General features: G+C 63.8%; 93 protein-coding genes and 1 tRNA gene (1 of these 94 running past the window's edge). 38 read left to right on the plus strand and 56 right to left on the minus strand.

The window, feature by feature from the left end:
- Nucleotides 1-187: 187 nt before the first annotated feature.
- The 6 genes from IHE39_RS25190 to IHE39_RS25215 form a co-directional block, all read right to left on the minus strand.
- A complete protein-coding gene (locus IHE39_RS25190; protein WP_192568416.1) occupies nucleotides 188-2,323 on the minus strand; it encodes a dipeptide ABC transporter ATP-binding protein in 2,136 nt (711 codons plus the stop codon).
- A 231-nt stretch (nucleotides 2,324-2,554) separates the two neighbouring features.
- On the minus strand, nucleotides 2,555-3,712 hold the full coding sequence (locus tag IHE39_RS25195; protein ID WP_184767078.1) for an ABC transporter permease: 1,158 nt from the start codon (nucleotides 3,710-3,712) through the stop codon (nucleotides 2,555-2,557).
- A gap of 12 nt (nucleotides 3,713-3,724) precedes the next feature.
- Nucleotides 3,725-4,762: an ABC transporter permease gene (locus IHE39_RS25200; RefSeq protein WP_184767077.1), complete on the minus strand. Its 1,038-nt coding sequence runs from the start codon at nucleotides 4,760-4,762 to the stop codon at nucleotides 3,725-3,727.
- A gap of 115 nt (nucleotides 4,763-4,877) precedes the next feature.
- On the minus strand, nucleotides 4,878-6,533 hold the full coding sequence (locus tag IHE39_RS25205; protein ID WP_192568417.1) for an ABC transporter substrate-binding protein: 1,656 nt from the start codon (nucleotides 6,531-6,533) through the stop codon (nucleotides 4,878-4,880).
- Nucleotides 6,534-6,806: 273 nt separating this feature from the next.
- On the minus strand, nucleotides 6,807-10,970 hold the full coding sequence (locus IHE39_RS25210) for a translocation/assembly module TamB domain-containing protein (RefSeq protein ID WP_343070130.1): 4,164 nt from the start codon (nucleotides 10,968-10,970) through the stop codon (nucleotides 6,807-6,809).
- Nucleotides 10,971-10,981: 11 nt separating this feature from the next.
- Nucleotides 10,982-12,844 carry an autotransporter assembly complex protein TamA gene (locus IHE39_RS25215; protein ID WP_246485634.1) on the minus strand — a complete coding sequence of 621 codons (1,863 nt, stop codon included), beginning with the start codon at nucleotides 12,842-12,844 and terminating at the stop codon, nucleotides 10,982-10,984.
- Nucleotides 12,845-13,202: 358 nt separating this feature from the next.
- On the opposite strand from IHE39_RS25215, the gene IHE39_RS25220 reads away from it, so the two are divergent.
- From IHE39_RS25220 to IHE39_RS25250, 7 genes are all read left to right on the plus strand, one after another.
- Complete coding sequence (locus IHE39_RS25220) at nucleotides 13,203-18,686, plus strand: alpha-2-macroglobulin family protein (protein ID WP_434781340.1); 5,484 nt, start codon at nucleotides 13,203-13,205, stop codon at nucleotides 18,684-18,686.
- Between the two features lie 165 nt (nucleotides 18,687-18,851).
- Nucleotides 18,852-20,948 (plus strand): penicillin-binding protein 1C, encoded by a 2,097-nt coding sequence (gene pbpC / locus IHE39_RS25225; RefSeq protein WP_192568421.1) that lies wholly within the window; start codon nucleotides 18,852-18,854, stop codon nucleotides 20,946-20,948.
- 141 nt (nucleotides 20,949-21,089) lie between these two features.
- Nucleotides 21,090-21,494: a DUF7674 family protein gene (locus IHE39_RS25230; RefSeq protein ID WP_192568422.1), complete on the plus strand. Its 405-nt coding sequence runs from the start codon at nucleotides 21,090-21,092 to the stop codon at nucleotides 21,492-21,494.
- 775 nt (nucleotides 21,495-22,269) lie between these two features.
- Nucleotides 22,270-23,298, plus strand: coding sequence for a sulfate ABC transporter substrate-binding protein (locus tag IHE39_RS25235; RefSeq protein WP_192568423.1), 1,029 nt, complete (start codon nucleotides 22,270-22,272; stop codon nucleotides 23,296-23,298).
- A 22-nt stretch (nucleotides 23,299-23,320) separates the two neighbouring features.
- Complete coding sequence (gene cysT / locus IHE39_RS25240; RefSeq protein WP_192568424.1) at nucleotides 23,321-24,172, plus strand: sulfate ABC transporter permease subunit CysT; 852 nt, start codon at nucleotides 23,321-23,323, stop codon at nucleotides 24,170-24,172.
- Nucleotides 24,165-25,049 carry a sulfate ABC transporter permease subunit CysW gene (cysW, locus tag IHE39_RS25245; RefSeq protein WP_184767068.1) on the plus strand — a complete coding sequence of 295 codons (885 nt, stop codon included), beginning with the start codon at nucleotides 24,165-24,167 and terminating at the stop codon, nucleotides 25,047-25,049. Before cysT ends, cysW begins: the two co-directional genes overlap by 8 nt.
- 13 nt (nucleotides 25,050-25,062) lie before the next feature.
- Nucleotides 25,063-26,112: a sulfate/molybdate ABC transporter ATP-binding protein gene (locus IHE39_RS25250; RefSeq protein WP_184767067.1), complete on the plus strand. Its 1,050-nt coding sequence runs from the start codon at nucleotides 25,063-25,065 to the stop codon at nucleotides 26,110-26,112.
- A 125-nt stretch (nucleotides 26,113-26,237) separates the two neighbouring features.
- Here IHE39_RS25250 and IHE39_RS25255 read toward each other — a convergent pair whose 3' ends face one another.
- The 8 genes from IHE39_RS25255 to IHE39_RS25290 form a co-directional block, all read right to left on the minus strand.
- Nucleotides 26,238-26,531 (minus strand): DUF1236 domain-containing protein, encoded by a 294-nt coding sequence (locus IHE39_RS25255; RefSeq protein ID WP_184767066.1) that lies wholly within the window; start codon nucleotides 26,529-26,531, stop codon nucleotides 26,238-26,240.
- Between the two features lie 105 nt (nucleotides 26,532-26,636).
- Complete coding sequence (locus IHE39_RS25260; protein ID WP_192568425.1) at nucleotides 26,637-27,731, minus strand: amino acid ABC transporter permease; 1,095 nt, start codon at nucleotides 27,729-27,731, stop codon at nucleotides 26,637-26,639.
- A gap of 1 nt (nucleotide 27,732) precedes the next feature.
- Nucleotides 27,733-28,881 carry an amino acid ABC transporter permease gene (locus IHE39_RS25265; protein ID WP_192568426.1) on the minus strand — a complete coding sequence of 383 codons (1,149 nt, stop codon included), beginning with the start codon at nucleotides 28,879-28,881 and terminating at the stop codon, nucleotides 27,733-27,735.
- A gap of 69 nt (nucleotides 28,882-28,950) precedes the next feature.
- Complete coding sequence (locus IHE39_RS25270) at nucleotides 28,951-29,973, minus strand: amino acid ABC transporter substrate-binding protein (protein WP_192568427.1); 1,023 nt, start codon at nucleotides 29,971-29,973, stop codon at nucleotides 28,951-28,953.
- 261 nt (nucleotides 29,974-30,234) lie between these two features.
- Nucleotides 30,235-31,422 carry a Gfo/Idh/MocA family protein gene (locus IHE39_RS25275; protein WP_192568428.1) on the minus strand — a complete coding sequence of 396 codons (1,188 nt, stop codon included), beginning with the start codon at nucleotides 31,420-31,422 and terminating at the stop codon, nucleotides 30,235-30,237.
- A 161-nt stretch (nucleotides 31,423-31,583) separates the two neighbouring features.
- Nucleotides 31,584-32,639, minus strand: coding sequence for a sugar phosphate isomerase/epimerase family protein (locus IHE39_RS25280; protein ID WP_192568429.1), 1,056 nt, complete (start codon nucleotides 32,637-32,639; stop codon nucleotides 31,584-31,586).
- A gap of 132 nt (nucleotides 32,640-32,771) precedes the next feature.
- Nucleotides 32,772-32,975: a DUF2087 domain-containing protein gene (locus IHE39_RS25285; RefSeq protein ID WP_192568430.1), complete on the minus strand. Its 204-nt coding sequence runs from the start codon at nucleotides 32,973-32,975 to the stop codon at nucleotides 32,772-32,774.
- 3 nt (nucleotides 32,976-32,978) lie between these two features.
- Nucleotides 32,979-34,274 (minus strand): amidase, encoded by a 1,296-nt coding sequence (locus tag IHE39_RS25290; protein ID WP_192568431.1) that lies wholly within the window; start codon nucleotides 34,272-34,274, stop codon nucleotides 32,979-32,981.
- A gap of 143 nt (nucleotides 34,275-34,417) precedes the next feature.
- Here IHE39_RS25290 and IHE39_RS25295 point away from each other — a divergent pair, with 143 nt between their 5' ends.
- Nucleotides 34,418-35,518, plus strand: coding sequence for an NADH:flavin oxidoreductase/NADH oxidase (locus IHE39_RS25295; RefSeq protein WP_192568432.1), 1,101 nt, complete (start codon nucleotides 34,418-34,420; stop codon nucleotides 35,516-35,518).
- A 117-nt stretch (nucleotides 35,519-35,635) separates the two neighbouring features.
- The gene (locus IHE39_RS25300) at nucleotides 35,636-36,694 is read left to right on the plus strand and encodes a M14 family metallopeptidase (RefSeq protein ID WP_192568433.1); all 1,059 of its coding nucleotides are present in this window, start codon (nucleotides 35,636-35,638) and stop codon (nucleotides 36,692-36,694) included.
- Nucleotides 36,695-36,724: 30 nt separating this feature from the next.
- Here IHE39_RS25300 and IHE39_RS25305 read toward each other — a convergent pair whose 3' ends face one another.
- Both IHE39_RS25305 and IHE39_RS25310 read right to left on the minus strand, forming a co-directional pair.
- Nucleotides 36,725-37,153 carry a DUF1801 domain-containing protein gene (locus IHE39_RS25305; RefSeq protein ID WP_184767056.1) on the minus strand — a complete coding sequence of 143 codons (429 nt, stop codon included), beginning with the start codon at nucleotides 37,151-37,153 and terminating at the stop codon, nucleotides 36,725-36,727.
- Nucleotides 37,154-37,244: 91 nt separating this feature from the next.
- The gene (locus IHE39_RS25310) at nucleotides 37,245-38,564 is read right to left on the minus strand and encodes an NAD(P)H-dependent oxidoreductase (protein ID WP_192568434.1); all 1,320 of its coding nucleotides are present in this window, start codon (nucleotides 38,562-38,564) and stop codon (nucleotides 37,245-37,247) included.
- 307 nt (nucleotides 38,565-38,871) lie between these two features.
- Here IHE39_RS25310 and IHE39_RS25315 point away from each other — a divergent pair, with 307 nt between their 5' ends.
- From IHE39_RS25315 to IHE39_RS25325, 3 genes are all read left to right on the plus strand, one after another.
- The gene (locus IHE39_RS25315; RefSeq protein ID WP_192568435.1) at nucleotides 38,872-39,954 is read left to right on the plus strand and encodes a WD40/YVTN/BNR-like repeat-containing protein; all 1,083 of its coding nucleotides are present in this window, start codon (nucleotides 38,872-38,874) and stop codon (nucleotides 39,952-39,954) included.
- Nucleotides 39,955-39,968: 14 nt separating this feature from the next.
- Nucleotides 39,969-40,277, plus strand: coding sequence for a MoaD/ThiS family protein (locus tag IHE39_RS25320; protein WP_192568436.1), 309 nt, complete (start codon nucleotides 39,969-39,971; stop codon nucleotides 40,275-40,277).
- 99 nt (nucleotides 40,278-40,376) lie between these two features.
- A complete protein-coding gene (locus IHE39_RS25325) occupies nucleotides 40,377-41,033 on the plus strand; it encodes an SH3 domain-containing protein (RefSeq protein ID WP_192568437.1) in 657 nt (218 codons plus the stop codon).
- A 53-nt stretch (nucleotides 41,034-41,086) separates the two neighbouring features.
- Here IHE39_RS25325 and nadE read toward each other — a convergent pair whose 3' ends face one another.
- Genes nadE through asnB form a run of 4 tightly spaced genes read right to left on the minus strand, consistent with a single transcriptional unit; the run spans nucleotide 41,087 to nucleotide 45,893 of the window.
- Nucleotides 41,087-42,091, minus strand: a complete 1,005-nt coding sequence (gene nadE / locus IHE39_RS25330; RefSeq protein WP_192568438.1) for an NAD(+) synthase — start codon at nucleotides 42,089-42,091, stop codon at nucleotides 41,087-41,089.
- Complete coding sequence (locus IHE39_RS25335; protein WP_192568439.1) at nucleotides 42,088-43,623, minus strand: class I adenylate-forming enzyme family protein; 1,536 nt, start codon at nucleotides 43,621-43,623, stop codon at nucleotides 42,088-42,090. The genes nadE and IHE39_RS25335 overlap by 4 nt, the downstream gene beginning before the upstream one ends.
- Nucleotides 43,624-43,642: 19 nt before the next feature.
- On the minus strand, nucleotides 43,643-43,927 hold the full coding sequence (locus IHE39_RS25340; protein WP_184767049.1) for an acyl carrier protein: 285 nt from the start codon (nucleotides 43,925-43,927) through the stop codon (nucleotides 43,643-43,645).
- A 22-nt stretch (nucleotides 43,928-43,949) separates the two neighbouring features.
- Complete coding sequence (gene asnB / locus IHE39_RS25345) at nucleotides 43,950-45,893, minus strand: asparagine synthase (glutamine-hydrolyzing) (protein WP_192568440.1); 1,944 nt, start codon at nucleotides 45,891-45,893, stop codon at nucleotides 43,950-43,952.
- A gap of 284 nt (nucleotides 45,894-46,177) precedes the next feature.
- On the opposite strand from asnB, the gene IHE39_RS25350 reads away from it, so the two are divergent.
- Both IHE39_RS25350 and IHE39_RS25355 read left to right on the plus strand, forming a co-directional pair.
- Nucleotides 46,178-46,867: a N5-glutamine methyltransferase family protein gene (locus IHE39_RS25350; protein ID WP_184767047.1), complete on the plus strand. Its 690-nt coding sequence runs from the start codon at nucleotides 46,178-46,180 to the stop codon at nucleotides 46,865-46,867.
- 78 nt (nucleotides 46,868-46,945) lie between these two features.
- Nucleotides 46,946-48,061 (plus strand): hypothetical protein, encoded by a 1,116-nt coding sequence (locus tag IHE39_RS25355; protein ID WP_192568441.1) that lies wholly within the window; start codon nucleotides 46,946-46,948, stop codon nucleotides 48,059-48,061.
- Nucleotides 48,062-48,082: 21 nt separating this feature from the next.
- Here the strand turns inward: IHE39_RS25355 and IHE39_RS25360 are convergent, their stop codons facing one another.
- From IHE39_RS25360 to IHE39_RS25380, 5 genes are all read right to left on the minus strand, one after another.
- A complete protein-coding gene (locus tag IHE39_RS25360) occupies nucleotides 48,083-50,425 on the minus strand; it encodes a tetratricopeptide repeat protein (protein ID WP_192568442.1) in 2,343 nt (780 codons plus the stop codon).
- A gap of 61 nt (nucleotides 50,426-50,486) precedes the next feature.
- Nucleotides 50,487-52,670, minus strand: a complete 2,184-nt coding sequence (locus tag IHE39_RS25365) for a tetratricopeptide repeat protein (protein WP_192568443.1) — start codon at nucleotides 52,668-52,670, stop codon at nucleotides 50,487-50,489.
- A 165-nt stretch (nucleotides 52,671-52,835) separates the two neighbouring features.
- Complete coding sequence (locus tag IHE39_RS25370) at nucleotides 52,836-54,728, minus strand: hypothetical protein (protein WP_192568444.1); 1,893 nt, start codon at nucleotides 54,726-54,728, stop codon at nucleotides 52,836-52,838.
- Nucleotides 54,725-57,094 (minus strand): lipopolysaccharide biosynthesis protein, encoded by a 2,370-nt coding sequence (locus IHE39_RS25375; protein WP_192568445.1) that lies wholly within the window; start codon nucleotides 57,092-57,094, stop codon nucleotides 54,725-54,727. The genes IHE39_RS25370 and IHE39_RS25375 overlap by 4 nt, the downstream gene beginning before the upstream one ends.
- A gap of 113 nt (nucleotides 57,095-57,207) precedes the next feature.
- Nucleotides 57,208-58,044 carry a glycoside hydrolase family 16 protein gene (locus IHE39_RS25380; protein ID WP_192568446.1) on the minus strand — a complete coding sequence of 279 codons (837 nt, stop codon included), beginning with the start codon at nucleotides 58,042-58,044 and terminating at the stop codon, nucleotides 57,208-57,210.
- A gap of 604 nt (nucleotides 58,045-58,648) precedes the next feature.
- On the opposite strand from IHE39_RS25380, the gene IHE39_RS25385 reads away from it, so the two are divergent.
- Nucleotides 58,649-59,641 (plus strand): GNAT family N-acetyltransferase, encoded by a 993-nt coding sequence (locus tag IHE39_RS25385; protein ID WP_192568447.1) that lies wholly within the window; start codon nucleotides 58,649-58,651, stop codon nucleotides 59,639-59,641.
- A gap of 8 nt (nucleotides 59,642-59,649) precedes the next feature.
- On the opposite strand, the gene IHE39_RS25390 is transcribed toward IHE39_RS25385, so the two are convergent.
- A complete protein-coding gene (locus IHE39_RS25390; protein WP_192568448.1) occupies nucleotides 59,650-60,675 on the minus strand; it encodes a BamA/TamA family outer membrane protein in 1,026 nt (341 codons plus the stop codon).
- 177 nt (nucleotides 60,676-60,852) lie between these two features.
- Complete coding sequence (locus IHE39_RS25395) at nucleotides 60,853-61,221, minus strand: hypothetical protein (protein ID WP_192568449.1); 369 nt, start codon at nucleotides 61,219-61,221, stop codon at nucleotides 60,853-60,855.
- A gap of 749 nt (nucleotides 61,222-61,970) precedes the next feature.
- On the opposite strand from IHE39_RS25395, the gene IHE39_RS25400 reads away from it, so the two are divergent.
- The 3 genes from IHE39_RS25400 to IHE39_RS25410 are packed head-to-tail and all read left to right on the plus strand — an operon-like array spanning nucleotide 61,971 to nucleotide 65,783.
- On the plus strand, nucleotides 61,971-62,744 hold the full coding sequence (locus IHE39_RS25400) for a glycosyltransferase family 2 protein (protein ID WP_184767037.1): 774 nt from the start codon (nucleotides 61,971-61,973) through the stop codon (nucleotides 62,742-62,744).
- 10 nt (nucleotides 62,745-62,754) lie between these two features.
- Entirely contained in the window at nucleotides 62,755-63,699 is a 945-nt protein-coding gene (locus tag IHE39_RS25405; protein ID WP_192568450.1) for a glycosyltransferase family 2 protein, read from the plus strand.
- On the plus strand, nucleotides 63,696-65,783 hold the full coding sequence (locus tag IHE39_RS25410; protein ID WP_192568451.1) for a polysaccharide deacetylase family protein: 2,088 nt from the start codon (nucleotides 63,696-63,698) through the stop codon (nucleotides 65,781-65,783). The genes IHE39_RS25405 and IHE39_RS25410 overlap by 4 nt, the downstream gene beginning before the upstream one ends.
- 27 nt (nucleotides 65,784-65,810) lie before the next feature.
- On the opposite strand, the gene IHE39_RS25415 is transcribed toward IHE39_RS25410, so the two are convergent.
- From IHE39_RS25415 to IHE39_RS25455, 9 genes are all read right to left on the minus strand, one after another.
- Nucleotides 65,811-66,575 carry a GGDEF domain-containing protein gene (locus IHE39_RS25415; protein WP_192568452.1) on the minus strand — a complete coding sequence of 255 codons (765 nt, stop codon included), beginning with the start codon at nucleotides 66,573-66,575 and terminating at the stop codon, nucleotides 65,811-65,813.
- 123 nt (nucleotides 66,576-66,698) lie between these two features.
- Complete coding sequence (locus tag IHE39_RS25420) at nucleotides 66,699-67,958, minus strand: NAD(P)/FAD-dependent oxidoreductase (RefSeq protein WP_192568493.1); 1,260 nt, start codon at nucleotides 67,956-67,958, stop codon at nucleotides 66,699-66,701.
- Between the two features lie 19 nt (nucleotides 67,959-67,977).
- Nucleotides 67,978-69,468, minus strand: coding sequence for a M81 family metallopeptidase (locus tag IHE39_RS25425; RefSeq protein WP_192568453.1), 1,491 nt, complete (start codon nucleotides 69,466-69,468; stop codon nucleotides 67,978-67,980).
- Between the two features lie 162 nt (nucleotides 69,469-69,630).
- Nucleotides 69,631-70,989, minus strand: a complete 1,359-nt coding sequence (locus IHE39_RS25430) for a serine hydrolase domain-containing protein (RefSeq protein ID WP_192568454.1) — start codon at nucleotides 70,987-70,989, stop codon at nucleotides 69,631-69,633.
- Nucleotides 70,990-71,062: 73 nt separating this feature from the next.
- The gene (locus IHE39_RS25435; RefSeq protein ID WP_184767031.1) at nucleotides 71,063-72,052 is read right to left on the minus strand and encodes an ABC transporter ATP-binding protein; all 990 of its coding nucleotides are present in this window, start codon (nucleotides 72,050-72,052) and stop codon (nucleotides 71,063-71,065) included.
- Nucleotides 72,049-73,002, minus strand: a complete 954-nt coding sequence (locus IHE39_RS25440) for an ABC transporter ATP-binding protein (RefSeq protein WP_192568455.1) — start codon at nucleotides 73,000-73,002, stop codon at nucleotides 72,049-72,051. Before IHE39_RS25440 ends, IHE39_RS25435 begins: the two co-directional genes overlap by 4 nt.
- Nucleotides 73,003-73,004: 2 nt before the next feature.
- On the minus strand, nucleotides 73,005-73,856 hold the full coding sequence (locus IHE39_RS25445; protein WP_184767029.1) for an ABC transporter permease: 852 nt from the start codon (nucleotides 73,854-73,856) through the stop codon (nucleotides 73,005-73,007).
- A complete protein-coding gene (locus IHE39_RS25450; RefSeq protein ID WP_192568456.1) occupies nucleotides 73,853-74,779 on the minus strand; it encodes an ABC transporter permease in 927 nt (308 codons plus the stop codon). The genes IHE39_RS25445 and IHE39_RS25450 overlap by 4 nt, the downstream gene beginning before the upstream one ends.
- A gap of 18 nt (nucleotides 74,780-74,797) precedes the next feature.
- Nucleotides 74,798-76,387, minus strand: coding sequence for an ABC transporter substrate-binding protein (locus tag IHE39_RS25455; RefSeq protein WP_192568457.1), 1,590 nt, complete (start codon nucleotides 76,385-76,387; stop codon nucleotides 74,798-74,800).
- A 290-nt stretch (nucleotides 76,388-76,677) separates the two neighbouring features.
- Here IHE39_RS25455 and IHE39_RS25460 point away from each other — a divergent pair, with 290 nt between their 5' ends.
- On the plus strand, nucleotides 76,678-77,535 hold the full coding sequence (locus tag IHE39_RS25460) for a MurR/RpiR family transcriptional regulator (protein WP_192568458.1): 858 nt from the start codon (nucleotides 76,678-76,680) through the stop codon (nucleotides 77,533-77,535).
- A gap of 73 nt (nucleotides 77,536-77,608) precedes the next feature.
- Here IHE39_RS25460 and IHE39_RS25465 read toward each other — a convergent pair whose 3' ends face one another.
- On the minus strand, nucleotides 77,609-78,508 hold the full coding sequence (locus IHE39_RS25465) for a LysR family transcriptional regulator (protein WP_192568459.1): 900 nt from the start codon (nucleotides 78,506-78,508) through the stop codon (nucleotides 77,609-77,611).
- 114 nt (nucleotides 78,509-78,622) lie between these two features.
- Between IHE39_RS25465 and hglS the strand changes: the two genes are divergently transcribed.
- From hglS to IHE39_RS25485, 4 genes are all read left to right on the plus strand, one after another.
- Nucleotides 78,623-80,008, plus strand: a complete 1,386-nt coding sequence (gene hglS / locus IHE39_RS25470) for a 2-oxoadipate dioxygenase/decarboxylase HglS (RefSeq protein WP_192568460.1) — start codon at nucleotides 78,623-78,625, stop codon at nucleotides 80,006-80,008.
- 5 nt (nucleotides 80,009-80,013) lie between these two features.
- Complete coding sequence (locus IHE39_RS25475) at nucleotides 80,014-81,435, plus strand: FAD-binding oxidoreductase (RefSeq protein ID WP_192568461.1); 1,422 nt, start codon at nucleotides 80,014-80,016, stop codon at nucleotides 81,433-81,435.
- A 49-nt stretch (nucleotides 81,436-81,484) separates the two neighbouring features.
- Complete coding sequence (gene amaB / locus IHE39_RS25480) at nucleotides 81,485-82,999, plus strand: L-piperidine-6-carboxylate dehydrogenase (RefSeq protein WP_192568462.1); 1,515 nt, start codon at nucleotides 81,485-81,487, stop codon at nucleotides 82,997-82,999.
- A 162-nt stretch (nucleotides 83,000-83,161) separates the two neighbouring features.
- Entirely contained in the window at nucleotides 83,162-84,457 is a 1,296-nt protein-coding gene (locus IHE39_RS25485; RefSeq protein ID WP_192568463.1) for an NAD(P)/FAD-dependent oxidoreductase, read from the plus strand.
- Nucleotides 84,458-84,792: 335 nt separating this feature from the next.
- On the opposite strand, the gene IHE39_RS25490 is transcribed toward IHE39_RS25485, so the two are convergent.
- From IHE39_RS25490 to IHE39_RS25515, 6 genes are all read right to left on the minus strand, one after another.
- Nucleotides 84,793-85,722 carry a nucleoside hydrolase gene (locus IHE39_RS25490; protein WP_210322131.1) on the minus strand — a complete coding sequence of 310 codons (930 nt, stop codon included), beginning with the start codon at nucleotides 85,720-85,722 and terminating at the stop codon, nucleotides 84,793-84,795.
- A gap of 11 nt (nucleotides 85,723-85,733) precedes the next feature.
- The gene (locus tag IHE39_RS25495) at nucleotides 85,734-86,747 is read right to left on the minus strand and encodes a nucleoside hydrolase (protein WP_192568464.1); all 1,014 of its coding nucleotides are present in this window, start codon (nucleotides 86,745-86,747) and stop codon (nucleotides 85,734-85,736) included.
- Nucleotides 86,748-86,776: 29 nt separating this feature from the next.
- Complete coding sequence (locus IHE39_RS25500) at nucleotides 86,777-87,751, minus strand: ABC transporter permease (RefSeq protein ID WP_192568465.1); 975 nt, start codon at nucleotides 87,749-87,751, stop codon at nucleotides 86,777-86,779.
- The gene (locus IHE39_RS25505) at nucleotides 87,739-88,779 is read right to left on the minus strand and encodes an ABC transporter permease (protein ID WP_184767017.1); all 1,041 of its coding nucleotides are present in this window, start codon (nucleotides 88,777-88,779) and stop codon (nucleotides 87,739-87,741) included. The genes IHE39_RS25500 and IHE39_RS25505 overlap by 13 nt, the downstream gene beginning before the upstream one ends.
- Nucleotides 88,776-90,335: an ABC transporter ATP-binding protein gene (locus tag IHE39_RS25510; RefSeq protein WP_192568466.1), complete on the minus strand. Its 1,560-nt coding sequence runs from the start codon at nucleotides 90,333-90,335 to the stop codon at nucleotides 88,776-88,778. The genes IHE39_RS25505 and IHE39_RS25510 overlap by 4 nt, the downstream gene beginning before the upstream one ends.
- Nucleotides 90,336-90,476: 141 nt before the next feature.
- Nucleotides 90,477-91,484 (minus strand): BMP family lipoprotein, encoded by a 1,008-nt coding sequence (locus IHE39_RS25515; protein ID WP_192568467.1) that lies wholly within the window; start codon nucleotides 91,482-91,484, stop codon nucleotides 90,477-90,479.
- A gap of 246 nt (nucleotides 91,485-91,730) precedes the next feature.
- On the opposite strand from IHE39_RS25515, the gene IHE39_RS25520 reads away from it, so the two are divergent.
- Both IHE39_RS25520 and IHE39_RS25525 read left to right on the plus strand, forming a co-directional pair.
- On the plus strand, nucleotides 91,731-92,315 hold the full coding sequence (locus tag IHE39_RS25520; RefSeq protein WP_192568468.1) for an amino acid synthesis family protein: 585 nt from the start codon (nucleotides 91,731-91,733) through the stop codon (nucleotides 92,313-92,315).
- Nucleotides 92,312-92,896 carry an amino acid synthesis family protein gene (locus tag IHE39_RS25525; protein ID WP_192568469.1) on the plus strand — a complete coding sequence of 195 codons (585 nt, stop codon included), beginning with the start codon at nucleotides 92,312-92,314 and terminating at the stop codon, nucleotides 92,894-92,896. The genes IHE39_RS25520 and IHE39_RS25525 overlap by 4 nt, the downstream gene beginning before the upstream one ends.
- Before the next feature lie 51 nt (nucleotides 92,897-92,947).
- Here IHE39_RS25525 and IHE39_RS25530 read toward each other — a convergent pair whose 3' ends face one another.
- The 3 genes from IHE39_RS25530 to IHE39_RS25540 all read right to left on the minus strand — a co-directional run bounded on the left by IHE39_RS25530 (nucleotide 92,948) and on the right by IHE39_RS25540 (nucleotide 95,493).
- Entirely contained in the window at nucleotides 92,948-94,147 is a 1,200-nt protein-coding gene (locus IHE39_RS25530; RefSeq protein WP_192568470.1) for an amidohydrolase family protein, read from the minus strand.
- A 108-nt stretch (nucleotides 94,148-94,255) separates the two neighbouring features.
- Nucleotides 94,256-94,798: a MarR family winged helix-turn-helix transcriptional regulator gene (locus IHE39_RS25535; RefSeq protein WP_343070131.1), complete on the minus strand. Its 543-nt coding sequence runs from the start codon at nucleotides 94,796-94,798 to the stop codon at nucleotides 94,256-94,258.
- Nucleotides 94,799-94,848: 50 nt separating this feature from the next.
- Nucleotides 94,849-95,493 (minus strand): isochorismatase family protein, encoded by a 645-nt coding sequence (locus IHE39_RS25540; protein ID WP_192568471.1) that lies wholly within the window; start codon nucleotides 95,491-95,493, stop codon nucleotides 94,849-94,851.
- Between the two features lie 259 nt (nucleotides 95,494-95,752).
- Here IHE39_RS25540 and IHE39_RS25545 point away from each other — a divergent pair, with 259 nt between their 5' ends.
- Entirely contained in the window at nucleotides 95,753-96,592 is an 840-nt protein-coding gene (locus IHE39_RS25545) for an NAD-dependent epimerase/dehydratase family protein (RefSeq protein ID WP_192568472.1), read from the plus strand.
- 14 nt (nucleotides 96,593-96,606) lie between these two features.
- Nucleotides 96,607-97,422: an SDR family NAD(P)-dependent oxidoreductase gene (locus tag IHE39_RS25550; protein ID WP_192568473.1), complete on the plus strand. Its 816-nt coding sequence runs from the start codon at nucleotides 96,607-96,609 to the stop codon at nucleotides 97,420-97,422.
- A 132-nt stretch (nucleotides 97,423-97,554) separates the two neighbouring features.
- Here the strand turns inward: IHE39_RS25550 and IHE39_RS25555 are convergent, their stop codons facing one another.
- The 6 genes from IHE39_RS25555 to IHE39_RS25575 all read right to left on the minus strand — a co-directional run bounded on the left by IHE39_RS25555 (nucleotide 97,555) and on the right by IHE39_RS25575 (nucleotide 101,130).
- Nucleotides 97,555-97,968: an SRPBCC family protein gene (locus IHE39_RS25555; RefSeq protein ID WP_184767008.1), complete on the minus strand. Its 414-nt coding sequence runs from the start codon at nucleotides 97,966-97,968 to the stop codon at nucleotides 97,555-97,557.
- 46 nt (nucleotides 97,969-98,014) lie between these two features.
- Nucleotides 98,015-98,458: an SRPBCC family protein gene (locus tag IHE39_RS25560; RefSeq protein WP_192568474.1), complete on the minus strand. Its 444-nt coding sequence runs from the start codon at nucleotides 98,456-98,458 to the stop codon at nucleotides 98,015-98,017.
- 298 nt (nucleotides 98,459-98,756) lie between these two features.
- Nucleotides 98,757-99,752 carry a ribosome small subunit-dependent GTPase A gene (gene rsgA, locus IHE39_RS25565; protein WP_192568475.1) on the minus strand — a complete coding sequence of 332 codons (996 nt, stop codon included), beginning with the start codon at nucleotides 99,750-99,752 and terminating at the stop codon, nucleotides 98,757-98,759.
- A 274-nt stretch (nucleotides 99,753-100,026) separates the two neighbouring features.
- The gene (locus IHE39_RS25570; RefSeq protein ID WP_192568476.1) at nucleotides 100,027-100,635 is read right to left on the minus strand and encodes a sugar phosphate isomerase/epimerase family protein; all 609 of its coding nucleotides are present in this window, start codon (nucleotides 100,633-100,635) and stop codon (nucleotides 100,027-100,029) included.
- Nucleotides 100,636-100,802: 167 nt separating this feature from the next.
- A complete protein-coding gene (locus IHE39_RS31180) occupies nucleotides 100,803-101,027 on the minus strand; it encodes a DUF6538 domain-containing protein (protein WP_353528001.1) in 225 nt (74 codons plus the stop codon).
- A gap of 27 nt (nucleotides 101,028-101,054) precedes the next feature.
- Nucleotides 101,055-101,130: transfer RNA gene (locus IHE39_RS25575), tRNA-Ile, on the minus strand.
- A gap of 135 nt (nucleotides 101,131-101,265) precedes the next feature.
- Here IHE39_RS25575 and IHE39_RS25580 point away from each other — a divergent pair.
- The gene (locus IHE39_RS25580) at nucleotides 101,266-101,979 is read left to right on the plus strand and encodes an SIMPL domain-containing protein (protein WP_184767004.1); all 714 of its coding nucleotides are present in this window, start codon (nucleotides 101,266-101,268) and stop codon (nucleotides 101,977-101,979) included.
- A gap of 155 nt (nucleotides 101,980-102,134) precedes the next feature.
- On the opposite strand, the gene IHE39_RS25585 is transcribed toward IHE39_RS25580, so the two are convergent.
- Nucleotides 102,135-102,536, minus strand: coding sequence for a hypothetical protein (locus IHE39_RS25585; RefSeq protein ID WP_184767003.1), 402 nt, complete (start codon nucleotides 102,534-102,536; stop codon nucleotides 102,135-102,137).
- Nucleotides 102,537-102,772: 236 nt separating this feature from the next.
- Nucleotides 102,773-103,219, minus strand: coding sequence for a YcgN family cysteine cluster protein (locus IHE39_RS25590; protein WP_184767841.1), 447 nt, complete (start codon nucleotides 103,217-103,219; stop codon nucleotides 102,773-102,775).
- A 202-nt stretch (nucleotides 103,220-103,421) separates the two neighbouring features.
- Here IHE39_RS25590 and IHE39_RS25595 point away from each other — a divergent pair, with 202 nt between their 5' ends.
- From IHE39_RS25595 to IHE39_RS25615, 5 genes are all read left to right on the plus strand, one after another.
- The gene (locus IHE39_RS25595; RefSeq protein WP_192568477.1) at nucleotides 103,422-105,512 is read left to right on the plus strand and encodes an OmpA family protein; all 2,091 of its coding nucleotides are present in this window, start codon (nucleotides 103,422-103,424) and stop codon (nucleotides 105,510-105,512) included.
- 329 nt (nucleotides 105,513-105,841) lie between these two features.
- On the plus strand, nucleotides 105,842-106,378 hold the full coding sequence (locus tag IHE39_RS25600) for a TIGR00645 family protein (RefSeq protein WP_184767001.1): 537 nt from the start codon (nucleotides 105,842-105,844) through the stop codon (nucleotides 106,376-106,378).
- A gap of 103 nt (nucleotides 106,379-106,481) precedes the next feature.
- Nucleotides 106,482-106,754 carry a hypothetical protein gene (locus IHE39_RS25605; RefSeq protein WP_192568478.1) on the plus strand — a complete coding sequence of 91 codons (273 nt, stop codon included), beginning with the start codon at nucleotides 106,482-106,484 and terminating at the stop codon, nucleotides 106,752-106,754.
- Nucleotides 106,755-106,951: 197 nt separating this feature from the next.
- A complete protein-coding gene (locus IHE39_RS25610) occupies nucleotides 106,952-107,380 on the plus strand; it encodes a PACE efflux transporter (protein WP_184766999.1) in 429 nt (142 codons plus the stop codon).
- 195 nt (nucleotides 107,381-107,575) lie between these two features.
- Nucleotides 107,576-108,100 carry a hypothetical protein gene (locus IHE39_RS25615; protein ID WP_312880704.1) on the plus strand — a complete coding sequence of 175 codons (525 nt, stop codon included), beginning with the start codon at nucleotides 107,576-107,578 and terminating at the stop codon, nucleotides 108,098-108,100.
- Nucleotides 108,101-108,172: 72 nt separating this feature from the next.
- On the opposite strand, the gene IHE39_RS25620 is transcribed toward IHE39_RS25615, so the two are convergent.
- Nucleotides 108,173-108,598, minus strand: a complete 426-nt coding sequence (locus tag IHE39_RS25620; protein WP_192568479.1) for a VOC family protein — start codon at nucleotides 108,596-108,598, stop codon at nucleotides 108,173-108,175.
- Nucleotides 108,599-108,667: 69 nt separating this feature from the next.
- On the opposite strand from IHE39_RS25620, the gene IHE39_RS25625 reads away from it, so the two are divergent.
- On the plus strand, nucleotides 108,668-109,276 hold the full coding sequence (locus IHE39_RS25625; RefSeq protein WP_192568480.1) for a TetR/AcrR family transcriptional regulator: 609 nt from the start codon (nucleotides 108,668-108,670) through the stop codon (nucleotides 109,274-109,276).
- Between the two features lie 345 nt (nucleotides 109,277-109,621).
- Complete coding sequence (locus tag IHE39_RS25630) at nucleotides 109,622-112,108, plus strand: PIG-L family deacetylase (protein ID WP_192568481.1); 2,487 nt, start codon at nucleotides 109,622-109,624, stop codon at nucleotides 112,106-112,108.
- Between the two features lie 60 nt (nucleotides 112,109-112,168).
- Here IHE39_RS25630 and IHE39_RS25635 read toward each other — a convergent pair whose 3' ends face one another.
- Nucleotides 112,169-112,627, minus strand: coding sequence for an Lrp/AsnC family transcriptional regulator (locus IHE39_RS25635; protein ID WP_192568482.1), 459 nt, complete (start codon nucleotides 112,625-112,627; stop codon nucleotides 112,169-112,171).
- A 171-nt stretch (nucleotides 112,628-112,798) separates the two neighbouring features.
- On the opposite strand from IHE39_RS25635, the gene IHE39_RS25640 reads away from it, so the two are divergent.
- From IHE39_RS25640 to IHE39_RS25650, 3 genes are all read left to right on the plus strand, one after another.
- Nucleotides 112,799-113,539, plus strand: a complete 741-nt coding sequence (locus tag IHE39_RS25640; RefSeq protein ID WP_184766994.1) for an AzlC family ABC transporter permease — start codon at nucleotides 112,799-112,801, stop codon at nucleotides 113,537-113,539.
- Nucleotides 113,536-113,835, plus strand: coding sequence for an AzlD family protein (locus tag IHE39_RS25645; RefSeq protein ID WP_184766993.1), 300 nt, complete (start codon nucleotides 113,536-113,538; stop codon nucleotides 113,833-113,835). The genes IHE39_RS25640 and IHE39_RS25645 overlap by 4 nt, the downstream gene beginning before the upstream one ends.
- A 145-nt stretch (nucleotides 113,836-113,980) precedes the next feature.
- Nucleotides 113,981-115,343, plus strand: the 5' portion of a protein-coding gene (locus IHE39_RS25650; RefSeq protein WP_184766992.1) for an ABC-F family ATP-binding cassette domain-containing protein. It continues 260 nt past the right edge of the window; the window shows 1,363 of its 1,623 coding nt (coding positions 1-1,363); its start codon is at nucleotides 113,981-113,983; its stop codon lies off the right edge, out of view.

The raw sequence follows: 115,343 nt of genomic DNA on the forward strand, positions 1-115,343 counted from the left end.
GCCTCTGGCCTGCCAGAGGCGGTGCCAAGGAGCGCGACTGGGCAAATGCTGCGAGAATTCCCGCGCGGCGATTGTTGTTCAGAAAAACGCAAAGGCGTGGAGAACCTCTCCACGCCTCACCGTTCAAACTTCCATCGTCAGTAGCCCTGAAGCGTCAGCCCAAAGCCTTCTAACGTCACCCCGCCCCTCACACCTCCGGAGTGATGTCGTGCGCGCCAGGTACGGCACCCTTGCCCATGCTGATGACCGGCTCCATGGCGTCGAAGACGCTGGGCGGCAGGTGGCACTTGATCTGGTGGCCGTTGCCCATCTCGCGCACCGGCGGCACCTGTGTTTCGCAGAGATTGCCCGATACCTGGCTCTTGTAGCGGCAGCGCGTCTGGAACGGACAGCCCGACGGCGGGTTCATCGCCGAGGGAATGTCGCCTTCGAGCACGATGTGTTTTTTCACGACGCTCGTGTCGGCGATCGGGATCGCCGACAGCAGTGCTTCCGTATACGGGTGATAGGGCGGAGAAAAAATCTGGTCGGTGGAGCCCTGCTCGACGATGTGGCCGAGATACATGACCACCACGCGGTCGGCGATGTAGCGCACCACAGACAGATCGTGGCTGATGAACAGCATCGTCGTCTTCGACTTGCGCTGGATGTCCATCAAAAGCTCGGTGACAGCCGCCTGAACGGAGACGTCGAGTGCTGACACCGGCTCGTCCGCCACCACAACCTTGGCCTCGCCGGCAAAGGCACGGGCAACGCCGATGCGCTGCTTTTGCCCGCCCGAGAGCTGGCGCGGCATGCGGTCGGCGAAAGCGCGTGGCAGCTTGACGAGATCGAGCAGTTCCAGCATGCGCTGCTTGCGGTCGTCGACAGTCTTGCCGATCTTGAACCTTTCCAGCGTGCGGATGATCTGCGAGCCGACCGAATGGCTGGGATTGAGCGTGTCGAACGGGTTCTGGAACACCATCTGGATCGCCGACACGGTCGCGACGTCACGGTCTTCGATGCCGGTCGACTGGATTTCTTTGTTGCCGAGCAGCACCTTGCCTGAGCTTGCCGTTTCGAGGCCGAGCAGCACCTTGGCCAATGTCGACTTGCCGCAACCGCTTTCGCCGACGATGGCGACGGTCTCGGACTCGCGTGCCTCGAAGCTGATCGTCTCGTTGGCCTTGACGACCCGGCCCTCGCTCGAGCCGAAGACCTCGTTGCCGCCGACGCGATAATATTTCCTGAGGTCCTCGATCCGGAGCACCGGCGCGCCCGGCTTGACCGGCTCGTGCTTCTTTTCGGCACCCGGCGGCATCGCCGCCCAGTCGATCTCGTTGAACCGCACGCAGCGGCTGAAATGGCCGTCATGCCCAGTGACCGGGATCATCGGGATCTCGTCGGCGTTGCACAGGCCCTCGACGAAGTGGTGGCAGCGCGGACCGAAATTGCAGCCCTTGGGACGCTGGTGCGGCAGCGGCAGCTGGCCGGGAATGGCGACCAGCGGGCGCGAGTTCTTGTCAGCGCCCGGCAGCGGGATCGATCGGAACAGCCCCTGTGTGTAGGGGTGGCGCATGCGGTCAAAGACGTCCTTGATCGAGCCGGTCTCCACCGCCTCGCCCGAATACATCACCGTGATGCGATCGCAGGTCTCGAGGATCAGGCCGAGATTGTGCGACACGAAGATCATCGATGTGCCGAACTGCTTACCGAGCCCTTTGACCAGTTGGACGATGCCGGCCTCGACGGTGACGTCGAGCGCGGTCGTCGGCTCGTCGAGCAGAAGCAGCGCAGGTTTTGACAACAGCGCCATGGCGATGACGATGCGCTGCTGCTGGCCACCGGAGAGCTGGTGCGGGAACGAGCGCATCATGCGCTCGGGGTCGGGCAGCTTGACGGCGCGCACCGTTTCAAGCGCGCGATTGTAGGCCTCCTCCTTCGACACCTTGTCGTGGATCATCGGCACTTCCATTAGCTGCTGGCCGACTTTCATTGCAGGGTTCAAGCTGGCCATCGGCTCCTGGTAGATCATCGCGATCTTGTTGCCGCGGATAGAGCGCAGCTCCTCGTCGGACATGTCGCCCATGTCCTTGCCCTGGAACCTGATGCGGCCACCGACGATCTTTCCGATGTTGGAGAGGTCGCGCATGATGCCGAGCGACACCGTCGACTTGCCGCAACCGCTCTCACCGACGATGCCCATCGCCTCGCCGGGCATGACGGTGCAGGAAAAATCCATGACGGCAGGGATTTCGCCGCGGCGTGTAAAAAAGGAGATGGAGAGGTTTTCGATCTCGAGGATCGGTTCTTGGGCGGTGGCGTTTCTCACGGCTTCGTTCATCGACGTCTCTCCTGGTGGAGGTGCCTTGTCACAGGATGGTCGACCCCCACTGCGCCTCGCTGCGCGAGGCACCTCTCCCCCGTTCGACGGGGAAGAGGAAAGGGATCTCGTCCTGCACGGTTTGAATTGGTGTCGGAGGCAAGGCGTTGCGGCCGCCCCTTCCTCTCCCTCGTCGAGCGGGGGAGAGGTGGCCCAAAGGGCCGGAGTGGGGGGCGACCGAACATCAAGCGCTCAGTCCTTCATCGATTGTTCGCGCAACGCATCGGCAAGGAGGTTAAGGCCGAGCACGAAGGACATCAGCGCAAAAGTCGGCGGCAGTGCCGGGTGGATGAACGAGCGCAGCAGGCGGCTGGCGTCCTTGATTGCGGTACCCCAGTCGGGGCTTTCGGGCGCGAGGCCGAGGCCGAAATAACCGAGCGTGCCGAGCAGGATGGTGGTGTAGCCGATGCGCAGGCAGGCATCGACGATAAGCGGTCCACGCGCGTTGGGCAGGATCTCCCACAGCATGATGTACCAGGGCGTCTCACCGCGGGTCTGGGCGGCGGCGACGTAGTCGCGCGTCTTGATGTCCATGGTCAGGCCACGCACGATGCGGAACACGCCAGGGCTGGATGCGAAGACCACGGCAACGAAGATGTTGAGCTGGTTGGGCTCGATCGAGACGATACCGAACGGATCGGCGTTGAAGACGAGGCCGGCATAGATCCAGCCGCCGAACACCAGCGTGATGCCGAGCAGCAGATAGAGACGGTCGGGCCGGTCCTTGAAGCGGGTGTAAAACAGCACCGAGAAGAAGATAATTGGGAACAGGAAGAACAACCCGGCCAGCGCATAGGGGATGGGCGTGTCCATGATCCCAGGCGTGACCAGCAGGTAAAACAGCAGGATGACAGGGAAGGCCAAGACGAGATTGGCCAGGAATGACAGCACGGAGTCGACGCGGCCGCCATAATAGCCGGCGGGCAGGCCGAGCGTGATGCCGACCATCAGCGCGAACATCGTGGCGGCCGGTGCGATGATCAGCACGATCTGGCTGCCATAGACCATGCGCGAGAAGACGTCGCGCGCCAGCTTGTCGCCGCCGAAGAGGTAGGTTAGCCCGGATGCCGGCTCGACAGCGCCGGGCAGCGCATCCTTCATCACAGCAATCTGGCTGAGCGGGTCGAATGGCGCGACCTTGGCTGCGAAGATCGCCGTGAACAGCCAGAAGAAGCAGATCGCCACGCCTGATATGCCGACACCGGAATCGAAGAGCTGGCCGTAGAGACCGAGATGCTTGCGGAAGTTGAAGCTCGCGACCAGGACAATGGCCATAGCCAGCCACACCGGCCAGAACCGGGCAAGCACGCCGAGGAAGACCTGGAAACCGCCGATATATTCGATCTGCATGCGGCCGTCTCCCTATTGAACGCGGATGCGAGGATTGAGATAGGCGTAGCCGACATCGGAGATCAGCTGGGTGACCAGAACGACGAAGACCGAGACCAGCGAGCAGCCGAGCAGAAGGTCGATGTCGTTATTCCCGGCCGCTTCGACCAGTGTGAAGCCGAAACCCTGGTAGCGGAACATAGTCTCGACGATGACGACGCCGGTGAGCAGCCAGGGGAACTGCAGCATGATGACGGTGAACGGCGCGATCAGCGCGTTGCGCAGCGCATGCTTGACCACCACGTTGCCGAAGGAAAGCCCCTTGAGCCGAGCGGTGCGGATATATTGCTGGGTCATCACCTCGACCATCGAGGCGCGGGTCATGCGGGCGATGTAGCCGATGCCATAGATCGCCATAGTCATCACAGGCAGGGTGAAATTGTAGAAGGTGATGCCCTGCGAGGTGGCGCTCGCCGCCGAGCCGTTGAACCAGCCCAGCCATGAGGCGAAAATGACGGTGAAGATGACGCCGGAGACATATTCGGGCGTCGCCGTGGTGGCGATCGAGGCCACCGACAGCGTGCGGTCGGTGCGCGATCCCTCGCGCATGCCGGCGAAGATGCCGATCAACAACGCGATCGGCACCATCGTCACCATCACCCAAAACATCAGGATGCCGGTGGCGCCGAGTGCCGGAAACAGCTTTGACGCAACCGTGGTCTTGAATTTGGTCGAGCAGCCGAAATCGCCCTGCAGCACGCCGGAGAATTGCGGCACTGCAGGCTCGTTGCAGAAGGAGAAGCGCGGCACGGCCTGGCCGGTAGCCGGGTCGACATTGGGCTGCTTCGGCATCACGCCGAGCCACTGGCCGTAGCGGACGAAGAAATTCTGCCGATAGCCGTTGCGCTGCAGCCAGCTTTCCAGTTGCTCGGTGGTCGAGCGCATCTCTGTCTGGCTGATCGCCAGCTTCTTCAGATTCGGATCGAGGTTGATCAGGAAAAAGACGACGAGCGTCAGGCAGAGCATCGTCAGCCCGATGACCCCGAGGCGCTTGAGGATGAATGAAAGCACTGTCGCCCCCTGCCTGTTGGGTTGGGCTTCGTATCAGGTGGCCCCGGAATGACCGGGACTGCCTGGCGAACAGTGGGAGGGACGGTGAACGTCCCTCCCCTCAACAGTGGACGGCTTACGCCTGCTTGTCGAGCCAGACCTTGTAGAAGTCGTGCTCATTGGTCGGATGCATGCCGTGGTTCATCACATACTTGGCGGAGTGGTTGAACAGCGACCGCCAGTAGGACTGGATCAGGATGCCGGAGTCCTGAAGGATCTGCTCGAGATCCTTCATCAGCAACTTGCGCTTCTCGACATCGGGCTGCGCCGTAGCTTCGGTCAGCTTCTTGTCGAAGTCCGGATTGGAGAACGCGCTTTCGTTCCAGGCTTCGCCTGATTTGTAGCCGAGCACCAGAATCTGCACGCCCAGCGGGCGCATGTTCCAGGTGGTCATCGAGAACGGATACTTGGTCCAGTCGTTCCAGAAGGTCGAGCCCGGAAGCACGGTACGCTTGACCTTGATGCCGGCCTCGCGGATCTGTGCGGCAATGGCGTCGCCGGTGTTCTTGTGCCAATCCTCGTCGGTGGTAATCAGGTCATGCTCGAAGTCGGCGTGGCCCGATTCCTCCATCAGCTTCTTGGCGCCGGCGGCATCGCGCGCTTTCTTCGGCAGCTCGACATATTCCGGATGGATTGGCGCCACGTGGTGGTTTTCCGCCACCGAACCGCGACCGCCATAACCGAGCTGCAGCACGGTCGCGTTGTCGACCGCCATCTGCATGGCGTTGCGAACCTTCTGGTTCTCGTAGGGTTTGTTGTTGACGTTGAAGCGCGCAACGATGGTCGCGGCAGTCACGACTTCCGACTTCACCAGGCCGAGACCGTCGAGAATGTCGACATAGTCGGCCACGGTCTCGTAGTTGGTGTCGACTTCGCCGGCTTCGAAGGCGTTGACCGCAGCGGACGGATCGGGACCGTAGTCGATGAACTCGATGCCATCGAGATAGGCTTCGCCACCCCACCACTTGCCGTTTTCGCGCCGCTTGAGCACGGCCTTGGAGCCGACATCGTAGGAAACCAGCTCGAAAGGCCCGGTGCCGATCGGATGGCTGACCAGGTTGGAGCCGTTCTTCTCAAAGTCGCGGTGGACGATGATACCCGGATAGTCCGACACGCCGGGAATGAAGGTGATGTCGGGTGCGGGGAACTTGATGGCGATGGTGTAGTCGTCGACCTTGGTGATGGCGCCTTCTTTGGCCTTCTTCGTCGCCGGATCGACAAGCGCACCCATGCGGGCGGCCATCGAATTGCCTTCAGCTGCACTGTCGCACCAGCGCAGCAGGTTGAACATCACGTCGTCGGCGTTGAATTCGTCGCCGTTGTTCCAGGTCGCGCCTTTGCGAACATTCAGCTTGTATTCGGTCGCGTCGTCGTTGATTTCCCAGCTCTCGAGCAGCGCCGGCTCGAAGGTGAAGGTGCGGGTGTACTTGACCAGCGGTTCGAGGAACTGGCGCGTGACGTTGGCCATTTCCGGCCAGTCATAGCTGCGCGGATCCTTCTGATCCTTCACGAACATCGAAACGCGGATGACACCGCCCTTCTTGGGCTCCTGCGCCATGGCTTCGGTCGGCGCGACCAGCCCCAGCATGCCGTAGGCCATTGCCGTCGTGGCACCGAAAGCGCTCGCCAGGGCCAGAAACTCGCGACGGTCCATCTCGCCGGACCCAGCACTTTTCGCCAGCTCACGAATGTGGCCGGGAACAAGATCAGAATTGCTCTTGTAGAATGTCATTTCCGTCTCCCATTGAAGCTGTAACGTTACCATTTCGCATCCGATTGCCGTTGTCAAAACGGTCGGATGTCATCGTTCCCATAGGTAAGTTTGCAATTTTGGGAGGTGGGCAGTTCGCGTGATAGCGACAGAGTTGGCGCAAAAATGGTAGTGCGCAGCGGATTCGTCGGAATCTTCGCCCCAAGCTAATATGCCGGGTTCCGACAACCTACGGCAGTGCCACGACACTTCGGCTGATATGTCAGTGCAAGGGTTACTGCAGCGGCAGTCCGCTCAATATTCTTTCTCGTAGAAGATACCGCCCTTGGCCTCGCCGGCGTCGGTGGCCTGGCCGCGCAGCTTGATGCCGCGGCCGACATTCAGGTCGATCGTCGCCTTGCCCGAGCCCGGCTGGTCGCCGGCCTCGATCGACAGATAGGTTCGGTCGTTCAGATACTTGCCGACGGCAACTGAGGTGTCGCCCTGCTCGTTGGTCTTGATGTCGATATCATCGACGCCGAGCGTCGCACGCAGGCTCGACAAAAGCGACGTCGAGCCACCTATACCTGCCATCTGGGCGGCGGCGTCGGCGAGCTGGGCGATCTGGAGCGGCGACAGGTTGGACATCGAACGGCCGAAGATCAGCCGCGCCAGCACTTCGTCCTCAGGCAGCGCCGGCACCGAGGAAAAGGCGAATTTCGGATTGTTGGCTTCGCCCGTGATGCCGATGGTGACGGTAGCGTCGCCGGCGGTCGTCTCGGCGGCGAAGTTGATCGTCGGCACCAGCGAGCCGGAGAAGCCGACCGAGCCTGAGGTGAAGTTGAGCCGCTTGCCGAGAATGGACAGGCGGCCACGGCGCAGCGTGAACTCGCCGACGGCCTGCGGCGACGCGGACGATCCCGACAGACGCAGCGAGCCGCCAAGCTCGGCGTCGAGGCCGCGGCCCTGGACGAAGATCTGGTTGGGCGCATTGATGGTAACGTCGAGCATCAGCGCGCCGCTGCCGCCACTTGCTTTTGCCGGCGGGCGCATAGCCTCCTGCTGGGCGACAACCGCCTTGGGCGCGTTCTTGTGCTTGACGTCGACGGCAGTCAGTGCGCCGGGGAATTTCTCCGGGATGCTGATGACAGTGCGTGCAAGGTTGATCGTTCCCGACAGCACCGGCGCCGAAACCAGCGGCCCCTTGATGGCGATGTCGCCGCCGAGATTTGCGGTGACCACGCGGCCGTCAGTGTAGCGGCCGTCGGTCAGCTTGATGGCGATGTCGGCCGGGAAGCCCAGGGCCGCGTTGGTACCGACGGTACCGCTAGCGGTGAGCTGGCCACCCGTCGACAGCGAACCTGTCAGGCGGTTGATGCGGGCAACGCCGGCAGCGATGCCGACGTCGAGATTGATGTCGTTGATGGCAATGCCCGACTGGGCAATCAACAGCCGCGCGCCGGAGGCGCGGATGCTGCCGCCGATGACCGGCGACGTGGCGGGTCCGCGAACCTGGACGTTGACGTCAGCCGAGCCGGTCAGCGCCATGCCCTGGGCGGCAAGCGTGCGGCCGAGGAACTGGAATGGCACAGGCCCGGAGAAATTGAGGTCGAGCGCAACCGGCGCATTGGTGACGACAGTGCCACCACCTTTCAGCGCCAGACCAGCGCCGTCGCCGATGGTCGACTGGAAGGTGAGCCTGCCGCCGGCAAAGGTGCCGGTCGAGCCGATGTTCATCGCACCGAAGCCGGCACCTGTGGTCTGCGAGGTCGCAGCTCCCGCGACCTTGAGGTCGTAGCTGACGGTCGGGTTGGCGGCGGCGCCCGACACCTTGACGGTGCCGGAAATGGAGCCGGCGGCACCGAGACCTGGCGCAAAGGAGTTGGCGAGCGAAGCCGGCACATTGGCCAGCGTGGCGTTGAGATTGAGCGCCGAGCCGGCGGTGCCAGCCACTGTCGCCGTGCCACCGCCGAGGTTGAGTGTCAGCCGGTCGAGCGTCGTCGTGCCGCCAGCGATCGAAACGGTCGTCGGACGCGCAATGGCGGCCTTGATGCCGCGCATCACGGCTTCGCCCGAGGCGAGTTCGATCGTCGTGGTGCCGCCTGCCAGCTTGACGCGGCCTGCAGCCTTGGCCGGGATTTCGGCGACGGTGGCGCCACCGGAGAAACCGGTCCATTCGCCGTCGCGCTTGAGGTCGACATCAATGCCGGAAATGACCGTCTTGCCCGAGGTTACCGACCTGGCTTTGATCGTGCCCGAGATCGCCGGCGCCTTGAGATAGTTGAGGATTTCGGCGTTGATCGAGACGTCGCTGGCCGAGAGATCGCCACGCTTGAGCGAAGCAGTGCCAACCGCGACGCTCGCCTGCGGGACGTCGCCGCTGCGGGTGAAGTTGATCTTGCCGCGCAGGTCGCCTTCGGCCTTTTCGAGCGCGAGGGCTGCGAGCGGGCCGATATCGGGCATGTCGATGGTGACGGTGCCAAGCGGGGCGAAATCCTGGTCGAGGATCAGGTCGCCGGAAAGCTTGTTTTCACCGAGCGACAACGACAGGCCCTTGATCTCGCGCCTGCCGTCGGCGGTGGCGAGCACCGCGCTGCCCTGAAGCGGCTGACCGGCGACGTTGCCCGAAAGCGCGACATTGGCGGCCGGGTTGGCCGGGTCGATCTTGCCTGATGCCTTCAGGCTGAGCCCGGTGATCTCGCGCGCCGCCGCCTCGATGCGGTCGCTGGTGACGGTCAGCGAGATGTCAGGCGCAGTGCGCGCGCCCTTGGCGGTCAGCGCGAAGTCGACCGAACCCTTGGCATCCTTGGAAAGCAACGAGATGTCGGCGAATGAGCCCTTGAGGTCCGCATCGACATCGGTGCCCTTCATGCGCGCCGTGCCGCTGGCGGTCAGAGCGCCCGAGGTGAACTCGATCGCATTGGCGGCAAAGCTGCCCTCGGCGTCGCGGCTGGCGGTGGCGGAAAACTGCGTGCGCTCGGCGAGCGCGATGCGGACACCTGCAGGCAGCGCACTGGAGGCGACATCGGCCTTGACACCAAGTTCAAGCGACAAGTCGGCCAGGTTGAGCTTGGCGTTCAGCGAACCGTTGAGCGTGTCGCTGCGGATCGTGCCCTCGTCGACGACGACCTGATCCTTGCCGATGGAACCCGCCATGTCGACCGCGACGCGGCCGGCGACCAGCGGCGCGAGCGTCGCGACGTCGGTCTTGAGTCCGGCAACACCCAGCTTGATCGACAGCGGGCCGCTGCGGTTGGCAATGTCGAAGCCTTCGGAATGAGCCGATGCCGCGATGTCGCGTAGCTCGGTGTTGCCGGCGATGACCGACACCAGCGAGGCGCTGAAATCGACCGCAGGCACCTTGCCGTCGCCGAAGGCGCGCAGGCTGGCGGCATTGATGGCAACGGTGACCGGCTGGGCATCGCTGCCGAGGCTCAACACGATCGGCCCTTCATTTGCCGTGACGTCGAGCGACAGGTCAGCAGCGCCTTCCGGGTTGAGCGAACCGGCGGCGTTGGCGGTGAGCGCGCTGCTGGCGACGGTGGCGCGCTCGATGTCGAGGCCGCCCGTGGTCGTGCGCGTACCAGCGACGTCGAAAGTGGTGTTGCCGGCGAGCAGCGGCTTGAGCGCCGCGGGCAGGAAATCCTCAAACGCACCCTCGCCCTTGGCCGAAATGACGTTGCCATTGTCGGTCAGCTGATGGGTGCCGGAAATGCGGGTGACGACCTTGCCGTCGACGGCAAAAGTGCCGTTGCCGTTCCAGTTGGCGGCAGGCCCCTCGCCCGACACGACCAGTTCGACCGCCGGTTGGTTGGGAAGTTTCAAGATGTTGGCGATGATGCCGCCAGCAGGTTCGGCGGCGCGGATGTTGAGCGCGATGCGGTTGTCGGCCGGCGCGAAAGCGATGTCGGCGTCGACGACGCCCTGCTTGCCGTCGCTGCGCGAGATGTTGAGCTTGGTCTCGATGCCGAGCGGCGAACGGTCGGCGCGGACCATGCCCTTGGCGGCAAGCTCGGCGATGCCGGTGCCGGCCAGCGCTTCGCCGAGCGCGATCTCGGGCAGCTCTATCGCCTTGATGTCGATGGAAACCGGCAGTGAAAGGCCGCCGCTGCTTTCCTTCTTGGTGCCGCCCTGCGGCAGGCGAGCGACTTCGATGCGGTCGGCGGCGATCCGGTCGGCGCGGAAGGTGCGCGACAAAAGCGCCAGCGGCGACCAGTCGACAGCAACGCCACGCAGCGCAAGCCATGCACCCTGGCTGTCTTCGATCACCACATTGTCGAGCCGGAGATTGCCCGACCAGATGCCGCTCAGCCCGCTCAGCCTGATCTTCTGGTCGGGCGTCGAGGCGACGCTCGAGATCAGCCCGGCAAGGTTTTCGCGACCCTTGGCGGTCAGCGTGAAAACGGCGGTGGCGCCGATGACGAAGGCCAGCACGACGAGAACCGCGATGCGGAGGATGCGCAGGATTTTCTTCAGCATAACCATCGCGGTCAGAATGCCTGGCCGACGCCGGCGTAGAAGCCATAGCTGGGGTCGCCCGGCCCCGGATTGAGCGGCACGGCGACGTCGACGCGCAGCGGGCCGAACGGCGTGAGATAGCGGACGCCGATGCCGGCACCGACCTTGACGGTGCCGAAATCGGGGAACTGCTTGGCCGAGACGGTGCCGGCGTCGACGAACGGAACGATGCCAAACTTGTCGTTGACTGCGTAGCGAATCTCGAGCGAGGTTTCGGCATAGGACAGGCCGCCTGTCGGCTTGCCGTTTATCTCGGGGCCAATGCCCTGATAGGCATAGCCGCGTACCGAGCCGCCGCCGCCGGAGTAGAAGCGCCGGTCGGCCGGCACGTCGTCGAGGCCGGCGCCGAGGATCGAGCCCATGGCGACGCGGCCGGCGAGAACGAACCGGTTCTGGTCGCCGAGGCCGTAATAGGCCGAGCCCTCGCCCTTGAGCTTGACGAAGGCGTTGCCGTTCAACGCGTCATAGGTCGGCTCGACATAGGCGAGCGCCCTGAAGCCGCGCGTCGGGTTGAGCTTGTCGTCGCGGTTGTCGAAGGCGTATTGCAGCGGCGTCGAGACCAGCAGGTAGCGCTTGCCCTCCGGGTTGAGTGCGTCCTCAATGTCGGAGTAGTCAACGGCGAGCGAGGCCGAGACGGTCTGCTGCCGGTCCAGCTCGTAGGAAATGCCGGCATTGCCCTTGACCGAGAAGATGTCATAGGCGTCGGGGTGCTCGAACGACACCTTGGCGTTGGCAAAGAACTTCGAGGCCGGCCCGATGACGCCGGGCTTCTCGAACATGACGCTGGCATTGTAGTTGAGCTTGCCAAGCTCGGTGGTATCGCTGATGCGGCCGATCGAGCCGCCAATGCGCAGCTTTTCGGCACGTCCGAACAGGTTGCGGTGGCCCCAGTAGCCTTCGACGCCCGCGCCTTCGGTATTGGAGAAAGTGGCGCCGGCACCGAAATAGCGCATCTTGCGCTCGCTGACGCGGACATCCATCGGGATATTGCCGGTCGGATCGAGCGCCAGCGCCTCGTTGATCGAGACCGAGCTGAACACTTCGAGCGCCAGAAGGCGGTTGCGCGCCTCCTCGATCTCCTTGGGCGAGTATTTCCGGCCGGGCTCGAGCCCGGTCATGTAGACGGTGAAATCGCGGTCCACCGCCTCGGTGCCTTCGACCGTCGTTTCGCCATAACCGGCGATCGGGCCGGCGGCGACGTCGAGGGTGACGTCGAGCGTGGTGGTGGCATGGTCGGCGACGATGGTGCGGCTGGTCACCTTGGCGAGCGGCCTGCCCTCTTCCTTGAGCGCGCGTACGATGCCGGCCTCGGCCTTGAGGATGGCGTCGGAGGCGGCATTGCCACCAGCTATCAGGCCGAAATCGGCGCCCCTGATGTTGGCGGCATCGCCCTTGAGCACGACATCGCCAAGCGTGAACATCGAGCCCGGCTGGACCGTGACCGTGACAGGGACCGGCTGCGGTCCGTCGAAGACGGCGTCAGGCGCCAGATCGTCGAGATTCTTGCCGGCGATGGAAATGTTGACGACACCATCATAGTGCGCCTTGGAAAACAGCGCGGCGACGAGGCGCTCGCGGTCGTTGCGCGCCTTGGCGAGCAGGCCGAGCGAGCCTGATACCGGCCGCTCCTCCTCGCCTTTCAGCAACGAGGCGTTTTCGATCGCTTCCTTCAGGTCGTCGTCCAACGTGTCGACCTCGAAGGTGACGGCATAGTCGAGCGGGTCGACGACGTCGGCGTCGTCTTCCTTCGACGAGCCCCACAGCTTGATTCCGAAGATCTCGAAGGCGGCGGCGCGCTGGGTTTCCACGGCCAGGATGCTGGAAGACAACAGCATTGCAACCGCCGCGCGCGGAAGCGCACGGGCGATCGTTGGTCTGTCGAATCCACGCAAACGCCGCACAAACATCAAGCCAAGGTAACTCCCAATCCTAAAATTGGAATGAAGTTTCTGGCATTTCGTAAAGCAGCCACATTCGATATGTCAGAATTCATTGGGCAAATGAGCGACAGCCGGGCCAGGGATTCGGGTGTTGTCATCGGAGCGATCCGCATGGTCGGGCAATATCACGCACAGCGTCCAAGACAAGTATTAACGTGCCGGGCGGGGCCTGGGCGGCTGCAGTATTGACTGGACTGTGGCAAGCTTAACATGTCGTCTTGAGCGACGATCAGGGTGGTGGAGGGATTTGACGATGCGTGCGGTGCGGGCTTTTCCGGTATTCGTTCTTCTCGTTCTGGCCACGGCATTGGGGCTGGCCAACACATTCGGGGCGGCGGCGGTCGAAGCCCGGCGCGTCGTGACCACCGAAAACTCGGATTATTTCGGTTTCGACCTGCGTTCGGAGCAGAATGTCAGCCTCGACCAGTGCCAGACGTCGTGTATGGGCGACCAGTCCTGCCGCGCCTTCACCTACAACACCAAGGCGAAATGGTGCTTCCTCAAATCCGATTTCGCTCTGATGAAGCCGTTCACCGGTGCTATTGCCGGCAAGGTCGTGCCGGTCAGCGGTGAAACAGACATCGGCGCGCCGGCGGAACTCACGTTCTTCCCGGCCTCGATGGTCGACGAAGCTCGCCAGTTCCGCAGCGGTTTGACCACCAACACCGTGGTCGACCCGGCATTTGGTCTCGCCGCGCTGATCGACGCAGGCGAGCAGGCGCTCTTGGCCGGCGACGGGCGCACAGCGATGCAGAAATTCCGCGCCGCAACGATCATCCTGCCCGACGACGCTGCGATCTGGACGCGCCTCGCCAGCGCCACGGCGACCGTGCCGCCGATCAACGGTGAAGAAACCGCCTCCTTGCAGCGCGACACGACGTCCACCGCCTACAACGCCTATTTGCTGTCGCGCTCGGCCAGCGGCCGCGCCGAGACGCTTTCGCTTTTGGCGCGCGGTCTAGACAAGCGCGACATGTTCCGCGCCTCGCTGCAGGCCTATGAGGCGAGCTTGGCGCTCGACAATTCAGCCGCAGTCCGCGCCGAATACGAAGACCTGAAGGCGCGGAAAGGCTTCCGCGTCGTCGAGCACACCATCGACGCCGACACCACCTCGCCACGCGTCTGCGCACAGTTCTCCGAAGCGCTGGTCAAATCAGGTGTCGACTATGCGCCATTCGTTACCGTCGACGACGCCGCCCCCAAGAGCGTGGAGGCCAAGGACCAGCAGATCTGCGTCGAAGGCCTGCAGCATGGCCAGCATTACCGCGTGACCTTCCGTTCCGGCCTGCCGGCAGCGCTCGGCGAGGTGCTGGAGGCGCCCGTCGTTCTCTCGGTCTATGTCCAGGATCGCGGTCAGTCGGCCCGCTTCACCGGCGACAGCTTCGTTTTGCCCTCGACCGCCCGCCGCGGCATCCCTGTTGTCACCGTCAACATGGAAGCCGCCGACATGAAGCTCTACCGCATCGGCGACCGCTCGCTGGCGCAACTTCTGTCCGGCTATCAGTTCCTGCGCCAGCTCGATGGCTATGACCTGTCCAGCATTGCCGACCAGATGGGCGAGCCGGTCTGGGAAGGCCAGTTGGCGATCACCAACGAACTCAACAAGGAAGTAACGACCTCCTTCCCGGTCGACGAGGCGCTGCCCAACCGCAAGCCAGGCGTCTATGTGCTGACCGCCCAGCCGGTCGACGACAAGAGCGACACCTGGACGACCAAGGCGACGCAATGGTTCGTCGTCTCCGACATCGGCCTGTCGACCTACACCGGCCAGGACGGACTCAATGTGTTCGCACGTTCGCTCGCCTCGGCCAGGCCGATCGCCGACGCGGAGCTGACGCTGCTTGCCCGCAACAACGAGATCCTTGGTACCGGCAAGACCGACGCCGAGGGTCGCGCCACCTTCAATCCGGGCCTGACCCGCGGCAATGGCGGCCTGGCGCCGGCAGTGCTGATGGCCAGGCAGGGCGACGCCGACTTCGTCTTCCTCGACATGACCCGCGCCGGCTTTGACCTGTCCGACCGTGGCGTCACCGGCCGCGCTGCTCCCGGTGCACTGGACGTCTATGCCTGGACCGAGCGCGGCATCTACCGTGTCGGCGAAACCGTGCATGCGGCAGCGCTTGCACGCGACGACACCGCCAAGGGGGTCGACAACCTGCCGCTGACCTTCATCTTCACCCGTCCCGACGGCGTCGAGGACCGGCGCGTCGTCAGCCAGGGCGGCAATGCAGGCGGCCATAGCGTCGACCTGCCGCTGTCCAACGCTGCGATGCGTGGCACCTGGACGCTTGCTATCCACACCGATCCCAAGCAGCCGGCGGTGTCGAGCCAGATGTTTCTGGTCGAGGATTTCGTGCCTGACCGCATCGAGTTCACGTTGACCTCCGACCGCAACGAGATCGCGGCGGGCGAGACAGTGGAAGCCACGGTAGACGGCCGCTTCCTCTACGGCGCACCGGCCGCGGGCCTGGCGCTCGAAGGCGAGCTGACGTTGTCGACCAAGCGCCAGTGGGACAGCTTCAAGGGCTATTATTTCGGCCTCGCCGACGAACAGGAAGGCGAAGCCACCCGCATTCCGCTGACCGACATGCCCGTCGTCGGAGATGACGGCAAGGCAACCTTCCCCGTGTCGGTCGACCAGTTGCCGTCGACGACGAGGCTGGTCAACGCCGCGCTGACGGTGCGCATGCGCGAAACCGGTGGCCGCGCCGTCGAGGAAAAGCTCGACATCGGCATTCGCCCGCAGGCGACGATGATCGGCATCCGTCCCGACTTCTCAGGCGAGGAAGTGCCGCAGGGCGGCACCGCCAAGTTCAGCCTGATCGCCGCCGAACCCGGCGGCAAGCGCACAGATCTCAAGGGCTTGCAGTGGTCGCTGGTCAAGGTCGAGCGGAACTACCAGTGGTACCGCTCCGGCAATTCGTGGAACTACGAGCCGGTGACCTTCACCAAGTTGGTCGCCACGGGCCAGGTCGACCTCGCAGCAGACAGCGAAGCCACAGTATCGCTGCCCGTCGACTGGGGTCGTTACCGCCTCGAAGTCGAGACAGCAGATCCGGCCGGACCGGCAACCAGCTACGAATTCGACGCCGGCTGGTATGTCTCGGCAACCTCGACCGAGACGCCCGACGGCCTCGAAGTCGCGCTCGACAAGGAAACCTACAAATCAGGCGAAGTGGCCAAACTCCAGGTTTCGCCGCGTTTCGCCGGTGAGCTTCTGGTCACCGTCGGCGCTGAAAAGCTGCTCAAGACCATTACGGCGAGCATCCCCGAGGGCGGTGCCACCGTCGACATCCCGGTCGGCGACGACTGGGGTGCTGGCGCCTATGTGACTGCGACGCTCTATCGCCCCGGCGAAGCGCAGGAATCGCGCATGCCGGCCCGTGCCATCGGCCTGAAATGGCTTTCGGTCGATCCGGCCGACAGGAAACTCACCGTAGCACTGGCGCTGCCCGAGAAGACCGAGCCGCGCAAGGCCCTGTCGGTCCCGGTTTCGGTGACCGGGGCTGCGGCAGGCGACAAGGCCTATGTCACTGTCGCCGCCGTCGACGTCGGCATCCTCAACCTGACCAACTACAAGGTGCCGGATCCCGAGGGCTGGTATTTCGGCCAGCGCATGCTTGGGCTTGAACTGCGCGACCTCTATGGCCGCCTGATCGACGGCTCGCTGGGTGCAATGGGCAGGCTGCGCACCGGCGGCGATGGCGCGGCACTGACCTCGCAGGGCAGCCCGCCCAAGGAAAAGTTGGTCGCCTTCTTCTCCGGCATCGTCGAGCTCGACGCCGACGGCGAGACGACTGTCGATTTCGACATCCCGCAGTTCAATGGCACGGTGCGGGTGATGAGCGTCGCCTGGACCAAAAATGCTGTCGGCCACGCCACCGGCGACGTGATCGTGCGCGATCCGATCGTGCTGACGGCAGGCATGCCGCGCTTCATGGCGCCGGGTGACTTCGCCGAGATGACGCTCGACATCACCAACACCGACGCCCCGGCCGGTGACTACAGCTTTGCCGTGGCAACGACCGGCGACCTGTCCACCGGCGACGCCGCTCTGCCACAGGAGCTGACGCTGGAACCGGGCAAGCGGCAGACGATCAGGATCCCGCTGATGCCTCTCACTGCAGGCACCGCCGGGCTCACCATCAAGCTCGCCAATGCCGACGGCCTCGAAGTCGAGCAGGAACTGTCGATGCCGGTTCGGCCTGGGCAGCTGCCTGTCACCACGCGCATGGTGGTTGACCTCAAGCCGAATGCCTCGCTGCGCATCGACAAGGAACTGCTGGCCGCAAGCCTGCTCGACGACGCCCATGTCAGCGTCGGCGTGTCGCTGGCGTCCGCCTTCGACGTGCCATCGCTTTTGATGACGCTCGACCGCTACCCCTATGGCTGCGCCGAGCAGACGACAAGCCGGGCGCTGCCCTTGCTCTACGTCAGCGAGCTCAGCGCCGAGAACGGCATGGCCGAAGATCCTGCGTTGCGCGAGCGCATCCAGGGCGCGATCTACCGCGTGCTCAACTACCAGGCCTCCTCGGGCAGCTTCGGCCTGTGGGGTCCGGGTTCGGGCGACCTGTGGCTCGACGCCTATGTCACCGACTTCCTGACCAGGGCGCGCGAAAAGAGCTTCGACGTGCCGCAGCAGGCGATGATGCAGGCGCTCAACAACTTGCAGAACGCCATCGGCTACGACGTCGATGTCGAGGATCGCGGCTCGGAGATCGCCTATGCGCTCTACGTGCTGGCGCGCAACAAGAAGGCCTCGGTCGGCGACCTGCGCTACTTCGCCGACACCAAGCTGGAAGCCTTCTCCAGCGCCATGGCCGTGGCCCAGCTCGGCGCGAGCCTGGCGCTTTACGGCGACGCCCAGCGCTCGGAAAACCTGTTTGGTGCTGCCCTGCAGATCGCCAGGACGACGACCGAACACGACTGGTATCGCTCGGACTACGGCTCGCGCCTGCGCGACGGCGCTGCCATGCTGGCGCTTGCCGCCGAAAGCAAGCCATTGCCTTCGGTGGTGCCGGAACTGGTCAAGATGGTGGCGGCGGATCGCGCCAAGGCACGCTGGACCAGCACCCAGGACGACGCCTGGATGCTGCTTGCGGCGCGCGCGCTGAAAGCCGGCAACGAAGCGATCGCCCTCGACGTCAACGGCACGGCTCACACCGGCGCTTTTTCCGAACGCGTCGACGGGGCTGAACTTTTGACCAACCCGATCGTCATCGCCAACACCGGCAAGGACGACCTGCAGGCTGTGGTGACGACGGTAGCCGCCCCGGTGCAGCCGCTGCCCGCCGGCGGCGACGGCTTCACCATCGAGCGCACCTACTACCGGCTCGACGGCAGCGAGGCCAACGTCACCGAGGTCAAGCAGAATGAACGCTTCGTCGTCGTGCTCAAGATCAGCGAGCTCAACGACTGGCCTTCGCGCGTGGTGGTGGCCGACATGCTGCCGGCCGGCTTCGAGATCGACAATCCGGGGTTGGTCAACAGCGCCAATCTGTCGAACTTCTCCTGGCTGGAACAGACGGAAGCCGCCCATCTCGAGTTTCGCAACGACCGCTTCATCGCCGCCATGAACAGCGGCGAAGGTGCCGACCAGGAATTCACGCTCGCCTATGTCGTGCGCGCAGTGACGCCCGGCACCTACGCGCATCCGGCGGCAAACGTCGAGGACATGTACCGTCCGCAATATTCTGCCCGCACGGCGACCGGTATGATGGAGGTGAAGGCGGAATAAGATGTCTGCTTTCAGTCCAGCATCGACTTCGGCGGTACGGTTCGCGCTGCCCCTCATCCGCCTGCCGGCACCTTCTCCCCGTGAACGGGGAGAAGGAACAAGCGGCAACGCTGACGCCCCCCTCGCCCCCTTTACGGGGAGAGGGTAAGGGTGAGGGGCAGAGCAATGCTCTCGGCAAAAACCACGCGCAGGATCATCCTCTGGGCAACAGGCGCTGCCAGCCTGACCGCCCTCGCCGTCGGTGGCATGTTCGCGCTCGACCGCGCCTTTCCGCCTCCACTGCCTGAAAAACTGACCGTCTCCACCGAGGTGCTCGACCGCGACGGGCAGCTGCTGCGCGCCTATGCGACACCTTCGGGCCATTGGCGGCTCAGCGTCGGGCTCGACCAGGTCGACCCGCAGTTGGTGAAGATGCTGGTCGCTTATGAAGACAAGCGCTTCTGGGACCATGACGGCGTCGATATGCTGGCGCTGGGGCGTGCCGCCCAGCAATTCGTCACCAACGGCCGGATCGTCTCGGGCGGCTCGACGCTGTCGATGCAGCTGGCGCGCCTGATCGAACCGCGCACCGAGCGCAGCTTCACGTCCAAGCTTCGGCAACTGGCCCGCGCCGTCCAGATCGAGCGGCGGCTGTCAAAGCAAGACATCCTCGAGCGCTACTTGACGCTTGCCCCTTACGGCGGCAACCTCGAAGGCGCGCGCGCCGCCTCGCTCGCCTATTTCGGCAAGGAGCCGAAGCGGCTGACGGTTTCGGAAGCGGCCCTTCTGGTCGCGCTGCCGCAGCTGCCCGAGCGGCGCCGGCCCGACCGCAATCCCGCCAACGCGCAGGCCGCGCGCGATCGCGTGCTTGGCCGCATGGTGACGGCGGGCCTGCTGAACGAAACAGAGGCCGCACGGGCGGCACTCGACGACGTCGCCTCAATCCGCCTTGCGCTGCCAACACTTGCGCCGCATGCCTCCGACACCGCGCTGCGCAGCCAGCCCGGGCTCGTCAGCCACCAGCTGACCTTGCGCAAGAGCGTGCAGAAAGGGCTGGAAGCGGTGGCGCGCGAAGCCGCCACCCGGCTTGGCCCCAGGATTTCGGTCGCCATGGTTCTGGCCGATGCGATGACGGGCGAAATCCTCGGCGAAGTCGGCTCGGCCAGTTACCTCGACGCGTCCCGGTCGGGCTGGATCGACATGACAAGAACCGTGCGCTCGCCCGGCTCGACCTTGAAACCGTTCATCTACGGCCTCGCCTTCGAGCAGGGGCTGGTGGCGCAGGAAACGATGATCGAGGACCGCCCGGCCGATTTCGGCGGCTACCGGCCCAAGAATTTCGACATGAGCTACCAGGGCGACGTGTCGGTGCGCCAGGCGCTGCAGCTGTCGCTCAACGTGCCGGCAATCCGCCTGCTCGACGCGGTCGGGCCGCAGCGGCTTACCGCGCGCTTCCGCCAGGGCGGCGTTGTCCCGCAACTGCCTGCGAATGAAGTGCCCGGCCTTGCCATCGGCCTGGGCGGCGTCGGCGTGACCCTGCGCGACCTCGTCCAGCTCTACACCGGACTTGCCAATGGCGGCCGCGCCAAGGCCCTCCGCGATGGAGCGGAGCCAGCCACGCCTGCCCCGCTCGCCAATGGCACGATCCTGGAGGAACAGGCCACCTGGCAGATCGCCGATATCCTGTCGGGCGTGAAGCCGCCCGAGGGCGCGGCCAAGCGCGCCATCGCCTACAAGACCGGCACCTCCTACGGCTACCGCGACGCCTGGTCGATCGGCTATGATGGCCGCTACGTGCTCGGCGTCTGGGCCGGGCGGCCGGATGCCGGCGCGGTGCCCGGCCTGTCGGGTTATGTCTCGGCAGCACCCATCCTGTTCGAGGCCTTTGCCCGCTCCGGACTGCCGTCGATGCCGCTGCCGCGCCCGCCCGCCGGATCGCTGCGCACCGCCCGTGCCGACCTGCCGGTGACGCTGGAGCGCTTTTCGACCGCAAGCGAACTGCCGACGGTGGCGGCTGCCATCACCGAACCGGCGCCGCAGATCGTCTTCCCGCCCGACGGCGCCCGCGTCGAACTGGGCGCATCGTCGGCCGCCGCCTCGCCGCTGGTGCTCAAGCTGCAAGGCGGCCGCGCGCCGTTCCGCTGGCTCGCCAACGGCAAACCACTGAACGCCCTCGCCCGCCGCCGGGAGGCGACCTGGCAGCCCGACGGCACCGGCTTTTCGACGCTGACTGTGATCGACGCGGCGGGACGCGCGGCGAGCGTCAGGGTGTTCGTGGAGTAGGAAGTCCCGCTTTCACACGGGCGCATGTCCCTTGATACCCGACATTTCCGTCTCCCAGCTTGTCCGTCTCCCAGCTTGCAACGAGCTGTAGCCTGCTGACACTGCCCTTATGACGAATCGCGCAGCGACCAAGGCCACTGGATGATCACCCACGCGGATATGTTTGCCCCGATCCTCGAAGCCGATCCAACCTTTGAAGGCACCTGGCGCGCGTTCTCCGACAAATGGCGCGACCAGCTGGAACCGCCGCTTTATCTGGCGCTGAACGCACTGGCCCGGCACCTCATCGCGCAACTGGCAGCGGGCAACACGGCCAGTTTCGACACCGTCTTCGAGGTGGTGGAGCGTTGGCATGTCGAAGGCGACGACTATGTTCGCGAGGCGGCGACAGTCGGACTGCTCGAGGACCTGCAGGACATGAAACTGCACGCGTCCACCAATCCCACGGCTTTCCGCCCGTGGCTGCGCCAGGAAAGCCTGCTCTGGTGGCAAGGCGTCGAGGACTTCTGGGCCGGCCGGACAGCGCTCATCACCAAACGTGCTTGATGCTGGAGCATTGCGCGGCGCCGCAATTCTGCGCCGTCGCGTCCCCGCGAGAAGACGTGGCAGCCCCGACAGTACCGGCTTCTCGACGCTGACCGTGATTGACACAGCAGGTCGCGCTGCGAATGTCAGGATGCTTGTGCAGTAAGCGTCTTCGGCTGTGTTTGCTCGCATCAATGCTGGCCGACGCCGGTATCTGCCTTCACTTCAGTCTGGACCGGTTCTGACTTTGCCAGCGCAACGGCATAGATTCCCGACACTCTCCGCTTGTTTCACTCGCTCACGAGGTCGGGAATGACGAATTGTGGAGAGCGCTTCCGCAAATCTCCAACTTCGGTGATTGGTGGAGGCGACGAATTGGACGGAACGCTTCCGTAAATCTCCAACTTCGGCGATTGGCGGGAACACCAAAGACGTTCGTCATTCCCGACCTCGTGAGCGAGTGAAACGAGCGGAGAGTGTCGGGAACCCATGCCGTGACATCAACGAAGGGCGGCACGGAGCACAAACCACGCTTCTGCAAGGGAAGCCGGTACCAGTCACCGCAGGCCAGAGCAACCGCCCCCTTGCCGCGCCCTGCATCTCCCCTAGCTGTCATCGTTCGCGGCGAACGTTTCAATCGCGCCGGCTACGCAGGTATTTTTGAGCGAGCAAAAAAAATTCCGGCGGCCTGGCACTTCGCACGAAATTTGCCCATGCGGGGCAAAATACGGAACATTCGGCGCATCTAATTTCTACCAGTTCGATAGAGTAGAACCATATTCGAACGGAGGCGGAAATGACCACTTCACGCAGAACCATTCTGCTCTCGGCGCTGCTGGCCAGCGCGGTTCAACTCGGTGGCCTGGGCTTCGCCCATGCCGACACCACGCTCCTCAACGTCTCCTATGACCCAACGCGCGAGCTCTACAAGGACTACAACGAGGCCTTCGCCAAGCACTGGCAGGCCGAGAGCGGCGAGACGGTGACGATCCAGCAGTCGCATGGTGGATCCGGCAAGCAGGCCCGCGCAGTGATCGACGGTCTCGACGCCGACGTGGTCACACTGGCGCTCGAAAGCGATATCAACGCGATCGTCGAGAAGTCGCAGAAGATCAATCCCGACTGGCGCTCGAAGCTGCCCAACAACGCCTCGCCCTACACCTCGACGATCATCTTTTTGGTGCGCAAGGGCAATCCCAAGGGCATCAATGACTGGGGCGACCTGATCAAGGACGGCGTCCAGGTGATCACGCCTAACCCGAAGACATCGGGCGGCGCGCGCTGGAACTACCTCGCCGCCTGGGCCTGGGCAAACGGCCAGTTCGGCCGCGACGAGACCAAGATCAAGGAATTCGTCGGCAACCTCTACGCCCATGTGCCGATCCTCGACACCGGCGCGCGCGGCTCGACGGTGACTTTTGCCGAGCGTGAACAGGGCGACGTCCTGCTCGCCTGGGAAAACGAGGCCTATCTCGCGCTCGACGAGTTCGGCGCCGACAAGTTCGACATCGTCTTCCCGCCGCAATCGATCCTGGCCGAGCCGCCGGTCGCGGTCGTCGACGCCAATGTCGATGCCAAGGGCACCCGCAAGGTCGCCGAAGCCTATCTCAACTACCTCTATTCGGCGGAGGGCCAGACCATCGCCGCCAAGCACCACTACCGTCCTTCCAAGCCCGAGCTGGTTCCGGCCGCCGACCTGCAGAAGCAGCGCGAACTGAAACTTGTTTCTATCGACGATCCGATTTTCGGCGGATGGAAGAAAGCACAACCCTATCACTTCGGAGATGGTGGTATATTCGACCAGATCTACAAGCCGGCCCAGTAAGCCAAGGTAAGACCAGGACGATATGACCACAGCACCCGCCAAGGCGGGGTGGCGGTTCAGACAGCCGAGCGTCATTCCGGGTTTCGGATTGACGCTCGGCTTCTCGCTTGCCTACCTCACGCTCATCATCCTCATCCCGCTTTCGGGGCTCGTCTGGCGTTCGGCGTCGCTGGGATGGAGCGATTTCTTCGCCATCGCCACCGACCGCCGCACGGTCAAGGCGCTGGAAATCAGCTTCGGCACGGCCTTTATCGCCGCCGCCATCAACGTCGTGTTCGGCACCATCGTTGCCTGGGTTCTGGTGCGCTACCGCTTCCCCGGCCGCCGCGTCATCGACGCGATGGTCGACCTGCCTTTCGCGCTGCCAACGGCAGTGGCAGGTATCGCGCTGACCACGCTCTATTCGCCGAAAGGCTGGATGGGTGCGCTTTTGGCGCCGCTCGGCATCAAGGTCGCCTACACCCCGCTCGGCATCGTCATCGCGCTCGTCTTCATCGGCCTGCCCTTCGTCGTGCGCACGGTGCAGCCGATCATCGAGGAGATCGACAAGGAGGTCGAAGAGGCCGCGGCCACGCTTGGTGCCAACCGCTTCCAGACCATCTTCCTCGTGCTGTTTCCGGGCCTGGCGCCGGCCGTTGTGACAGGCTTCGCGCTCGCCTTCGCGCGCGGCGTCGGCGAATACGGCTCGGTCATCTTCATTGCCGGCAACCTACCTTATGTGTCGGAAATCGCGCCGCTTTTGATCGTCATCCGGCTCGAGGAATACGACTACGCCGCGGCAACCGCGATCGCCACGATCATGCTGGCGCTGTCGTTCCTGATGCTGCTCGTCATCAACCTCATCCAGTCGCGGACCCGCAAACGTTATGGCTGATCCCGAGCTTTACCCCGCCGACATCCATCACGAGCACGCCTCGCTTGCGGTGACCGAGCGGCCGCTGGCGCGCGCCGCACTGATGGCTCTCGCCTTTGGCTTCCTCGCCATCTTCCTGCTGCTGCCGCTGGTGGTGGTGTTCGAACAGGCGTTTTCGCGCGGCATCGGCGCCTTCTTCGAAGCCATCAACGAACACGACACGCTGGCGGCGATCAGGCTGACGCTTTTGGTAGCGGTCATCTCGGTGCCGCTCAATCTGGTGTTCGGCGTCGCCGCCGCCTGGGCCATCGCCAAGTTCGAGTTCAAGGGCAAGGCCTTCCTGATCACGCTGATCGACCTGCCGTTTTCGGTGTCGCCTGTCATATCGGGCCTGGTCTATGTGCTGCTGTTTGGAACTGCGAGCCTGCTCGGCCCCTGGCTCAAGCTGCACGGCATCGTCATCCTGTTTGCGGTGCCCGGCATCGTGCTGGCGACTGTCTTCGTCACCTTCCCCTTCGTCGCGCGCGAACTGATCCCGCTGATGCAGGAACAGGGCACGGGCGATGAGGAAGCGGCGTTGTCGCTCGGCGCCAATGGCTGGCAGACCTTCTGGCATGTGACGCTGCCCAACATCAAATGGGGCCTGCTTTATGGCGTGCTGTTGTGCAACGCCCGCGCCATGGGTGAGTTCGGCGCGGTGTCGGTGGTCTCGGGCCACATCAGGGGCCTGACCAACACCATGCCGCTGCATGTCGAGATTCTCTACAACGAATACAATGCCGTCGGCGCCTTTGCCGTGGCGTCCGTGCTCGCCGGCTTAGCCCTGGTGACGCTTGTGCTGAAAACCCTTCTCGAGCTCCGCTATGGCGCCGAGATCGCCGCCACGCGCGGACACTGACAGAGGTCGACTGATGGAAGTTCGCGTTTCCAATGTGCGCAAGGAATTCGACCGGTTTCCGGCGCTGCGCGACGTCTCGCTCGACATCAGGTCGGGCGAGCTGATCGCGCTGCTCGGCCCCTCGGGCTCGGGCAAGACCACGCTGTTGCGGCTAATCGCCGGGCTCGAACGGCCGACCCGCGGCACCATCTTCTTCGGCGACGAGGATGCGTCAAACCGCACGATCCAGGAACGCAATGTCGGCTTCGTGTTCCAGCATTACGCTCTGTTCCGCCACATGACTGTCGCCGACAATATCGGCTTCGGCCTCAAGGTGCGGCCATCGGCCAAGCGGCCGACCAAGGCCGAAATCCGCCGCCGCGCCTCCGAACTGCTCGACCTCGTCCAGCTTTCCGGGTTGGAAAAGCGCTATCCGGCCCAACTTTCGGGCGGCCAGCGCCAACGCGTCGCGCTAGCGCGCGCCATGGCGATCGAACCCAAGGTGCTGCTGCTCGACGAGCCGTTCGGCGCGCTCGACGCCCAGGTGCGGCGCGAACTCAGGCGCTGGCTGCGCGAGATCCACGACGCCACGGGCCACACCACGATCTTCGTTACCCACGACCAGGAAGAAGCGCTCGAGCTCGCGGACCGTGTGGTGGTGATGAGCCAGGGCCGCATCGAGCAGATCGGCACCGCCGACGAGGTCTACGACACGCCCAACTCGCCCTTCGTCTATGGTTTCATCGGCGAGTCGAGCTCGCTACCGGTCAAGGTCGAGGACGGCCAGGTCTGGATATCCGACCGGCCGATTGGGCTTACCGCGCCCGAACTCCCCGATGGCGAGGCAACGCTGTACTTCCGCCCGCACGACATCGAGTTGCTCGACGAGTGCAACGGCTGCATTGCCGGCACGGTGGCGGCAAGCCGGCGCGTGGCTGGCACCCGCCGGGTCGAACTGGAAATCGGCGGTGGCCGCGAGCGGATCGAGATCGAGCTCCCCGTCGGCCACCCCGCCGCCCAGAAAAGCCGGGTGGCGTTCAGGCCGAAGCGCTGGAAGGTGTTTCCGAAACCCGTCGAGGGCTGAGCACTCGGGGCTGCGACTTGCACGTTTCGGCCCGCCCGTTGGAAAGAAATTCGAGGTGTCGCCGCCTGACGCCGACACCTCACTGAAACTTCCGTTTTTAGGCGGGAGCAAAGAGCCCCATCAGGTCAGTCCATGATGTAGACGACCTTGCGGGTCTGCGGGTCGATAAGGACAGTACGGCCGTCCATCACGACATACTGATACTTGTTGTCAGCAAGTGCGCCTGGCTTCAGAATGTCGGGAATGATAGCCCCAAGGACCAATTCAAAGTTGGATGGACGTTCAACGACCACTGGATTGGTCTTGACATATTCCCGGACGACAACTTGTTCTTCGGGAGTTACGACCACAGTCTGGGCAACTGCGAATGTGGTGCCGGCGAGCAAGATGGTTACAGCAAGTGTGCTTCGGAACGTCATATCACTAACCTCCTCGGTTGATGGTTTAACAACCGGTGGGGAGCGAAACGGTTCCGTGCCTGGTGCGGCAGTCGGCTATTCAGTCACGCTTTGGCGGCGCAGCCCCTACCGATGCGACGTATTAAAATGCCTCTCCAGAAACCGGCTGTAGCCCCCCATCAGCGCGCTGAACACGAAGTAGACGGCGGCCGCGAAGACATAGCCTTCGAGCACGGCGATGCCTTGCCAGTCTGGGTCGCGCAGCGCGGTGCGGACCGTGTCGAGGAAATCGAGCAGGCCGATGATGGTCACCAAAGTGGTGTCCTGGAAAAACGCGATGAACAGGCCGACGAGCGCCGGGATGACCTTCTTCAGCGCCTGCGGCAGCACGATCTTAGACATCACCTGCCAGTAATGCAGGCCAAGCGCCCGGCCGGCCTCGAACTGGCCTGACGGCACGTCCTGCAAGCCGCCGCGCACGATCTCGGCTATGTAGGCGGCGGCAAACAGGATGATCGCCACTTGCGCGCGCAAAAGCTTGTCGATGGTGACGCCGTCGGGCATGAACAGCGGCAGCATGACGGCGGCCATGAACAGGATGCTGATCAGCGGCACGCCGCGCACCAGCTCGATGAGGCCGACACCCAGCACGCGGATCGCCGGCAGGTGCGAGGCACGCGCGAGCGCCAGGCCGATGCCAAGCGGCAGGGCGAAGGCCAGGCCGACGAAGGACAGCATGAACGACAGCGGCAGGCCACCCCATTTCGACGTCGGCACCTCGGTCAGGCCAAAGACGCCGCCGGCCATCAGAACGTAGAGCACGGGCAAGATAACGATCGCCCAGGCGATCAGCAGGCCCCTGCCCCAGACGCGCGGGATCATCGACACACAACAGCCACCGAGGAACAGGCAAAGGGCTGCAAGCGGGCGCCATTGCTCCTCGAACGGGTAGAAGCCGAACAGCATGTAGCGCAGCTTGTCGGCGAGAAACGGCCAGCAGGCGCCGGTGCTCTGCTTGCAGGCATCGGCGCCGCCGTCGAAGACGGCGTTCAGGAACAGCCAGCCCAGCGCCAGCTTGGCCAAGAGCAGGATGAGTGCGCCGCAGACGAGCGTTACGAACGCATTGCCCGGCGTGCCGAAATAGGCGCTGCGCCACTCAGAGCGCCGCGCCGGGCGGGCGACGGCGTTCATGGCGGCGGGAAGGATCTGGGTATCGCTCATCTCAGCGCGCTTTCAGCGCGACGCGCGCATTGTACCAGTTCATGAACAGCGAGATCGCCACCGACAGGCCGAGATAGATGCCCATGAAGATGGTGATGGTCTCCATCGCCTGGCCGGTCTGGTTCATGATGGTGTTGGAGACCATCACCAGGTCGGGATAGCCGATGGCAATCGCCAGCGAGCTGTTCTTGAACACGGTGAGATAGGTGTTGGTCAAAGGCGGGATGATGACCCTGAGCGCCTGTGGCAATACGACGAGCCTCAGCGTGCGTGAGCGTGGCAGGCCGAGCGCCTGCGCCGCTTCCCACTGGCCCTTGCTGACCGCCTGAATGCCGGCGCGGACGATTTCGGCGACGCTGGCCGACAGGTTGAGCATCAGCCCGACCAGCAGTGCCACGAACTCCGGTCGAATCTGCAGCCCGCCGGTGAGGCGGAAGCGCCCGGCCTCCGGCGCGCTCCACGACAGCGAAACCGCACCACTGGCCCAGACGGCGAGCACCGGCAGCACAAGCAGAACGAGGGCGGCGATCCAGCCGGCATTGGCCTTGCCGCTTTGGATGCGCCGGCGCTGGCTGACAGCGCGCACGACAAGGGCTGCCGCGATGCCGAGCACAAGCGCTGCAAGGGTCAGGCAGAAGCCGCTCTGCCATTCGAGCGCTGGCATGGCCAGGCCGCTGTTGGAGAGGAAGAAGCCGGGAAACAGCTGGATCGCCTGACGAACCGGGGGAAACACCAGGATGATCAGGAAATACCACAGAAACAGATAGAGCAGCAGCGGCACGTTACGCAGCACTTCGACATAGGCAAGCATCAGCCGGCTGAGCAGCGGGTTTGTCGACATGCGGCCGATGCCGACGAGGACGCCGATGATGGTACCGAACAGTGCTGCCAGGAACGACACCTTGATGGTGTTGATCAGGCCAACGAGGATGGCGCGGGCGACTGTGTCGGTCGGCCCGTAGGCGATAGAGCTTTCGCTGATGGCGATGCCGGCCTGCCTCGACAGGAAGTCGAAGCCGGTGGCAATATCCTGCTTGGCAAGGTTGGCGCTCGCGGTGGCATACATCGCCCAGGCGGCGAGCAGCACCAGCGAAATGGCGATGAATTGGTAGAAGACCGCGCGAAACCGCGTGTCGTTCAAAAACAGCATGGGCGCGCCGATATCATGGAGACCAAGAAAAAGGTCCGCGCCTGATAGCGGCGCGGACCTTGAGGTTTGCTAGCGGACCGGCGGCGCGTAGAGCAGGCCCCCGGCGTTCCACTGCGTGTTGGGCCCGCGCGTCATGCCGAGCTTGGTCTTTTCGCCGAGATTGCGGTCGAACACCTCGGCGTAGTTACCGACGCTCTTGACGATGTTGTAGCCCCACTTGTTGTCGAGACCGAGCATCTTGCCGAGCTCGTCGGCACCGCCCAGCATGCGCTGGATCTCGGGGTCCTCGCTCTTGGCCATCTCGTCGACATTGGCCTGGGTGATGCCCTTCTCCTCGGCCGCCATCAGCATGTAGACCGACCACGAAACGATGTCGCGCCAGTTGGAATCGTTCTGGCGCACGGCGGGCGCCAGCGGCTCCTTGGAGATGGTTTCGGGCAGCAGCACATAGTCGTCTGGGTTGTTGGCGACCGCGCGGATCGAGGCGAGGTCGGAACGGTCGGACGAGATCGCCTCGCAGCGGCCGGAATAGAAGGCGGCGCGGTTCTCGTCGGGGCTTTCGAAGACCACCAGCTCGAACTTGCCGCCGACGGTGCGGAAGAAGTCGGTCAGGTTCTGCGAGGTGGTGGTTCCAGGCAAGGTGCAGATCGCGGCGTCCGTCAGTTCCTTGGCGGAAGCTACGCCGAGCGACTTGGGCACCAGCAGGCCCTGGCCGTCATAAAACACGGTCGGACCAAAATCGATGCCGAGCGACGTCTCGCGCGAAAAAGTCGCCGTCGTCTGGCGCGACAAAACGTCGATCTCGCCCGATTGCAACGCCTGGAAGCGCGTGTTGATGTTGGTCAGCACGAAGTCGACCTTTTCGGGGTCACCGAACACGGCAGCCGCGATCGAGCGGCAGATGTCGGCGTCGAAACCCTGCATACGGCCCTTGTCGTCAGCCGCCGCGAAGCCCGGCGTGCTGAGCGAGACGCCGCAGATCAGCTTGCCGCGCGCCTTGACGGTTTCGAGCGTGGTAGCGGACTGTGCCGCGGTTGCCCCCACCATGAGTGCTGCCGTTGCGGCGCAGAGCGCCAGGAATTTACGTTTCATGCTTACCCTCCCTTTGATGTGACCGCAGGCCGCCATGCCAAATCTCCCCCGGCACGGGGACAGCCCCGATCTGTCGCGGGGCTATGTATGCATAGATTGTGTACGATTTGGAAGCCGGATGTTGTGCGATATGTATACAATTATTCAAGGGTGTGAATAAAGCTTGGCGCACGCTCGCGACAACGTCGACCGAGGCGCATACAGAGGACGCCCCGCCTGCCCAGCAGAGCGCCGTATGTTCCGATTATCTGAAAGCAGCGGCTATAGCTTCGTCCACGCCGCGTTCTTCTTCGACGAGCGTACGCAGGCTTCGACGAAAGCAACACCTTCTACGCCGTCCTGAACGGTCGGATAGATCACATCCTTGGCCGGCTTGCCGCCTTTCTTGCGCGCCGCGCGGATGGCTCTGGCGGCTTCCTGGTAGATGTTGGCAAAGCCTTCGAGATAGCCTTCGGGGTGGCCCGAGGGCACGCGCGTGACGCGCGCCGCGGCAGGCCCTGCGCCGACGCCGCCGCGGGTGATCAGCTGCTTGGGCTGGCCGAAAGGCGTGTACCAGAGATAGTTCGGATCGGCCTGCACCCATTCGATGCCGCCCTTGGAGCCATAGACGCGCAGCTTGAGCCCGTTCTCATGACCAGGTGCCACCTGGCTTGCCCAGATCATGCCCTTCGCCCCACCCTTGAAGCGCAGCATGACGTTGACGTTGTCGTCGAGCAGGCGACCGGGCACGAAGGCGTCGAGATCGGCCGACAGCGAGTCGAGCTCGAGGTCGGTGACGAAACGGGCGAGATTGTAGGCGTGCGTGCCGATGTCGCCGGTGGCACCGCCGACGCCCGACTGTTTCGGATCGGCGCGCCAGGAGGCCTGCTTCTGGCCGGTCGCGGCGAGGTTCTCGGTCAGCCAATCCTGCGGGTATTCGGCCTGGACGACCCTGATGTCGCCGAGCTGTCCCTTAGCGACCATCTCGCGTGCCTGCCGGATCATCGGATAGCCGGTATAGTTGTGGGTGAGCACGAAGACCTTGCCGGTCTTCTCGACGAGTAGGGCGAGCTTTTTCGCCTCGGCAAGCGTCGCCGTAAGCGGCTTGTCGCAGATGACGTGAATGCCAGCCTCGAGGAAGGCCTTGGCAGCGGGGAAATGGACGTTGTTGGGCGTGACGATGGCGACCGCCTCGATGCCATCGGGACGTTTCGCCTCGGCCTTCGCCATCTCGACATATGAGGTGTAGCTGCGCTCCGGGTCGAGGCCGATGTCGGCGGCCGAAGCTTTCGCCCGCTCCGGATTGGACGACAGCGCGCCGGCAACGAGCTGGAAATCGCCGTCCATGCGCGCCGCGATGCGATGCACGCCGCCGATGAAGGCGCCCTGCCCGCCACCGACCATGCCGTAGCGGATTGGGCCGTAGCGGATCGGGCCGCTGCCCGCCTCGGATTTCGATGCACCGACCATTTTTGTCCTCCCTTGGTAAGTTGGCGCCGCCCCTCATCTCCCTTCCGGGACCTTCTCCCCGTGAACGGGGAGAAGGAGGCTGACCGCAACGGCTCCGCTCGCCCCTTCTCCCCGCCTGCGGGGAGAAGGTCCCGGCAGGGGGATGAGGGGCAGCGCTGTGTTCAAATCCCCATCATCGTCCGCAGCATCGCACGATCGCTCGTTCCGCCGGCAAAGTCGTCAAAAGCCTTGTCGGTGACGCGGATGATGTGGCTTTCGATGAACGGCGCACCTTCGGCAGCGCCGTCCTCAGGATGCTTGAGGCAGCATTCCCATTCCAGCACCGCCCAGCTGTCGTAGCCATATTGGGCGAGCTTGGAGAAGATGCCGGTGAAATCGACCTGTCCGTCGCCGAGCGAGCGGAAGCGGCCGGCACGGCCGAGCCAGCTTTGATAGCCTGAGTAAACGCCCTGGCGGCCGTCGGGATTGAACTCGGCGTCCTTGACGTGAAACGCCTTGATGCGCTCGTGGTAGATGTCAATGAAGGCGAGATAGTCGAGCTGCTGTAGCAGGAAATGCGACGGATCGTAGTTGATGTTGCAGCGCTTGTGGCCACCGACTGCGTCGAGGAACATCTCGAAGGTGACGCCATCGAAGGCGTCCTCGCCCGGATGCAGCTCGAAGCAGAGGTCGACGCCGGCCTCGTCATAGGCGTCCAGGATTGGTGTCCAGCGTTTGCCGAGCTCGACGAAGGCCTCCTCGATCAGCCCCGCAGGCCGCTGCGGCCACGGGTAGAGATAGGGGAACGCCAGCGCGCCGGTGAAGGAGACGCAGGCCGTCAGCCCGAGATTCTGCGATGCCTTGGCGCCGAGCTTCATCTGCTCGACTGCCCATTGCTGGCGCGCCTTGGGATTGCCGTGGACCGCAGCAGGCGCAAATCCGTCGAACTGCGCGTCATAGGCGGGATGCACCGCTACCAGTTGGCCCTGCAGATGGGTGGATAGCTCGGTGATCTCGACACCCGCATCAGCGCAGATGCCCTTGATCTCATCGCAATAGGTTTTCGACGTCGCCGCCTTGTGCAGGTCGAACAGTCTGGCGTCGGGCGTCGGGATCTGCACTCCCTTGTAGCCGAGCCCTCCGACCCATGATGTAATCGATTTCAGTGAATTGAACGGAGCCGTATCACCCGCAAACTGGGCGAGGAAGATCGCAGGACCTTTCATTGTCGATGGCATGGCAAACTCCTCGTCCGATTCCGGCCTGCAACGTTGTAGACCAGATGACCATTAATCTGGGCGGCTCCGCAAGGGGGCCAGCAAACAGCCGACTTACTGGGCCTCGACGCGGCGATAGATGGCAGTGAGGGGTTACGCAAGAAACGACCGCTTTCGAACAATTCGCCTGAGCAGCGCCCAATCGCCGAAGTTGTGATGGCGCTTGGGGATATCGTTGACCTCGCACTCGCTGTAGTCGCGACCGGCCTCGAACTTGGCGGCGAGGATCAGCACCCGGTCGGCTGCCTTGGCCGGCCATCGGGTGACGATGCCGTCGTCGGTGATAAGGGCGGTCATGGCCTATCCTTTCAGCAACGCCTCGACCGCCAGGCCGGCCGACAGCAGGCGCCGGTCATGGCCATGGCGTGCCATCAGCATCAGGCCGGATGGCAGTGTGGTTTCAGGCATCGGCAGCGACAGGGCGCAGAGGTCGAACTGGTTGGCGACCTGGGTGTTGCGCAACAACAACCCTTCGATACGGTTGGCATGCGCGCCGTCGGCCAAGAGTTCTGATATCGGCTGGGCCATGACGGGCGTCGTCGCCAGCACGACGAGATCATGGGCCGACAGCCGCGCGTCCATGGCGGCGGCGAGTTCGGCACGGCGGTTCATCGTCCTGATGTAGCTGACCGCCGGCACCTGCATGGCGCGGCCGAGCGCGCCGCTGACATTGGGATCGACAGGCGCAGACGTGCCATTGGCCAGCCAGTCGGCGTGGATCGAAGCACCCTCTATCGCCGCGATCGTGCCGGTCCTTGTCGCGGTGCGAAAATCGGCCAGCAGGTCGTCGATCTGGCAGTCGCCGATCATGGCGCCGGCTGCTGCGAGCTCGTGCAGCGCGCGCTCGAAGCCTGCAGCCATGCCTGGTGCCATGTCGTCGAGCAGGCGGCCACGCGGCACGGCGATGCGCAGGCCGGCAAGTGGCAAGGGCTGCAAGGAAAAATGCTCCTTGCCTGATATGACCGCATCAGTGGCGATACATTGCGCGACTGTTTTGGCGAGCGGACCGATCGAATCGAGCGACGGCGACAAGGGGAACGCGCCGTCGAGCGGAATGCGCCGCGCTGTCGGCTTGAATCCCACGACACCGTTCAGGGCGGCAGGCACCCTGACAGAGCCGCCGGTATCAGAACCGATCGATATGTCTGAGCTGCCTTCGGCGGCTGAAACACCGGCGCCCGACGAGGAGCCGCCGGGGATCAGCCTCGGGTCGGCAGCGTTGCCAGGCGTGCCGTAGTGCGGATTGATGCCGAGCGCGGTGAAGGCAAACTCGGTCATGTGGGTCTTGCCGATGATGACAGCGCCGGCGCGGCGCAGGCGTTTGACCACCAGCGCGTCGTCCCGCGCCGGCTCAGCGTCGCGGCGCATCACCGAACCGGCCAGCGTCGGCTCGCCAGTGACGTCGAACAGATCCTTGATCGAGACAATGGCACCGTCAAGCGGCCCGAGCGTTAGCCCTGCCCGGCGACGCGCATCGCTGGCGTCGGCCGCGGCCCGCGCGGTCTCGCCATAGAGCTTGGCGAACACCCGTTCGTCGCCGGCGCGCGTCGTAAGTCGCGCCAGGATCGTCTCCAGCCTGTCTCTTGTCGCGGTCATGCATGCTCCCGGAAATCCGTCGCGCCACCTGAACCCTGACGCCCGTCGCGGCGACTCTGTTAACACGGCGTGGCCCGATGCTACACGGTTGCTGGCAGCTGCAAACATCTTACAGTTGCCATTCCAAGCTCCAGGAGCCGCCCATGTCCGTCCATCTGTTTTCGCCAATTACTCTCGGCAAGCTCGACTTCCCCAACCGCATCGCGGTTGCGCCGATGTGCCAGTATTCGGCCGACGACGGCTCGGCCACCGACTGGCACCTGCAGCACTGGATGAACCTAGCGATGTCCGGCGCCGGCATGATCACCGTCGAGATGACCGACGTCGAACGCCGCGGCCGTATCAGCCATGGTTGCATGGGGCTCTATTCCGATGCCAACGAAGCGGCGGCAAAGCGGGCGCTCGACGCGGCAAAGCGGGTGGCGACGCCCGGTGCCAAGTTCGGCGTGCAGCTGGCGCACGCCGGCCGCAAGGCCTCCAATCACCGGCCATGGGAAGGCTCGGGCCCGCTCAAGCCGGAAGAGGACGCATGGCCGGTGGTGTCATGCTCCGCCCTTGCCTATGCCGATGGCTGGCAGGTGCCGCATGCACTGAACGAGGACGAGATCGAGCAGATGATCGGCCATTTTGTTCAGTCAGCGAAGCGGGCCGAGCGCGCCGGCTTCGACTTCATCGAGCTGCATTCGGCGCATGGCTACCTGCTGCACCAGTTCCTGTCACCACTATCCAACCACCGTACCGACCGCTGGGGCGGCTCGCTGGAAAACCGCATGCGTTTTGCCATGGCGATCGCCCGCCGCGTCACTGATGCTGTGCCAAACCTGATGCTCGGCGCCCGCATGTCATTGACCGACTGGGTCGACGGCGGCTTCACGCTCGAAGAGGCCATCGAAGTCGCCAGGTCCTATCGTGAGGCGGGCATCGCCTATATCTGCTGTTCCAGCGGCGGCAACTCGCCGCAGCAGAGCCTGCGCACCGGCCCGGGCTACCAGGTCCACCTTGCCGAGGCGGTGAAAAAGGCAACCGGCATTCCCGTCCGCGCCGTCGGCATGATCGACCAGCCTGTCCAGGCCGACACCATCATCCGTGAAGGCCAGGCCGACATGGTGGCGCTTGGCCGCGCACTGCTCGCCGATCCGCGCTGGCCGTGGCGCGCCGCAGCCAGGCTCGGCCACGATTTTTACGCAACGCCGCAGCTTGCCCGTTCGGCGGCGCTGATGAAACAATGGGGATCGGCCGCCTGAGTTCTCCGCCGACTGGCGCGCTGGCTTGACCGCGCTGGATCACGACACGGTGCTGCCGCTCTGGTGAATCACCAGCCGAGCGGTTAGGCAGCATTGGAAAGCATCGAGGGACTAGAGATGAAGAAATCGGTCGAGACGATCCGGGGCGACAGCGAAGGCATCGCCTATGAATTGCCGCTCTACCGCATTTCGGGCACCTCGCCCGATGCGCCTTCGGCCTATATCCAGGCAGCCCTGCACGGCGACGAACTGCCCGGAGTCGTTGCGATCGACGCGCTGATGCCGAAATTGCGCAAGGCCGAAAGCGAGGGCCGCGTGCGCGGCAACCTGACAATCGTTCCGCGCGCCAACCCGATCGGCGCCAACCAGCTGTTGTTCGGGGCGTCGCAGGGTCGCTTCGACCTCGGCACTCGCGTCAACTACAACCGCGATTTCCCGCTGCTCGACAGACCCGACGCTGCGCTGTTGCCGGGCGAAGAGGTGCCGATGTCGTCGGACAAGCGGCTGAAGGCGCGCCTGCTCAAGCTGTCGCTCGGCCACGACATCGTGCTGGACCTGCATTGCGACGACGAGGGCGTCGCCTATCTCTACGTGCCCGACGAGCTGTGGCCGGCGATGGCCGACTGCGCCGCCAACATGGGCGTCGATGCCGTCATCCTGTGGAGCGGCCAGTCGGGCTCGTCTTTCGACGAAGCCTCGCTGCATCCTTATCTCAAGATGCCGCGCAAGGAGGCACGTCTTGAAAGCCGCGTCGTCACCACCGTCGAGTATCGTGGCGTCTCGGATGTTTTTTCGACAGTAGCCGAAGCCGACGCCCAGGGGCTGTACCGGTTGTTGGTGGCGCGCGGCGTGATCGAAGACACTTGGGCCGAGACCAAAAAGACCTTCGAGGGCGTGGTGGCGCCGATCGACCACATCGAGATGGTGCCTGCCCCGTGCGCCGGCGCCATCCTTTACCACGTCATGCCGGGCGAGACGGTCAAGGCCGGCTCCCACATCGCGACGATCGTCAAGACACCCGGCGAGGACGGCGGCCGGGTCGAGGTGCTGGCGCCGCAGGACGGCTACATCCTGACCCGCCGCTCGCACCGCGCCACGCGCGCCGGCGACGATCTCGTCAAGCTGGTCGGCGTCAGCCCCAGCAGCGACGCGCGATCAGGCGCGCTGGAGGCGTAGGCCCGCCCGCCGGGGCGGGCTTGGCGCATCTCAACTGCCCTTTGCCTTCTTCGGCGCACGCGCGGCCTTGACAGACATGTTCAGCGCCACGGCGGCGCCGATGAGCGCCTTCAACGCGTCCTCGTTGATCTTCTCGCCCTCGTGGATGTCGATGGCGCGGCGGGTGTTGCCGTCGAGGCTGGAGTTGAACAGGCCTGACGGATCTTCCAGCGACGCCCCCTTGGCGAAGGTCAGCTTGACCACGCTCTTGTAGGTCTCGCCGGTGCAGATGATGCCGGCGTGCTCCCAGACGGGAACGCCGCGCCACTTCCACTCCTCGACCACCTCGGGCGCCGCCTGCTTGATCAGGGCGCGGACCCGAGCGAGTGTGTCGCCGCGCCAGTCGCCCAGTTCCCTGATCCGCGCATCGATCTGTTGCGATGGCGTCGCGCCCGAGCCGCTGTTGCTGTCCATGGTCATGTCCTCATTTCCATGATCGTCTTGGGCGAGCCGGGCGTCCGCCAACGCCGCGCCTCCCAAACTTCACCCGCCTTTAGGCGAGCCCGTAGCCTTATGCTCCATACACCAGCCGGTCCTGACGTGCCCTGAGCTCGGCGATCTTCGAGTTTGGCGCGACCGCTGCGTTGGCTGTGGTGATCAGCTCGCCCTTCCTGATCGGCGCGGTGACCGTGCCGCCCTGCAGCAGGCCGCACGGGATGGCTTTTGCCGCACGTGCTTCGCCCGTTGTCATGATCCAGGCGCGGTAGGTGTATTCGCCGATGGCATCGAGCGCATCGCCGGGGTTCAGGTCCTTCTTGGCGACGGCGCAGACATCGGCCACCGGTTTGGCCAGCGGCACCATGTCGGCCTTGCCGTAGAGAACCACACGGGCACAGGTCAGCGGCACCTCGAGCGAGGTCAAATGATAGGGCCGGTGGAAGGTGAAATACGGACCATGGCCCATCTTCAGGTCTTCCATGCGCTCGCGGATGCGCGGATGCGACATGTCGGCGATGACAAAGACACCTGGCGCCACACCCTTGCCGATCGAATAGTCGACGACGCCGACCTTGGTCAAAACGCCGCCGTCCTTTTCGGGAACGAGAACCTTGTTGAGCTCCGGCAAGGTCGCTGCCGGACCGTGCATGCCGGCCTTGTCGGGCACCAGCCCCGTGGCGTTGGCGATCGCCGCCATCTCGACCATGGTCTTGGAGCCGTCGACGAACTCGACGAGCATGCGCACGTTCATGTTGCGGCGCTTGGCTTCCTCGGCATAGTCATGCGGCACCGCATCGATATTGAGCGGGTTGTTCTTGCCCTTGCCGGCGGCAACGATGGTGTGGCCCATCGCCGAGACAAACTCGATCAGCTCCATGCAGGACGACGGCTCATCGCCGGCGCCGAGCGAATAGGTCACGCCAAGCCTGTCGGCTTCCGACTTGAGATAAGCGCCGATGGTGACGTCGGCCTCGACATTCATCATCACCAGATGTTTGCCATGCTCCATGGCGCGCAGGCCGATCTCGGCACCGACGGCGGGCACACCCGTCGCATCGATGACGACGTCGATCAGGCCGCTGTTGAGGATCAGGTCGGCATCATTGGTGACGGCGATCTTGCCGGCCTCGATGGCTTCGTTCAGCGCCGAGCCGCTACCGACTTCGCGGGCATGGCCCTTCTCCTGGTAGGCAATGTCGACGGCGCGATGCGCGTTGGGCAAGTTGAGCTCGGAGATCGCGCCGACCTCGATGCCCGGCATATGCGCTACCCGCGCCACAATGTCGGTGCCCATCTCGCCAGAGCCGATCAGCCCGATGCGGATCGGCTTGCCCGACTTCTGCCGCTCCACGAGGTCCCGCGCCAAGCCGACTGGTGCGACGTTGATGGTCATCCGATGGTTCCTCCCGAATACGCGAACGTAACTAGCCTAAAGCGCGACGGGTATTGAATTATGGCGCCCTGTCAACTCGAATGTCGGCCAGTGCCGTGGGCCGTTTTGTCAGTAGATCACTGAGATCGGCTGTTCGGTATCTGGCTTTGCCGATAACATGCACCGCAACAACGCCCGACAGTGCTGCACAGGCAGACGAGACGCCAAGACAAGGTGCACGACGGGCATGGGAAGTTGAGTTGTTTGAACAACTTGGCCGCCGGTCCAGATTCAATTTCTGAAGATCGGGCAGCGTGGGAGGAACACCATGGCTGAGAAAGTCCTTGTCTTGCTGGGCACCAAGAAAGGTGCCTTCATCGCCGAGAGCGATACGGCGCGGCGGAGCTGGAAGCTGCGCGGGCCATTCTGCGAGACATGGCCGATGAACCATGTCGTCGCCGACCAGGCGACAGGCACCATCTGGGGCGCCGGCGGCAATGAATGGTTCGGCCCCGCAGTGTGGAAATCGACCGATCTCGGTGAGACCTGGACGCATTCTTCTGAAGGGCTCGCTTATGCCGAGGGCGAGGAGCCGATCAAGGCGGTGTGGAGCCTCGCCAAGGGCAATGGCAGCCTCTATGCCGGCGTGCAGCCGGCGGGGCTGTTCCGCAGCGACGATGCCGGCCAGAGCTGGCAGCACATTGATGGCCTGCAGCAGCATCCGTCGCGGCCGCACTGGAATCCCGGCGGCGCCGGCCTCATCCTGCATTCGCTGGTGCTCGACCCCGATGACCACGACCGCATCTGGATCGGCATCTCGGCGGCCGGCGTGTTCTACACCGGCGATGGCGGTGCCACCTGGGAGCCGCGCAACCTCGGCACCCGCGCCGATTTCATGCCCGAGGGCGAGAATTATCCCGAATTCGGCCAATGCGTGCACCATCTGGTCATGGCGCCCGGCATGCCCGACCGGCTCTACCAACAAAACCATTGCGGCATGTATCGCTCCGACGACGGCGGCAAGCGCTGGGTCAGCATCGAAAAGGGCCTGCCTTCGACCTTCGGCTTTCCCGCCGCCGCCCATCCGCGCGACCCCGAAACGCTCTATCTGGTGCCGCTCAACGGCGACAGCGCCGGCCGCTACGTGCCGGACGCCAAGGCGGCAGTGTGGCGCACACGCGATGCCGGCCGCGAGTGGCAAGCGATGCGCAGCGGCCTGCCGCAGGAAAACGCCTATATCGGCGTGCTGCGCCAGGCGATGGCAACCGATCGGCTGGAGCCAGCGGGTGTCTATTTCGGCACCAGCTCAGGCGCACTGTTTGCCAGCGCCGACGAAGGCGAAAGCTGGATCAATGTCGCCCAGCATCTGCCGACAATCCTGTCGGTGGAAACGCTCGTCGTCGACGGCTGACGGAACCGAGATCAATGGACAACAGCCCTTCCCCGGAAAGCCGGCAAGCAACGCTGGCGACCGTGGTGGTGCGTCTGCCCGGAGTGCTGGTCGACCTGTTTCCCGGGGCGCAGCGCCAAGTCGAAGTTCCGGCCACGACTGTCCGCGACATGGTCGACGAGCTCGACAAACGCTGGCCCGGCATGCGCGATCGCATCTGTGACAGTCGCCCCGCCATCCGCAAGCACATGAACGTCTTCGTCGAAGGCGAGCGCGCCACGCTGAAGACGAAGCTGCGGCCAGGCGTCGAGGTCTTCGTCCTCACGGCGATCAGCGGCGGCTAGTGCCTGTCCCGCATGAAGCCTGCAAGCTGTAAGCTCGGCCTTCCCTCCCGCAACTGTTGCGATAGTATGGACGGCAGGATTGGCTTTCGGGGAGCGGCTATGATGCGACGCAAAAGTCTTCTGCTGGCACTGATGCTTGCGTTGGCGCCGGCAGCTCCACACGCGGCCGGCGCGCAGGAGCAGCGCATCGAAACGCTGCGCATGCGTCCCGGGGCGACGCAGACAACGGTGCGCGGCATCGTCTTCGGCCGCATCAGCGCGTCCTATCGGCTCGAAGCCCGGGGCGGCCAGCGCATGAGCCTCAACCTCAACTCGCGCAACACCTTCCTCTATTTCAACGTGCTCGACCCGCGCGGACGGACGATTGCGCGCGAGCAGACGCAATGGGACGGTCGCCTGCCCGTCTCCGGCGTCTACTCCATCCAGATCTACCTGGTCCGGGCCGAAGCACGGCGCAACCGGCCAGCGCCATTTTCGCTCGACGTCCGCATTGCCGGACGCGGCGACGGCCCCGGCCCGGCACCCGATCCGGAGCCGGCGCCCGGCCCACGCTCCTGGCGCGTCGTCGGCGTTGCCACCGATGATGTGCTCAACCTCAGGGAAAACCCTTCACCGCGCGGCTTTGTCCTCGACGAAATCCCCTTCGACGCCACCGGCCTCAGGAATCTCGGCTGCCAGGACGACCGCAACTGGTGCAAGGTGCGTTATCGCGGCCAGGAAGGCTGGGTCAACGGCCGCTTCCTGCGCCCGGAATAGGTTCAGGCGCCGCCGGGCAACACAGATGCGCCGGCGGTGGCATCAGTTCCTTCTCAGATTTCCGGCACCGCATCGACCAGTAGCGGGCCGCTGTGCAGGTAGCGCGTCGTCTTGCGCTTGGAAGCGATGTCGGTCCACACGCGACCAACCTGCTCGGCGGTCAATCCCGCAGCACGGCCAACCTCTTCCGCCGAAATGCCATTGTTCAGCCCATAGAGGCAAAGGTCCATGCGGTCGTAGGGCAAGGAGAAATAAAATTCCTCCTGCGTCTGCTGCAGCGAATAGGTGTCGGTGGTCGGCGGGCGCCGGCGGATCTCCTCGGGCACGCCAAGATGCGCGGCCAGCTGGTAGACCTGCGACTTGTAGAGATGGGCGATCGGCTTGACGTCGGCGGCACCATCGCCGTTCTTGACGAAGAAGCCCTGGTCGTATTCGAGCCGGTTCGGCGTGCCGATGACGGCATAGTTGAGCCGGTCGGCGTGAAAATACTCGACCTGCTTGCGGGTGCGCTGCTTCATGTTGGTGGCGGCAACGATGCCGAGATAGACATGCGGCGGCATGCGCAGCTTGGTCTGCTTGCCCTCGGGATCCTGCACCACCAGCGACGAGATGTTATAGCCGCCCTCATTGGTCAGCGCGTTGGCGATGACGATCTTGCAAGCCCAACCAGCGCCGTATTCGGGCACGAGTTCGCGGATGAAGGCGTCGCGACGCTCGTAGCAGCCCATCGCCTCGAGCGTCGGGCCGATATTCTCAACGACAGCCGATATGCCGAAGGTTTCGGCGACGAGCCGTCCAAGACGCAGGCTTTCGGGGTCGGAATCGTCCTCCGGCATGAACAGCGCAAAGACGTTCTTGGCGCCAACTGCCCGTACAGCCAATGCCGCGCTCACGCTTGAATCGACGCCGCCCGAAAGGCCGAGCACGAGGCCGCGCCGGCGCAGCGTGCCTGTCAGCTGGCTGCGCAGGGCAGCAGCGATCCTCGCCGCTTCGGCCTCCGGATCGATGGTCAGCGTCGCTGTCCCGAAACTGCCGGTCTGGGCCAGTGGCATGTTCATTGCGTCGGCTCCATGGATTCGGCGGCCAGACGCCGGCTGACCTTGCCGGTGTCGGTCCTGGGCAATTCGGATCGGAACTCGATGATCTTCGGCACCATGAAATCCTCGAGATTGGCCTGGCAGTGGCGCAGGATTTCACGCTGGCTGAGGTTGGGATCGGACAGCACGATCAGCGCGCCGATGGCATGGCCGAGGATGGGATCGGGCACGCCGATCACCACCGCCTCGGCAACGCCGGGACAGGCATGCAGTACCGCCTCGACCTCCTTCGGCGCGACCTTTTCGCCGCGCGTCTTGATGATGTCGTCTTTGCGCCCGACGAAGTAGAGAAAACCCTCGGCGTCGCGGCGGAACAGGTCGCCGGTGTAGAGCAGCTTTTCCCAAGGGTTGAAGCCCGGGCGCAGCATGCGGTTGGTCGCCTCCGCGTTCTCCCAGTAGCCCTGCATGACGTGGGGCCCGCGAATGACCAGCTCGCCCGGCGTGTCGGGCGGCACCGGTTGGCCGTAGTCGTCGACAACGAAGGCCTCGGTGTTGGGGATTGCGATGCCGACTGAGCCGGGACGCCGGTCCAGTTCCGCCGGCGGCAAATAGGTGCAGCGCTTGCACTCGGTCAGGCCATACATGGAATAGAGGCGGACACCAGTGAACAGCTCGCGCAACCTGGCAATATGCGCCGGCGGCAGGGCGGCCGCGGTATTGGTGACGTAGCGCAGGCTGGGCAGGAAGCCCGGCTTGATGTCGCGCATCTGCAGGATCAGCGCCGCCATGGTCGGGACCAGCGGGAAACCTGTGACGTTCTCGGTGCGGATGACGTCGAAAATCGCCTGCGGGAAGGAGAACGACTTTTCGAGCACCAGTGTCGCACCCATTTTGACCGACATGATCAGTTGGTAGAGGCCATAGTCGAAGGCCAACGGCAGGACGTTGAGGATGATGTCGTCTGATGTGTTCTCGAGATAGGTGGTGATCGAGCCGGCCGCTGCCTCGATGTTGCGATGGGTCATCATCACGCCCTTGGGCCGGCCGGTCGAGCCCGAGGTGTAGATCAGCATGGCAAGGTCGACATCGATGCCGCCATGACGGGGCGGCTCGGCGCTGCCTTGCAGGCATTCTTCGAACGAGACGGCACCTTCAGGCGCCTTGCCGCCGGCGGCCGTCGACACGACGACCAACTCGCTGCCATCGCCGGCCTCGGTGACCACAGGCAGCAGCCGGGCCTGGGTTAGCACGGCGCGCGCGCGGCAGTTGCCGATGATGAAGTCGAGCTTGTCGGCCTTGGTCGACGGATTGATCGGGCTGAAGACGGCACCGGCCTTGGCGATGGCGAACACCGACACCGCGGCTTCCCAGCAATTGTCCATGAAGACCAGCACGCGGTCGCCACGGCCGACGCCGAGATCGGCGAGCGCTGCCGCCAGCCGGTCCGACATGCGGTCGAGCTCGGCATAGGTAAGGCGCACGTCGCGGGCAATCAGCGCGGTCTTGTCGCCCCGCGACCGTGCACTGTCGCGTAAGAATTGCTCCAGTCGCATTGCCCCCTCCCGGACGCCTTCAGGCGGCGCCAGCTGCCTGTTTGATCGGCTGCGCCGCCTGCTTGGCCTCGATGAAGGCGGCGATCCGCACCAAAGAGTCGAGATTGGCCGGAACGATGTCGGAATCCGCCATTTCGAGCCCGAACTGGTCCTCGATATAGGTCACCAGCTCGAGCACCCCCGTAGAGTCGATCACCCCGCTTTCGATCAGCGAAACGTCGTCGGCGAGCGCATAGGACGTGTCCCCGAACAGGAAGTTGTCGATGATGAAGGCTTTGACTGTGTCTTTGACCTGCTGCGTCATGCTCTCTCCTTTTGCTCCATCGTCAGGCAGCCTCGGTGACATCGGACCTGGATCCGGCGAATGACCGGTTCCACAGCTGCGTCGACAGGATGCCGACGAAGGCAGCGTTGTCCCGGAAGCCCGATACCGCTTGCTGCCGGCACTTTTCGGTCAGCTTCCTTACCGTTGAAACGTCGAAGAATCCTGAATCGGTGATCGCTTCGGAACTCATCGCCTCGCGCAACCACACCGGCTCGCTGGCTCCGACGAAGGATTGCGAATCCGGGGCGCGGTAGGGCTGCTTTGTCCGGCTGCTGATCGAAGGCGGCAACAAGTCCTTGGTCGCCTCGCGCAAAATGTGCTTTTCGACCAGCCCCTTGAGCTTCAAGCCGGGCGGCAGCCGGCTGGCAAACTCTACAAGGCGGTGGTCGAGGAACGGGAAGCGCCCCTCGATGCCATGCGCCATCGCCATGCGGTCGCCCTGGCTCGACAGGATGTAGCCCGGCAGCAAGAAGCGGCTTTCGAGATATTGCGCCTGGTGCAACGGGTGCCAGCGCGCGAAACGTTCGGGTAGCCGGGACGCGAGCTCGGCGGCTGCATCGTAGGATGCGAGCTTGGCGCGCAGGTCCGCTGAAAAGAACAGCTTGGCTGCTGCGGTGTTGCGCATACGCGGGCGGTGCGAATAGAGCGGATCGTCGAGGCTGTCCTTGCCGGCGCCGAAGAAGGCGGCGAGATAGGCCGCAGACTGCTTCTGCAGGCCTGGCAGGTAGGGATAGAGCTTGCGGAACAGATGCGGCCGGCTGGTCGAACCGGGCTGGCGGTCGCAGAAGCGCCGCACCAGCGTTTCCTTGAAGATGTCGTAGCCGGCGAACACCTCGTCGGCCCCCTCGCCCGTCAGCACCACCTTGATGCCCTTGGCGCGGACGAGCCCGGAGAGCTGGTAGAGCGGCGCCGGCGCCGTACGGATGACCGGGCGCTCGGTGGCGTTGATCACCTCTGGAAAGATCGAAGCGATGTCGCCGGGGCCGACATTTACCGCGCTGTGGTGCGATCCGATGGCGAGCGCCATTTCTTCCTGGAACTCGCTTTCGTCATGCTCGGCGCTATCGAAGGTCACCGAAAAAGTGCGCAGCCCGCCGGCGGCCATCGGCGCTGCCAGTGCCGAGACGATGGAGGAATCGAGGCCGCCCGACAAATAGGAGCCGACGGTCACGTCGGCGCGCATGCGGATGCGGGTCGCATCGGTCAAAAGTGCCCTCAGTTCCTCCGCCGCTTGCACTTCATCGCGCGGCGCCCGGCCGGCTTCGGCATCGGGGAAATCGAGCTGCCAGTAGGGACGCGTGACGAATCCGCCTTTGTCGGCGATCATGATGTGTGCGGGTTCGAGCTCGTAGACGTTCTTGAAGGCGGTGCGCGGCGCGATCGGCGCCCAGATCGTGAATATCTGGTCGAGCGCGATCTCGTCGAGCTCGGCAACGAAACCCGGCACCTTGGCAAACGCCTTGACCTCGGAGGCAAAATACAAGGTGCCGCGCACGTGCGTGTAGAACAGCGGCCGCACCCCCATCCGGTCGCGGGCCAGGAACATGCGCTGGCGTGACGCGTCCCAGATGGCAAAGGCGAAGTCGCCATTCATCACGTCGACGCAATCGGGGCCCATCTCCTCATAGAGATGCAGGATAACCTCGGTATCGCTTCCGGTACGGAACCGGCGGCCACGCGCCTTCAGTTCGTCGCGCAGCTCGACATAGTTGAAAATCTCGCCGTTGAAGGCGATGTGAAGGTCGCCCGAGGCGCTGGCCATCGGCTGCTGGCCGTCGCCAAGCCCGACGACCGACAGGCGTGCATGGCCAAGGCCGGCCGACGGACAGACGAATACGCCCTGCTCGTCGGGGCCCCTGTGGGCGATGTTGCCTGTCATGCGCTGCAGCAGCTTTTCAGCCGCCGCTGGCTCGACATCTCCGAGATACCCGACAAATCCACACATACGCAGGGACTCTGTTCCGCCAGTGCGACGAGCGCACGTGTTTAGCGCAGGTTAACCAATGCTAGGAAAGCACACTTCCGATATCAAAACACATCACAAAGCCGATAGTCTCGGTTTCGCGACCGGAGATACGGTAGTAGATATTGATAGAAGGTTCTTTGTGTCATGACTTGTATGAACAAGTCATGTTGATGACAATGATGCCTGACAAAAGCATTGATCGGTTGACGATCCGGGGCGCTAGGGTTGTCATGGGCAGGGTTTAGGACTTGGCGAGGGCAACAATGCATATCGTTGAGAACAACGGCGGCAAGTCGGGAATTGCGCTGCACAAATTCATGGACATCGAGCTCGAACTGGGGCCCGACGTGCTCGTGCCGCGCGAGGAAACCGAAATTCTCGGTCGTGCCGCGATCGGCCTCCTCGGTGGCCGCGATCCTGGCATCAAGGTGATCGACATGTGCTGCGGCTCCGGCAATCTCGGCCTGGCGATCGCCGGCAAGGTGCCGGGCGCGCGGGTGTGGAGCGCCGACCTGACCGACAGCACTGTGGCCACCGCCCGCCGCAATGCCGACCGCCTCGGCGTGGCGGACCGGGTGACCATCGCCCAGGGCGACCTGTTCGGCGCGTTCGAAGGGCTCGATCTTGCCGGTTCGATGGACCTGGTCGTCTGCAATCCACCCTACATTTCGTCGGCGCGCCTCGAGGGCGACCGCAGCGAGTTGCTTGAGTCCGAGCCGAGGGAAGCCTTCGACGGCGGCCCCTATGGCCTCTCCATCCACCAGCGGCTGATCCGCGACGCCGCGGCGTTCCTGAAGCCGGGCGGATGGCTGGCCTTTGAATTCGGCGAGGGCCAGGACCGCCAGGTCGCCGCGCTGCTTGCCCGCGCCCGCGCTTATGCGCCGGTCGAATTCGTCGCCGACGCCGCCAAGACACCGCGCGTGGCCATCGCCCGCAAACTCGACCCCGCGTGACCGGAGTTCGAACTTCACCCTTCCTAGATGTTTCCCGCCTAAGCCATTGCTGCCGTGAAATGACCGAGGCTTCGCCCGATGCCTGAAATTCGTCCATTGCAGGCCGCCGATCTCGCGGTCGTCGCTGACATGTTCCAGCGTGTGCTGCGCAAACGGCGCACACCCACGCCCGCGTCCCTGCCCGGCTACCTCCAGCGGCTCTATCTCGACTCCACCGACGGTACGGCCGGATCGCCGTCGCTTGTCCATGTCGCCGACGATGGCCGCATATCGGGCTTCATCGGTGTCACTTCACTGCCCATGCGTTTCAACGACAAGAAGCTGAACGCCTCGATATGCGGCTCGCTGATGGTCGACGAGGACCAGCGCAACGACCTTTCCGGCGCAAGGCTGCTCAAGGCATTTCTTGCTGGCCCGCAGGATCTGTCGTTCAGCGAGACGGCGAGCGACGTCACCGCCAGCATGTGGACGACGTTGCGCGGCTCGATCCTGCCGGATTACAGCCTCGACTGGATCAAGGTGTTCAGGCCGGTCGCCTTCGCTGTTGCCGGCGCCAAGCAGCGCATGCCCATCGCACGCCTTGGAGCTCCAGTGGCCCGCGCCGTCGATGCCTGCCTCGGCCTTCGCCGCAGCGGCGAGTTTTCACGCTGGTTCGGCGCCGGCGACGCGACGGCATCGCAAGGTCGCTACACGGTTTCGGACATCGACGCCGACGGCTTCGCCGGACAGCTCGACAAGTTCACTTCGCGCCTGGCGGTTCACCCTGCGTGGGACGAGAAATCGCTGTCTCGCATCATGTCGGATGCCTCGGCCAAGAAGGATTTTGGCGACATCTTCCGCTGTACCGTGGCGGCGCGCACCGGCGCGATCATCGGGGCCTTCATCTACTTTGGCCGGCCTGGCGACATCGGCCACGTCCTGCAGGTTCTGGCCCTGCCCGGCCAGGCTGGTGCAGTGATCGATTGCCTGATCAACCATGCCGCCGGCGCAGGCCTCGCCGGCATCAGAGGCAGAACCCAGCCGGCACTGCTGGAAGCGATGCTCGGCCGGCGGATCATCTTCATCAACGTCAACTCGACGGTCGTGCATTCCCGTGATCCAGAACTCGTTCGCCAGTTCCAGGCCGGCAACGGTTTCTTCAACGGGCTCGTTGGCGAGCATTGGAGCCGGATCTTCGGCGACCACTTCGACTGACGGCTGGGCTGTCGGGCCGGACTAGAACGCGTAGGACAGGACGTCGCCCGCCTGGCTGCTCATCGGCCCAAAGCGGCAGGCGTTAGGCACCGACTTCTCCGCGCAGTAGCGATTGACGGCACGCGTTGTCGTGCCGCTCAATACGCCGGTGACCGGTCCCTTGTAGAAACCCGCCTGCTTGAGCTGCTGCTGCGCCAGGTAGATGTAGCCATTCGGATGGGTGGTTCGCATCATCCGAACCAGCGACTGGCGCTGCTCGACGGAGAGTTCTGGAATGCGCGCGGCGATCGACTGATAGTCCTGGCGGCCGGAGCCTGCGGCAGCAAACAGCATTTCCTCGACAAGGCGGTCGCCACGCGACAGCCACGGCGACACGCCGGCGATCAACTGTTCGGCACGTTTCGGATCGGCCTTGATGAAGGTCGTGCGGCCGTAGCGGCGACCATCGCGATAATAACTGATCAGGTGGCGGGCTGCGGCGATATTGCCGCTGCCAGCAGCCTGTTCGAGCAGCGCCACAGCAGCCTTGGCGTCGCGCTTGGTGCCCATGCCGTAGAGCATTGCGTCGGCCAGCGGAATAACGGCGTCGTCCAACCCGGTCGCTTGGGCCTGGCGCAGGGCAGCGACCCCATCGGCCGGCTTGCCGGCATTGCGCAGCAGGCTCTCCGACAGCGCCGACCCCAGAATGAGCAAGCCATAGGGATCGCCTGCCTCTGCCGCCTGGCGATAGTAGCCGGCCGCCTTCTTGCCGTTACTCTGCAACAGCTTGCCTTCGCGATAAAGGTCACCGAGCCTGATCAATCCTTGCGTCCGTCCGAGCGACGCTGCCTCGGCGTATTCGCGCATTGCCGCCTGGATGTCAGGCGGGCCGGCGTCGCCCCGGCTGAGCAAGTCGCCCATCACGACATGCGCCTCGGCTTCGCCGCTCGCGGTCGCAGCCTTCACCATGGCGCGGCCGGCTGCGACATTTTGTGATGTACCTTGGCCGCGCGCCAGCATGGCGCCGGCGCGGACGGCCCCGATGACATCGCCGAGCCCGGCAGCCTGGCGGTAGTAGTCGAGTGCTTTCGCCAGATCCACGGCAACGGTCATGCCGTCGCTGTAGAAGTCGCCCAGGCGTACCAGCGCCTCGGCCTCGTTCAGGCTCGCGGCACGCTCATAGGCAGCGAGCGCCGCATCGCCGTCGACATCGCCCGACTCGGGTTCGCGCAAGAGGTCGCCAAGGCTGATCAGTGCCTGCGGATTGCCGGCATCGGCAAACCGCCGGACGATGTCGCGCCCGCCCGAAACGTCGCGCAAGGTGCCCAACCCATGCGCAGTCATCTCGCCTGCCCGCAAAGCGGCGCGCGTGTTGCCCGATTCGGCGGCGCGCTTGTAGTAGCCAAGGCCAGTGCCGGCATCGGTCGCCACCGGCGACTGCATCATGCCGCTGTAGACGTCGCCCAGGAACGTCAGCGCTTCTGCGTCGCCGGCATCGGCAAGGCCCTTGATCAAGGCCAGCCCGCCATCGACGTCCTGGCGGGTGCCCTGGCCACGGAACGTCAGTTCGGCGACGCGCAGCTTGCCGAAGGATTGTCCCTGCTCCGCGGCCTTCTGGTAGAATTCGAAGGCTTTGGCATAGTCGGGCTTGCCGGCGCGGCCGCTGCCGTAGAGATCGGCAAGCCGCAGCAAGGCATCGGCATGCCCGAGGGCGGCGGCCTTGGCATAAGCGGTTTCCGCCTGCTCAGTGTCGGGCGCACCGGCATCGGCGTCGTTCATCAGGTCGCCGAGCAATACGAGCGCATGCATGTTGCCGCGATCGGCCAGCGACCGAATCTGCGTCAGCCCCGCCTCCCTATCCCTGGCGATGCCCTGCCCGCGTGCCAGCATCTCGCCGCTGCGCAGGATGCCGGTTTCGTTGCCGACCGCGGCGGCACGGCGGTAATAGTCGTAGGCGCGCGGCAGGTCGAGCGGGATCGCCCGGCTGTCGACATGACTGTAGAGACCGCCTAGCGAAGCAAGTGCTGCTCCATCGCCGGCGGACGCCACCTCCTCGATGGCCGACAGACCCGCGCTGATGTCCCGCTCGGTGCCTTCGCCAAGCACGCGCATTTCGCCGACGCGGAGCCGGGCAGCGGCGCTGCCGGCGTCCGCCGCCTGACGGTAGTAGTCGAACGCCTTCGCCGGATCGCGATTGGCATTGCCGGCGTTGCTGTAGAGATCGCCGAGCCGCAGCAGCGCATCGGCGTTGACGGCGCGCTCAGTGGCGGCTCCGCCGGATATCGCTGGTGGGCCGGCCTCGGGAGCGGTTTCCGCCGACATGGCTGTGCCCGCCGAAACTGCGGCGAACACTGTCATCAACACCACCTGGCAGATACGCGACAATTCCCACTCCCTGATAGGGCCAACTCCCAGACCAGCGTCGGGCGAGCGACGCCGGTGCCATTCAGTTTTGAACATCTCGCGCTGCAGCCGCCGGATTCTCCGCGTCGACCGCTTTCAGATAATATTCGGCTGCCTTGCCACCGTCGGCTGGAACGCCCTTGCCGTCGCGATAGAGGTCGCCGAGCCTGAGCAAGGCATCGGCGCGCCCCTGGCGGGCGGCATTCTCATAGGCAGCGACTGCGGCATCACCGTCGACCGGTCCTAGCGCACCTGACAGGTGAAGATCGCCTAACACGACATAGGCGTAAGGATCGCCGCCGAGCCCGACCTGCTTGACCAGTTCGAGCCCGGCAACGATGTCCTGACGCGTGCCTTCGCCCCGCGCGGTCATCTCGCCCTGGCGCAGCTTGCCGGTCTCGTCGCCGGCCATACCGGCCCGCCGGTAATAATCGAACGCCTTGGCAGGATCGGCCGGTATCGTCCCACCGAGCCGATAGATGTCGCCGATCCGCACCAGCGCGTCCAGGCGACCCAGTGCCGCCGCCCTCTCGTAGGCCAGCACGGCCCCCGACGCGTCGACCTTGCCGGTCGAGCCGTCGCCCGTCAGAGCTGCCAACGACATCAGCGCATCGCTGTTGCCGGCGTCCGCGACCGCCTTGACCATCTGCAGGCCGCCAGCGACGTCCCTGGGCGTACCTTGGCCGCGTACCATCATCTCGCCGGCATGTACCGCGCCCATCGCGCTGCCAGCTTCGGCGGATTTTCTGTAGTAACCGAAGGCCGTAGCCGCATTGGCCGGCAACAGGCCGCCAATGCCGCGCTGGTAGAGCCCGCCGAGCAGGTTCATAGCGTCGGCATCGCCCGCGTCGGCGAGCGAATTCATCTGCGCCAAACCCGCGACGACGTTGCGATCGGTGCCCTGCCCGAGAACCGTCATTTCGCCGACGCGCAACTTGCCGGTCAAGTTGCCGGCCTGCGAAGCCCTGACATAGTAGGCGAAAGCCTTGGGCGGATCGGAGGCGATCGCGCCGTTGCGGCTATAGAGGTCGCCGAGCCTGACCAGCGCATCGCTGTGACCCAGCGAAGCCGCCTTTTCATAGGATGTGACGGCGGCAGCAATATCGACGGGGGCGACAGCCGCATCGCTGAGCAGGTCGCCGAGCGCGATCAGTGCGAAGGTGTCGCCACGGTCGGCAAGGCCGGTCAGCATCGTCCGCCCGGCCTGATAAGATTGGCTGGTGCCGCGCCCGCGCGCCAGCATCTCGCCGGTGCGCAGGAGGCCGGTCTCGTCGCCGCTGTCGGCGGCACGGCGGAAATAGCCGAAGGCCTTGCCGAGATCGATGGCGATGACGCCGCCATCGGCGCGGCTGTAGAGCGAGCCGAGCAGAACCAGCCCGGCAGGGTTGCGCGTGCGCGCCACCACTTCCTCGATCATCGCAAGCCCAGCAGCGACGTCCTGCGTTGCCCCCTGCCCAATGGCGATCATCTCGCCGACACGCAGCTTGCCGGCGTCATAGCTCAGCGCTGCGGCCTTGCGGTAAAAGCCGAGCGCCTTTTCCGGCTCCATCGCGACCATGCCCTGACCACCGGGGCGGTACAGGTCGCCAAGCAGCACCAGCGCCTCGGGATTGCCGGCATCGGCGAGCGCGCCGATCATGGCGAGGCCCTTGCCGGTGTCGCGGGCAACGCCTTGGCCGCGCGCCAGCATTTCGCCGACACGCAGCTTGCCATTGGGGTTGCCGGCTTTGGCGGCCTGGTCGTAGAACAGATAGGCACGCTTCGGGTCGGCGGCGACGACCCTGCCTTCGCGATACAGGTCGCCAAGCCGCATCAAGGCTTCCGAACTGCCCATGCTCGCCGCCCGCAGGTAAAGCTCGGATGCCGCGTACGGGTCAGCCGGTGCGTCCTTGACGACGCCGATCAGGTCCGACGGCGAGATGACCGCGTAGATGGCGGCAGGCCGGCCCGGATTGTCGAGGCCGCGATAATAAGCAAGTGCCGCTTCGGCTGCCGCAGCCGTCGTCTTGCCGTCGCGGTAGAGGTCGCCCAGCGCGATGTACGACGCCGCAAGTGCCTGCATGAAGCCGTCGCGGGCGTCTACCTTGGATTTGGTGGCCTGGATGGCATGGGGTCCGGCAGGTGACGCCAGGCCCAGCGCCGGCGAGGTTGGAGCCTGTCCGGCGGGACTGGCTTCAGCTATTCCCGACACAACAACGCTGGCAACCAACAACCAGCCGATACGCATGGGCCCAAGCTCCCAACAGCGGACTGCATCCAAGGATGCGCCGCAGCTAATATGAAACAGTCATTGCATTTATCCGGCAAGAGCATTCTTCAACTGAGGCGTTCACGAAGCCGTATCCTCGGCAGTACCCGTCCGCTTCTTCATCCGTAAACTTCGGCGCGCCCATCACTTGATCCATTCGCCCATCCCGATCCCCGGATCATTCGGCGCAAAGACGCTCGCATCGCCTGTGGCGCGGACCAGACGGAACCGCGCCGAGCCGCGCAGGGCCTTCTCGATCGCGTCGAGCGAGCCCTTCGGCATCACGCCGAGATCGTCGACATAAGCCTTCTGGCTGCGCGTGATGATGATGAAGGCAGAGCCTGCCGGCACCGCTCGCAACCAGTCCCCCAACTCCGCCGCCGGATCGGCGAGAACCGCTGAAATGGACTGCTTGCTCTCGTTGGAGATCGGCACGTAAGTGAAGTTCTCGTAGTTCATGAACTGCTCGGGATAGTTCGGGGCGCCCTCGACAAGGACCGACCCGGCCGGCGCGTTGCGGTAGAGCCATTCGGACGCCTGCACTTCGGCTTGCGAGAAGGTGTACTGACGGTCCTTGCCATTGTTGGCGAGAACGAAGGCGACCGAGAGCACGGCACCGAACGCACCGATCCCAAACCGCGCGATGGCGTCGCGCTGGGTGCCGGACCACGGGAAGAAAAGTGCCGCCGCAAAGAAGGCCAAAAACGGCAGCGCGAACAAAAAGACGCGGAAAACGATCTCGCCGCCATAGGAGGTGGCGACGATCATGAATGCGGGTGCCAGCGTCAGCACGATGGCCGGCCCGTCGCGATATCCCGCGACAAGCCTGCGCATGCCGCCCAAGACGGCTGCCAAAGCGACCGCACCGGTCAGCGCTCGCGACGCCCAGGACACCACCACCTGCCCCTCGCTGACGATGGAAGTGTCGACCAGACGCTCGCTGATCTCGTTGGTGTCGCCGAAGCGCTGGACCAGTTCGGGCAGGACCGACGCCATGTAGCCGTCGGCGTAGAACAGCAGCCATACCACTTCGACGAGGCCGGCAAAGACGACGTAGCCGAGGCTCAACTGGCCGATGACCCACAGACCGCCAAGGCCCATGAGCACGACGATCGGCGTCAGCGGATGCGTCGCGGTGATCATCACGATCAACGCCATGGCCGCCAGCGAGGCGGCGACACGCACATATGGCGGGACGGCCAGCTTGACCGGCGGCTGGCCGCGCGAGACGAAAGCGAAGTAGCGACCGCAAATCCTGTCAAGGCCGCGCCCCTTGGGGTCGGCCCAGGGGTGCGAGATACTGAGCGGGCCGAGGCAAAGCGCGATCAGCATGAGGTAAAACAGGAAGGCAACGCCCTGCGGCGAAAAGTAATCCTGGCCGATCCAGTTGCCGATGACGAACAGCCACACCCCGCCCCAGACCAACCGGGGATCAGCGGTGAAGCGGCGATAGATCTGCGGCAGCACCAGCACATAGAGAAGGTTGATCGCAGGCGGCGAAAAGCGTGCGATATCAGCCAGCTGGATCGGTTTGATGTCGAACAGGTTGGCGATCGCAGCGCTGACGACGAACAGGCCGGGCCAATTGGCGTAGGCGGCAAGGAACGGCGCCTTGGGGTCGATCTGGCCGTGCCGCTGGACATAATCGACGACACCGACATGCTTCCAGGCCCAAGCGTAACGCAATTCGTCGTAGACGATCGCCGGCGTGCCGTGCAGCAAAAGCACCAGCATGACGATCATCAGCAGCGGCATGCGGGTCTCGCAGACCCCGCGCTTCAGGCTGAAGGCAAAACCGATGCCGACGGCGGCATAGGCCACCCAGACGATGCCGGGCAGGACCGAAATCAGACCGTAGTCATCGACGCCGGCTGGATCGGTGATGAAAAGGACGACCAGCCACAGGGCAAAGGCCAGGCAAAGGCAGGTCAGCGAAAGGCCGGACGACACTGTCGAGGCGCGGCCGGCTTTGGCCAAAGGCGGCAACCGCAGCGCCGGCGACAACGCAAGACTGGCTTCCCTCGTCATCACATTCATATCGCGCCTCCATCGGTGGAGACGATCCTGAGAACACGATCGACGTTCGAAGCAATCCAAAGCCGGCCGACACTTGCATGCACAGGGCTCCGCACCCACCCGCTGACCTGATGCAACCAGACGAGGCCGACCATGGCACGGACCGCTGCGCCATCGCCACTCCAGTCATCTTTCGCATCCGACCCGATGCCAAGCCATTGCCGTTCGTCGTCGCGCCATTGCGACGTCCACAGCAGATCGGCAACGACCGCGCCGAGTGGCTCGGAGCTCACCATCATGCGCGCGGCAATCGCCAGCACGCAGCCGTCGAAGCCCCTTGGCGCGTTGGATCGCGCATTGCCCCATTCGAGCAGGCAGGCAAGCCGGACCGCGTCACCCTCCCCGGCAGCGAAGTTGATGTTTTGCGGCAGCAGGTCGCCGTGGCACCAGCCGAGGCGCACCTGCCGGCCAATCCAGTAGCGGCGCTGCTGGGCAACGAACCGTTCGATTGCCCGTCGCCGTGTCGCAGCCAGCATCGTCGATCCACCGAGACTTGAGAGCTTGGCCGCCGGGCGCTCGACCCATTCGTGGAACCAGACGCCGTCGATGACGCGCGTGGCCGATGTCTGGCCGTGCAACGTGGCTACGGCGTGCGCTGCCGCTTCGAGAGCCGCCTGGCGTTCGGAGGCGCCGCGCAGCAGCACCCGCCCGTCCGTCCCGGGCGCTATGGTCTCGATGCAGTCGACGGCGCCGTCGAGCCGGGTGACGGCCAGCCTTGTCGGCAGCATCGGCCACAATGCCGTGAGACGCGGATCGGCCCGCAGCAGGTCGAGATTGTCGATCAGGCGTTCGAGATAGGCGGCAGCGACCGGATCGCGCGAACTGCGCAGAACGGCATATGTACCTTGCGACCGAACCGGCTCGTGCCTCGCGCTGTCGTCCAGCACCGGCTCACCGAGATAGACAATTTCTGTTCCTTCAGGTCCGTGTTCGGACCTTAGCGCGTGCCAGCCCGAGGCGGCGGAACTTCCCGTCATCGCCAGGAGCGGCCGGAGCTCGGCGTCATCAGGAACTGATACCCCCTGCCTGCGGCCGAAGGGCAGAAACTGGACCGAAAGCGACTTCAACGAAGCGGCGACCGCAAGACCCCAGTCATGCATGCTGTGGCGACGGCTGGTGACAAGGGCGAGCACACCGACACCAAGTGTCACCACCAGCATCGCCAGCAGCCAGGCATGCGCCATGCCGATCGGCCCTTCGCTGCGCACAAGCAGGGCGCCGGCGCCGAGCGCGATGATGAGCATGGCGAATTCGGCGGCCGCCACCGAACGCATCCAGCCCTTGGTGCGGGCGATCGACAGATAGATGGACAGGACCGCGGAGACGACGCTGGCAAGCGTAAACACGCGCAGGATCGAAGCACCTTCGGTGGCATAGGCGGCACCGAACACCGACATGATCGGATGAGCGAACACCAGCATCAGTGCGACCAGACCGAGCAGCGGCAGCACCGACATGACCGCCGCGTCCGCCGCCAGCGAGCGCAGCCGGCCGGCGTCGCTTGCGCCTTCTGCCAGCAGCGAAAGGCCCATCGAACTGCCGACATAATAGAGCGAGGTGAAGATCGTCCAGGCAACGAAGAAGCTGGCGCTCTCGGCGGCGCCGACGAGGTTGAGCACGACCAGCGGTGTCGCCGTCCAGGCCACCATCATCGACACCGAGCCGATATAGTCCCAGCCAAAGAAGCGCGCCATGGCACGGCGGTCGATCAGATGGGCATGCCCTGATACAGCCTGGGTGCTTGGAACAAGGCGTTTGAATATCAACAGGTTGACGGCGACAACGAAGACCAGAACAGGTGCTGTCCACGACAGCGCGATGGCTTCCCATCCGAACCCGGCGAGTGCCAGCGGGATGAGCATGGCGATCTTGACGATCTGGTAGATGGTCTTAGAGACCGGCACCCAGATGGACTGGCGCAAGCCCGACAGCGCGCTGTCCTGCAGCGCAAACACCGACCAGACCGCGACGGTAGCCACGAACCACAAGATGACGCCCACACTCTCCGTCAGCACGTCCAGCTTGGGCATGAAAGCGCCGACGACCAGCAGGAAGACGCCGGCAACGACGACCGAAGCGATGACGGATGTGGCATAGGCAAACAGGATCAGCCGGCCCGCGCGCCCGCCGACCGTCGGCACGAAGCGGACCAGCAGGTTACCGAAATTGAGCTGGGCCGCGTTGGACAGGTTGACGATGGTGGCGGTGATCGCACCGCCAAGGCCTATCGCCTCCTGCGAACAGTAGCGCGCGGCGAGGAACCAGAACGCCAGCCCCAGAACGGCACTGAGGCCGCTGTTGGCGATCAGCGCATAGCCGTTTCGCATCAGCGACGACCCCATCATCGCCGATGGAATGAGTGACCTCCAGCCACCACCACGCCTTCCACCCGCCCGTGCCGCCGCAGGCTCATGGTGCCGCAGGGTGGGCGGGTGTGCCGTCATGGCCCGGCACGCCGCCAGACACGAACATAGTCGATCAGGAAATCGGCCGGGAATTTAGTCTTGGCGTCAGGCGAACCGGGCCAGTTGCCGCCGACGGCGAGGTTGATGAGCAGGTACATCGGTTCCTGCGAGATGCCCTCGGGCTTGGTGTAGCGCCACATCTCCTTGCCATCGAGATACCAGATGACGGCATCCTTGCTCCACTCCAGGCCATAGGCATGCCAGTCGGCGGAAAGGTCGGCCGTCTTGGCGTTCTTGCCTTCGCTCTTCCAGTCCTTCTTCTTGTCGAGATAGTGCAGGTGCATCTCGTAGACGTCGGGCGCATGGCCCAGCACTTCAAGGATGTCGATTTCCGGACGCGGCTCCTGCGTCGACGGCAACAGCCAGATCGCCGGCCACAGCCCCTTGCCCTTCGGGATCTTGGCGCGGATTTCGAAATAGCCGTATCTGGTGGCGAAACGGTCTGCTTTGGCGCGCTCGAGATAATCGCGACCTGTCGTCACCATGCCAGACGTGTAGTCGAAGGTTCGCCCTTCATGGCCGGTCACCGTCTCCGGCCGCGCCGTCAGGCGCAAGACGCCATCGGCAACGCTGACGTTGTCGGGCATGTACCATTGCAGTTCCTTGTTGGCGAGATTGGTACAGCCGCCCTTGTCCCACCAGTAGCAGCGGGTCCACTTGCTGCGGTCGAGCTTGGGCTGGTCGAACTCTTCGGTGAATATCCGTTCCCATTGCCCCTTGATCAGGGGAGGCTCCATACCTTGAGCCAAGGCGCTCGCATGCCCGAACCACCAGGCGCCCGCCAGCGCCGCACCCCACAACCCCTTACCCATGCACCAACCCAATAGGCCTGATTACTCTGGCTCGTCGCTACACAGGATTGCCGGCCGTTGCCTGCGTGGTTCCGCAAAGTGGCGGTTCGCGCGCATTTGCCCGTTGCCCGGAAATCTGTCGCTTACGATCTGTTAACTAGGACGGTTGGCAGACGCCTCGTCAAGCTGTTTTGCCTACCTCGGTAAATGACACCGCGCATTCTGGGTCAAATCCAAGATCATGTTTTTGCATTTTGGACATGTCGACTTGGTTGTCGAAATAGCCGCCATCTGTCGGGAATGCTTTATTTATGCGGTCCAGACTTTGAATTGCAATGTTGGAGATAGTTCTCCATCACGGATTAATAACAAAATTGTGATAAACAATATCTTTATGGCAGTGCGGTAACCATTTCGGAACAAACAGAAATTCGAAAAGCAACGCCACGACACCAAAGGTAGTGATATCTCACAAAACCTGCGACATTAGGTGGAAAGCGGGAGGTTTCGGACGGACACCGATCCGACAGATTTCGGGGCACTACAGGACGCGCAAGCCACAGCACGCGCGCCAGCGGGCTTCGTCGTGCAAAGCCCAGCACCCCGCGACCTCTGGCACCGCCTCATGCTAGCCGATCCCGAAGCCCTGCCCTACCAGTCGCCGGCCTGGCTCGACAGCCTGTGCGCGCTTGGCAAGTACCAGGACGCCAGCCGTGCCTACCGCTTTCCCGGCGGACACCACTATGTGCTGCCGATGGTACGCAACAGGCGCCTGCCAGCCAGGTTGTCCATTGCCGAGTCGATGCCTTATGCGTGGGGTCGTGGCGGCGTGCTCTCGTCGCTCGCACCGAAGGTCGAGCATCTGCGCGCCATTTTCGAAGACCTGAGCGGACTGCCCTATCTCAGGATCTCGGTCCGGCCAAATCCGCGCCATGCCCATCTTTGGGCCGCGGCTGCACCTGACCACGTCACTTCAGTGCCTGGCCTCGCCCACATCCTCGACCTCGACGGCGGTTTCGACGCGGTCTGGTCGACGCGCTTCAAAAAGACGACGCGGACCCGGGTACGCAAGGCCGAGCGCAGCGGCATCGTCGTCGAGCGCGATACCACCGGCAAGCTGGTGCCGGTTTTCTACCAGCTGCTGCGCACATCCTTCGACCGCTGGGCCGACAAGCAGCACGAACCCAGGATGCTCGCGCATCTGCGTGGCCGTAGGCGCGATCCGATCGCCAAATTCAGTTCGATAGCGAGGCATTTCGGCGACGCCTGCCGCATCTGGGTCGCCTGGGTCGACGGCAAGCCGGCGGCAGCCGCCTTCGTGCTGCAATATGGCAATGTCAACGACGCACGCGGGGCGATCGACCGCCAGGCGCTTGGCAGTTCAGGCGCCAACGACCTGATCCAGAAACTTGCCATAGAAGAGGCCTGCCACAGCGGCTGCCGCTACTATCACTTCGGCGAAACCGGCGCCTCGACGTCGCTCGCGCACTACAAGCAGCGCTTTGGCGCGACCCCGCACGCCCATGCCGAATACTTCCTGGAGAAGCTGCCGATCACAGCCGTCGACGCCCGCGTGCGACACGCGGCGAAATGGACCATTGGCTTCAAGGATAGCTGAGCCGGCGTTCAGCCAGGGAACGCCAGAAGCAGCATTCTTTGTGCGATCAGGTAGAAAGCTGCGGCAAGCAGCAGCACCGGAACAACTTCCAGCCAGAGCGGCCAACGCGAACGGCCCGGACGCAAGCTGGCGACCGAAACCTGCCTGATCGCCAGCGCCGCGATCGCAGATGCCGCTGCAACGAGCCCGGTCCGGTAGGTGCCGGCCGCCTCGTCGGAGCGGACTTGCCCTTCTTCGAGTTCGGCGCGCAGTTGCAACTGCCCGCCAGCGTCCACGGCATCCGGCAGCCGCAACCTAGCCGCCTTGACCGAGGGGTGAGCGAGCAGAGCCTCGCGGAAACGGTCGAGCGCCTCGGGATCGTAGGGATCGCCCTGCGTGAAGGGCTGCAGACGGTTGAGTTCCTCTTCCTTGAGGCCGACAAGGCCGCTGTAGGTGACCGCGCCAAATGTCGCTGGCGAGCCCGGATCGACAACGATCCGGACCCTCGCCAGCGCCTGCCCCGGGATCGGCGACAGCTGGCGATCCGTGACATGGACAAACGGAAAAGATGCCGTGCGGAGCCGCCACAGGACCTCGTCCTCGAGCGTTGCCAGCAGGTCGCCGCGCGCCGGTCTGCCCGCGGCCTCCATCATCTGCCGTGAAACGTCATCGCGAACCGCATCGGTGGCAACGCCGTCGAGACCGTCGACTTCGACCATGCCGACGCGAAAAAGCGGCCCAGGCAGCGGCTTGAGGATGACCTTTTCAGGAGCGCCTGCCTCCACAGTGGACGCCGACATCTCGACCCGCGCCTCGAGATAGCCCTGGCCGCGCATCAGTTCTTCCAGCCGCAGCCGCTCGGCTTCGACGACGGGCTGCCATCCTTGCGCCTTCCCCTCGGCGGCACGCTCAAGCTCGGTAGTATTCAGCGCCGCGCGCAACACGCCGTCGAGTGTGGCGTTTGAAGTCGTCGTCTCGATTTCAATCACGGGAAAGTCGGCGGCAAAGCCCGAACCGACGAACAGCGACAGCATCGCCGCGCAAGCCAATGTCACGACAATGGCCGGCAAGAAACATGCGCTTCGCTGGGCGTCTCGCGTTCTCACCCGTTTTTCATACACCGCAATCGCGGGGACTGGAAATAGCCCTGGCCGACTCCGTACAGACGGCAGTTGCAAGCGTAGCTGCTGCGACAGCATGAGCAGATCGCCTCGCAGCCGTGCAGATCGCGTCTATTTCTTGCCGGGATCGTCCTCGGATCCGGAGGAGGTTTCGGCTTCGTCATTGCCGATCGTGCCAATAACGAGCGATCCGCCGAGAGGCCGGCGCCGCTGCCGCGTATGGGCCACGACCTTGTCCATCTCCGCCTTGATTACGGCCAATACGGCCAGCGCCTCGTCCTCGCTACGCTTCAACTCCGGATCAGGCGTGCCGGATGCGGCTTCGGCGGCAGCCCGCGCATTACGTACGGCAAAATAGTCCTTGTAAGCCGCATCCCACCTGGTCGTCAGGACAACCCAGTCGTCGAAAGCATCGGGGGCAAGAGGAGTTTCGGGTCGCTGTGGGCTGGGCAAAATGAAACCTCGAACAATCGGGCGCACGGAACATGTCACAGGCGCTGTGTCCGAACGCCGCTGATCGTGCTGGTGGCCCCCGCCTCCTGATTTGGGCAACCTAACATGAACACCCCCAGCCGTCATTCATGCAGAGGCCTTATCTGCACACTTGCTAACAAACATCTGCATTGATGTTGCCCATGAGCCGCACCTTTCGAACGCGCCTCCGGAGCAGCAAAACTCCGCGTTTTCAACCTGATCACAATGTTGCGACTGGCTGGTGCGTTACGCCGCAAGGTGCAACCAGCACGGGCTTCGATCAGGTTTCGTGCCCGGCACGCCGGAGTTAGCCGAGGTTTCGAGTCAAAAGAATTAATATTAAAGCTCAACCTAATATGGTGGGCATCAATTGATGTATGCCCCATGCCGGGCAATGTCCAAGGCTGATTGCCTAGTTTAATTTAGATAAACAATTATTTATCTGATAGAAGTCATCAATCCAACAGGTTCATACAAATCCACATCTATGAATCAGCACTAATGGCGAACCTACTACATGCAGATACTACATATGGTTTACAACAAGTAAATGCATGGTATAGTTCTGATCGGCGAGTGGGGCTAACAAGACACTTGCGTCCAGATTTTATTCGGAAACAACCTTCCTGCGAAGTTGTGTTCGGCAGGCTGCTGTTTTGCGTCCGGTGTGTTTGGTTCGCGTAGTCATTGGGTGCCGCCACCTTTGGGTTGGAGTAACCATAATGACGGCGGCAGCATTCCCGCATCGGCCTGCTATGGAAATTTTCAAACTGGCAGGAATGCCCGTCGGCGGAACACCACGCATATCGGTCGTGGTTCCCGCCAAGAACGAGGCCAAGAACCTTCCACACGTCCTTCCCCATATTCCTGCGTGGGTGGATGAAGTCATCCTCGTCGACGGCAATTCGACGGACGACACGATCGCGGTCGCCAGATCGTTGTTGCCCGACATCGTCGTGCTGCAGCAGGACAGGCGCGGCAAGGGTGCGGCCCTGCGCACCGGCTTCAATGCCGCCAGGGGTGACATCATCATCACCCTCGACGCCGACGGCTCGGCCGATCCGGGCGAGATCCCCGCTTTTGTCGGCGCGCTGCTGGCGGGTGCCGATTTCGTCAAGGGCTCACGCTTCATGCAGGGCGGCAACACCACCGACATGGAATGGTATCGCAGGCTCGGCAACTGGGGATTGCTGACGCTCGTGCGCATTCGCTTCGGCGGCAAGTTCACCGACCTTTGCTACGGCTACAACGCGTTTTGGCGCGACGTGCTGCCTTATCTCAACATCGAGGACGCGACAGGTTTCGAAATCGAGACCGAAATGAACGTCCAGGCGCTGCGCGCCAACCTCAACGTGTTCGAGGTGGCCAGCAAGGAGTTCCCGCGCATCCATGGCGTCAGCAACTTGCGCACCATCCCCGACGGCTGGCGGGTGTTGAAGACGATCGTTCGCCTCGGCGTCTCCCGCCCGGCACGGCCGGCGGTACCCGCCCGCAACGCAACCGGACAACAACACCAACCCAGCGTCTAGGCGAGCGATCATGACGGCGTCGGCGACTTCGGTATCGGTCATCATCTGCGCCTACGCCGACAACCGTCGCGAGCAGTTGCAGCGCGCCATCGCCTCGGTGGTCGCCCAGCGCACCAAGGCGGCCGAGATCATCGTGGTCATCGACCACAATATGCCGCTGTGGGCCTACTTCTTTGCCACCTATCCGGATGTGCTGGTCATCTGCAATGAAGGCACGCGCGGCCTGTCAGGCGCCCGCAACACCGGGGTCAGCCGGGCCAGTGGCGAAGTCCTGGCCTTCCTCGACGACGACGCTGTCGCAGCCCCCGACTGGCTCGAAAGGATGCTGCCGCATTATCGCAACCCGTCGGTCATCGGTCTCGGTGGCCGCGTCCTGCCGATGTGGCAGGTCGATCGTCCGCGCTGGTTTCCCGAAGAATTCCAGTGGGTGGTCGGCTGCAGCTATCGCGGCCAGCCCGAAAAAGTCGAGCCGGTGCGCAATCCCATCGGCTGCAACATGTCGTTCCGCCGCTTCATCTTCGATCTGACCGGGGGTTTCCGTGAAGGCATCGGCCGCACTGCGGCCGATGCCGCCGGTTGCGAGGAAACGGAGCTGTGTATCCGCGCCCTGCAGGCCATTCCCGGCTCGCTCATCCTGTATGATCCGGCGATGAGCGTGCACCACCAGGTGACGGCCGAGCGTGCCGGCTGGCGCTATTTCCGCAAGCGTTGCCTTGCCGAAGGCCGCTCCAAGACCCAAGTTGTCGGTGCAGTGGGCGCGTTGGACGGATTGTCCAGCGAACAGCGCTACGTCATGCGCGTACTGCCGGCGGGCGTGCTGCGCGGGCTTGGTGATGCCGTGATCAAATTCGACATGTGGGGGCTGGCCCGCGCCGCCGGCATCTGTTTCGGGCTCGGCTACACGACGATGGGCTATGTCGGCGCCCGTCTGAGCCTCGCATGGAGGCATGCATGATCGCGCCCGAGTTTCACCCGATCAAGATTCTCGACGTCGACGTCTGCCGGCCGATGAGCGATGTGCCGATGGTCGACGCGGCGAGCGGTCAGCGCTATGGCGGTGTCTTTTGCCTCGTCCGCCGCCAAGGTCGTCCGGTGACGATCATGGAATTCGATTTCGACCAAGACGTGCTCACCACATTCGAATTGCGACGCCGCATCTCCGAAAACCAGGCCGTGCAGGACAGCACATTCCAGCACGACGCGCCGCTGCCGAAGAAGGAAGGTCCATTCGCCAGCGTCGTCATCGCCACGCGTGACCGCGCCGAAAGCCTGGCGCGCTGCCTCGATTCATTGCTGCTCCAGACCTACCAGCCGTTCGACATCGTCGTCGTCGACAACGCGCCGTCCTCGTCGCAGACCGCCGACCTCATCGCCCGCCGCTACGGCGGCGCGCGCGCGGTCCGTTATGTCAGGGAGAACGTGCCGGGCCTCGGTCGCGCCCACAATGCCGGGCTCGCCAACCTGTCTTCCGAACTCGTGCTGTTCACCGACGACGACGTCGTGGTCGATCCCAACTGGGTCGCGGCAATGGCCACCAATTTCGACCGCGACGGCCGGGTCGGCTGCGTCACCGGCCTGATCCTGCCGGCCGAACTCGACACCCGCGCGCAATTCTGGACCGAGCGCCATGGCGGCTTCGGCAAGGGTTTTGCACGCAAGATCTTCGATCTCGCCGGTAATCGGCCGGCGGGGTCGCTTTTTCCCTTCACTGCCGGACAGTTCGGCTCGGGCGCCAACATGGCATTCAGGACCGAGGCGCTGCGCCAGATCGGCGGCTTCGATTCAGCGCTGGGCGCTGGCACGCTGGCGCGCGGCGGCGACGACCTCGCCTCGTTCTATGCCGTGGTCCAGGCTGGTTTCCAGCTCATCTACGAGCCGCGCGCCCTGCTCTGGCACCATCACCGCCGCGGCGAAGACGGCATGCGCCGCCAGGCCTTCGGTTACGGCATGGGCCTAGGCGCCTATCTCACCAAGGTCGTGATCGACGAACCGGCGGCAGCCTTGCGCCTGGCCCGCGCCATGCCGGCTGGTATCGCTCACATGGCCGGGCCGACATCGCCCAAGAGCCAGCGCCTGCCAGGCGACTATCCCAGCAACCTGATCTGGCGCGAGAGGCTGGGTATCGCCGCTGGCGTTCCGGGCTACTTGCGCAGCCGCTATGCCGCAGCACGCAGCCCGTCATCCGGCATCGCCCCATCGGCGAACGGGCACGAGGTCGCCGTCAAGGGAGGATCGACAGCCATGCGCCCATCCGTGCCTATCCTTGTTTACCACAGCATCGACACCAGCTGTGCTGCGCTCTACCGGCGCTGGATGATGCTGCCCGACGAGTTCGAACGCCACATGCAGGTGCTGGCCGAAGGCGGCTTCCGCCCGGTGACGATCTCTGCGCTGGCGACGATCTTCCGCGAAAAGCGGCCCCTGCCCCCACGCACGATTTGTATCACCTTCGATGACGGACTGCAGGACTTCCTCACCGGCGCGATGCCCGTGCTGGAACGCCACGGCTTTGCCGCGACCCTCTACGTCGTCTCGGGCCTCGTCGGCAAAACCAGCCAGTGGCTCGCCACTTCAGGCGAAGGCGACCGCCCCATGCTCGGCTGGGGCGACCTGCGGGCGCTGGCCTGCGAAGGCATCGAAATCGGGGCCCATACCGTCAGCCACCCGCAGTTGGATATCTTGTCGGCAAGCGACGCGGCGCGCGAGATCCATGACAGCAAGCTTGCCCTCGAACACGGCTTGAAGCGGCCGGTGCACGGGTTCGCTTACCCGCATGGCTATTCGAGCCGCACCACGCGCGCGCTGGTTCGCGGCGCCGGCTTCACCTCGGCGTGCCGGGTCAGGCATGCCATGACCTCGACGACGGAGGATCCGTACACCTTGTCGCGTATCGTCATGACCAGCGAGGTCGGGCCAGCCGAATTGCGCCGCATGCTGACCCAGCCGGTGCTGCCGGTGGCACCGCCGGCCGACAGGCTGGTCGCCTCGGGCTGGCGCATGGTTCGGCGCTTCCAGCATCTCGCCCACGCCAGCAGCTAAGGTCCAAAACGAGCGAAGCGACCTTACTCAGGCAGCGGCCAGTTTGGCGTCGGTATTGACGATGCGGTCGCGGCCATTGGCCTTGGCGACGTAGAGGTTCCTGTCGGCAGCGAGCAGAAGCGCGTCGAGGCCCTGGCCCGGCTGATGTTTCGACACGCCGATGCTGACGGTGACCTCGCGGCCGCTCAGGCCGACAATGGCTGAAATCGTCTTCACCTTGCGCCGCAGGCGTTCGCACACTTGCGCTGCCTTCTCGGGGCTCGCGCCGCGCAGCAGGACGACGAATTCCTCGCCACCAAACCGCCCGGCAATGTCCTGTTCGCCAATGCTCGCAGTCAGCGCGGCACCGATTTCCTGCAGCACTGCATCGCCCATGGCATGGCCGTGGCGGTCGTTGATCGCCTTGAAATGATCCGCATCGATGAAGAGCAGCACCCCGGCGCCTTCTCCACCTTCGTCAGCGCCGACAACCAGCCGGGATTGAAGCAGGAAGGTTTTTCTGTTGAGCAGCCCGGTCAGGTCGTCAAGGCGATTGGCCCGGTCGAGCTCGGCGGCGAGTTCGACGAGCCTGGCGCTGCGGCCCATGAAAAAGTACGACAGTGGAAACGCCACCGCGACGACGATTAGGCTGGTCAGCACGAGATCGAGCAGCAGCCGGTCGGAGAAGAAGATCGCGTAGAAGATAAGCGTGAGCAGATCGGCACCGATCGTCGCGGCTGCCACGATCGCGCAAGCCTGCCCCAGTACCGACAGGCGGTTGAAACGTGCAGCGATGCGACTTGCCCCAACCATCCCTGGCCGCTCTCCCGAATTTCGGGTTTCAGATAGCAGCAAATGGTAAAGCCAAGCTGACCGGTTTTGTTAATTGTTTGTTTCGATTGGCCTCGGGGCGAGACACCGAGGCTTCGATACGCCTCAGCCAAAGCGCTCCATGGCATAAGGGGCAGGATCGGTGAATGTGGGCTTGCCCGTCATCATCTCGGCGAGCAGGCGCCCGGAGATCGGGCCAAGCGTCAGGCCGTGATGGTTGTGGCCGAAGGCGAACCACAGCCCCTTGTGGCGATAACCCCGGCCGATCACCGGCCGCATGTCGGGCAGGCACGGACGCGATCCCATCCAGGGATTCGGCTCGATACGCTGCCTGATCGGGAAGATCTGGCGCGCCAGCGGCTCCGTCCTGTCAAGCTGGATCGGGCTTGGCCGGCTGCCGCGCGAGGCGAACTCGACGCCGGTGGTCAGCCTGATGCCTTTGGCCATCGATGCCAGCACGAAACCGCCGTCGGCATCGACAATGGGATGATAGAGCCGGGCGTCGGCATCGGTTTCGAAATGGACGTGGTAGCCACGCTTCATTGCCAGCGGAATCTTGTAGCCGAGCGAACGGGAGATCGTATCCGTCCAGGGCCCCAGCGCGACAACTGCTTCCGCGGCCTCGACGCGCCCGCTGTCGGTGACGATGCTCCAGCCCGTTTCCTCCTGCCGCAGCTGTCGAGCATCGCCGTGCAGGAACAGCCCTCCACGATCGACGAAATGGCTGGCATAGGCTTTCACCAGCGCGCCCGGATCGGCAACGGTGGCCGGATCGAGCCAATGCACGGCGCCAACCAGGCCGTCGGAGAGATGCGGTTCGCGCTGTTGCAGCGCCTTGCGGTCGAGCACTTCGTAATTCAGGCCAAATTGGTGAAGGGCCGCGGCAGCACCGCGCGCATGTTCGAACGTCTTTTCGCTTCGATAGACTTCGAGCCAGCCGGCCCGGCGCAGTTGCGGCAACACGCCGGCCTCGGACATCAGTGCCTCGTGCTCGCTCACAGAACGCTCGATCAGCGGCTGCATGTCGGCTGCCGCCCGCGCCAGCGGCTTGGGCGCCGACTCGCGCCAGAACCGCCACAGCCAGGGTGCAATGCGCGGCATTTGCAGCCAGTCGAAACGTACGTCAGCCGAGAGGTTGAACGCATAGCGCATCAGCTTCGAAAGCTCGCGCGGCGCACCATAGGGCACGACGCTCGAGCGTTCGATCAGGCCGGCATTGCCGTAGCTCGTTTCCTCTCCCGCATCACGGCGGTCGACAAGGACGACCGACCGTCCGCGCCGCTGCAGCTGCAGCGCGGCCGATACGCCGATGATCCCGGCACCGAGTACGATGACGTCGGCTCGCTGGATATGTGGTTCCATCATCGCTGCCATGGCCATGCGCTCAAAGTGTCATGTCGCGGTCGAGCGGGAAGATAGGGCGCGCGACGTTGCGATACGGCATTCGGGAATAGTCCATGGTGCACAGCGCGCCGCTGTCGCAGACGATGACCTTGCCGGCGATGGGTTCGAAGGCAGCACGGAAATGCTGCATCGACTTGAGCCCGACCACGCGATGACGCGCCGGGTCGATGCCGAAGGCCCCAAACTGCTGGAGATCGCGCATCTGCGACGGCTCGGTAACGACGAGCACGGCGATGCCGTCGATCTGCACCACGGCTGTCGGACCGAAGCTGAACTCCAGCCCGCCCAGCTGCTCGCCGTCGCCGATGAGCTTGCCGTCGCTGATGACGAGCAGCTTGCCGGTCACTTCAAGCGGGTCGCCGCCGAAACGGGGATCGGTCTTGCCGCCGAGCCTGAGCTGGACGGTGTCCCCGACGGTCGCGCTGTGAAGCTGCTTGGCCGTCTCCGGATCAACGATCGGACCGAAGCAGGCGTCGCCAATACCCACTTGCAGAAGAGCCCCCAGCAGGGCCGTCGCGTCGCCATAGCCGCCGGCACCGGGATTGTCGGCATAGTCGGCGATGATCAACGGGCGGTCGCCGCGGTAGTCGTGCGCGATCTCGGCGGCCTGCATCACCGTATAGAAGGTGTTCAGCACGTTGAAGCGGTTGTCCCAGATCTCGTCGGCGATGCTTTCGGCGAAGCTTTGGTGCCGCGCCGGGTCGCCGTCATAGGTGACAAGCACCGTCGGGCCAACTTCCGGGATATCGGCGTTGGGGAAAGCGCCGTTGATGCTGACGGCGAGCGCGCCTGCCGTCTCTTCATAAGCGCGGGCTCTTGCAATCCATTCGACCATCGGCCCGATGTCGGTGCGCCCGGCATTGGCCTCCTCCAGCATCGGCCGGCGCGCCAGAAGCGTCTTGGGGCGGATCTCGCCGGCCATCGTCTTGTGCAGCAACTCGCCAGCGTGATGCGCAATCTCGCGCATGTCGATATGCGGGTAGGTCTTGAACGAGATCAGGATGTCGGCGAGTTCGCACATCTTGGCCGTGACATTGGCGTGCGGGTCGAGCGTGACGGCGATCGGCAAGTCCGGTCCGACGACGGCGCGCAGCCGCTCCAGCAATTCGCCTTCGCCATCGGGCGAGAAATCTGTGACCATCGCCCCGTGCAGGCCAAGCAGGATGCCGTCGAGCTGGCCCTTGCGTGCGGCCGCCGCCTTGACGATGGCGCCTCCGATGCGGTCGAAGGCATCGCGCGTCACCGGTCCCGCCGGTTCGGCGCCGGTGCTCAGCACATGCTCGATGGCCCAGCCGTATTTGCGCGAGATGTCGAGGAAACCGGCGATTTCAGTGTTGGCTTCGCCGCGCGCGCGGATGGCGTCGTCGCCGAACATCACGCCTTCGACGGTGAAGGCGTCATAGCCGGTCTTGCGCACGCTGAACGTGTTGGTTTCATGTTGGAATTCTGCGGTTAGAACACGAAAGCTCATAGTCGGTCTCCAGATGTACATTCGGGCGTTTCGGATCGCTCAGGCGCGCGTAACGGTTGCTTGCCTCGTCGAGGGAAGCGCAGCTGAGCGGGCAAATTGGTTTGGTGTGTCTGGAACAGCGGCCGCGCCGGCGGGGCAGCGGCCGCCCCAGGTCAGTTGCGGTTACTCCATGTGGAAGCGCATTTCGCTCACCCGGTCTTCAGCGTCGCGGCTGATCGTCCAATGCAGGTGGTATCCGCCCATCTCCAGTCGGTAGCGCCTGGCGGCGGCGTCGCCTTCCTGCTGGGTAAGCTCGAGCGGCACCCCAGTCACCGCAACGCCGCTTGAGGCGATCTGTTCGAACCAGCCATTGCTCCACAAGCGCCAGGCCTCTTCGGCAAAGCTCTCGCGCGGCGCGCGACGATCGACAATTGCCTGCAGCAGTTCATGGTCGCGTTTGGTCTGAGTTGCGTTGCCATCGGCGATCGGCTCGTACGGCGCCAGCGCCGGATCGACGATGCCGGCGATCTTCTGGCCGATCCGGGCGACCTGGGCTTCGTCCGTATTGGCGAGCACGCAGACCGACAGCTTGCGCGCTGGAAACCGGGCGATCTCGGCACGGAAGCCGTCCCAGGTGCCGCCATGCCGGATCTTGCGATGGCCGCGGGTCACGGAATTCTGCCAGCCAAGGGCATAATTGTTGAACGACGGCTGACCGTTCTTCATCAGCACCGGCTCGGACATCAGCGCGATGGTATCGGGGCGCAGCACCGTCGGATTGTCCAGTTCGAGCAGCCAACGGGCAATGTCGCGCGGCGAGAAATAGAGCCCGCCATCACCGGTGCGCTGCAGCGTCGGCGCCGCCCAGTAGCGGTTCTCCAGCTTGCCGTCGCGAATGCAGTGGCCGGCGGCGCGATTCGGCACGATGTCGTACCAGGACGCCTCGCGCGCCGTGGCCATGCCGACCGGCCCGAACAACCGCTCGCGCAACAGCTCGTAGTAGGGCTTGCCCGAGATGCGGGCGACGACGAGCCCGGCCAGGATGTATCCGGTGTTGCTGTACTGGTATCCTTGGCCCGGCTGGTACATGAACGGCGAGCGGCGCGCGAGATCGATCAGTTGCTCGTCGCTGTGATCCTGCCACAAATTGAGCGGCACGGCCCCAGCCTCCCCGCCACTCGTCGCAGCAAAGACGATGTCGAAATTGCCGAAGCCGGCCATCATCGACAACAGGTTGCGGATGGTGATGCCGGCCCAGCTCTCCGGGCCCTCGGGAATGTAGCGGCTCAACGGGTCGTCGAGCGTGATGCGCCCGTCCTGCAAAAGGAACATCACCGACGCCGAGGTGAACATCTTGCCGGTCGAACCGGAGTGGAAAACCGTATCCGGCGTAACCGGCGTTTGGTTTTCGACATTGGCAAGGCCGTAGCCCGCGAGGTGAATGATCTCGCCGTCGTGTACGACGGCGACGCCCAGGCCGGGAACCTGGCTGTTTTCGACTTCCGACTGCAGGTAGCGGTCGAGTTCTTCGCTGAAGTTCATGCTGATTTCCTGGTCTTCAAAGCCGTCAGCGTCGGTGCAATGCACCTGCAACGGCAGTGTCTGCGAATGGAGTTCATGCGACCGACCTCTGCTCAACTGCTAACTCGGGCACGGCAGTGAGCGGGTGATGACAGGCGGCCTGATGTCCGCTGGCTTGCGACGTGAGCGTTGGCAGAACCTGGCGGCACAGATCCGTCACGCGCGGGCACCGGTTGGCGAAGGCGCAGCCGGGCGGCAGGTCGTAGCCGCTCGGGATTTCGCCGGCGAGCCGCGTGATTGAACGACGGCGTTTCGGATCGGGCTCGAAGGTGCTGTCGAGCAGTGCGCGCGTATAGGGATGCGCGGGCGCTGCACCGCTCGGCATCACCTCGACGATGCGGCCGAGATACATGACCAGGATCTGGTCGCAGAAATAGCGCACCAGTCCGAGGTCGTGCGAGATGAACAGATATGTCAGCCCGAGTTCCTGGCGCAGCCGCTCCAAGAGCGCAACGATCTGCGCCTGCACCGAGACGTCGAGCGAGGCAGTCGGCTCGTCTAGCACCACCAGCGACGGATTGAGCGCGAGCGCCCGCGCGATGCCGACGCGCTGCTTCTGGCCGCCCGACAACTGGTGCGGATAGCTCTGCGCGAGCGAAGAGTTCAGGCCGACCATGTCGAGCAGCGATGCGACTGTCTCATCAGTGGATTTCGGCTTCACGCCTTGCACGCGGTAGGGTTCGAGCAACGCGTCCCTGACTGAGTAGCGCGGATCGATCGCTGAATAGGGATCCTGGAAGACCAGCTGCATGCGCTGGCGCAGACGGCGCATGTCTCCACGCGAAAGCGAGGCCATGTCGACGCCGTCGAACTGCACCTGCCCCTCGCTGGGGTTGATCAGGCGCAGCACCAGCCGGGCCAAAGTGGACTTGCCGCAGCCGGATTCGCCGACGACACCGAGGATCTCGCCCTGCTTCAAGGTGAATGAGACGTCGCTGACGGCGTGGAACACCTTGCGTTTGCGAAACAGCCCGCCGTCGCTGAAACGGCGGCTGAGACCATTGACGGTAAGAAGGTCGCTCATGCTGCCTCCGCCACGTGGCAGGCCACGCCATTGCCGCTGGCGCCAACGCGCAGCTCGGGGATTTCAACGCGGCAGCGGTCCGCGACACGGGCGCAGCGCGGGTTGAACCTGCAGCCTGGCGGCTGCGCCGCTGCGCTCGGAACGATGCCGGGGATGGCGCTCATCGTCCCGCGCGCCATGTCGTGACGGGGGATGCAGCGGATCAGCGCCTGCGTATAAGGATGACGCGGGTGTTCGAAGAGCGCATCGACCTCAGCCAACTCGACCACACGTCCGCAATACATCACAGCCACACGGTCGCAGGCCTGGGCAACGACGCCCATGTCGTGGGTGATCAGGATCAGCCCCAGCCCGCGCTGCCGCGCTAGGTCGACAAGGATCTGCACGATCTGCGCCTGCACCGTGACGTCGAGCGCGGTGGTCGGCTCGTCGGCGATCAGCAGTTCGGGGTCGCCGGCAAGCGCCATGGCAATGACGATGCGCTGCTTCATGCCACCGGAAAGCTGGTGCGGAAACAGGTCGTAGACCGAAGCGGGATCGGGGATGCGCAAGTCGGCCATCAGCTCCAGGCTTCTTGCCCGCGCCGCACTTCGGCTCAGACCGAGATGCAGGCGCGCGGCCTGATCGATCTGCGGTCCGATTCGCATCATGGAATCGAGCGAGGTCATCGGGTTCTGCGTGATCAGTGCGATGCGCCCGCCGCGCAGCCGACGCATCTCCCGCTCTGGCAGCCCGACGAGGTCGGTGCCGTCAAAGCGGATAGTGCCGGCGGCGACCTGACCGCCGATACGCGGCAAAAGCCCCATGATCGCGGTCGCGGTCAACGACTTGCCTGAACCGGATTCACCGACGATGCCGAGGATCTGGCCGCGATCGACGCTTAGCGTGACCTGGTCGACCGGCGAGAACGCGCCGAACCTGATGCGCAGCATTTCCAAATCCAGCAGCATCGTTACGCCTCCCTGAACTTGGCGCGGACATCGAGCGCAGCGATGACCGCGTCGCCGAACAGGTTGATGAAGACGACCGTCAGCGCCACTGCGAGGCCGGGGAGCAGGATCACCCAAGGGGCGATGAACAGTTGTGCCGTGCCGGAACTCATCATCGCACCCCAGCTTGGCGTCGGCGGCTGCGCGCCCAGTCCGAAGAAGCCGAGCGTCGCCTCGAGGATGATGGCGTCGCCCGTCGCCAGCATCGCCGCCACCAGCACAGGCGCCAGCGCGTTGGGCAGCAGATGCGAAAACAGGATGTGGGTGTGGCCGGCGCCAAGGCTGACAGTCGCCTCGACATAGGTCTCGCTCTTCAGCGACATGATCTGGGTGCGCGTCAGCCGGGTAAACTGCGCGAGATAGGCGATGGCGATGGCAATCACCACGCCCTCCAGCCCCGGACCGATGATAGCCACCAGCATCAACGCGATCAGGATTTCGGGGAACGACCAGGTCAGGTCGATCACCGTCATGACGACGCGATCGAAGGTGCCGCCGAAATAGCCGCAGGTGGCGCCCAGGACCAGGCCGAGCAGCACGGAGATGCCGATCGCCGTGATGCTGACAGACAGCGAGGTGCGCGCCCCGGTGATCATCCGCGACAGCACATCGCGACCGAACTCGTCAGTGCCGAACAGATGCGTCAGCGACGGGGCCTGGTTCATGATGCCCAGGTCCTGCTGGTCGTAGGGATATGGAGATAGCCACGGCGCAAACAGCGCGCCGATGACCAGCAGCAGCAGAAAGGCCCCTGAAATGCCGCCCTTGAAGGTCGAGACGGCCTTGAGCAATGCCAATGCACGATGTCCGCTCATGCCCGTACCTCGCGCTGGCGTGGATCCATCGCAGCCTGGACGATGTCGCCGATCAGGGCACCGATGATGACGGCCATGGCCAGCATGAGCAGGCAGCCCTGTACCAGCGGATAGTCGCGCTGGTTGAGCGCGCGGATCAGCAGCGAGCCGAGCCCGGGACGGGCGAAGACATATTCGATCGTCACAGCACCACCGAGCACCCAGCCTATGCGCAGGCTGAGGATCGTAACGACGGGAACCATGGCGTGGCGCAGCACATGGCGTAGCTGGATGATGAAGGGCGGCAGCCCCTTGGCGTGCAGCAGCGTCACGAAATCCTGCCGCGACGTCTCGATCATGGCGATCCGCGTGACCCGCGCCACCAGCGCAATGCCACCAAGGCCGGCAGCGATCGTCGGCAGGATGAGCGAACTCCAGCCGCGCGCTCCCGATACCGGCACCCAGCCGAGCCACACCGCGAAAACCAGGATCAGCAGCAAGCCGAGCCAGAAGCTGGGCACGGTGGAGCCAAGCAGGATGAAGCCAGTGATCACATCGTCGACGCGTGTGCCCTGGTAGCTCGCCGCAATCACGCCGGCGGTAATGCCGGTCAGCGTCGAAAACAGCAGCGCGGCAATACCCAGCTCGAGGCTGAAGGGCAGGTTCCGGGCGATCAATGCGCTGACCGGGCGCCCCTGGATGATCGAAGTGCCAAGATCGCCGCTCAGAAGCCGCCCCATCCAGGTGAAATATTGCTCGACGAGACTGCGGTCGAGACCGTACTTCGCCGCTATCTGCAGCCGTTGCTCCGGAGACGAGCCGGCGCGCAGAAGATTGTCGATGGGATCGCCCGGAACCAGGTGGATGATGAAGAACACCACCAGCGAGACGACAAAGAATACGGGCAGCAGCAAAACAAGCCGCCTCAAGGTGAAGCCGATCATTATCGTCCCGCCGACCGCTTAGCCAACGACCTTGATGTCGACGGTGGTTGCCTGCACCAACTGCGTGCCGCGCAGCTTTTCCGGCACTTCGAGCAACGTCTCGTTGAATGCGTAGTTCAGAATCGGCTCGTGAATCGGAACGAACAGGAAATTGCCGATCAGGTTCTCCTGGTACTTCCTGAAATTGGCCACGCGCTCGTCCAGCGTCTTCGACTGCTGCATGGCAATGTCGCGAAGCTCCTGCGATTTCTCATCCTGCCAGCCGGAGGAGTTCGGATAGGGAATATTGGTGGTGCTGAAGAACCAGTCGAGAATGTCGGCGTTGTTCCAGCCGTACTGCCGCACCGCCAGTTGATGTTGGCCCTTCTTGAGCTGATCGACGATCGTCGTGCTGTCGAAGATTTCGATCTCGACATCCATGCCGATTGTCTTGAGCTGCGCCTGGAGGATCTCTGCCGTACGTTTGAACGCCGTCTCCGACTGCGCCGTCAGCTTGACCTTCAGCGGCTTGCTGTCCTTGCTTCGCATGCCGTCACCGTCGCGCACCCAACCTGCGGCATCGAGCAGTTGGTTGGCCTTGGCCAGATCGTGGCGGATTTCCAGCTTGGGATCGATCTTCGATTCCGCCAGCGTGCTGATCAGGAACTGATGCGCCTCGAGGCCGACGCCGTTGAAGACGCTCTTGAGGATCGCGCTTTGGTCCACTGCCAGTGCGGTTGCCTGGCGCACAGCGACATCGCCGAAGGGCTCTGCCAGCGTATTGAACGCGAGATAGGTGATGCCGAAGCCAGGCAAGCTTCGAAAGCCCAAAGTCTCTTCTGCTTGCAGTTGCGGCAGGAATTGGTCTGGCACCCCGAGCAGCAAACCGACGCCGCCTGTTTTCAGTTCGAGGAAGGCCGTCGAGGCGTCGGGAATTTCGCGCAAGGTAAGCCGCTTGATATACGGTGCTCCCTTGTTTTCCGAGAGGTCGCTGCCCCAATTGTAGTCCTCATTGGCGACCAGCACGGTCTCCTGGCCTACGGCGAAACTTTCGAACTTGTAGGGCCCGGTTCCAGCGGCCTCGGTCACGCCAAAATTGTCACCGGCCGCGTCGTAGGCCTTCGGCGACGGGATGCCCATGAAGGACGACGCCAGATTGTAGATCAAGTTTGGCTCTGCCCGTTTCATCACGAAGCGAACGGTGTAGTCGTCGACTACCTCGACACGATCGACAGCGTCGACAAGGTACTCGTTGACGCTGCCTTTGAACTTGGGGATCCACCACGCTATGGTCGCGGCATTGAACGGTTCACCATCATGAAAGCGAACGCCTTGCCGCAACTTGAAGGTCCAGTTCATGCCGTCGGCGCTGTTCTCCCAGGATTCGGCGAGATGGGGATGATAGGACTGGTCGGCGTCCTGCTCGATCATGCGGTCGTAGATCAGGGTCGCGACGGTGCTCAGCAAGGTGGCCCGAATTGGATCGTGATGAGGCGCGCCGATTTCGGCATTGCCGAGAGCAAATACGGCCTCCGATTCTGACGCCCGCGCTGAATTTCCTCCAGCCAGGCCGAGGCCTGCGGCCAGCGTGACCACCGATACCGAAGCAAGAAACTCACGTCGATTCATGTTCAACCTCCCCTTGAAAAATTGGAAAAAGCTCGCCGTGCCGCGGAAGCAGCATTATTTAGACAACAGACAAGAATTCGCGAGCTGACGCGGTCCAATGACCTGCCCCAACTATGCGCCGTTTCCTCACGGTTGCTGTATGTCACTGACTCCAGCCAGCAGCTCAGCAACATTTTGCTTCCCCGCTCCTCAACGAGGGTGGGTTCAAGCTATTTTGAAAAAAAACAAACGTCAATCGAATCTATGATAGAATTCTTGCAAGAAATCCCACCCCAGCCACGGAGAACCAAATGACGGAATCGGTACGCCGAAGGCTTGTCGAAAGCCTTGCCACCGCGACCAACGCCGAAAAGGCCCTTGCCAACTACATGCTGGCAAATCTCAACGGCGTGCCGTTCGAGACATCGGCAACCCTGGCCGCCAAGGTCGGCGTCAGCGAACCAACTGTCGGGCGCTTCTGCCGGACGCTGGGTTATGCGCGTTTCAAGGACCTCAAGGAGGACCTCAGGGACAACATCGGCACGCAGCCCTGGCTGGCCGGCGACCGGCTCAAGGAATTCCGCGACCGCAGCCAGAACGGTGATGCCCTAGCGCGCAGCCTGGAGCTGGAGATCGCAGCACTGCTCAGGATCTACGAGATCGCCAACACCAAGGAGTGGGCCCGCGCCGTCAAGCGCCTGGCCAACACGCCCCAGCTGTTCGTCGCCGGCTTCCAGACCGAGCGCGGCATCGCCCAGTACTTCGCCAACCAGCTGCAATACCTGCGCCCCGGCGTCCAGCTCGCCGACATCGCCGGCGGCAATTTCAGCGAGATCCTGCTCAACCCGCCCAAATCCACCTGCCTGGTGATCTTCGAGGCCCGCCGCTATTCGCGCCTGAACCTGCTTCTGGCACAGGAAGCCAAGAGGGCGAAAATCCCGATCACGCTGGTCACCGACGCCTTCTGCGACTGGGGCCGCGACCTTGCCGACGAAATGTTCGTCGTGCCGACCGAATTCGGCATGTTCTGGGAATCGACGGCGCAGATGGCCAGCCTCGGCAACCTGCTGATCAATGGCATATTCAACGAACTGGGCGTCGCCATCGAAGGGCGCATGAACAGGGTCTCGGAACTGCACGGCAAGATCACCGGCTATGTCGGCGATTGACCGGTTTCTTGCCTGAAAGCCCAGGCGTTCGCACACCGAACGCACGGGCCGGGACGGCGCCTTCCGTGCAGTCTCAGGCCTGCGGCGTCACCTGCCCGACGATCCAGTCGAACAGCTGGTTGGTCAAAAGCCCCGCCGTCTTTCGCTCCGGAACGACGAAGTAGTAGCTCTTTTCGGTCTGCAGCGGCATGTCGAGCACGACCTGGAGCTTGCCGTCGCGCAGTTCGCTTTCGACCAGATAGCGCGGCAGCAGCGCCACGCCCATGCCGGCCACCGCCGCCTCGATCAGCATGGTGAATTGGTCGAAGCGGTGTCCCAGATAGGCACCTTGCGCATCGACGCCGGCGGCCTGAAACCAGTTCGCCCACGCCTTGGGGCGCGTCGCCATGTTGAGCAGCGGCCTATGCGCCAGCGCCTCTGGCGTCGCGATATCGCGGCCGGCGAGAAAGTCCGGGCTGGCAGCCGGCACGATCACCTCGCTGCAGATGTAGCGGCACACGGCATTTGCCCATACCGGCTGGCCGTAATGGATGGCCGCATCAAACCCTTGCTCCTCGAGGTCGAACTGCTCGGCGCGCGACACGACGTTCAGCGCGATGCCGGGATGGGTTTTCAGGAAGCCCGGCAGTCGCGGCACCAGCCAACGGCTGCCGAATGTCGGCAAGGTGGCGAGGCTGAGCAGCGACACACCTGAACTTGCCATCGCCCGCAGCATCGCCGCCTCGCCCTGTTCGAGCAGCTTGCGCGCGTCGGGCAGGAACTTCTGCCCGGCGGCCGACAGCACCACGCGCTGGCGCACGCGCTCGAACAGAAGCAAGCCAAGCTGGGCCTCGAGATCGCGGATCTGCCGGCTGACTGCACTTTGCGAAAGATTGAGCTCGCAGCCGGCCAGCGTGATGTTGCCATGGCGGGCGGCAGCCTCGAAGGCCTGCAGCTTGCCCAGGTCAGGAAGGAGCGTACGCGCAGTGGTCATTCTGTTTTCGCATCAACTTAGATGAAATCAGCGCAATTCAGCACCGATAGAACCGGATATAGCACTGTCGAAGCATGAAGTCGCCCATGCCGAATGTGAAAACAGAGGGTTCGAATGTCTCCTTCCATGTCGCCCGATGCGATCCGCGCCGCCTTCTCGGCGGCCATGTCGGCCATGTATCGTGATGAAGTACCGGCCTATGGCACGCTGATGGCCCTGGTCGCCGACGTCAACGAAGCGACTCTAGCCAGCCAGCCGAAGCTGCGCGCCTCCCTGGAAGCGACCGAGACGCTCGACCGCGTCAGTGAAGAGCGTCACGGCGCCATCCGCCTCGGCACCGAAGCGGAGCTGGCGATGATGCGACGCGTCTTTGCCGTCATGGGCATGTTCCCGGTCGGCTACTACGACCTCAGCGAGGCCGGGGTGCCGGTGCACTCGACTGCTTTCCGGCCGGTCAGCGAAGCGGCGCTTAAACTCAACCCGTTCCGGGTGTTCACCTCGCTGCTGCGTCTCGACCTGATCGCCGATGTGGAATTGCGCGCCACCGCCGAGATCACGCTTGCTCGCAGGCAGATCTTTTCCGACGTCGCCGTAGCACTTGTCGACAAGGCCGAACGCGACGGCGGGCTGTCGCATGAGGACGCAGCGTTGTTCGTCACCGAGGTGCTCGACACTTTCCGCTGGCACAGTGAGGCGAGGGTCGACCAGCCACTCTACACCAGACTGCATGATGCGCATCGCCTGATCGCCGACGTCGTCTCGTTCAAGGGACCGCACATCAACCATCTGACGCCACGCACGCTGGATATCGATGCCGTTCAGGTCCAGATGCCGTTGCGCGGCATCGTGCCCAAGGCGGTCGTCGAAGGCCCGCCCAGCCGCGCTTGCCCAATCCTTCTGCGCCAGACCTCGTTCAAGGCGGTCGAGGAGCGCGTTTCGTTTCCTGACGAAAACGGCAACCTAGAGACGGGCTCGCATACGGCGCGGTTCGGCGAGATAGAACAGCGTGGTATAGCGCTGACGCCGAAGGGCCGCGCGCTCTACGACAGGCTCTTGAACCAGGCCCGCGCCACGGTACGCCCCGCCCCGGACGGCTCGAACGCCGACGCCTATCGCGACGCACTCGCCCGGAGTTTCGCCGCCTTCCCTGATGACTGGAACGCCATGCGCAAGGCCGGGCTCGGCTATTTCCTCTACACCGTCGACCAAGCAATTGCCGGTGCGCGCGGCAGCGATATCGAGGCCCTGATCGCAGTCGGTGCGGTGCGTGTCGACCCCATCGTCTACGAAGATTTCCTGCCCGTTTCCGCCGCCGGCATCTTCCAGTCCAATCTCGGTGACGATGCGGTGCAGGATTTCACCGCCAGCCCCAACCAGCGCCTGTTCGAAAAGGCGCTCGGTGCTGCCGTTCTCAACGAGTTCGAACACTATGCCGGCATCGAGCGGGCATCGATCGAGCGCTGCCAGGCCACGCTGAAGGCGTTTTCGGACGCGGCCTGACAAGGATGCTGGCAAACGAGCACATCGACAACCTCAGTGCCCTGCTCGGCGCGGGCGGGCTGCTGACCGGTCGCACCGACATGGCCGGCTACGAGAAGGGCGCGCGCTATGACAGCGGACGCGCCGCCTTCGTTGCACGCCCGGCGACGGCGGAAGCCGTCTCGGCCGTTGTCGCCTATTGCGCACGCCATGCGATCGCGCTGGTGCCGCAGTCCGGCAATACTGGGCTCGTCGCCGGGTCGACCCCTGACGACAGCGGCACAGAAGGCGTGCTGAGCCTTGAGCGCCTGCGCTCGACCTTCGATCTCGACCTCGATAACCGCACCTTGCGCGTCGACGCCGGCTTCCGCCTATCGGAAATCAACGCGCGGCTCGAGCCGCACGGACTGTTCTTTCCGATCGACCTCGGCGCCGACCCGATGGCAGGCGGCATGGTCGCGACCAACACCGGTGGGGCGCGTTTCCTGCGCTTCGGCGACGTGCGCCGCAACACGCTCGGGCTCAAGGTGGTGCTCGGCGACGAGGCGGGCACGACAGTCGAACTCGGCGCAGGATTGCGCAAGGACAACACCGGCGTCGACTGGAAGCAGCTCTTCATCGGCACGGCGGGTGCCTTTGGCGTCATCACCGAATGCACCTTCAACCTTGAAAGGTTGCCACAGCAGACCGCGACCGCCTATCTGGTGCCGCGCTCGCCTGAACACGTGTCTGTCCTGCTCAACGCGATGGAAGAGCAGCTCGGCACCTATCTCAGCGCCTTCGAAGGCATGTCTGGCGCCGCAATCAAGCGCACGCTTGGCCATGTCACCGCACTGCGCAATCCATTCCCGGGCGGTGCCGTTCCCGACTACGTCATCCTCGCCGAAGTGTCGCGCTCCTGGCCGCGCCGCGCGAGCGAGCAGCCTTTGGAGGCCGTGCTCGAGGAGGTTCTTGCCGAGGTCTGGAACCATTCTGACGAGCCATTGGACGATGCGTTCATGGGGCCGCCGCAGGAGATGTGGGCGCTCAGGCACGCACTGTCGGAAGGCGTGAAATCGGCCGGTTATGTCGTCGGCCTCGACCTCTCCTTCCGCCGTGGTGGCGTGATGCCGTTCCGCGCCCGGATGCGCGAAATCCTGGCCAGCGAATTCCCTGATGTCGAGATCTGCGACTTCGGCCATGTCGGCGACGGCGGCGTGCACTTCAATCTCGTCGTTCCGCGCGAAGCAGACGGCTCGGTGAATGCCGCGCGGGTCGACGCGCTGCGCGATCGCGTGATCTCGATATCAGTCGAGGCGCATGGCGCAAGCTTCAGCGCCGAACACGGCCTTGGCCGCCGCAACCAGCATTTCTACGACCGTTACACGCCACCCAAACTGAAATCGATGGCCGCACAGCTCAAGCAGGCGACCGCCCCGGGCCCCCTCGGCTCGACGCGGCTGGGCTGATCACCCACGCAGTGCAATTGAACAGAAACTAAAACCGAAGGACAAAACGATGACGATAGCGAAGGAAACGGCCGAACTGCTCGGCAAGCTCGGCGTTGCCACAACTGCTTTCAGCGGCGGCGACCTTATCGTGCGCAGCCCGGTGACGGGCGATGAGATCGGTGCGCTGAAGTCGATCGCGCCTGCCGAGGCGGGTGCGGCGATCGAACGGGCCGATGTCGCCTTCAAGGCCTGGCGCAACGTGCCGGCACCCAAGCGCGGCGAGCTCGTGCGCCTGCTCGGCGAGGAACTGCGCGCCTCAAAGGCCGATCTCGGCCGTCTGGTGTCGATCGAGGTCGGCAAGATCCCGTCCGAGGGCCTGGGTGAAGTCCAGGAAATGATCGACATCTGCGATTTCGCCGTCGGCCTGTCGCGCCAGCTCTATGGCCTGACCATCGCCACCGAGCGTCCCGGCCATCGCATGATGGAGACCTGGCACCCGCTCGGCGTCGTTGGCGTCATCTCGGCCTTCAACTTCCCGGTCGCAGTATGGTCGTGGAATGCAGCACTTGCCTTAGTCTGCGGCAACTCGGTGGTCTGGAAGCCGTCGGAAAAGACGCCGCTGACCGCCCTTGCCTGCCAGGCGATCTTCGAGCGTGCAGCCAAACGCTTCGGCGCTGATGCACCGGCAAACCTGTCGCAGCTGCTGATCGGCGACCGCGCCGTCGGCGAGGTGCTTGTCGACCATCCCAAGGTGCCGCTGGTCTCGGCCACCGGCTCGACCCGCATGGGCCGCGACGTCGGCCCGCGCCTGGCCAAGCGTTTCGCCCGTGCCATCCTCGAGCTCGGCGGCAACAATGCCGGCATCGTTTGCCCCTCGGCCAATCTCGACATGGCGCTGCGCGCCATTGCCTTCGGCGCCATGGGCACCGCCGGCCAGCGCTGCACCACCATGCGCCGGCTGTTTGTCCATGACAGCGTCTACGAACAGCTCGTGCCGCGCCTGAAGAAGGCCTATGACAGCGTCTCGGTCGGAAGCCCGTTGGAAAGCTCGGCGCTGGTTGGCCCGCTGATCGACAAGGCCGCCTTCGACGGCATGCAAAAGGCGCTGAAGCACGCGGCCGAAAGCGGCGGCACTATTACCGGCGGCGCCCGTGTCGACCAGGGCCATGACGGCGCCTATTACGTCAAGCCGGCACTGGTCGAGATGCCCGGCCAGGTCGGTCCGGTGCTGGAAGAGACTTTTGCGCCGATCCTCTATGTCATGAAGTATTCCGACTTCGACCAGGTGCTTGAGCAACACAACGCCGTCGGTGCTGGCCTGTCGTCGTCGATCTTCACGCTTGACCTGCAGGAAGCCGAGCGTTTCCTGTCGGTCGAGGGTTCCGACTGCGGCATCGCCAACGTCAATATCGGCACCTCTGGCGCCGAGATCGGTGGCGCCTTCGGCGGCGAGAAGGAAACCGGCGGTGGCCGTGAATCAGGCTCCGACGCCTGGCGCGCCTACATGCGCCGCGCCACCAACACGGTGAACTACTCCAAGGCGCTGCCACTCGCCCAGGGCGTGTCGTTCGACATCGACTGAGCACGACGCCAACTGCGGCGAGGCATCGGCCACGCCGCAGCCGCCTGACTTCAAGCGCCGTCCGCATAAGCGGGCGGCGTGCATCTACCTAAGCCAGCCCGGCGCGAACCTGTTCAAGCCGGGTAGGCCTTCCCCACAACCTGAAGCCACGGACGCCTGCCGATGCTCAGCACGTTGCAAACACCGCATTCACATGGGCCACGCTCGCATGGGCTGTGGCAAGCGACGGCACCCGCGGCACCGGCAACAACGGCGCTTCAGGGCCACGTCTCGGCCGAGATTGTCATCGTCGGCGGTGGCTACACCGGCATGTCCTGCGCGCTGCACCTTGCCGAGGCAGGCCGGCGGGTGGTGCTGCTGGAAGGCAAGGAGGTCGGCTTTGGCGGCGCCGGCCGCAATGTCGGCCTGATCAATGCCGGCCTGTGGTTGGCGCCGGACGACGTGTCGGCGGCACTCGGACCCGATCATGGCGAACGGCTGCTCAAGCTTCTCGGCGAAGGACCGGCCGAGGTGATGGCGCTCATCGACAGGCACGGCATCGATTGCGAACTGGAGCGCAACGGCACGCTGCATTGCGCGGTCGGCCCGGCTGGCCTCGCCGAAATCAGGGAGCGCGAGGCGCAATGGCAACGGCGCGGCGCGCCGGTCAAGGTGCTCGACGCCGTTGAGACGGCGGCAAGGCTTGGCACGTCGGCTTATGCGGGGGCGCTGCATGATGCGCGCGCCGGCACGCTGCAGCCGCTGGCCTATGCGCGCGGGCTGGCCACCGCTGTCGTCAAGGCGGGCGCAACGCTCCACACCTCGAGCCCCGTCACCACAGCCGAACGGAAGGCGGACCGCTGGCACCTGTGTACGCCTGGCGGCACTGTCGACGCCGATTGGGTCGTCGTTGCGACCGACGCCTACAGCACCGGCCCCTGGCACATGGTGCGTACCGAACAGGTGCACCTGCCCTACTTCAATCTGGCGACCCAGCCGCTCTCACCGGACCTGTTGCGCAAGATCCTGCCCGGGCGCGAGGGCGTGTGGGACACCAAGACCATCCTCTCCTCCTTCAGGCTCGACCGCGCAGGCCGGCTGGTGTTCGGCAGCGTCGGCGCCCTGCGCAACTCCGGCACCGCCGTTCACAAGGCCTGGGCCCGTCGTGCCCTGTCCAGGCTCTTCCCCGAGCTTGGCGACATCGCGTTCGAACACGAATGGTATGGGCAGATCGGCATGACCGGCGATGCCTTGCCAAGGCTCCACACCTTCGGCCCGAACGCCGTCGGCTTCTCCGGCTATAACGGCCGCGGCATCGCGCCCGGCACGGTGTTCGGCCGCGAACTCGCGCTGCTGATCGCAGGCGAGAAGACCTACGCCGACCTGCCCCTGCCGGTCTCCGATGTGACGCCAGCTCTATTTCGCCGGAGCCGAGAAGCCTGGTACGAAGCCGGGGCGCAGGTTGCGCATCTGCTCTGACGGCTTCGCCGCGTTGGCGAGCCAGGGCCACGCATTGCTTGAGAAGTAGCGACTGACGGCAGCCGATCAGCAAAGATCAGCCCGGAAAAGACGTAGGCAATGCGCAACCGTCCTACATATGATTGAGCAGAACAGCCAGCCACTCAGGCAGGTGCCGCCGAAGCGCATGCAGAGTTAGGTCCTAGTGTAAGGCTTGGCTGCTAGACCGTGTGGGGCCACAAAATGGTAGACCCGTTGACCGGTTCGTGACCTTTAGGTTCGCAATTGAGTTGGTTCAGGCGGCGGCTGGTGCCAGGTAAAGCGCCGCCGCCCACCTTCAACGTCCGACGCTGCGCTCAATCCCTCAGGAGATCGAACATCAGCTTGAAGAAGCGGTCGGCATCGACTTCATAGGCGATCCTGGCGTTGTTTTTCTCGCCACGCTCGCCCCAGAAGTCGGCGACCGTCGCGCCGAAGGTATGGGTGCCCGTAAGGTCGACGGCAATGTGGGCCGGGCGGATTTTGACCAATGTCGGATCGATCGCCAGCGCCAGGGCCAGCGGATCGTGCATGGCGCCACCAACGCCCATCGAGTTGCGGTGCAGTTTCTCGTAAAACAGCAGCCAGTCGTTGACGAGCTTGCCGAGCGGCGTGTCGATTTTGGCAAGCTCGGCATACTGCGCTTCCTCGACCAGCACCTGCATGGTGACGTCGAGACCGACCATGAGGATCGGCACGCCGGAATCGAGCACGATCTTCAGCGCCTCAGGGTCGCAGAAAGCGTTGAACTCGGTTGGCGTGATGATCTCGCTCTTCCGGTAGAAGACGCCGCCCATCCAGATCAGTTCCTTGATCTTGGGCAGCACCTCAGGGTGCTTGAGGATCAAGAGACCGATATTGCTGAGCGGACCGGTCGCGACCACCAGGATCGGCTCGGCCGATGCGAGCAACTTCTTGGCGAGGAAATCGACAGCGTGCTGGTCGACCGGCTTGATGGTTGCCTGCGGCAGATAGGGCGAGCCCTCGAGGCCACTGGGACCATCGGCGGTGCCGAGCACAAGCGGTCGCGCCAGCGGACGGTGGCAGCCGGCCGCGACCGGCACGGCGCCAGCGCCGATGTATTCGAGAATGCGCAGCGCGTTGGTCGTGGTTTTCTCGAGCTCGGCATTGCCACAGGTAGTCGTGACGCCGAGCAGTTCGATATCAGGCGAGCGGTGCGCCATGACCAGCGCGATCGCGTCGTCGTGGCCCGGATCGCAGTCGAAGAGAATGGGTGTAGCTGTCATGATATCACTCTTCACGCTGCCCGCTCGTAGCGCGCGATGGTTTCTTTGAACATTTCGAGGAAGCGGCGACCTTCGAGGCCGGTGCCTATGCGCGTGGTCTTGGGACCACCGCCGGGCAGGATCTGGAAGCCGCGATAGGCAACCGTCTGGCCACGCGAAACGCTGCCATCGATCAGGACGTCGACAAACAGCGGTTCGGTTAGCGTCGCCAGATCTGGGTCGAAGGCCAGCACTACTGTGATGACGTCGTCGAGCGGGAAGCCGACGAGGCCGAAGAACTCGCGCCAGATGTCGATGTAGATCGGGAATACATCGGCGATCATGTCGAGAACCGGATTGTCCTTAGCCTTGTCCTGCATGTCGGCGATGTCGTCGCGTGTCAGCATCGAGGTGGCGACGCGGTTGTCCTCGCAGATATCAAGCGGCACCAGGATCTTGTCGACCTCGGCGTTGAGCACGATGCGCGAGGCCTCGGGATCAGCCCAGACGTTGTATTCGGTCACCGGCGTGATGTTGCCGGGCGTGGTGAAGGTGCCGCCGAGCACGATCAAGCGCTTCAGCGCCCCGGCGAGCGCCGGCTCCTGCAGCAGCGCCATCGCCGCATTGGTCAACGGGCCGGTGGTGACCAGCGTGATCTCACCGGGATTGGCCATGACGGTCTTGATGATGAAATCGACGGCGTGGCCCGGTGTCGCTTGCCGCTTCGGCTTGGGCGCGGGCGGGTTGAACTTCTTCAGCCGATCGCCGAAGCGGGCGGTGAGCGTTTTTTCGAAATGCACAGGCGCTTCCATGGCCGCCTTTGAATGGCCGACGATCGGCCGCCATGCACCGGCATAAACCGGAATGTCGTCGCGGTTGGCAATCGACAGCGTATTGAGCACGACATTGGTGACCTGCTCGATGGGGCCGGCGGCACCGGTGCAGGTTGTCACCGCCTCGAGCTTCACGTTGGGGTTGGCCGCGGCAAACAGCACGGCGAGAATATCGTCGCCGGCCGAATCCACGTCGAGAATTATGCGTTCCATGCCTTGCTACAGCCCTTCAGCGTGAGAGGTTACTTGCCGGTCTCGGCCGGCTTGTTTTCGACCGAAAGCAGCTTGCGCATGCTCTCCAGGGTCTCGCGGATGATCTTCGGCCGGCTGCGATAAGACAGCGCGAACAGTGCCGTCAGCGCCACCAGATAAGGCACCGCCAGGATCAGGTAGGACGGAAAGCCGAAGGTCTGGAGGCGTAGCGAAAATGCATCGGCAAAGCCAAACAGCAAACAACCCGCCAGCACCTTCAAGGGGCTTCCATTGGAAAAGATCAGGATGGCGACCGCCATGAAGCCTCGGCCCGACGACATGTTTTCGGTGAACATGGTGATGTAGCCGAGCGAAAGGTGCGCACCGGCAAGCCCGGCGAGCAAACCGCACAACAGCGAGGCAATATAGCGAACGCGCGTGATCGAGATGCCGAGCGCTTCGGCGGCCTCGGGCTTTTCGCCGACGACGCGGATGTAGAGCCCAAGGCGCGTGCGCTTGTAAAACACCACCAGAAGCGGCACGGCGATGAAGGCGACATAGACCATCGGCGTGAAGCCGTTGATCAGTGGCGCCCATGACCCCAAAAGATCCCTGGCACCGGGGATCTGCACCTTGGGCAGGCCGACGATGCCCTTGCCGACGATCGAGCCGCGAGTACCGAAGATCGCCTTCATCAACGAAATGGTCATGCCGCCGGCGAGGATGTTGAGCGCCAAACCCACCACCACTTCATTGGCGCGGAAGCTGACGACCAGTACGGCGAAGGCGAGCGCGAACACCAGTGCCGCCGCGACACCGCAGGCCACACCGACCAGTGCCGAGCCCGACCAGATCGAGCCGAGCACGGCGAAGAAGGCGCCGACAAGCATCTGGCCTTCGAGGCCGATATTGAAGATGCCGGCCTTGGTGGTGAACGAGCCGCCGAGCGCGACCAGCAGGATGGGAGCCGTCATCCGCAGTGTTGCGACGATCAGCGCGACATTGAAGAGACTTAGAATTTCCATCGGCGCTCTCCTGCGGTGCTGTCGCCGCGACGCTTCATCAGAACCTGAGCCGAGACGCTCAGGATGATCAGCGCCTGGATCACCGTGATGATTTCGCGCGAAGCGTTGGTGTCGGTCTCAAGCAGCAGCGAACCGTTGCGCAGCGCGCCAAAGAACAGCGCCGTCACGATGGTACCGATCGGCGAGCCGTTGGCCAGCAGTGCTGCGATCAGGCCGTCGAAGCCGAAGCCAGGCGCAAAACCTTCCATGAAGCGGTGGTGTACACCCAGCGTTTCGATGCCGCCGGCAAGACCGCCAACCGCACCCGATGCCAACAGCACCAGGAAACCCTGACGCTTGACATCAATGCCGCCATATTCGGCGAATTTGGGCGCAGAGCCGACCATCGAGATCGAATAGCCCTTGGCGGTATGGCGGAAGAACCAGGCAACGAAGAGCGCCAGCACCAGGCCGATGATCAGGCCCCAGTTGAGCCGCGAGAAGGCAAACAGCTCGGGCAGATAGGCGGTTGCCAGTATCGGCGGGGTCTCCGACCATCCGCCGGGCCGCTTGAACAGGAAGATGGTGAGGTAAGAGGTCAGCAACACCGCGACGTAGTTGGAAAGGATCGTCGAGACGACCTCGTTTGTACCGTAGCGCACGCGGAAGAAGGCGGGGATCGAAACCCAGGCAGCACCGGCGATCACCGCGACGGCCATAGCGACCACGACGTGCAGGCCGGCGGGCAGCGGCATTGCGAAGCCGACCCAGGCTGCGGCGAAGCCGCCGAGAAACAGCTGGCCCTCGATGCCGACATTGAACATGCCGCCACGCAAGCCGATGCAGGCGGCAATGCCGCAGATCAGGATGGGCGTGGTCTGCAACAAGGTGCCGGCGATCTTGGCCTGGTCGCCGAAGGCGCCGCGCATCAAGGTCATGAACACCTTGATGGGGCTCTCGTCGATAAGCATGATGATCACGGCACCCATGGCGAGCGCGATCAGAACGGCGACGATCTGGCCGGAGAATGCACGCAATTTGTCGCTCACGAGGCCACCTCATCGGAAGCATTGCCGGGTTGGAGACCTGCCATCATCATGCCGATCCTTTCGCTGTCGGCGCTGTCACCGTCGACCTCACCCATGATCCGGCCGTTGAACATCACCAGGATGCGGTCGGCCAAGGTGAGCAGTTCGTCGAGCTGCACCGAAATGACGAGCACGGCCCGGCCCGCTGCACGCTGGCGCATGATCTCGTCGTGGATGGACTCCTGCGCACCGATATCGACGCCGCGCGTCGGCTGATCGACCAGCAGGAAGTCTGCGTCATTGGTGAATTCGCGCGCCAGCACGACCTTTTGGATATTGCCGCCCGACAGCCGCTTGACGGTGTCTTCGGGGCCACGGGCGCGGATGTCGAAACGCTTGATCATCTCGACGGCCTGGTTGGCTGCCGCACGCCAGTCGAGGACGCCGTTGCGGCTCCACGGCGCCTTGAACTGCCGGCCCATCAGCAAATTGGAGGAGATCGAGGCGCTGCCATCGACGCCGCGTACCAATCGGTCGCCGGGCACGTGGGCAAGACCGGTTTGGCGGATTGCGGAAGTCGAGAGCGTGGTCAGATCGCTGTCTTTGAGCAGCGCCGAACCGTGGCTTGCCGGACGCAGGCCCGACAGAACTTCGGCAAGCTCGGTCTGGCCGTTTCCTGCGACACCGGCGATACCGACGATCTCGCCAGAGCGCACCGTGAAGCTCGCGTCACGCAAAGCCGGCAGATGTCGGTCGTCACGCGCCCACAGGTTCTTGACCTCCAGGACGACCTTGCCGCCGGTCTTGTCGCGCGGACGCCGGTCAAAGCTAACATCGCGCCCAACCATCATGCGCACCATGTCGGCCTTGGTCAGCTCGGCCGTCGGTTGCGTCGCGACATGCTTGCCATGGCGCAGCACGGTCACGGTGTCTGAAACCTCCATCACCTCTTCGAGATGATGCGAGATGAAGATGACGGTCATGCCGCCGGCAACGAAGCCGCGCAGCGTCTGGAACAGCTCGCGGCTTTCCTGCGGAGTTAGCACCGCGGTCGGCTCGTCGAGAATGATGGTGCGAGCACCGCGCGCCAGCACCTTCAGGATTTCGATGCGTTGCTCGATGCCGACCGAGAGCAGCGAAACCCGCTCCTCCGGGTCAACCTTGAGGCCGAAGCGCTCGGAAAGCTCGCGCGTCTTTTCGACCTGGGCCCTGTGGTCGATCAGGCCGTTGCGGCGGATTTCCATACCGAGGAAGACGTTGTCGGCGACAGACAGCGAAGGCACCAGCTTGAAGTGCTGGTGCACCATGCCAAGGCCGGCATCGATCGCAGTCGCCGGGTCGGTGACGACTGTTTCCTTGCCGTTGAGCACGATCTTGCCTTCATCGGGCTGCAGCAAGCCAAACAGGATGTTCATCAGCGTTGTCTTGCCAGCGCCGTTCTCGCCGATGATGGCGTGGATCTCGCCGCGTTTGACGCTGAGACTGACGTCTTCATTGGCAACGAAAGCGCCGAAACGCTTGGTGACACCGATCAATTCAACAGCAGTTTCGGCAGGACCTGCCTCTCGTGCCGTCATGGCTGGCGACGTGGTCGACAACATAGCCTCGCAGCTTCAGACCTATCCGCCCTGCTCTCAAGGGCGAATACATCTCTAACCTAGTCCTGGAAGAAATGATGCCGGAAGCCGGTATGCCAGCTTCCGGCCGGGGGCCGTGCCTTACTTGGCGCGGTCGATCTTGATCGAGCCGTCGGTGATGCCCTTCTTGATCTCGTCGAGCTTGGCAGTCACCTCTGCCGGGATGGAAGGTGCGATGTCGTCGCAGACCTTCACTTCGACGCCACCCGAGGCCAGATCGAAGGTGTGAGTGCTGCCGGCAACCACCTTGTTGCCCTCGACTTCGCTCTTGATCAGGCTGTAGACGGCGACGTCACCGCGCTTCAGCATCGAGGCGAGCACGTTGCCCGGTGCAGAACTGCACATGTCGATGTCGACGCCGATCGAATATTTGTCGGCGCCAGCGCTCGCCTGCATGACGCCTTCGCCCGTCGGCCCGGCCACGTTGTAGATGATGTCGGCGCCCTGGCCGTAGAGCGCAAGCGCCAGTTCGCTGCCCTTGGCCGGATCATCGAAGGTGCCGGCAAAGACCGAGTTCACCTTCACCTCGGGCGCCGCATATTTCGCGCCCTGCTCATAGCCGCCAAGGAAGTTGCGGATAACAGGGATATCGCGGCCGCCGACGAAGCCGATGGCCTTGCCGTCGCCGATCTTGTCGAAGGCGCTGCCCTGGTTTTCGATCATGCCGGCAAGCGCACCGGCGACGAACGAGCCCTGCTCTTCGGCGAAGTTGGCATAGACGATCTTTTTCGAATCGAGCACGCCGTCGATGAATACGAAGCGCTGGTTGGGATAAGCTTCGCTGGCCTTGGTCAGCGCATCCACCAGTTCCCAGCCCATCACAAAGATCAGGTCGTACTGGCCATCCTTTGCGAGGTTGGCGAACTGCTCTTCATAGTCGAGTGCTCGATTGCCGGTGTCGACCAGCTTGAGATCGATACCGAATTCGCCCTTGGCCTTGTTCAAGCCATCGACGATCGAGATGCCGAAGCCCTGGGCGAAATAACCAGAGATTGCCGCGACAGAGACCTTGTCCTGGCCTGTGGCCGAACCCACCGAGGCTACAAGGGCCGCGCCAGCGATAATGCAATTACGGAATACGTTCTTCATCTCAACTCCCCAATCTGAAGCCCTGTCACCAGCCGTAGGGCTCATCCTCGATGGCCAAAACTTGTTGGTGGTCATATGACTTTATGGGTGGTCCTACGAACTGTCAATTGGCCTGCGAGCGCTCGAACAACGCAGCGAACAATCACGACAGCTGCGGTTTCACACCTCCGGCTTGACAAAAATGCCGGAAGGATAATTGTTGATACTCTAACAAGTTTTCAGCCCGCCAGAAATGTGGAGCATTCGATGCCGGACGTAGTCGTCAGGAAATTGATCGTGCAGATCGAAGAGATTTTTCATGAGGGCGGGCCGGTGCGTGCCGAGCCGGTCAAGCGCGGCACTGTGATGGCAGTCATCGCCAATCCGTATGCCGGCCGCTATGTCGAGGATATCCAGCCTTTCATGGAAGATCTGAAGCCGCTCGGCCTCGAAATGGCGTCCCGCCTGCTTGAAGCACTCGGCGGCGACGCCTCACTGGTCGAAGGCTATGGCAAAGGCTCCATCGTCGGCGGCGGCGGCGAACTCGAGCACGGCGCGCTGTGGCACAATCCGGGTGGCTACGCGATGCGCGAACTGCTGGGCGGCGCCAAGGCCATCGTGCCGTCGAGCAAGAAGGTCGGCGGACCCGGTGCCCGCATCGACATTCCCGTCACCCACGTCAACGCCTCCTATGTGCGCAGCCATTTTGATGCCATCGAGGTCGGCATCAACGACGCGCCGCGCAGCAACGAGTTGGTGCTCGTCCTGGCCATGACCACCGGTTCGCGCGTGCATGCCCGCGTCGGCGGCCTTGACGCCAAGGACGTCAAGGGCGAGGACGGCTTGCGATGAGTGTCGAAATCCGACGAATTATCACCATCGTCGAAGAGACGCGGACCGAAGGCGACAAGGCGGTCAGCCCGCCAACGCGTCGTGCCGCAGCGGTCGCGGTCATCCGCAATCCCTATGCCGGCACCTTCGTCGACGACCTCGCCATGCTCAGCGAGATCGGTGCCGAGCTTGGCGACATTCTGCCCCGCCGCGCAGTGGCCGCACTGGGTATTCCGGGCGACCAGGTCGAGAGCTTCGGCAAGGCCGCCGCCGTCGGTGCCGATGGCGAGTTGGAACATGCAGCAGCAATCCTCCACCCAAAGCTCGGCGCACCGTTCCGCGACATACTCGGCAAGGGTGCCGCGCTGATCCCGTCTTCCAAGAAGCGTGGTGGCCTAGGCATCCCTCTCGACATTCCATTGGGCCATAAGGACGCCGCCAAGGTGCGCAGCCACTTCGATGGCATGGAGGTGCGCATTCCCGACGCGCCACGCGACGATGAGATCGTCGTGGCGATCGCGGTCACCGATTCGGGTCGCCCCCATCCACGCGTCGGCGGCCTCACCAAGGACAAGGTCGTCGGTATCGACGGCATGAACTGAAAATGAAAAAGCGGCTCGCCAGAGCCGCTTTTTCATAGGCGTCTTCCTGAATCAGGCCGTAATGATCTGAGGCACGCGAATAGCTGGCGGTGTGTTGCGGCTGCGTGCCGTGCGGACGACGCCGTCGACCATGATCATGCCGATGCCTGGCAGGTTGCCGAGTGCAAGGCTCTCCAGGAAATCCTTGCCGATGCCGCCTGCTGCCTGGTCCATGAACACCAGATCAGCGGCGCGACCGGCCTCAATGATGCCGCGGTCGTCGAGCTTGCGCACGCGCGCCGTATTGCCGGTCGCGAAACAGAAGGCGACTTCCGTAGGTACGTCGCCGAGCGAGGCAAGGTGGCAGATGGTCCTGAGGATGCCGAGCGGCTGTACGCCGGACCCTGCCGGACCGTCAGTGCCAAGAATGACGCGGTCGAGGATGTTGCGGTCCTTGGCAATGCCGAGCACGAACAGGCCGGTGCGCAGGTTGCCATTGTGGACGATCTCGAGGGCGCGCGTGCTTTCCTCGCATAAGCGACGGATCTCTTCGTCGGGCAGCGCCGTTGGGCCGCCGTTGATATGGGCCACCACGTCGGCATCGACTTCCAGCACGACGTCGGCGCCGATGCGCCCCGAGCCCGGGATCGACGGACCGCCGGTATGGGTCATCGACGTCATGCCGTATTTGCGCGCCCAGGCGATCATCTGGCGGCCGGTAGGGCCGTCCTTGACACCACCAAGCCCGACCTCGCCGATCAACGTCACGCCGGCGTCGGCCAGCTCACGAAAATCGTTCTCGGTCATTTCAGGCTCGAGCACCGGGGCACCGGCGATGATCTTCATGCCGCTCGGGCGGAAATTGGCGAAGCTGCGCTGGGCGGCGATGGCGAGCGCCTTGATGCCGATGATGTCCTTCGGTCGGCCCGGGTAATGCGCCTCGCCGGCGGAGATCATGGTGGTTACGCCGCCATGCAGTGTCGAATCGATCCAGCCAATCTGGTTCTGGCGCGGCGTCCAGTCGCCGGCCACCGGGTGGACGTGATTATCGATGAGACCAGGGGTAACAACGCAACCCTGCGCATCGATGACACTCGTCGCACCAGCGAGATCAAGATCGGTGGCCATACCGACTGCAGCGATGCGGCCATCCAGGACAATGATTGCATCAGCATCGAGAACCGGTCGGGCGAGATCGCCGCTCAGCATCAGGCCGACGTTGCGGATGACGAGCTTGTCTGCGGTGATCTTGTGTTGCTGTTCAGGCGACATCGGTGGAATTCCTTGCGTCTCGGTAGGGCATGAGGCGGCCGACCCGGCTCATGGCCGGCGATCGGTCGTTTCGGACAATGTCTGTTGAAGGGTTGTTAGGTCAGCCTGTCATTTGCCTTCGGCGCCGCCTGGTTCGTCGCCGCTGATGCGCTGCAGCAGCCTCAGCAGCGTCGCTTGTTCAGGCGCAGTCAGAGGCGAAAGCAGTTTCTGGCCAACCTCGACGCTGCGTTCCAGCCGATCGAGCGTGTAGCGTGTGCCTTCGTCGGTGAGTGCGATGATCGCGAGCCGCTGGTCGGTCTGCGAAGGGCTGCGCTTGATCAAGCCCTGTTTCAAAAGCTTGCGGACCACCAGGCTGATGGTCGAGGGGTCCATCGCCGTCATGCGGCCGAGGTGGTTCTGCGAAACCTCGCCGTGCTTGAGCACCGTTGCCAGGGCCGCGAACTGCGTCGGTGACAAATCCTCGCCGGCCATAACCTGCTGAAAGCACAAGGTAGCGCGCTGATGGGCGCGGCGTACGACGTGTGCTGGGTGGACGTCCAGGTCATAACCGGTCTTGGTATATCGGGTCATTATCTCTTCGCGGCTCAGCGGCTCATCGACCGCCTCTGCCGCCTTACGCTTGAATTTGTGGGCTTCGTCGAGGGTTGTCACGGCGCTTCCAACTCCTGGCTTGAAACCTGAGATTTCGCCGACCCCAGAGGCTATGCGGCGATGCTTGTGTTCTCGATGAAGGCACCTTCGCGAAGGGCCCTCACCACGCTGTCGGCATCGCAGACGACGCCGAAATGGGTCGAGATGTCGTAGAGCGTGCTTTCCTGCTCGCGCGGCCCGGTGGCTGCACAGCAGTCGGCAGGCACGACGACTTCGTAGCCGTTGAAGAATGCGTCATGCACGGTCGAACGCACGCAGATGTTGGTGACCACGCCGAAGACAATGATCTGGTCGACCAGCATATCCTTCAGCGTCATGTCGAGATCGGTCTGGAAGAACGACGAATAACGCCGCTTGATGACGTGGATCTCGTCGTTGCGGGCGCCGAGATCATCGATGACGTCAGTGCCCCAGGTGCCTTCGACGCAATGCGGAGCGCGTTTGAGCCACTCACGGTCGCGGCGCATGTTGCGGCGATGTGCATCATGCACCCAGATCACAGGCGCACCGGCGGCGCGTGCCGCCTCGATAACACTCAATTGCGGAGTGACAAGTGCCTCGTAACCCGGCAGCACCATGGCGCCACCCGGTTTGCAGAAGTCGTTGATCATGTCGACGACGATGATCGCTACACGCGCTGGATCGATCTTGATCCCGGCGTCCTGGCGATGAGACGAAAAGCTGTCCAATGGCACGACCTTACCTCCTCAGCGAGTTGCCGATTGTTGGTGGTCATACAAAAAACCGTGACGGCTTCCAAGTCAATCCTTGCGCTGTCGCTTGTCACAATATGGCGGGTCACGGCATCTTGCCATCCGGCTGGCGGCCATGACGGGCGCTTATCCACGGCCGCAAGAAAGGCATTGACAAGCAGGGCTGTTTGCGTTGTCCGATTGTTTGACCATCAACGATATTTGCCAAGTAGACGCACGTGATCGCCAACAGGAGGCCGAGATGAAAATCGTCATTACCGGATCGAGTGGCCTGCTTGGCCGCCACGTCGCGGCAGCCATTGTTGCTGCCGGCCACGACGTTCTCGGCATTGACGCCGTCGTCCCGGCCGACGGCAATTGGGCGCACGTAAGTGCCGACCTCACCGATCTCGGCGTGGCGCTGCAGCTCATTCGCGATTGCGACGCTGTCGTCCACATCGCGGCGATCCCGCGACCGCTCGGCAAGGCGCCGGCAGAGGTGTTCAAGACCAATGTGGCGATTGCCTACAACGTCGTTGAAGCAGCAGCCCTTTCGCAGGCCAGACGCTTCATCTACGCCTCGTCCTTCAGCGTGCTCGGCTATCCCTTCGCCGAAAACTTCGTCGACCCGGCCTATCTGCCCATCGATCACAACCACCCGATCGGCGCGCAGGACGCCTATGGCCTGTCGAAATGGCTGGGTGAGGAAATTGTCGAAGCCGCCGTTCGCCGGCGCGCCTTTTCGGCCGTCAGCCTGCGCATGCCATGGATCCAGACACCGGAGAGCTTCTTCGACAGCATAGGCCCACGCCGCGAACTCGCCGAAGCGGCTCGCGACCTGTGGAGCTATCTCGACGCGCGCGACGCTGCCGATGCCTTCATCAAGGCGTTGGACTGGCGAGGCGATGGCCATGTGCGCACCTACCTCAGCGCCGCCGATACCTACTCGAAACAGATCACCGAAGAGCTCGTCCGGCGCGCCTTCCCGGCAACGCCGATCACGCGCCCGATTTCGGGACATGAAGCAATCATCGACAATACGCATGCGCTGGAAACGCTCGGCTTTGCGCCGCGTCATTCCTGGCGCGACTACGGCAATTGAGGCAGGAGACCGACATGAAGCGTTTCGACAACAAGGTGGTTCTTGTCACCGGCGGCGCTGGGGCGATCGGCAGTGCGGCCGTGCGCAGGTTCATCGATGAAGGTGCACGTGTGTCGGTCGTCGATCTCGACGGCGCGCGCGCGGCACAGGTCGCATCGGCATTCGGCGACACGGCCCTTGCCATCACCGCAGATGTTTCCGACGCGGCAGCGGCGCAACAGGCCGTTGCAAAGACTGTCGAAGCGTTTGGCCAACTCGACGCTGTGTTCAACAACGCCGGCATATCCGGCAAGGTAGCGCCGGTCCATGAACTGCCTGTCGAAGAATGGGACCTCATCGTGCGGATCAATCTGCGCAGCATGTTCCTGGTGCTCCAGGCCGCACTCAAGGCGATGATCGCTGCCGGCACCGAAGGCTCGATCGTCAACATGGGCTCATCGATGGCCGGCTGGGACGTATTGTCAGGTGGCGCGGGTTACGCCTCGACCAAGCATGGCGTGATTGGCCTCACCCGTGTCGCAGCACTTGACGCCGCCGCCTACGGCATCCGTGTCAACGCCATCTGTCCTGGCGTCATCGAGACCACTCTCGGCGTTCCGGCCAATGATCGCGCAGCCTATGCCGCTGGAATCCAGCGCTTTGCCGACCGCATTCCGCTGCGCCGCATCGGCCAGCCAGAGGACGTCGCAGCGGCAGTCGCCTTCCTGGCATCGGACGAGGCGCGCCACATCACCGGCGTCGACTGGCTTATGGACGGCGGACAGACGCTGCAGAGCTTCGCCAATGCGCCCGATGCGGGCGCCTATCCGCGCCACCACAGGCCCAACTGAGCGCCCTGGAGTGAATTGCCGATCGCCTCATCAGGCGGGCACCGTCAGCCGCTATCCGCCTGCTGAAGGAGGGGACCTCCAGAATGCCCGAAAGGGCTAGCTATGGAGGTCGATCGACCGAACTGGATGGCGTCACTTTTCAACATAACGGCCAAAGTTACTCAGGATCGCCTGCCAGCCGTCGCGTTGCATGTCGATGGAATTCTGCGTCTCCGCATCGAACATGGTGGTCACCCTTGTGCCATTGTCGGCGGCTTCGAAGGTCGTACGCGCCTTGCGACCGTCGCTCATGGCTAATGTGATGACCTTGTATGGTTCGACCTCTTCGTACACTGCCTCGAAATCGAACCCGAAGCTGCCGTCCTTGGCTTCCATCCGCGCCTTGTAGACACCGCCTACCTTCAGGTCGGCTTCGGCGCTGGGGCAACACCAGTCGTCGGAAGCGAAGTTCCACTGCGTGATATCAGCGGGTGTCGTATAGGCCTCCCAGACGCGCTCGATCGGCGCAGCAATCGTGGTGGCGATGGTGATCTGCTGGATGGTCACTTTTGAATTCCTCGTTGTCGCAGTTGGATGAGATTTCGCCGGCAGTTCATTGTGTGATTTCGGGTTCGACGAGTTTAGCAAGCTTGCGCAGCGACTCTTGCCAACCGAGGTAGCATGCCTCGACAGGGATCAGATCGGGCACGTTTTCCTGAACCACCGTCATCTCCGTTCCGACTGAGACAGCCCTCAGCGTGACTGTCACTTTCATCTCGCCCGGAAGGTTCGGATCGTCGAACACGTCGCTATAGACGAGCGTCTCGTTGGGAACGAGTTTCAGATAAGTGCCGCCGAAAGAATGGCCTTGCCCGGTGGTGAAGTTTCGGAACGACATTCTGTGCTTGCCCCCTTGCCTCGCATCAAGCTCATGGACCGTACAGGTAAAGCCGAAGGGCGGGAGCCAACTCGCAATCGCGTCAGGTTCCAGAAATGCGCGGTAGATCTTTTCGGGTTTCGTGGCGAAGACCCGGTGCAATTTGATGGTGTTGGGCATGTTCACCTCCATTCATTGATCTCCCCTAGGACGAACGACCAGTGCGTCTCCCGACAACCGACCTCAATTTTTTGCCCGAGCCTTCTCGCAGGCGCACAAGATCGCAGTGTTCTTGAAGCTGACTGGCAATGTCGAGGATTTGGCTCCGGCTTTGCCCGATCCAGCATGCCTGCTTCGGACAACCGCAAAACTGACAGGCAACGGACAGTCGGCTTTGAGTGCACGGCGAGGCAAATGCCGCCGTCCGGCTATCCAGAATATAGTTGAAGCATACGAATTGTTATCTAGAAGGACGTCTTCAGCGCCGGCCACGCTTCGGCGCGCTGCCGGCTGTGTTCTCATCATGCAACTTACGCCAGCGCGAAAAGCGCTTGGCATCGATGCTGCCACGCGCAAGGGCGGCGAGCACGGCGCAGGAAGGCTCGTGTGAGTGCGTGCAATCATTGAACTTGCACTGGGTCGCCAGTTCGATGATTTCGGCGAACACCACATCCAGCCCCTCGGCCATCTCACCTAGATGCAACGTGCGAATCCCGGGAGAATCGAGCACCCACCCGCCGCCTTCGACCGGATGGAGTGAGCGCGCCGTCGTCGTGTGCCGCCCGGTTGAATCATGGACTCGAATGGCGCCGGTGAGTTGGGCTGTGGCGCCGCCCGAGCCGGCTAGCGTGTTGACCAGTGTCGACTTGCCTACCCCCGACGACCCGGTCAGCGCCACCGTCTTGCCCAGACCAAACCAGGTCTGCAGCTTTGTCATCGCGTCGGGCTTTCGCGGATCGACGACCACCACCGGCAGGTCGCGCGCCAACTCGGCTGCTTGCGCGAGAAAGGGGGCGGCGTCATCGGCGGTGTCGGCCTTGGTCAGAACAAGGACCGGCGCGATTTCAGCCTGGCCTGCCATGGCGAGATAGCGCTCGAGCCGTGGCACGTTGAAATCGCCATTGCAGGAGGTGACGATGAATAGTGTGTCGATGTTGGCGCCGGACAGCTGTGTGCTGCCGTCCGCCATACGCCGCGTGAGAAGCGAATGGCGAGCAAGCCGCCGTCGCACGAGGAAATCGCCTGGCTCGGCGAGCACGAAATCGCCGACCGCATAATCGCCGCTGGCACTGTTGGCCGGCAGAATGAGATCGACCGCACCATTGATGGATTGCCCGCTCATTCGCGCGCGATGGATATGGGAGATGCGGACGGGCACAAGGCTGGCCTCGTCTTCGCCGACCTGGTCACCAAAGAAGGAAGACCAACCCAATCCGATGAGCACTGCCTGGTGTATCGGTTGTGTCAATGCCATTTCCTTGTCCAACTCCGCATATGCCGGAGGTAGCATAGTGAGACGCCGCCGACTCCAAACCGTGATCCCTATCACAACGCAAGGTCCGCGCCTGCAAAATATAGGCGTCGTTGCGCGGTAAGCATGAAGCTGGATGCTCCCGCCCACGTGCCGCCAAAGGCGCTTTGCTCGTGGTCGGGACCTGCCTCGGTCAGCTCCGAAGCCAGGGGTGGATAGTGCCGTCTCCGAAACGAGAGGTCTATGAGAGACTGTCCTCGTAAAAACAGGTCCTTTCTCACATTCCCATGGCTATCCTGAGCACCACTGCAACCGAAGTGCGCGAAATCTCTCCCACCTTTTTGGAGCTCATGTCCTTCAGCATCGGCGAAAACACTTCGGCGCCGACCTGATTGAGCCCTCCAGTTTCCGAAAGGATCCGCACGATCTCGACATTCGGGAACTGGCGGTCACCTGGAAATTTTCGGTCGTAGCGATCGTCCTTGATCGTCACGCCGTCAGGCAGCACCAATGGTCCGTCGTTCAACTGGACACAATGGATCTTGTCACCGGGAATGGTGCGCAGATCGGCGAGGTCGGATTTTCCACGCACGAAATGCCTGGTGTCGAAAACCAGCCCCCCATTGCTGGCGCCGGCGCCCTGAACGAACTGCCAGGCCATAGCCAGCGTCGCCCCCCACAGCGGAATGAACTCCAGCGAACAGTCGAGATCGAAACGCGCCGAGGCGGCGCAGATTTTGGCGTAGTCCTCGATAATCGCCTCAATCGACATCGAGCCGCGCGGGAACGTGGCGTTCAGGCTGATTGAACGGCAGCCGAGCTCGGCGCACAGCGCGAATACCCGATCCTGCCTGGTGTCGACGGTGGCTATGTAAGCGTCGTCCATGTTGTCGGGCAGCCAGACCCCGCGACCAGGTATTGAGCAAGTCGAGGCGCAGGATGGACATGCCGGCGTCGTCGGCGCGCTGGCGCACTTCCTTCGGCGAAACACCGGTCGCTGCCATCTGTTCCATCTCGTAGCGCCCCGACCGACCGATCTGATCTTTGGTCTGATCAAGAAGCTGTTTCGGCCATGTGGCTTATCGAGCGTGAGAGGTGCAACGCCTTTTTCGGATCGCGGGTCCGCAGCGACACCTTGACAGTCGACTGCCTACAGCCCGGATGCAGGCCCTTCGGAATAGGCCAGCGCAGGTACCAGACTCCATGTCTGGACAGCTGCAAATACGCCGGAATGAACAAGCCGATGTCTCCCCTGGATATCCCACCAGCAGAATCCAAGGGCTACGGCATTGTTTTTAAACGAAATGGTGGGCCCGGAGGGACTCGAACCCCCAACCAAGCGGTTATGAGCCGCCGGCTCTAACCATTGAGCTACAGGCCCCACGCCCGGCTGGATAGTCAGTTTTGCGCGCTGGCACAAGCCATCTTCGCGCATCTGTTGCGCGCCGCCGCAATCCACCCATAATCCGCTCCTATTGGACACTCCCGAAGGGCTCAGGACAACGGAGATTATATTATGAATCGCAAATACATGGCGCTTGCACTTGCAGCAGCACTGACACTTCCCGCCGCTGCCGCCCGCGCCGACAACGAGCCGTCGCCGCGCATCATTGTCACGGGCGAAGGCGAAGCCTCTGTCGCGCCCGATCTGGCGCTGCTGTCGCTGTCGGTGATGCGCGAGGCCAAGACCGCGCGTGAGGCGCTCGACGCCAACAACGACGCCATGGCCGCCGTGATCGCCGCGATGAAGAGCTCAGGCGTCGCCGACCGCGACCTGCAGACCGCCGGCATCCAGATCCAGCCGCGCTACAACTACACCAACAAGCCCGACGGCTCGCAGGATGCCGAACTCGTCGCCTACCAGGTGATCAACACCTTGTCGGTGCGCGTTCGCGACATCGCCAAGACCGGTGAGATCCTCGACAAGGCCGTGTCGCTCGGCGTCAACCAGGGCGGCGGCATCACCTTCACCAACGAAAAGCCCGAAGGCGTCATCTCCGAGGCGCGCAAGCTTGCGGTGGCCGATGCCATCGCCAAGGCGAAGGTCCTGGCCGACGCAGCCGGCGTCAAGGTCGGCAAGGTGCTCGAGATCACCGACCAGTCCTACGCGCCGCCGCCAATGCCGATGCAGGCCAAGTCGTTCGACCGTGCAGCCGGTGCCGCCCCCGTCGAGGCCGGCGAAAACGCCTACCGCGTCCAGGTCAACGTCACCTTTGAACTGAAGAACTGACGGCGAATTGAACATACCCTAAGCCGATAGCTCCTGCCGCGCATCCGCGCGGCAGGTTCGGCCAAGCGGATCGGCAGCAATGAAAAACCCCGGAGGCCAGGCCTCCGGGGTTTTTTTTGGAGCCACACACCCTTCCCTGGAGAAGGGGGCTCCCGCTACCAGCGAACGACCGGGCAATTCGGGGCACGGGCGAAGGTGATCGCGACGCGCTCGCCGTACTTGCGCCCGCTCACCGTGATCGAGCGGCGGTTGACGTCGACGATGCGGGCGCGGCGCAGGCCCATGCGGTCGGCCTTGTCGAGGGCGCGGTCAGGCGAACATGCGCGGTCCCAGCGACCACCCGGACGGCCGCCCCAGCGGTTGTCATGGCGGTTGTCACGGTTATCCCAGCGGCCGCCATTGCGGTTGTCGCGATCCTGGATGTAGACGCCAACATTCGGCGAGCCCTGGCCGAGATTGAGATAGAGGCCGTCGGCCTGAGCGGTCGCGGGGATGGCGGCCAGCGTGCTGAAGCCGATGACAGCCGAGAGGGCCGCAGTCTTGATCTTGTCGAACATGGTCTCTTCTCCTTGAATTCAGAGGCGTCAGGCCATCTGTGCCTGAGCGATGGGCAGACAATGCACCGCTCAAGCTGAACCGTTTTCGAACCGTGCATTCATTTTCGGTTCATCTGGTAACGTATTGATTCCGAATTGTAATATTTGCGCACAACAACCGTTGCCCCACCGTGCGGCGGGGACATTGGCCTGCCAAAGGAGTCGCTAATATGGCAAATTCAACGGAATCGGCACGCCTACGGCTCTTCTTCGAGCATGTGGTCGAAATAGTCTTCCGGCTCGGCCAGATCGTCCTCGGAGGCCGTCAGCTTGCCCCGCACCGAAATACCGGCATCGTGCACCGTATCAGGGCTGCCCGAGACAAGGTGGTGCCACCAGTAAAGGTCATGGCCCTCGCCGACCAGGCGATAGGCGCAGGTGCTGGGAAGCCAGGAAATCGTGCGCACGTTCTGAGGCGTCAGCCCGACGCAGTCCGGCACGCGCTTGAGGCGATTGGCATAGTCGGCGCAGCGGCACGTCTCGCCGTCGAACAGCCGGCAGCCGACGCTGGTCCAGTAGATTTCGCCAGTGTCTTCGTCCTCAAGCTTGGACAGGCAGCATTTGCCGCAGCCGTCGCAAAGCTGCTCCCACTGGGTCGGGCTCATCGCCTCCAGCGGCGTCGTTTTCCAATAGGCATCGTCCATGTCAGGCATTTGGCCCCGATGCAAAGGTACGTCAAGCCACGGTTCGCATTCATCGCCAGTTCAGCGAAACCACGATATTGCCATGTTGATGTCGGGCAATCGCCCCGATGCGATGCGACTGCCACGTCAAGCGGAACCATTGACGGTTCCATCTGTTTGGGCCGGGACGGGACCAAAGTTCACTTCGAGGAGATTTCCAACGATGAAACGCCAACCACGGATTCTCGCAGGCACGGCAATCGGCCTGTTCATGGCATCCGCGCCGTTGGGCGCCATGCCGCTGCCGAACGGCCCACTGGCCGACGCAGCCACATCGCTGCCGCTGATCCGCGTCCAGTCGGACTGCCAGGAAGGCGAATCGGCCGAAGCCTGTGCCGCGCGCCAGAGTGGCGGCCAGCAGGCCCCCGCGCCCGAGCCGCAGCCTGAACCAGCCCCCGAGCCGGAGCCGGCACCGCAGCCTGAGCCCCAGCCAGAACCTCAGCCGCAGGCCGAACAGCCGGCACCGCAGGCCGAAGAACCCGCACCCGAGCCACGCAGCAAGAAGCGCGAGGCACCGGCGGAAGAGCCTGCGCCCGAGCAGAAAGTCACACCCCAGGCAGAGCCCGAGCCGCAGGCCGAACCCGCGCCGCAGGTGGAAGAGCCAGCCCCCAAACGCAAGAAGCGCGAGCCCGCCGCCGAGCAGCCGCAGGAACAGCCGGCCGCCGAGCCGGAGGCAGCGCCGCAGCCCGAACCGCAGGCCGAGGAGCCCGCAGCCAAGCCGAAGGAACAGGCGCCAGCCGCCGAGCAACCCGCCCAGACGCCCGAGGTCGCACCTCAGCCCGAGGCCCAGCCCGAGCAGAAGCCGCAGGCCGAACAGCCTGCCGAGCAGCCGGCGGAGAATCCTGCCGAGCCGACACCGGAGCAGACACCTGCCCCAACGCCCGCGCCGGAAACACCCGCATCTTCAGGCGAAGCTCCGGCCCAGGGCGAACAGCCTGCGGCAGAGCAGCCGCAGCAGCCAGCAACGGGCGAGCAACCAGCTAGCGGTGAACAGCCGGCGACAGGCGAACAGCCGGCAACGGGTGAGCAGCCGCAACAGCCTGCCCAGCAGGGCGAAGCGCCTGCAAACCAGCCGCCGGTGAACCCGAATGAGGCACCGCTCCTCGACAGCCAGAAGGAAACGCCGCCCGCCCAGGCTGGTGGCCAGCAGCCTGATGTCGAAGGCCAGCCCGCGCAGGAGGGTCAGCCCGCACAGCCGGCGCCTGAAGGCCAGACTGGTGAACAGACCACCCAGCCGGTACCGGTGCCTGTCGATCCGGGCCCGCCCCCGGTCGACGACAAGACGGCCACCGAAGCAGCCCAGCCTGTCGATATCCAGGCTGTGACAGCGGAGAAGGGTACCCGCATCGAGCAGATGCCCGAGGTCGACCTGCGGCGCAGGCCGCGCCCCGAGGGCACCGAAGTCGTGCGTGAGATCGGCGACCGCATCATCATCCAGATCAACAACCAGATCATCGTCGAGAGCAACGACCGGCCTCGCATCACGCGCGACGCTCAGGAGGTCTATTACGAAGAACTGCCGCGCGGCCGCACCCGCGAGGTGATCATTCGTAAGAATGGCAACCAGATCATCACCATCCGCAACCGCTACGGTGACATCGTGCAGCGCTCGCGCATCACGCCCGATGGCCGCGAGTACGTGCTGAGCTATGTCGACGACCAGTATTACGAGGGTATGGACCAGTGGCGCGATCCAGGCCTCGACCTGCCACCGCTGCAGCTCCACATTCCGCGCAACGAGTACATTCTCGACGCGCAATATGTCGAGGATGACGACGCCTATTACGACTTCCTCGAGCGTCCGCCGGTGGAACGCGTCAAGCGGCTCTATTCGGTCGACGAGGTCAAGCGTTCGGCCCGTGTCCGCGACATCGCGCGGCGCGTCGATCTCGATACGTTGAGCTTCGAGTTCGGCTCGGCCTCGATCCCCGAGAGCGAGATTTCCAAGCTTGAGGGCGTCGCCAATGCGATGGAGAAGCTGCTCAAGAAGAACCCGGCGGAAACCTTCCTCATCGAGGGTCACACCGACGCCGTCGGTTCCGATGTCGCCAACCTGGCGCTTTCGGATCGCCGCGCCGAGGCCGTGGCCGATGCGCTGACCAATGTCTTCGGCATCGCGCCGGAGAACCTGTCGACCCAGGGCTACGGCGAGCGCTACCTCAAGGTGAAGTCTGAGAAGCAGGAGCGCGAAAACCGCCGCGTTGCCATCCGCCGCATCACGCCGCTGGTGGCCCCGATCGCCAGCGCCAACTAGCGCCGGGCTATAGCAAACAGACCCGATCCGCCCCGTGGGCGGGTCGGGTTTTCCGTGTCCCGGACCATCGACAACAGCCATCGCCGACACCCGCCCGGACACGGTATCGACCGGTAACAATCACGCGATCACCCGGCTTTTGCCATTGTATCGCTGGATTTTGATGCCACTTTGTGGGTGACGTGGTTCCCTGCCCCGTCCCATCTCCGGCGTTTCAGGAGATCAGGCCCGGCCGAATCCCCCCTCCAGCGGCCGGGCCTTGTTTTATCCCCAAAGCTGTTGCATTCGTCGGCACCGCCAATTTCCAATCGCCAATTTTCGGACGTCTCATGAAACGCCTCGAACACGCCGTCGAATCCATCATTCTCGCCTCGCGCTGGCTGCTCGTGGTGTTTTACCTCGGCCTCGCCGTAGCACTCGGCGTCTACGCGATATCCTTCGCCAAGAAGCTCTACGAGTTCGTCATGAAGGTGATGGTGCTCGACGACACCGACACCATCCTCAAGGTGCTCGGCCTGATCGACGCAGCCCTTGTCGCCTCGCTGGTGGTGATGGTCATCATCTCCGGCTACGAGAATTTCGTCAGCCGCTTCGACAACCATGATGGCGAGGTCCACTGGCTCGGCACCATCGACATCAGTTCGCTCAAGATCAAGGTCGCCTCCACGATCGTCGCGATCTCGTCGATCCACCTGCTCCAGGTCTTCCTCAACCATCAGCAATACACCTCTGAACAGCTGATGTGGCTGACCATCATCCACCTGACTTTCGTCGTGTCGGCGATGCTGCTCGCTTACATCGACCGCCTGACGGGCCTGTCGAAGGGCGACAAGAAGGCCGCCGCCGAGGACGGTCCCAGCCTCTAGAACGGATCGTCTGGCCGGACTCATTTTCTCAACCGCGCCTGATAACCCGCTGGATTGACTACGCTTCGGCTGGAGTACCGTCGATTGACAACGACGGACGGAGGTGCTGCACAAGCACCTCCGTTTTTCATTTGCGCGGGAGGCTCCGCTGCGTTTGTTGGGATATGCATTGTTGGTCCTGGGAATCGTGGTCTGCGCCGCGACCTTTGGCGGTTGGGTCTGGCTGAACGCCTATGGCTGCGGCACCGGCTGCAATGATTTCCGCCTGCGCTGGGAAGACAGCGAGGCGTTGGCCGTATTCATCCCACCCTTCATTGCCGGTTCAGTGCTAACACTCGCCGGCGCCGGAACGATCCTTTTCAATCGCAGGAAGTAGCCGGACAACACTGGCTCACGCAGGAAGGCAGTTGCAAGCCTGCCACTGTCTCCCGCCGTGCCTGGCACCGTTGAACAGCCTGACATGGCAGTATTGAACAGCCCGCCACGCTTCACTAATCTTGCCTTGGAAGCGAGGACCATCTCCCCCATCTGGGACGCTTTTTCGGAACGGGCCGAAATCCCCAGGGGTTGCAGATGCGCACTACTCTCGATCGTGTCCGTCATGCCATAAGTTTCGAGCTGATCGGGCTGGCGCTCGTCACCCCGCTCGGCGCCTGGGCCTTCGATATGCCGATGGGCGACATCGGCGTCGTCGCCATCGTCAGCGCGACGATTGCCACGATCTGGAACTACCTGTTCAATCTCGGCTTCGACCACCTGCTTGTAGCCATCAAAGGCAGCGTCAAGAAATCGCTTAAGGTGCGTGTCGCTCACGCCGTCCTGTTCGAGGTCGGGCTTCTCGCCGTCCTGATGCCGTTCATCGCTTGGTATCTCGGCATAAGCCTTCTCCAGGCGCTGCTGATGGACGCGTCCTTTGCCCTGTTCTACATGGTCTACGCATTCGTCTTCAACTGGGCCTACGACCGCGTCTACCCAGTAGAGGAGCGTCCGGCCAAGGCTTAGCTTGACAACGCTCAGGTCAGCCGAAGCTGGGTCGACGAGCGACAGATCCGATTTGTCGCCCCAGAGCCCATTTGCTTGCCCCACGGGCGCCTTGTCTGACCGGACCAGAAGCCTTTCTTCAAGACGCCGCATTCATCTTGCGTTCAAGCCAAGCCCGCTAAAGTTGAGACCTCCAACGATTCGAGGACATCTATCGTGTCAATCGCCCAAACCCTTGCGAAGCGGACCGCCTTCGCATCGATCTGCATCGCCGGACTGGCGGCAACCGTGTCCGCCTTCACCCCGACCCCCGCAGAGGCTCAACGGCTGATCCGTTGCGCATCGGAAGGCGGCACCTGCCGCCTGCCTTATCCGGCCGAGGTCGTCTACGGCGCGCAAGGCAGGACGACCTCGCGCTTCATCGACGCGCCTGCGGTCCGCTGCTCGAACCGCAGCTTCGGCGACCCCGCGCCGGGCATGCGCAAGGAATGCTACATCGTCGAGCGCGGCCGCCGCGGCCGCGATCATGGCGATGGCGGCTACGGCGAACCACGCCGCAAACGCTGGGTGGCCTGCGCCAACGAGAACGAGTATTGCGAGTTCTACGGCCGCAAGCGGGTCCGCTACGGCACGATGAGCCAGTTCGAGGAAGGCGTCTTCCGCGACGGCGTCGATTGCGACAACGAAAATTTCGGCGATCCGGCGCCGGGTGTCCGCAAGCGCTGCTACATCCAGGATTAGGCCTGCCTGCAAGGCGTTGCACTGGTGGAATTTCAACGGAGGCGCCTCGTGGCGCCTCCGTTTTCGTTTGTATCAGGCGTCAACCTTATCCGGCACATACATCGCCAGGAACTCGGGGCTCGGCGGGATCGGCGTGATGACGTCGATCAGCACGCCATTGGGATCCCTGGTGATGAAGTGGCGCTGCCCGAAGGGCTCGTCGCGCAACGAACGCAGGATCGGCAGCCCTTCCGCGACGAGCCTTGCATGCACGGCATCGACATCCTTGACCTCGAAATTGATCAGCAGGCCGGCGACCCGCCCGCGTCCCTCCTCGGGGATCGTCTCGTGGTCGCCCTGGACGATGGCGAGATCGACGCGCCTGTCTTCCGTCGACCGCAGATGGACATACCAGCCGGCGTCAAACTCAGACGCGAAGCAGAAGTGCTTGATGTAGAAAGCGGCGGTGCCGGCGACATCGCCGGTCATCAGCACGGGATAGTAGCTCGTCGTTTTCATGGCTTTCCTTCTCTCCTCAATCAACATACAGTCTGCATGTAAATGTGAACTAACATACAGGCTGCATGTATGCAAGTGAAAAGCGAACGCCGCTCCAACCGCGACCGAACCGAAGCAACGCGCGGGGATCTCATCGCCGCAGCACGAAAACTGTTCACCGAAAAATCCTATGCCGAAACCGGCACGCCCGAGATCGTGGCGGCGGCGGGCGTCACGCGCGGCGCGCTCTATCATCACTTCACCGACAAGCAGGCGCTGTTTGAGGCGGTGGCCGAGCAGGAGGCAAACGCTGTCGCCGAAGAGGTCGAACGCGCGGCACCCACCGCACTTGGCGCCCGAGAAGCGCTTCTCGTCGGCACCGAAGCCTATCTCCGGGCGATGCAGGCACCGGGGCGGACGCGGCTATTGCTGCTTGACGGCCCGGCGGTTCTTGGCCGTCCCGGCATGGACGCCATCGACGACCGTCACGGCAACCGCACGCTGCGCGAGGGCCTCGCAGCGACCATGCGCGCCGGCGCGATGCGCAAGCTACCGCTCGCAGCCCTCACCAGCCTGCTCGCCGCCACCTTCGACCGCGCCGCACTGGCGATCGATGCCGGCGCGCCATTTGCCGACCAGGTCGCGGTCATCTCGGCCCTGATCGACGGGCTGATGGTCGAACCGAACGGCAACGCCTGACCCGACCGCGTTCTCGCTACCGGATCGCTGTCGTCGCCCGCAGCGTTGATCCAGTTGCTGCTCGTTGACGGGCCAGACCGGCCGCGCGACTGCGCGCCGAAGCCAATCCCACCCTGCACCGCCCCGGCGAAAGCCATATGGACACCGGCCCGACGGGCGTTGCCAACGGCCAGGGCCGCCACAACTTCACCTCTTCAAACAGCATTCGCTCAATTACATAAACTTACTTGAGTTATTTTATCACGCTGGCCATAGTCTGCATGGCTGGCCCCATTGGCCAGCGGAGGCGCCCACGGGAGGGAGCTGCCACCTCTAGGCGCCGCCTGATTACGAGAGGAGATTTCCATGTCCACGATGACCCGGCGATTGTTCATCGCCTCGCTGCCGCCTGCCCTGCTGGCCATGCGCACTGCCGCGCATGCCGCGCCCGCCACCGACCTCGAGCTGATCGCCCGGCAGAAGCTGGAGCCGGCAATCGTGACCCTGCACCGCCGCCTCGAGCGACTGACCTCGACGCTCACCTTCATGACGACAGGCGCCCATCCGGACGACGAGCCGAGCGGCCTGCTTGCCGCCCTGCGCCACGTCTACGGCATCCGCCCGGTGCTCTACTGCATCACCCGTGGCGAAGGCGGCCAGAACAACATCGGTGCCGAGCGCGGCTCGGTGCTCGGCGTGCTGCGCACCCGCGAGATGCAGGAAGCCTCACGCTCGCTCGACGCCTCACTCGCCTTCGGCGGCCGTGGCCATTCCGATTCGGTGCACGATTTCGGCTTCTCCAAGGACCCCAACGCCACCATCGATCGCTGGGGACGCAACCGTGTCGTCGAGCGCATGACCTGGGCTTTCCGCCAGTACAAGCCCGACATCGTCATGAACTGCTTCCTCGACGTGGCCGGTCAGCACGGCCAGCACCGCGCCGCAGTGGTTGCCACCTTCGTCACCGCTGACATCTCGGGCGACGCCAAGGAGTATCCGGACCAGATCGCCTCCGGCCTCGACCCGTGGAACGTGCCGAAGATCTATTCGCCGGCCTATGGCGGCGGCGGTGGCGTCTATGACGACGAAACACCTCCACCCCCGACTACGCTGACGGTTACCGCGCCCGAACGCGATAAGATCTCCGGCGCCACCTTCCCGCAGATGGGCGAGTGGTCGCGCTCTTGCCATCTGACCCAGGGCATGGGCAAGTGGCGCGAGGAGCCGCAGACCGAGTGGCAGCTGCATCTCGCCCGCGTCGCCAAGGGCGAGCCGGCCAAGAGCGAAAGCGACATCCGCGAGGGCCTGATCGCCACCGTCGGCGACATCGCCAAGCTCGACGGCATGCCCGCATCTTCGGCCGACGCGCTGCGCAACGCGCAGGGCCTGATCGACGAGGCCATCGCCGACTATGGCGACCCGATAGTCGTGGTGAACAAGGCGGTTGAAATCGCCAAGGCCATCGCCGAAGCCCGCAAGCAGCTGCCACAAGAGCTGCGCGCCCAGGTCGCCCACCGCCTTGAACGCAAGACGCGCGAAATCGACCTGGTTCTGGCAACCGCTGCCGGCATGCATATCAGGGCCTTCACCGACGGCGAAGACCTCAAGCCGGGCGACAACATCACCATCAAGACCTTGGTCGAAGCGCCTGAAAACGTTGTCATTGAATCGGCCGAAATCATCGCCCGCAAGGGCCTGACATCAAGCAACGACCAGCTCTCGGTGGCGGCGGACGCCGAGCTCACCAACCCGCTGACCGAGCAGTTCGACCCGCTCGGCGGCAATGGCGATGCCTTCGTGCGCCTGACCGCCAAGATCGGCGGCCATTCGGCGGTGCTCGACGTCGATCTCGAAGACGCGCTCAGGGTCGTGCCCGCGGCATCGCTCGAGCTCAAGCCGGACGCGGTGGTGTTCAACACCGCTGCCGACCTTGCCCCCGTGGCGATGACGGCGACGGTCGCCAACGCCAAGGTCGGCGACCTCAAATTCGATCTGCCCGAGGGCTGGGCGCTGAACCCGTCTGGCGAAGCACCTGATATGTCAGGCACCTTCGACCTGCAGCCACCGGCAAAGCCAGGAGAAACGCGCTTTGCCATCGAGCCGCAGCTGCTCGGCAAGGACGCCTACGCCATCAACACCTTCACCTACCCGCATATCGGCCGCTCCGTCGTGCCGACCAGGGTCTCGGTTCCGGTGCAGACGGTGGGCGCCGAGCTGACCGGGCTGAAGGTTGGCTATATCAGCGGCGGCAACGACAAGGTCGGGCTGTGGATGAAGCGGCTTGGCATCGACGTCATCGAGCTCAGCCCCGCCGACGTCGAACAGGGTGGCTATCGCGACCTCAAGACCATCGTCGTCGGCATCTTCGCCTTCGGCAAGCGCAAGGACCTCGCCAAGGCCGTGCCCGAACTGCACAAATGGGTGCAGGATGGCGGCCATCTGGTCACACTCTACCATCGCCCGAGCGACGGCTGGGATGCCGAGAAGGTGCCGCCGCTGTTTCTCAAGATCGGCTCGCCCTCTATCCGCTACCGTGTCACCGACGCCGCTTCGGAGGTCGATATCCTCGAGCCGGAACACCCGCTGCTCAACAAGCCCAACAAGATCGGGCCGGACGACTGGGCCAACTGGGACAAGGAGCGCGGGCTCTACTTCGCCTCGGAATGGGACAAGGCCTACAAGCCGCTGCTGGCAATGAGCGACAAGGGCGAAGACAAGCTGCAAGGCTCACTGTTGTCTGCCGAGATCGGCAAGGGCCGCCACACCCATACCAGCCTGGTGCTGCACCATCAGCTCGACAAGCTGGTGCCCGGTGCTTTCCGCCTGCTGGCCAATCTGGTCCAGCCGGCCTGACCCGAGCGAAAGGCCCCGGCGACAGCCGGGGCTTTTTTCCCCTGCAGCCGCCTGCCCCTGCTACAGCGGCATCTCTGACGTCTGCTTGATCGTCTGGCTCGGCACGTCGGTCTTGACGTTCTGCACACCCTTGATGCGACTGAGATGTTCGGACTGGAACCGCCGGTAGGCGTCGATATTGGCCGCCACGACCCGCACCATGGCATCGCAGTCACCCAGCATCAGGTAGCACTCCAGCACCTCCGGCAACTTCGCCACCTCCGCTGCGAAATGCTCGATCGTGTCCTCGTCCTGCGCTTTCAGCCAGATGCGGGTGAAGAAGGTCTGTCCCTTGCCGATCTTGGCTGGATTGAGCATCGCGACGTAGCGGTCGATGACGCCGGCCTCCTCCAGCAGCTTGACGCGCCGCAGGCAGGGTGACGGCGTCAGCCCGACTTCCCGGGCCAGATCGTTATTGGCCATCCGGCCGTCGCGCTGCAACGCGCGCAGGATGCGCTTGTCGATGTCATCGAGCTTCATGGCTCAGGATTCCAATATTACGATCACCTACCGCATCAGATGCCATACCGGTGCCAAACTCAACAATCTTCGCAAGCAAATTGCGCCGAAGTTGGACTAAGTTGCGGTTCGACACCATCAGTTCGAGCCATTTGGGAAAGCGCGCGCCGCAAGGCGCGCGGGGATGAATTCATGAGCATTTCACAAGCCACATTGTCCGACCGGACAGAAGGCGGCATCGGTTCCGAGTTCTGGCGCGGCATGCGCTCATGCACGCCGGTGCTGCTCGGCATCGTGCCTTATGCCCTGGTGCTCGGCGCCCAGGCAGCACAGAAGGGGCTGAGCCCGGTCGAGGTGCCGTTGATGACCGGCCTGAACTTCGCCGGCGGCTCGGAATTTGCCGCGATCCAGCTTTGGACCTCGCCGCCGCATGTGCTGCTCATCGTTGCCATCACCTTCCTGGTCAACAGCCGTCACCTTTTGATGGGCGCGGCCCTGGCGCCATTCCTGCGCCACCTGCCCAGGCGCAAGGTGTTTCCGGCCCTGTTTCTGATGTGCGACGAGAGCTGGGCGCTCGGCCTTGCCGACGCCAGAAAACGTGCGGCGGCAGGTATCGGCCCGGCCTTCAGCCTGCCCTACTACGCCGGCGCCTCGATCCCCTTCTACCTCGCCTGGGTCGTCTTCACCGGCCTTGGCGCAGCACTCGGCCCCGTGCTTGGCGACGTCGAGGCCTATGGCTTCGACATGGCGTTTCCGGCCGTATTCCTGGTGCTGCTCGCCGGCATGTGGAAAGGCGTCGCCGCCGCAAGGCCGTGGTTGGTCAGCCTCGTGGTTGCAGCACTCGTCTATCTCCTCGTCCCCGGCGCCTGGTATGTCGCTGCCGGCGCGTTGTCCGGGCTTGTCGCGGCCTATTTCCTGGCAGGTGATGCATGATCGACCCGGTCAACCTTCTTGCCATCGTCCTGATGGCTTCGGTCACCTACCTCACCCGCATTGGCGGCTACGTCATATTGCGCAACCGCACGCTCAGCCCGCGCGCCACCGCCGTCATGGAAGCGGCACCCGGATGCGTACTGATCTCGGTCATCGCGCCCGATTTCGTCTCCGACAATCCGGCCGACCTTGCGGCACTCGCGATCACCGTGCTGGCGGCGACACGGCTGTCGATGCTGCCCACCGTCATCGTCGCCATCGCGTCCGCTGGCGTGCTGCGCCACCTGATCGGCTAGGAAGGCGGATTTTATCTTTGCTCCGTCGGTGCCTGTGACATCGGCGGCCCTTGCGCGCCAAGGCTCCGGATGCTTTACGGGCGATCTCTTTACGGGCGCAACCGATGACGTGGTGACCCGACAAATCCTCTGGGTCCTACAAAACATGATTCGTCTCGAAAACATCGGCAAGCAGAACGGCAAGCAGCTCGTCTTTATCGAGGCTTCGGCAGCCCTGCAGAAGGGCGAGAAGGTCGGCCTGGTCGGCCCCAATGGCGCCGGCAAGACGACCCTGTTCCGCATGATCACCGGACAGGAACAACCCGACGAGGGCCAAGTCTCGGTCGATCGCGGCGTCACCATTGGCTACTTCAGCCAGGACGTCGGCGACATGGCGGGCCGCAGCCCGGTCACCGAGGTGATGGACGGTGCCGGCCCGATCAGCGAACTGCTCGCCGAGATGCGTGAACTGGAAGCGGCGATGGTCGACCCCGACCGCGCCGACGAGATGGACCAGGTCATCGAACGCTACGGCGAGGTGCAGGGCCGCTTCGAGGAGCTCGACGGCTATTCGCTCGATGGCCGCGCCCGCGAGGTTCTCGACGGTCTCGGCTTCTCCCAGGAGATGATGGACGGCGACGTCGGCGCCCTTTCCGGCGGCTGGAAGATGCGCGTCGCGCTTGCCAAGATCCTGCTGATGCGCCCCGACGCGCTTTTGCTCGACGAACCGAGCAACCATCTCGATCTCGAAAGCCTGATCTGGCTCGAGGCCTTCCTCAAGAACTATGACGGCGCGCTTTTGATGACCTCGCACGACCGCGAATTCATGAACCGCATCGTCAACAAGGTCGTCGAAATCGACGGCGGTTCGCTGACTGCCTATTCCGGCAATTACGAGTTCTACCAGCAGCAGCGCCTGCTCGCCGACAAGCAGCAGCAGGCCCAGTTCGAACGCCAGCAGGCGATGCTGGCCAAGGAAATCGCCTTCATCGAGCGCTTCAAGGCGCGTGCCTCGCACGCCGCCCAGGTCCAGAGCCGGGTCAAGAAGCTCGACAAGATCGACAAGGTCGAGCCGCCGAAGCGCCGCCAGACGGTGTCGTTCGAGTTCCAGCCGGCGCCGCGCTCGGGCGAAGACGTGGTCACGCTCAAGAACGTGCACAAAAGCTACGGCTCAAAGACCATCTATGAAGGCCTCGACTTCCAGGTTCGCCGCAGGGAACGCTGGTGCATCATGGGCATCAATGGCGCCGGCAAGTCGACGCTGCTGAAGCTTGTCGCTGGCGCCTCGAATCCTGACAACGGCACGGTCGCGCGCGGGCCGAGCGTCAAGATGGGCTATTTCGCCCAGCACGCCATGGACCTGCTCGACGGCGACCGCACCGTGTTCCAGCAGCTCGAAGACTCCTTCCCGCAGGCCGGCCAGGCGCCGCTGCGCGCCCTCGCCGGCTGCTTCGGCTTCTCCGGCGACGAGATCGAGAAGAAGTGCCGCGTGCTGTCGGGCGGCGAAAAGGCCCGCCTCGTCATGGCGA

This window comes from Aminobacter carboxidus (genome assembly GCF_014863355.1).
Taxonomy (GTDB): domain Bacteria; phylum Pseudomonadota; class Alphaproteobacteria; order Rhizobiales; family Rhizobiaceae; genus Aminobacter; species Aminobacter carboxidus.

Excerpts from the sequence above, each read along its gene's own strand:
- IHE39_RS25190 (WP_192568416.1), bottom strand. The coding sequence starts at position 2,323 with ATGAACGAAGCCGTGAGAAACGCCACCGCCCAAGAACCGATCCTCGAG.
- IHE39_RS25195 (WP_184767078.1), bottom strand. The coding sequence starts at position 3,712 with ATGCAGATCGAATATATCGGCGGTTTCCAGGTCTTCCTCGGCGTGCTT.
- IHE39_RS25205 (WP_192568417.1), bottom strand. The coding sequence starts at position 6,533 with ATGACATTCTACAAGAGCAATTCTGATCTTGTTCCCGGCCACATTCGT.
- IHE39_RS25210 (WP_343070130.1), bottom strand. The coding sequence starts at position 10,970 with ATGCTGAAGAAAATCCTGCGCATCCTCCGCATCGCGGTTCTCGTCGTG.
- IHE39_RS25215 (WP_246485634.1), bottom strand. The coding sequence starts at position 12,844 with ATGCTGTTGTCTTCCAGCATCCTGGCCGTGGAAACCCAGCGCGCCGCC.
- IHE39_RS25220 (WP_434781340.1), top strand. The coding sequence starts at position 13,203 with ATGCGTGCGGTGCGGGCTTTTCCGGTATTCGTTCTTCTCGTTCTGGCC.
- pbpC (WP_192568421.1), top strand. The coding sequence starts at position 18,852 with ATGCTCTCGGCAAAAACCACGCGCAGGATCATCCTCTGGGCAACAGGC.
- IHE39_RS25230 (WP_192568422.1), top strand. The coding sequence starts at position 21,090 with ATGATCACCCACGCGGATATGTTTGCCCCGATCCTCGAAGCCGATCCA.
- IHE39_RS25235 (WP_192568423.1), top strand. The coding sequence starts at position 22,270 with ATGACCACTTCACGCAGAACCATTCTGCTCTCGGCGCTGCTGGCCAGC.
- cysT (WP_192568424.1), top strand. The coding sequence starts at position 23,321 with ATGACCACAGCACCCGCCAAGGCGGGGTGGCGGTTCAGACAGCCGAGC.
- cysW (WP_184767068.1), top strand. The coding sequence starts at position 24,165 with ATGGCTGATCCCGAGCTTTACCCCGCCGACATCCATCACGAGCACGCC.
- IHE39_RS25250 (WP_184767067.1), top strand. The coding sequence starts at position 25,063 with ATGGAAGTTCGCGTTTCCAATGTGCGCAAGGAATTCGACCGGTTTCCG.
- IHE39_RS25255 (WP_184767066.1), bottom strand. The coding sequence starts at position 26,531 with ATGACGTTCCGAAGCACACTTGCTGTAACCATCTTGCTCGCCGGCACC.
- IHE39_RS25260 (WP_192568425.1), bottom strand. The coding sequence starts at position 27,731 with ATGAGCGATACCCAGATCCTTCCCGCCGCCATGAACGCCGTCGCCCGC.
- IHE39_RS25265 (WP_192568426.1), bottom strand. The coding sequence starts at position 28,881 with ATGCTGTTTTTGAACGACACGCGGTTTCGCGCGGTCTTCTACCAATTC.
- IHE39_RS25270 (WP_192568427.1), bottom strand. The coding sequence starts at position 29,973 with ATGAAACGTAAATTCCTGGCGCTCTGCGCCGCAACGGCAGCACTCATG.
- IHE39_RS25275 (WP_192568428.1), bottom strand. The coding sequence starts at position 31,422 with ATGGTCGGTGCATCGAAATCCGAGGCGGGCAGCGGCCCGATCCGCTAC.
- IHE39_RS25280 (WP_192568429.1), bottom strand. The coding sequence starts at position 32,639 with ATGCCATCGACAATGAAAGGTCCTGCGATCTTCCTCGCCCAGTTTGCG.
- IHE39_RS25285 (WP_192568430.1), bottom strand. The coding sequence starts at position 32,975 with ATGACCGCCCTTATCACCGACGACGGCATCGTCACCCGATGGCCGGCC.
- IHE39_RS25290 (WP_192568431.1), bottom strand. The coding sequence starts at position 34,274 with ATGACCGCGACAAGAGACAGGCTGGAGACGATCCTGGCGCGACTTACG.
- IHE39_RS25295 (WP_192568432.1), top strand. The coding sequence starts at position 34,418 with ATGTCCGTCCATCTGTTTTCGCCAATTACTCTCGGCAAGCTCGACTTC.
- IHE39_RS25300 (WP_192568433.1), top strand. The coding sequence starts at position 35,636 with ATGAAGAAATCGGTCGAGACGATCCGGGGCGACAGCGAAGGCATCGCC.
- IHE39_RS25305 (WP_184767056.1), bottom strand. The coding sequence starts at position 37,153 with ATGACCATGGACAGCAACAGCGGCTCGGGCGCGACGCCATCGCAACAG.
- IHE39_RS25310 (WP_192568434.1), bottom strand. The coding sequence starts at position 38,564 with ATGACCATCAACGTCGCACCAGTCGGCTTGGCGCGGGACCTCGTGGAG.
- IHE39_RS25315 (WP_192568435.1), top strand. The coding sequence starts at position 38,872 with ATGGCTGAGAAAGTCCTTGTCTTGCTGGGCACCAAGAAAGGTGCCTTC.
- IHE39_RS25320 (WP_192568436.1), top strand. The coding sequence starts at position 39,969 with ATGGACAACAGCCCTTCCCCGGAAAGCCGGCAAGCAACGCTGGCGACC.
- IHE39_RS25325 (WP_192568437.1), top strand. The coding sequence starts at position 40,377 with ATGATGCGACGCAAAAGTCTTCTGCTGGCACTGATGCTTGCGTTGGCG.
- nadE (WP_192568438.1), bottom strand. The coding sequence starts at position 42,091 with ATGAACATGCCACTGGCCCAGACCGGCAGTTTCGGGACAGCGACGCTG.
- IHE39_RS25335 (WP_192568439.1), bottom strand. The coding sequence starts at position 43,623 with ATGCGACTGGAGCAATTCTTACGCGACAGTGCACGGTCGCGGGGCGAC.
- IHE39_RS25340 (WP_184767049.1), bottom strand. The coding sequence starts at position 43,927 with ATGACGCAGCAGGTCAAAGACACAGTCAAAGCCTTCATCATCGACAAC.
- asnB (WP_192568440.1), bottom strand. The coding sequence starts at position 45,893 with ATGTGTGGATTTGTCGGGTATCTCGGAGATGTCGAGCCAGCGGCGGCT.
- IHE39_RS25350 (WP_184767047.1), top strand. The coding sequence starts at position 46,178 with ATGCATATCGTTGAGAACAACGGCGGCAAGTCGGGAATTGCGCTGCAC.
- IHE39_RS25355 (WP_192568441.1), top strand. The coding sequence starts at position 46,946 with ATGCCTGAAATTCGTCCATTGCAGGCCGCCGATCTCGCGGTCGTCGCT.
- IHE39_RS25365 (WP_192568443.1), bottom strand. The coding sequence starts at position 52,670 with ATGCGTATCGGCTGGTTGTTGGTTGCCAGCGTTGTTGTGTCGGGAATA.
- IHE39_RS25370 (WP_192568444.1), bottom strand. The coding sequence starts at position 54,728 with ATGAATGTGATGACGAGGGAAGCCAGTCTTGCGTTGTCGCCGGCGCTG.
- IHE39_RS25375 (WP_192568445.1), bottom strand. The coding sequence starts at position 57,094 with ATGCGAAACGGCTATGCGCTGATCGCCAACAGCGGCCTCAGTGCCGTT.
- IHE39_RS25380 (WP_192568446.1), bottom strand. The coding sequence starts at position 58,044 with ATGGGTAAGGGGTTGTGGGGTGCGGCGCTGGCGGGCGCCTGGTGGTTC.
- IHE39_RS25385 (WP_192568447.1), top strand. The coding sequence starts at position 58,649 with ATGCTAGCCGATCCCGAAGCCCTGCCCTACCAGTCGCCGGCCTGGCTC.
- IHE39_RS25400 (WP_184767037.1), top strand. The coding sequence starts at position 61,971 with ATGGAAATTTTCAAACTGGCAGGAATGCCCGTCGGCGGAACACCACGC.
- IHE39_RS25405 (WP_192568450.1), top strand. The coding sequence starts at position 62,755 with ATGACGGCGTCGGCGACTTCGGTATCGGTCATCATCTGCGCCTACGCC.
- IHE39_RS25410 (WP_192568451.1), top strand. The coding sequence starts at position 63,696 with ATGATCGCGCCCGAGTTTCACCCGATCAAGATTCTCGACGTCGACGTC.
- IHE39_RS25415 (WP_192568452.1), bottom strand. The coding sequence starts at position 66,575 with ATGGTTGGGGCAAGTCGCATCGCTGCACGTTTCAACCGCCTGTCGGTA.
- IHE39_RS25420 (WP_192568493.1), bottom strand. The coding sequence starts at position 67,958 with ATGATGGAACCACATATCCAGCGAGCCGACGTCATCGTACTCGGTGCC.
- IHE39_RS25425 (WP_192568453.1), bottom strand. The coding sequence starts at position 69,468 with ATGAGCTTTCGTGTTCTAACCGCAGAATTCCAACATGAAACCAACACG.
- IHE39_RS25430 (WP_192568454.1), bottom strand. The coding sequence starts at position 70,989 with ATGAACTTCAGCGAAGAACTCGACCGCTACCTGCAGTCGGAAGTCGAA.
- IHE39_RS25435 (WP_184767031.1), bottom strand. The coding sequence starts at position 72,052 with ATGAGCGACCTTCTTACCGTCAATGGTCTCAGCCGCCGTTTCAGCGAC.
- IHE39_RS25440 (WP_192568455.1), bottom strand. The coding sequence starts at position 73,002 with ATGCTGCTGGATTTGGAAATGCTGCGCATCAGGTTCGGCGCGTTCTCG.
- IHE39_RS25445 (WP_184767029.1), bottom strand. The coding sequence starts at position 73,856 with ATGAGCGGACATCGTGCATTGGCATTGCTCAAGGCCGTCTCGACCTTC.
- IHE39_RS25450 (WP_192568456.1), bottom strand. The coding sequence starts at position 74,779 with ATGATCGGCTTCACCTTGAGGCGGCTTGTTTTGCTGCTGCCCGTATTC.
- IHE39_RS25455 (WP_192568457.1), bottom strand. The coding sequence starts at position 76,387 with ATGAATCGACGTGAGTTTCTTGCTTCGGTATCGGTGGTCACGCTGGCC.
- IHE39_RS25460 (WP_192568458.1), top strand. The coding sequence starts at position 76,678 with ATGACGGAATCGGTACGCCGAAGGCTTGTCGAAAGCCTTGCCACCGCG.
- IHE39_RS25465 (WP_192568459.1), bottom strand. The coding sequence starts at position 78,508 with ATGACCACTGCGCGTACGCTCCTTCCTGACCTGGGCAAGCTGCAGGCC.
- hglS (WP_192568460.1), top strand. The coding sequence starts at position 78,623 with ATGTCTCCTTCCATGTCGCCCGATGCGATCCGCGCCGCCTTCTCGGCG.
- IHE39_RS25475 (WP_192568461.1), top strand. The coding sequence starts at position 80,014 with ATGCTGGCAAACGAGCACATCGACAACCTCAGTGCCCTGCTCGGCGCG.
- amaB (WP_192568462.1), top strand. The coding sequence starts at position 81,485 with ATGACGATAGCGAAGGAAACGGCCGAACTGCTCGGCAAGCTCGGCGTT.
- IHE39_RS25485 (WP_192568463.1), top strand. The coding sequence starts at position 83,162 with ATGCTCAGCACGTTGCAAACACCGCATTCACATGGGCCACGCTCGCAT.
- IHE39_RS25490 (WP_210322131.1), bottom strand. The coding sequence starts at position 85,722 with ATGACAGCTACACCCATTCTCTTCGACTGCGATCCGGGCCACGACGAC.
- IHE39_RS25495 (WP_192568464.1), bottom strand. The coding sequence starts at position 86,747 with ATGGAACGCATAATTCTCGACGTGGATTCGGCCGGCGACGATATTCTC.
- IHE39_RS25500 (WP_192568465.1), bottom strand. The coding sequence starts at position 87,751 with ATGGAAATTCTAAGTCTCTTCAATGTCGCGCTGATCGTCGCAACACTG.
- IHE39_RS25510 (WP_192568466.1), bottom strand. The coding sequence starts at position 90,335 with ATGACGGCACGAGAGGCAGGTCCTGCCGAAACTGCTGTTGAATTGATC.
- IHE39_RS25515 (WP_192568467.1), bottom strand. The coding sequence starts at position 91,484 with ATGAAGAACGTATTCCGTAATTGCATTATCGCTGGCGCGGCCCTTGTA.
- IHE39_RS25520 (WP_192568468.1), top strand. The coding sequence starts at position 91,731 with ATGCCGGACGTAGTCGTCAGGAAATTGATCGTGCAGATCGAAGAGATT.
- IHE39_RS25525 (WP_192568469.1), top strand. The coding sequence starts at position 92,312 with ATGAGTGTCGAAATCCGACGAATTATCACCATCGTCGAAGAGACGCGG.
- IHE39_RS25530 (WP_192568470.1), bottom strand. The coding sequence starts at position 94,147 with ATGTCGCCTGAACAGCAACACAAGATCACCGCAGACAAGCTCGTCATC.
- IHE39_RS25545 (WP_192568472.1), top strand. The coding sequence starts at position 95,753 with ATGAAAATCGTCATTACCGGATCGAGTGGCCTGCTTGGCCGCCACGTC.
- IHE39_RS25550 (WP_192568473.1), top strand. The coding sequence starts at position 96,607 with ATGAAGCGTTTCGACAACAAGGTGGTTCTTGTCACCGGCGGCGCTGGG.
- IHE39_RS25560 (WP_192568474.1), bottom strand. The coding sequence starts at position 98,458 with ATGCCCAACACCATCAAATTGCACCGGGTCTTCGCCACGAAACCCGAA.
- rsgA (WP_192568475.1), bottom strand. The coding sequence starts at position 99,752 with ATGGCATTGACACAACCGATACACCAGGCAGTGCTCATCGGATTGGGT.
- IHE39_RS25570 (WP_192568476.1), bottom strand. The coding sequence starts at position 100,635 with ATGGACGACGCTTACATAGCCACCGTCGACACCAGGCAGGATCGGGTA.
- IHE39_RS25580 (WP_184767004.1), top strand. The coding sequence starts at position 101,266 with ATGAATCGCAAATACATGGCGCTTGCACTTGCAGCAGCACTGACACTT.
- IHE39_RS25585 (WP_184767003.1), bottom strand. The coding sequence starts at position 102,536 with ATGTTCGACAAGATCAAGACTGCGGCCCTCTCGGCTGTCATCGGCTTC.
- IHE39_RS25590 (WP_184767841.1), bottom strand. The coding sequence starts at position 103,219 with ATGGACGATGCCTATTGGAAAACGACGCCGCTGGAGGCGATGAGCCCG.
- IHE39_RS25595 (WP_192568477.1), top strand. The coding sequence starts at position 103,422 with ATGAAACGCCAACCACGGATTCTCGCAGGCACGGCAATCGGCCTGTTC.
- IHE39_RS25600 (WP_184767001.1), top strand. The coding sequence starts at position 105,842 with ATGAAACGCCTCGAACACGCCGTCGAATCCATCATTCTCGCCTCGCGC.
- IHE39_RS25610 (WP_184766999.1), top strand. The coding sequence starts at position 106,952 with ATGCGCACTACTCTCGATCGTGTCCGTCATGCCATAAGTTTCGAGCTG.
- IHE39_RS25620 (WP_192568479.1), bottom strand. The coding sequence starts at position 108,598 with ATGAAAACGACGAGCTACTATCCCGTGCTGATGACCGGCGATGTCGCC.
- IHE39_RS25625 (WP_192568480.1), top strand. The coding sequence starts at position 108,668 with ATGCAAGTGAAAAGCGAACGCCGCTCCAACCGCGACCGAACCGAAGCA.
- IHE39_RS25630 (WP_192568481.1), top strand. The coding sequence starts at position 109,622 with ATGTCCACGATGACCCGGCGATTGTTCATCGCCTCGCTGCCGCCTGCC.
- IHE39_RS25635 (WP_192568482.1), bottom strand. The coding sequence starts at position 112,627 with ATGAAGCTCGATGACATCGACAAGCGCATCCTGCGCGCGTTGCAGCGC.
- IHE39_RS25640 (WP_184766994.1), top strand. The coding sequence starts at position 112,799 with ATGAGCATTTCACAAGCCACATTGTCCGACCGGACAGAAGGCGGCATC.
- IHE39_RS25645 (WP_184766993.1), top strand. The coding sequence starts at position 113,536 with ATGATCGACCCGGTCAACCTTCTTGCCATCGTCCTGATGGCTTCGGTC.